The sequence below is a fragment of the Pseudomonas antarctica genome (assembly GCF_001647715.1).
Lineage (GTDB): Bacteria > Pseudomonadota > Gammaproteobacteria > Pseudomonadales > Pseudomonadaceae > Aquipseudomonas > Aquipseudomonas antarctica_A.
Map to the genome: position 1 here is coordinate 1 of NZ_CP015601.1, position 113317 is coordinate 113317.

The 113317-nt window shown below is 55.2% G+C and carries 104 protein-coding genes and 25 pseudogenes (1 of these 129 cut by a window edge); 53 read left to right on the forward strand and 76 right to left on the reverse strand.

Going from position 1 to position 113317, the window contains the following annotated elements:
- Positions 1-29 precede the first annotated feature (29 nt).
- Positions 30-308, reverse strand: a complete 279-nt coding sequence (locus A7J50_RS29350) for a hypothetical protein (RefSeq protein WP_156526329.1) — start codon at positions 306-308, stop codon at positions 30-32.
- Positions 309-487: 179 nt separating this feature from the next.
- On the opposite strand from A7J50_RS29350, the gene A7J50_RS29355 reads away from it, so the two are divergent.
- The 6 genes from A7J50_RS29355 (at position 488) to A7J50_RS29380 (ending at position 5879) form a co-directional block, all read left to right on the forward strand.
- Complete coding sequence (locus A7J50_RS29355) at positions 488-2248, forward strand: PRTRC system ParB family protein (RefSeq protein WP_082896014.1); 1761 nt, start codon at positions 488-490, stop codon at positions 2246-2248.
- Positions 2249-2262: 14 nt separating this feature from the next.
- Positions 2263-2721 carry a hypothetical protein gene (locus A7J50_RS29360; protein ID WP_064455036.1) on the forward strand — a complete coding sequence of 153 codons (459 nt, stop codon included), beginning with the start codon at positions 2263-2265 and terminating at the stop codon, positions 2719-2721.
- Positions 2722-2732: 11 nt separating this feature from the next.
- Positions 2733-2945 (forward strand): PRTRC system protein C, encoded by a 213-nt coding sequence (locus tag A7J50_RS29365; protein ID WP_064455037.1) that lies wholly within the window; start codon positions 2733-2735, stop codon positions 2943-2945.
- Between the two features lie 102 nt (positions 2946-3047).
- The gene (locus A7J50_RS29370; protein ID WP_064455038.1) at positions 3048-4415 is read left to right on the forward strand and encodes a hypothetical protein; all 1368 of its coding nucleotides are present in this window, start codon (positions 3048-3050) and stop codon (positions 4413-4415) included.
- Complete coding sequence (locus A7J50_RS29375) at positions 4405-5106, forward strand: PRTRC system protein B (protein WP_064455039.1); 702 nt, start codon at positions 4405-4407, stop codon at positions 5104-5106. The genes A7J50_RS29370 and A7J50_RS29375 overlap by 11 nt, the downstream gene beginning before the upstream one ends.
- Positions 5106-5879, forward strand: a complete 774-nt coding sequence (locus A7J50_RS29380) for a PRTRC system ThiF family protein (protein WP_064455040.1) — start codon at positions 5106-5108, stop codon at positions 5877-5879. Before A7J50_RS29375 ends, A7J50_RS29380 begins: the two co-directional genes overlap by 1 nt.
- Position 5880: 1 nt before the next feature.
- On the opposite strand, the gene A7J50_RS29385 is transcribed toward A7J50_RS29380, so the two are convergent.
- Positions 5881-6207 (reverse strand): helix-turn-helix transcriptional regulator, encoded by a 327-nt coding sequence (locus tag A7J50_RS29385; protein WP_335711417.1) that lies wholly within the window; start codon positions 6205-6207, stop codon positions 5881-5883.
- 102 nt (positions 6208-6309) lie between these two features.
- Between A7J50_RS29385 and A7J50_RS29390 the strand changes: the two genes are divergently transcribed.
- From A7J50_RS29390 to A7J50_RS29400, 3 genes are all read left to right on the forward strand, one after another.
- Positions 6310-6774, forward strand: a complete 465-nt coding sequence (locus A7J50_RS29390) for a hypothetical protein (protein WP_064455041.1) — start codon at positions 6310-6312, stop codon at positions 6772-6774.
- A gap of 303 nt (positions 6775-7077) precedes the next feature.
- A complete protein-coding gene (locus A7J50_RS29395) occupies positions 7078-8196 on the forward strand; it encodes a phosphoadenosine phosphosulfate reductase family protein (protein ID WP_064455042.1) in 1119 nt (372 codons plus the stop codon).
- 124 nt (positions 8197-8320) lie between these two features.
- On the forward strand, positions 8321-8791 hold the full coding sequence (locus A7J50_RS29400; protein ID WP_064455043.1) for a hypothetical protein: 471 nt from the start codon (positions 8321-8323) through the stop codon (positions 8789-8791).
- A gap of 369 nt (positions 8792-9160) precedes the next feature.
- On the opposite strand, the gene A7J50_RS32035 is transcribed toward A7J50_RS29400, so the two are convergent.
- From A7J50_RS32035 to A7J50_RS29520, 24 genes and pseudogenes are all read right to left on the reverse strand, one after another.
- A complete protein-coding gene (locus A7J50_RS32035; RefSeq protein ID WP_237140932.1) occupies positions 9161-9862 on the reverse strand; it encodes a helix-turn-helix domain-containing protein in 702 nt (233 codons plus the stop codon).
- On the reverse strand, positions 9859-10191 hold the full coding sequence (locus A7J50_RS29410) for a type II toxin-antitoxin system HigB family toxin (RefSeq protein WP_064455044.1): 333 nt from the start codon (positions 10189-10191) through the stop codon (positions 9859-9861). Before A7J50_RS29410 ends, A7J50_RS32035 begins: the two co-directional genes overlap by 4 nt.
- 311 nt (positions 10192-10502) lie before the next feature.
- On the reverse strand, positions 10503-10805 hold the full coding sequence (locus tag A7J50_RS29415; RefSeq protein ID WP_064455045.1) for a hypothetical protein: 303 nt from the start codon (positions 10803-10805) through the stop codon (positions 10503-10505).
- Between the two features lie 17 nt (positions 10806-10822).
- Positions 10823-11116 carry a DUF5440 family protein gene (locus tag A7J50_RS29420; protein ID WP_064455046.1) on the reverse strand — a complete coding sequence of 98 codons (294 nt, stop codon included), beginning with the start codon at positions 11114-11116 and terminating at the stop codon, positions 10823-10825.
- A 240-nt stretch (positions 11117-11356) separates the two neighbouring features.
- Complete coding sequence (locus A7J50_RS29425; RefSeq protein ID WP_064455047.1) at positions 11357-12235, reverse strand: tetratricopeptide repeat protein; 879 nt, start codon at positions 12233-12235, stop codon at positions 11357-11359.
- Positions 12236-13007: 772 nt separating this feature from the next.
- The gene (locus A7J50_RS29435) at positions 13008-13466 is read right to left on the reverse strand and encodes a hypothetical protein (protein ID WP_064455049.1); all 459 of its coding nucleotides are present in this window, start codon (positions 13464-13466) and stop codon (positions 13008-13010) included.
- A gap of 10 nt (positions 13467-13476) precedes the next feature.
- Complete coding sequence (locus tag A7J50_RS29440; protein ID WP_064455050.1) at positions 13477-13986, reverse strand: hypothetical protein; 510 nt, start codon at positions 13984-13986, stop codon at positions 13477-13479.
- Positions 13987-14079: 93 nt separating this feature from the next.
- Positions 14080-14493, reverse strand: coding sequence for a hypothetical protein (locus A7J50_RS29445; protein WP_064455051.1), 414 nt, complete (start codon positions 14491-14493; stop codon positions 14080-14082).
- A 118-nt stretch (positions 14494-14611) separates the two neighbouring features.
- Positions 14612-14920, reverse strand: a complete 309-nt coding sequence (locus A7J50_RS29450) for a hypothetical protein (RefSeq protein ID WP_064455052.1) — start codon at positions 14918-14920, stop codon at positions 14612-14614.
- 15 nt (positions 14921-14935) lie between these two features.
- Positions 14936-15283 carry a type II toxin-antitoxin system ChpB family toxin gene (locus A7J50_RS29455; RefSeq protein ID WP_064455053.1) on the reverse strand — a complete coding sequence of 116 codons (348 nt, stop codon included), beginning with the start codon at positions 15281-15283 and terminating at the stop codon, positions 14936-14938.
- Positions 15280-15534 carry an AbrB/MazE/SpoVT family DNA-binding domain-containing protein gene (locus tag A7J50_RS29460; RefSeq protein WP_064455054.1) on the reverse strand — a complete coding sequence of 85 codons (255 nt, stop codon included), beginning with the start codon at positions 15532-15534 and terminating at the stop codon, positions 15280-15282. The genes A7J50_RS29455 and A7J50_RS29460 overlap by 4 nt, the downstream gene beginning before the upstream one ends.
- Positions 15535-15621: 87 nt before the next feature.
- Positions 15622-16284 carry a tyrosine-type recombinase/integrase gene (locus tag A7J50_RS29465; protein ID WP_064455055.1) on the reverse strand — a complete coding sequence of 221 codons (663 nt, stop codon included), beginning with the start codon at positions 16282-16284 and terminating at the stop codon, positions 15622-15624.
- 107 nt (positions 16285-16391) lie between these two features.
- Positions 16392-16589: a hypothetical protein gene (locus A7J50_RS29470; protein ID WP_064455056.1), complete on the reverse strand. Its 198-nt coding sequence runs from the start codon at positions 16587-16589 to the stop codon at positions 16392-16394.
- Positions 16590-16642: 53 nt separating this feature from the next.
- Entirely contained in the window at positions 16643-17278 is a 636-nt protein-coding gene (locus A7J50_RS29475; protein WP_064455057.1) for an SOS response-associated peptidase, read from the reverse strand.
- 28 nt (positions 17279-17306) lie between these two features.
- Positions 17307-18605, reverse strand: a pseudogene (umuC, locus tag A7J50_RS29480) (translesion error-prone DNA polymerase V subunit UmuC).
- Positions 18595-19023 (reverse strand): LexA family protein, encoded by a 429-nt coding sequence (locus A7J50_RS29485; protein WP_038445802.1) that lies wholly within the window; start codon positions 19021-19023, stop codon positions 18595-18597. The pseudogene umuC and the gene A7J50_RS29485 overlap by 11 nt, the downstream one beginning before the upstream one ends.
- A 205-nt stretch (positions 19024-19228) precedes the next feature.
- Positions 19229-19402 carry a hypothetical protein gene (locus A7J50_RS31720; RefSeq protein WP_167353745.1) on the reverse strand — a complete coding sequence of 58 codons (174 nt, stop codon included), beginning with the start codon at positions 19400-19402 and terminating at the stop codon, positions 19229-19231.
- Between the two features lie 37 nt (positions 19403-19439).
- Positions 19440-19973, reverse strand: a complete 534-nt coding sequence (locus A7J50_RS29490; protein WP_064455058.1) for a hypothetical protein — start codon at positions 19971-19973, stop codon at positions 19440-19442.
- 120 nt (positions 19974-20093) lie between these two features.
- The gene (locus tag A7J50_RS29495) at positions 20094-22034 is read right to left on the reverse strand and encodes an AAA family ATPase (RefSeq protein ID WP_064455059.1); all 1941 of its coding nucleotides are present in this window, start codon (positions 22032-22034) and stop codon (positions 20094-20096) included.
- 246 nt (positions 22035-22280) lie between these two features.
- On the reverse strand, positions 22281-22709 hold the full coding sequence (locus A7J50_RS29500; protein WP_064455060.1) for a hypothetical protein: 429 nt from the start codon (positions 22707-22709) through the stop codon (positions 22281-22283).
- 27 nt (positions 22710-22736) lie between these two features.
- Entirely contained in the window at positions 22737-23336 is a 600-nt protein-coding gene (locus A7J50_RS29505) for a GNAT family N-acetyltransferase (protein ID WP_064455061.1), read from the reverse strand.
- A 22-nt stretch (positions 23337-23358) separates the two neighbouring features.
- A pseudogene (locus A7J50_RS29510) lies at positions 23359-23655 on the reverse strand (IS3 family transposase); the annotation flags it as partial.
- Complete coding sequence (locus A7J50_RS29515; RefSeq protein WP_082895877.1) at positions 23654-25030, reverse strand: IS30 family transposase; 1377 nt, start codon at positions 25028-25030, stop codon at positions 23654-23656. The pseudogene A7J50_RS29510 and the gene A7J50_RS29515, both read right to left, overlap by 2 nt.
- A gap of 64 nt (positions 25031-25094) precedes the next feature.
- Positions 25095-25960: pseudogene (locus tag A7J50_RS29520) on the reverse strand (IS3 family transposase); the annotation flags it as partial.
- A 390-nt stretch (positions 25961-26350) separates the two neighbouring features.
- Here A7J50_RS29520 and A7J50_RS29535 point away from each other — a divergent pair.
- Positions 26351-27610 carry a tyrosine-type recombinase/integrase gene (locus A7J50_RS29535; protein WP_064455062.1) on the forward strand — a complete coding sequence of 420 codons (1260 nt, stop codon included), beginning with the start codon at positions 26351-26353 and terminating at the stop codon, positions 27608-27610.
- A gap of 125 nt (positions 27611-27735) precedes the next feature.
- Positions 27736-28164, forward strand: a complete 429-nt coding sequence (locus A7J50_RS29540) for a hypothetical protein (RefSeq protein WP_237140933.1) — start codon at positions 27736-27738, stop codon at positions 28162-28164.
- A gap of 243 nt (positions 28165-28407) precedes the next feature.
- Here A7J50_RS29540 and A7J50_RS29545 read toward each other — a convergent pair whose 3' ends face one another.
- The 8 genes from A7J50_RS29545 to A7J50_RS29585 form a co-directional block, all read right to left on the reverse strand.
- Positions 28408-28893: a hypothetical protein gene (locus A7J50_RS29545; RefSeq protein WP_064455063.1), complete on the reverse strand. Its 486-nt coding sequence runs from the start codon at positions 28891-28893 to the stop codon at positions 28408-28410.
- A 145-nt stretch (positions 28894-29038) separates the two neighbouring features.
- The gene (locus A7J50_RS29550; RefSeq protein ID WP_064455064.1) at positions 29039-29398 is read right to left on the reverse strand and encodes a histone-like nucleoid-structuring protein, MvaT/MvaU family; all 360 of its coding nucleotides are present in this window, start codon (positions 29396-29398) and stop codon (positions 29039-29041) included.
- Positions 29399-29575: 177 nt separating this feature from the next.
- Positions 29576-29815 carry a hypothetical protein gene (locus A7J50_RS31785; protein WP_208604484.1) on the reverse strand — a complete coding sequence of 80 codons (240 nt, stop codon included), beginning with the start codon at positions 29813-29815 and terminating at the stop codon, positions 29576-29578.
- Between the two features lie 451 nt (positions 29816-30266).
- Positions 30267-30878 (reverse strand): hypothetical protein, encoded by a 612-nt coding sequence (locus A7J50_RS31790; RefSeq protein WP_208604485.1) that lies wholly within the window; start codon positions 30876-30878, stop codon positions 30267-30269.
- Positions 30879-32130: 1252 nt separating this feature from the next.
- A complete protein-coding gene (locus A7J50_RS29570; protein ID WP_064455066.1) occupies positions 32131-32436 on the reverse strand; it encodes a hypothetical protein in 306 nt (101 codons plus the stop codon).
- 394 nt (positions 32437-32830) lie between these two features.
- A complete protein-coding gene (locus tag A7J50_RS29575; RefSeq protein WP_064455067.1) occupies positions 32831-33859 on the reverse strand; it encodes a ParB/RepB/Spo0J family partition protein in 1029 nt (342 codons plus the stop codon).
- Between the two features lie 175 nt (positions 33860-34034).
- Positions 34035-35168: a ParA family protein gene (locus A7J50_RS29580; RefSeq protein WP_064455128.1), complete on the reverse strand. Its 1134-nt coding sequence runs from the start codon at positions 35166-35168 to the stop codon at positions 34035-34037.
- 207 nt (positions 35169-35375) lie between these two features.
- Entirely contained in the window at positions 35376-35855 is a 480-nt protein-coding gene (locus tag A7J50_RS29585) for a hypothetical protein (protein WP_064455068.1), read from the reverse strand.
- Between the two features lie 1102 nt (positions 35856-36957).
- Here A7J50_RS29585 and A7J50_RS29590 point away from each other — a divergent pair.
- Positions 36958-37824 (forward strand): replication initiation protein, encoded by an 867-nt coding sequence (locus tag A7J50_RS29590; protein WP_064455069.1) that lies wholly within the window; start codon positions 36958-36960, stop codon positions 37822-37824.
- A gap of 167 nt (positions 37825-37991) precedes the next feature.
- Here A7J50_RS29590 and A7J50_RS29595 read toward each other — a convergent pair whose 3' ends face one another.
- Both A7J50_RS29595 and A7J50_RS31495 read right to left on the reverse strand, forming a co-directional pair.
- A complete protein-coding gene (locus tag A7J50_RS29595; protein WP_064455070.1) occupies positions 37992-38330 on the reverse strand; it encodes a hypothetical protein in 339 nt (112 codons plus the stop codon).
- Between the two features lie 150 nt (positions 38331-38480).
- Positions 38481-38765 (reverse strand): annotated as a pseudogene (locus tag A7J50_RS31495) (integrase core domain-containing protein); the annotation flags it as partial.
- Positions 38766-38826: 61 nt separating this feature from the next.
- Between A7J50_RS31495 and A7J50_RS31150 the strand changes: the two are divergent.
- The gene (locus tag A7J50_RS31150) at positions 38827-40203 is read left to right on the forward strand and encodes an IS30 family transposase (RefSeq protein WP_082895877.1); all 1377 of its coding nucleotides are present in this window, start codon (positions 38827-38829) and stop codon (positions 40201-40203) included.
- Here the strand turns inward: A7J50_RS31150 and A7J50_RS31155 are convergent.
- Together A7J50_RS31155 and A7J50_RS29610 are read right to left on the reverse strand one after the other, a co-directional pair.
- A pseudogene (locus A7J50_RS31155) lies at positions 40187-41087 on the reverse strand (IS3 family transposase); the annotation flags it as partial. The gene A7J50_RS31150 and the pseudogene A7J50_RS31155 overlap by 17 nt on opposite strands.
- Positions 41088-41529: 442 nt before the next feature.
- Positions 41530-42374: pseudogene (locus tag A7J50_RS29610) on the reverse strand (ABC transporter substrate-binding protein); the annotation flags it as partial.
- A 362-nt stretch (positions 42375-42736) separates the two neighbouring features.
- Here A7J50_RS29610 and A7J50_RS29615 point away from each other — a divergent pair.
- Positions 42737-43213 (forward strand): CesT family type III secretion system chaperone, encoded by a 477-nt coding sequence (locus A7J50_RS29615; protein ID WP_064455071.1) that lies wholly within the window; start codon positions 42737-42739, stop codon positions 43211-43213.
- A gap of 55 nt (positions 43214-43268) precedes the next feature.
- Here A7J50_RS29615 and A7J50_RS29620 read toward each other — a convergent pair whose 3' ends face one another.
- The 3 genes from A7J50_RS29620 to A7J50_RS29630 form a co-directional block, all read right to left on the reverse strand.
- Positions 43269-44774, reverse strand: coding sequence for a hypothetical protein (locus tag A7J50_RS29620; protein ID WP_064455072.1), 1506 nt, complete (start codon positions 44772-44774; stop codon positions 43269-43271).
- Positions 44775-45226: 452 nt separating this feature from the next.
- Positions 45227-47347, reverse strand: a complete 2121-nt coding sequence (locus A7J50_RS29625; protein WP_064455073.1) for a hypothetical protein — start codon at positions 47345-47347, stop codon at positions 45227-45229.
- Complete coding sequence (locus A7J50_RS29630) at positions 47347-47778, reverse strand: hypothetical protein (protein ID WP_064455074.1); 432 nt, start codon at positions 47776-47778, stop codon at positions 47347-47349. Before A7J50_RS29630 ends, A7J50_RS29625 begins: the two co-directional genes overlap by 1 nt.
- Before the next feature lie 818 nt (positions 47779-48596).
- Between A7J50_RS29630 and A7J50_RS29635 the strand changes: the two genes are divergently transcribed.
- From A7J50_RS29635 to A7J50_RS31170, 13 genes and pseudogenes are all read left to right on the forward strand, one after another.
- Positions 48597-49580: a sigma 54-interacting transcriptional regulator gene (locus tag A7J50_RS29635; protein ID WP_064455075.1), complete on the forward strand. Its 984-nt coding sequence runs from the start codon at positions 48597-48599 to the stop codon at positions 49578-49580.
- Positions 49581-49607: 27 nt separating this feature from the next.
- The gene (locus tag A7J50_RS29640) at positions 49608-49958 is read left to right on the forward strand and encodes a hypothetical protein (protein ID WP_082896015.1); all 351 of its coding nucleotides are present in this window, start codon (positions 49608-49610) and stop codon (positions 49956-49958) included.
- Between the two features lie 59 nt (positions 49959-50017).
- Positions 50018-51034, forward strand: coding sequence for a hypothetical protein (locus tag A7J50_RS29645; RefSeq protein ID WP_064455076.1), 1017 nt, complete (start codon positions 50018-50020; stop codon positions 51032-51034).
- Positions 51035-51091: 57 nt separating this feature from the next.
- Positions 51092-51448, forward strand: coding sequence for a type III secretion system inner rod subunit SctI (sctI, locus tag A7J50_RS29650; protein WP_064455077.1), 357 nt, complete (start codon positions 51092-51094; stop codon positions 51446-51448).
- A gap of 7 nt (positions 51449-51455) precedes the next feature.
- Positions 51456-52259, forward strand: a complete 804-nt coding sequence (gene sctJ, locus A7J50_RS29655; RefSeq protein ID WP_064455078.1) for a type III secretion system inner membrane ring lipoprotein SctJ — start codon at positions 51456-51458, stop codon at positions 52257-52259.
- Complete coding sequence (locus tag A7J50_RS29660) at positions 52256-52759, forward strand: type III secretion protein (protein WP_237140934.1); 504 nt, start codon at positions 52256-52258, stop codon at positions 52757-52759. The genes sctJ and A7J50_RS29660 overlap by 4 nt, the downstream gene beginning before the upstream one ends.
- A 13-nt stretch (positions 52760-52772) precedes the next feature.
- Positions 52773-53348 (forward strand): type III secretion system stator protein SctL, encoded by a 576-nt coding sequence (gene sctL / locus A7J50_RS31160; RefSeq protein WP_082896004.1) that lies wholly within the window; start codon positions 52773-52775, stop codon positions 53346-53348.
- A gap of 102 nt (positions 53349-53450) precedes the next feature.
- Positions 53451-53675, forward strand: coding sequence for a type III secretion protein (locus A7J50_RS29670; RefSeq protein ID WP_064455080.1), 225 nt, complete (start codon positions 53451-53453; stop codon positions 53673-53675).
- The gene (locus A7J50_RS29675) at positions 53662-54090 is read left to right on the forward strand and encodes a hypothetical protein (RefSeq protein ID WP_064455081.1); all 429 of its coding nucleotides are present in this window, start codon (positions 53662-53664) and stop codon (positions 54088-54090) included. Before A7J50_RS29670 ends, A7J50_RS29675 begins: the two co-directional genes overlap by 14 nt.
- 1 nt (position 54091) lies before the next feature.
- The gene (gene sctC / locus A7J50_RS29680; RefSeq protein WP_064455082.1) at positions 54092-56218 is read left to right on the forward strand and encodes a type III secretion system outer membrane ring subunit SctC; all 2127 of its coding nucleotides are present in this window, start codon (positions 54092-54094) and stop codon (positions 56216-56218) included.
- Positions 56215-56424: an HrpT family type III secretion system protein gene (hrpT, locus tag A7J50_RS32040; protein ID WP_082896005.1), complete on the forward strand. Its 210-nt coding sequence runs from the start codon at positions 56215-56217 to the stop codon at positions 56422-56424. The genes sctC and hrpT overlap by 4 nt, the downstream gene beginning before the upstream one ends.
- Before the next feature lie 5 nt (positions 56425-56429).
- On the forward strand, positions 56430-56777 hold the full coding sequence (locus tag A7J50_RS29685; RefSeq protein ID WP_064455083.1) for a hypothetical protein: 348 nt from the start codon (positions 56430-56432) through the stop codon (positions 56775-56777).
- Between the two features lie 296 nt (positions 56778-57073).
- A pseudogene (locus A7J50_RS31170) lies at positions 57074-58091 on the forward strand (IS110 family transposase).
- A gap of 491 nt (positions 58092-58582) precedes the next feature.
- Here the strand turns inward: A7J50_RS31170 and A7J50_RS29700 are convergent.
- From A7J50_RS29700 to sctW, 14 genes are all read right to left on the reverse strand, one after another.
- A complete protein-coding gene (locus A7J50_RS29700) occupies positions 58583-59977 on the reverse strand; it encodes a hypothetical protein (protein ID WP_237140935.1) in 1395 nt (464 codons plus the stop codon).
- Complete coding sequence (locus tag A7J50_RS29705; protein ID WP_064455087.1) at positions 59974-60903, reverse strand: hypothetical protein; 930 nt, start codon at positions 60901-60903, stop codon at positions 59974-59976. The genes A7J50_RS29700 and A7J50_RS29705 overlap by 4 nt, the downstream gene beginning before the upstream one ends.
- 75 nt (positions 60904-60978) lie before the next feature.
- Complete coding sequence (gene sctU, locus A7J50_RS29710) at positions 60979-62055, reverse strand: type III secretion system export apparatus subunit SctU (protein WP_064455088.1); 1077 nt, start codon at positions 62053-62055, stop codon at positions 60979-60981.
- Positions 62052-62846 (reverse strand): type III secretion system export apparatus subunit SctT, encoded by a 795-nt coding sequence (sctT, locus tag A7J50_RS29715; protein WP_064455131.1) that lies wholly within the window; start codon positions 62844-62846, stop codon positions 62052-62054. Before sctT ends, sctU begins: the two co-directional genes overlap by 4 nt.
- The gene (gene sctS, locus A7J50_RS29720) at positions 62846-63112 is read right to left on the reverse strand and encodes a type III secretion system export apparatus subunit SctS (RefSeq protein WP_064455089.1); all 267 of its coding nucleotides are present in this window, start codon (positions 63110-63112) and stop codon (positions 62846-62848) included. Before sctS ends, sctT begins: the two co-directional genes overlap by 1 nt.
- Before the next feature lie 8 nt (positions 63113-63120).
- Entirely contained in the window at positions 63121-63774 is a 654-nt protein-coding gene (gene sctR, locus A7J50_RS29725; protein ID WP_064455090.1) for a type III secretion system export apparatus subunit SctR, read from the reverse strand.
- The gene (locus A7J50_RS29730) at positions 63771-64133 is read right to left on the reverse strand and encodes a FliM/FliN family flagellar motor switch protein (protein WP_064455091.1); all 363 of its coding nucleotides are present in this window, start codon (positions 64131-64133) and stop codon (positions 63771-63773) included. Before A7J50_RS29730 ends, sctR begins: the two co-directional genes overlap by 4 nt.
- Positions 64126-64848 carry a hypothetical protein gene (locus A7J50_RS29735; RefSeq protein ID WP_064455092.1) on the reverse strand — a complete coding sequence of 241 codons (723 nt, stop codon included), beginning with the start codon at positions 64846-64848 and terminating at the stop codon, positions 64126-64128. Before A7J50_RS29735 ends, A7J50_RS29730 begins: the two co-directional genes overlap by 8 nt.
- Positions 64845-65399 carry a type III secretion system HrpP C-terminal domain-containing protein gene (locus A7J50_RS29740; RefSeq protein ID WP_064455093.1) on the reverse strand — a complete coding sequence of 185 codons (555 nt, stop codon included), beginning with the start codon at positions 65397-65399 and terminating at the stop codon, positions 64845-64847. Before A7J50_RS29740 ends, A7J50_RS29735 begins: the two co-directional genes overlap by 4 nt.
- On the reverse strand, positions 65389-65832 hold the full coding sequence (locus tag A7J50_RS29745) for a hypothetical protein (protein WP_064455094.1): 444 nt from the start codon (positions 65830-65832) through the stop codon (positions 65389-65391). Before A7J50_RS29745 ends, A7J50_RS29740 begins: the two co-directional genes overlap by 11 nt.
- A 2-nt stretch (positions 65833-65834) precedes the next feature.
- Positions 65835-67184, reverse strand: a complete 1350-nt coding sequence (locus tag A7J50_RS29750; protein WP_064455095.1) for a FliI/YscN family ATPase — start codon at positions 67182-67184, stop codon at positions 65835-65837.
- Entirely contained in the window at positions 67181-68125 is a 945-nt protein-coding gene (locus A7J50_RS29755; RefSeq protein WP_064455096.1) for an FHA domain-containing protein, read from the reverse strand. The genes A7J50_RS29750 and A7J50_RS29755 overlap by 4 nt, the downstream gene beginning before the upstream one ends.
- 17 nt (positions 68126-68142) lie before the next feature.
- Positions 68143-70239, reverse strand: a complete 2097-nt coding sequence (gene sctV, locus A7J50_RS29760; RefSeq protein WP_064455097.1) for a type III secretion system export apparatus subunit SctV — start codon at positions 70237-70239, stop codon at positions 68143-68145.
- Positions 70239-71354, reverse strand: coding sequence for a type III secretion system gatekeeper subunit SctW (gene sctW / locus A7J50_RS29765; RefSeq protein WP_064455098.1), 1116 nt, complete (start codon positions 71352-71354; stop codon positions 70239-70241). The genes sctV and sctW overlap by 1 nt, the downstream gene beginning before the upstream one ends.
- Before the next feature lie 245 nt (positions 71355-71599).
- Between sctW and A7J50_RS29770 the strand changes: the two genes are divergently transcribed.
- From A7J50_RS29770 to A7J50_RS29795, 5 genes are all read left to right on the forward strand, one after another.
- Positions 71600-72136, forward strand: a complete 537-nt coding sequence (locus tag A7J50_RS29770; RefSeq protein WP_064455099.1) for an RNA polymerase sigma factor — start codon at positions 71600-71602, stop codon at positions 72134-72136.
- 101 nt (positions 72137-72237) lie between these two features.
- Positions 72238-74571, forward strand: a complete 2334-nt coding sequence (locus tag A7J50_RS29775; RefSeq protein WP_064455100.1) for a type III effector HrpK domain-containing protein — start codon at positions 72238-72240, stop codon at positions 74569-74571.
- Between the two features lie 44 nt (positions 74572-74615).
- Complete coding sequence (locus A7J50_RS29780; protein ID WP_064455101.1) at positions 74616-75575, forward strand: lytic transglycosylase domain-containing protein; 960 nt, start codon at positions 74616-74618, stop codon at positions 75573-75575.
- Between the two features lie 59 nt (positions 75576-75634).
- Positions 75635-76996: a hypothetical protein gene (locus A7J50_RS29785; RefSeq protein WP_156526330.1), complete on the forward strand. Its 1362-nt coding sequence runs from the start codon at positions 75635-75637 to the stop codon at positions 76994-76996.
- Between the two features lie 442 nt (positions 76997-77438).
- Complete coding sequence (locus tag A7J50_RS29795) at positions 77439-78002, forward strand: Type III secretion system effector HopBA1 (protein ID WP_420492101.1); 564 nt, start codon at positions 77439-77441, stop codon at positions 78000-78002.
- A 46-nt stretch (positions 78003-78048) separates the two neighbouring features.
- On the opposite strand, the pseudogene A7J50_RS29800 reads toward A7J50_RS29795, so the two are convergent.
- The 7 genes and pseudogenes from A7J50_RS29800 to A7J50_RS29820 form a co-directional block, all read right to left on the reverse strand.
- A pseudogene (locus tag A7J50_RS29800) lies at positions 78049-78804 on the reverse strand (rhodanese-like domain-containing protein); the annotation flags it as partial.
- A 463-nt stretch (positions 78805-79267) separates the two neighbouring features.
- Positions 79268-80719, reverse strand: coding sequence for a hypothetical protein (locus A7J50_RS29805; protein WP_064455105.1), 1452 nt, complete (start codon positions 80717-80719; stop codon positions 79268-79270).
- Positions 80720-80854: 135 nt separating this feature from the next.
- Positions 80855-80983, reverse strand: a pseudogene (locus tag A7J50_RS32045) (EstA family serine hydrolase); the annotation flags it as partial.
- 33 nt (positions 80984-81016) lie between these two features.
- Positions 81017-81359: pseudogene (locus A7J50_RS31175) on the reverse strand (integrase core domain-containing protein); the annotation flags it as partial.
- A pseudogene (locus A7J50_RS31180) lies at positions 81358-82196 on the reverse strand (Tn3 family transposase); the annotation flags it as partial. The pseudogenes A7J50_RS31175 and A7J50_RS31180, both read right to left, overlap by 2 nt.
- Positions 82151-82339 carry a hypothetical protein gene (locus tag A7J50_RS31730; RefSeq protein ID WP_167353744.1) on the reverse strand — a complete coding sequence of 63 codons (189 nt, stop codon included), beginning with the start codon at positions 82337-82339 and terminating at the stop codon, positions 82151-82153. The gene A7J50_RS31730 and the pseudogene A7J50_RS31180, both read right to left, overlap by 46 nt.
- Before the next feature lie 678 nt (positions 82340-83017).
- The gene (locus A7J50_RS29820; protein ID WP_237140929.1) at positions 83018-83731 is read right to left on the reverse strand and encodes a DsbA family protein; all 714 of its coding nucleotides are present in this window, start codon (positions 83729-83731) and stop codon (positions 83018-83020) included.
- Between the two features lie 213 nt (positions 83732-83944).
- Here A7J50_RS29820 and A7J50_RS31190 point away from each other — a divergent pair, with 213 nt between their 5' ends.
- The 3 genes from A7J50_RS31190 to A7J50_RS29830 all read left to right on the forward strand — a co-directional run bounded on the left by A7J50_RS31190 (position 83945) and on the right by A7J50_RS29830 (position 85917).
- On the forward strand, positions 83945-84745 hold the full coding sequence (locus A7J50_RS31190; protein WP_082896016.1) for a type III effector: 801 nt from the start codon (positions 83945-83947) through the stop codon (positions 84743-84745).
- Between the two features lie 288 nt (positions 84746-85033).
- The gene (locus tag A7J50_RS29825) at positions 85034-85294 is read left to right on the forward strand and encodes a PapB/FocB family fimbrial expression transcriptional regulator (protein ID WP_064455109.1); all 261 of its coding nucleotides are present in this window, start codon (positions 85034-85036) and stop codon (positions 85292-85294) included.
- A 443-nt stretch (positions 85295-85737) separates the two neighbouring features.
- Positions 85738-85917 carry a hypothetical protein gene (locus A7J50_RS29830; RefSeq protein WP_064455110.1) on the forward strand — a complete coding sequence of 60 codons (180 nt, stop codon included), beginning with the start codon at positions 85738-85740 and terminating at the stop codon, positions 85915-85917.
- An 8-nt stretch (positions 85918-85925) separates the two neighbouring features.
- On the opposite strand, the pseudogene A7J50_RS31195 reads toward A7J50_RS29830, so the two are convergent.
- The 3 genes and pseudogenes from A7J50_RS31195 to A7J50_RS29835 form a co-directional block, all read right to left on the reverse strand.
- Positions 85926-86090 (reverse strand): annotated as a pseudogene (locus tag A7J50_RS31195) (tyrosine-type recombinase/integrase); the annotation flags it as partial.
- A 156-nt stretch (positions 86091-86246) separates the two neighbouring features.
- Positions 86247-86399, reverse strand: a complete 153-nt coding sequence (locus A7J50_RS31500; protein ID WP_156526331.1) for a hypothetical protein — start codon at positions 86397-86399, stop codon at positions 86247-86249.
- Between the two features lie 230 nt (positions 86400-86629).
- Positions 86630-87589: pseudogene (locus A7J50_RS29835) on the reverse strand (tyrosine-type recombinase/integrase).
- A 77-nt stretch (positions 87590-87666) separates the two neighbouring features.
- Between A7J50_RS29835 and A7J50_RS31505 the strand changes: the two are divergent.
- The 3 genes from A7J50_RS31505 (at position 87667) to A7J50_RS29850 (ending at position 89080) form a co-directional block, all read left to right on the forward strand.
- Positions 87667-88122 carry a hypothetical protein gene (locus A7J50_RS31505; protein WP_156526332.1) on the forward strand — a complete coding sequence of 152 codons (456 nt, stop codon included), beginning with the start codon at positions 87667-87669 and terminating at the stop codon, positions 88120-88122.
- 373 nt (positions 88123-88495) lie between these two features.
- A complete protein-coding gene (locus tag A7J50_RS31735; RefSeq protein ID WP_167353746.1) occupies positions 88496-88657 on the forward strand; it encodes a hypothetical protein in 162 nt (53 codons plus the stop codon).
- Between the two features lie 216 nt (positions 88658-88873).
- The gene (locus A7J50_RS29850) at positions 88874-89080 is read left to right on the forward strand and encodes a hypothetical protein (protein ID WP_064455112.1); all 207 of its coding nucleotides are present in this window, start codon (positions 88874-88876) and stop codon (positions 89078-89080) included.
- Positions 89081-89306: 226 nt separating this feature from the next.
- On the opposite strand, the gene A7J50_RS31200 is transcribed toward A7J50_RS29850, so the two are convergent.
- On the reverse strand, positions 89307-89843 hold the full coding sequence (locus A7J50_RS31200; RefSeq protein ID WP_082896006.1) for a cytochrome P460 family protein: 537 nt from the start codon (positions 89841-89843) through the stop codon (positions 89307-89309).
- 126 nt (positions 89844-89969) lie between these two features.
- On the reverse strand, positions 89970-90746 hold the full coding sequence (locus A7J50_RS29855; protein ID WP_082896007.1) for an alpha/beta fold hydrolase: 777 nt from the start codon (positions 90744-90746) through the stop codon (positions 89970-89972).
- 1282 nt (positions 90747-92028) lie between these two features.
- Between A7J50_RS29855 and A7J50_RS31205 the strand changes: the two genes are divergently transcribed.
- On the forward strand, positions 92029-92730 hold the full coding sequence (locus A7J50_RS31205; RefSeq protein ID WP_167353747.1) for a glutathione S-transferase family protein: 702 nt from the start codon (positions 92029-92031) through the stop codon (positions 92728-92730).
- A 385-nt stretch (positions 92731-93115) separates the two neighbouring features.
- Here A7J50_RS31205 and A7J50_RS29860 read toward each other — a convergent pair.
- Positions 93116-93982, reverse strand: a pseudogene (locus A7J50_RS29860) (NtaA/DmoA family FMN-dependent monooxygenase); the annotation flags it as partial.
- Between the two features lie 28 nt (positions 93983-94010).
- Positions 94011-94556, reverse strand: a pseudogene (locus A7J50_RS29865) (aliphatic sulfonates ABC transporter substrate-binding protein); the annotation flags it as partial.
- Between the two features lie 452 nt (positions 94557-95008).
- Between A7J50_RS29865 and A7J50_RS29870 the strand changes: the two are divergent.
- The 6 genes and pseudogenes from A7J50_RS29870 to A7J50_RS29890 form a co-directional block, all read left to right on the forward strand.
- Entirely contained in the window at positions 95009-95815 is an 807-nt protein-coding gene (locus A7J50_RS29870; RefSeq protein ID WP_064455113.1) for a YopT-type cysteine protease domain-containing protein, read from the forward strand.
- A gap of 289 nt (positions 95816-96104) precedes the next feature.
- Positions 96105-97460 carry a gamma-mobile-trio recombinase GmtY gene (gmtY, locus tag A7J50_RS29875; protein WP_237140930.1) on the forward strand — a complete coding sequence of 452 codons (1356 nt, stop codon included), beginning with the start codon at positions 96105-96107 and terminating at the stop codon, positions 97458-97460.
- Positions 97461-97603: 143 nt separating this feature from the next.
- Positions 97604-97894 (forward strand): annotated as a pseudogene (locus A7J50_RS32060) (hypothetical protein); the annotation flags it as partial.
- 56 nt (positions 97895-97950) lie between these two features.
- Positions 97951-100047, forward strand: coding sequence for a VPA1269 family protein (gene gmtZ / locus A7J50_RS29880; protein WP_250637331.1), 2097 nt, complete (start codon positions 97951-97953; stop codon positions 100045-100047).
- Positions 100022-100213, forward strand: coding sequence for a gamma-mobile-trio protein GmtX (gene gmtX, locus A7J50_RS31510; RefSeq protein WP_156526333.1), 192 nt, complete (start codon positions 100022-100024; stop codon positions 100211-100213). Before gmtZ ends, gmtX (A7J50_RS31510) begins: the two co-directional genes overlap by 26 nt.
- Before the next feature lie 40 nt (positions 100214-100253).
- Positions 100254-101119: pseudogene (locus A7J50_RS29890) on the forward strand (IS3 family transposase); the annotation flags it as partial.
- Positions 101120-101126: 7 nt separating this feature from the next.
- Here the strand turns inward: A7J50_RS29890 and A7J50_RS31210 are convergent.
- Complete coding sequence (locus tag A7J50_RS31210; protein ID WP_082895877.1) at positions 101127-102503, reverse strand: IS30 family transposase; 1377 nt, start codon at positions 102501-102503, stop codon at positions 101127-101129.
- A gap of 55 nt (positions 102504-102558) precedes the next feature.
- Between A7J50_RS31210 and A7J50_RS31515 the strand changes: the two are divergent.
- A pseudogene (locus A7J50_RS31515) lies at positions 102559-102855 on the forward strand (IS3 family transposase); the annotation flags it as partial.
- Complete coding sequence (gene gmtX / locus A7J50_RS29905) at positions 102848-103366, forward strand: gamma-mobile-trio protein GmtX (protein ID WP_237140931.1); 519 nt, start codon at positions 102848-102850, stop codon at positions 103364-103366. The pseudogene A7J50_RS31515 and the gene gmtX (A7J50_RS29905), both read left to right, overlap by 8 nt.
- Positions 103367-103943: 577 nt before the next feature.
- On the opposite strand, the gene A7J50_RS29910 is transcribed toward gmtX (A7J50_RS29905), so the two are convergent.
- The gene (locus A7J50_RS29910; protein ID WP_064455114.1) at positions 103944-104918 is read right to left on the reverse strand and encodes a DNA replication terminus site-binding protein; all 975 of its coding nucleotides are present in this window, start codon (positions 104916-104918) and stop codon (positions 103944-103946) included.
- A gap of 335 nt (positions 104919-105253) precedes the next feature.
- Positions 105254-105649: pseudogene (locus A7J50_RS29915) on the reverse strand (Tn3 family transposase); the annotation flags it as partial.
- Here A7J50_RS29915 and A7J50_RS31215 point away from each other — a divergent pair.
- The 3 pseudogenes from A7J50_RS31215 to A7J50_RS29920 all read left to right on the forward strand — a co-directional run.
- Positions 105637-105840, forward strand: a pseudogene (locus A7J50_RS31215) (recombinase family protein); the annotation flags it as partial. The pseudogenes A7J50_RS29915 and A7J50_RS31215 overlap by 13 nt on opposite strands.
- Before the next feature lie 74 nt (positions 105841-105914).
- Positions 105915-106058, forward strand: a pseudogene (locus A7J50_RS31220) (AAA family ATPase); the annotation flags it as partial.
- 10 nt (positions 106059-106068) lie between these two features.
- A pseudogene (locus A7J50_RS29920) lies at positions 106069-106379 on the forward strand (SOS response-associated peptidase family protein); the annotation flags it as partial.
- Between the two features lie 90 nt (positions 106380-106469).
- On the opposite strand, the gene A7J50_RS29925 reads toward A7J50_RS29920, so the two are convergent.
- Both A7J50_RS29925 and A7J50_RS29930 read right to left on the reverse strand, forming a co-directional pair.
- Entirely contained in the window at positions 106470-107204 is a 735-nt protein-coding gene (locus A7J50_RS29925) for a response regulator (protein WP_064455117.1), read from the reverse strand.
- A gap of 156 nt (positions 107205-107360) precedes the next feature.
- Positions 107361-108621 (reverse strand): annotated as a pseudogene (locus A7J50_RS29930) (sensor histidine kinase).
- Positions 108622-109114: 493 nt separating this feature from the next.
- Here A7J50_RS29930 and A7J50_RS29935 point away from each other — a divergent pair.
- Both A7J50_RS29935 and A7J50_RS29940 read left to right on the forward strand, forming a co-directional pair.
- Positions 109115-109377: pseudogene (locus A7J50_RS29935) on the forward strand (DUF2790 domain-containing protein).
- A gap of 86 nt (positions 109378-109463) precedes the next feature.
- Positions 109464-110678, forward strand: a complete 1215-nt coding sequence (locus A7J50_RS29940; RefSeq protein ID WP_064455118.1) for a cytochrome c biogenesis protein DipZ — start codon at positions 109464-109466, stop codon at positions 110676-110678.
- Between the two features lie 318 nt (positions 110679-110996).
- Here the strand turns inward: A7J50_RS29940 and A7J50_RS29945 are convergent.
- Both A7J50_RS29945 and A7J50_RS29950 read right to left on the reverse strand, forming a co-directional pair.
- Positions 110997-111314 (reverse strand): annotated as a pseudogene (locus A7J50_RS29945) (hypothetical protein).
- A 219-nt stretch (positions 111315-111533) separates the two neighbouring features.
- Entirely contained in the window at positions 111534-112748 is a 1215-nt protein-coding gene (locus A7J50_RS29950; protein ID WP_082896009.1) for a GNAT family N-acetyltransferase, read from the reverse strand.
- 228 nt (positions 112749-112976) lie between these two features.
- On the opposite strand from A7J50_RS29950, the gene A7J50_RS29955 reads away from it, so the two are divergent.
- Positions 112977-113317: the 5' portion of a recombinase family protein gene (locus tag A7J50_RS29955; RefSeq protein ID WP_064455120.1), read on the forward strand. 235 nt of this gene lie beyond the right edge of the window; 341 of the gene's 576 nt are visible here — the first part of the coding sequence; it begins with the start codon at positions 112977-112979; its stop codon lies beyond the right edge, outside the window.

Below are 113317 nucleotides of genomic sequence, written 5' to 3' on the forward strand. Positions count from 1 at the left end.
GTGCCGATCCACTCACAACAGACTCCTCATCACATCGGCACTCTCCCAAGGAAAAAAAGCATCCCAATCAAGCAGCCAGTCAAAACTGAAAACAAGAAGGTGAGGTCGCGGAGCATTGGATTTTTCTTGCTCATGCACCTAACCAGCAACGCCCCGAAAAGCGCACCGATCAACATGCAGCCGATGAAAACGACCACTTTAATCTTGAGGTCGGACATGGCCATGACAGCATGTGATACCGAAGGATCAGCGAAAGTATATGAAACTGGGGCAACGATGAGTGCAAGAACGAGAGCGGAATTTTTCATTCAATTTGAGCAGCCGTCTGCTCCCCCTACTTTTGAAGCAAAAAATATATCTCGTACCCCCGAAGTCGGTTCCTGCTTTCAGCCAAGATTTGCGCCCGAATTTAACGACACCCCTTAGCGCTTGGGATTAACCGTGAATGAGGGAAGCTGAACTCATTGCAAACACGGAGTTTAGCCAAGTGAATCAGCAAATAGCCCAAATCCTCCACCTCGGCCGCATCCGCCGGAACCCGAAAATCGACCCCCGTAAAGGCCGTAAGAAGTCCGCTTATGAGCAACTGGTGCGTTCGATCAGTGCCAAGGGCATCATCCAGCCGATTCTGGTCAGGCCAGTCAGTGATGACCCGAACTACGACCATGAGGTGGTCGCAGGCAACCAGCGCTGGATGGCGGCCCACGACGCGAGCTTGATCGAGGTTCCCGCCCTGATCCGTCCCATGAGCGATCAGGAGGCGCGTTTGATCGCAGCCTTGGAGAACCAAATACGAGCAGACCTGACGCCAATCGAAGAAGCTCAGCATGCCGTAATTTTGTTGGAGGACATGGCCAACGACCATTCGGAGGTTATGAAGGCCTTGGATTGGTCTAGAACCAAGCTCGACAGCCGCCTACTGCTGGCCCATGCCTGTGATGAGGTGGCCGATGCCTTGCTGGAGGAGCAAATCAAGATTGGGCATGCTGAATTGCTTTGCCGTCTCCCCGCCTCCGATCAAGCGGGCATTCTGTTGAAGATCATTGAGAAGAACTACTCAGTCGAGCAGACCAGAGCACGCCTGTTAGAGCTGACGCGGGATGTTTCGACTGCACGCTTTGACACCACGGAATGCCGCAGTTGCATCCACAACTCGGGCGCGAATGCTGATTTGTTCGAGGCAAGCCTTGGGGCGTCTCGCTGCCAGAACTCGGTCTGCTGGAACCGGAAAACCGAGCAGCTAATTTCAGTTCGTTTGATTGAGGCGCAAGAGGAGCATGCGGTGGTTCACAGCGAGCTGAATCTCGCCAAGGACTCATACGTTAAGCTCGTCGCACGCGGTGAGGATGGTGTAGGAGAGCAACAGGCAGCGGCATGCGCTACCTGTGCAAGCTTCGGCGCAGTGGTCATGGTGTCGAGGGGGCGCGAGGGCGATGTGATAGGTGGCATGTGCTTCAACAAGCCTTGCCACAAGGAGAAAACCGCCGCGTACAAAATCGCCCTAACCTCCTTATCGAATACAGCACCAGCCACAGTTCTCGGGACCACTGCCGGAGGTAAACCGGCCAAGCCGAAGGCCGCAAGCGCTAAGCCCACCCAGGTGAAGAAGTCGATACGCCGTGTAGCCTTCGACCTCTACGCACGCATGAGCAAGCAAGCCGTCCTCAATGACCGCTCGCTAGCGTTGGCAGTAGCCATCGTCAGCATGTACTTCGAGATGCGCAGCGACCTCAAGAGCGAGGTGCGCGCACCGATGGAGAAGGCCATGGGCGTCACAAGCTCCCTGATGCCAACGGCCCGCGCCGATGCCGAGATTCGGCTTGCGCAGCTCGGAGAGGAAAAACTCCTCACGTTTATGGGAAGCATGGCTGCCGCCTCGCTATTTCGCACTGATAGCGCAGACGCATTTGAGAAGTCTGTTTCGGGTGCGCAGTCGCTCAAATTCATGGAGTACGCCCAACTCGATCCGACCAAAGGTTTCACGATGAACCAGACCTACCTCAAGGCTCAGGTTAAGGCGGGCATCATCGAAGATTGCAAGCGTTCAGGCTTTGCCACTGCCTACAACGAGGTGAAGGGCGAAAAGGCGTTTGAGGGGCTGACCACTGGCAAGGCAAGCGCTCTGATGGACGCAGTGTTGGCCTTCAAAGAGTTCAACTGGTTGGGTTATTTGCCGACTGCGTTAGAACTATCGGTACAGGGCGGGAAAAACCCCGCTCCTCAGCAATCCGAATCGACCCAAGCCTGACAGGGAACATCATCATGCAATCTACGTTTTTTTCCGTTATGGCCGCTGCATTGGCGGGCACTCAACACCGCGTCCATGCCGCAATCGAAAACGCGTCCGCCGACACTTTGAAGGTGATGATTACCGCTGACCTCGGGCCCACTCCTGAAAAGGCATCGGAACCCGAAGTGCAGCTTCGCGCCGCCATTTGCCGCCCGCTGATCTTGGTAGGGAGTGCTTTAGAAATCGAGGAGGCGCTGATGAAGCGCCTCACACAGCAAGTCCAGGCTCTGAATGAGGGTATGAGTCTGCTGGAGCAAATTCGCTCGATTGGCGCGACCGTACAGTCGGTAACAGCCGCGCCAGCTAAAGAGGATGCTGAACCGAGTGACCTTGACACCGAACCAACTGGAACCGATGCACAGGTAGGCGGTAGTTCGGGTGCATCCAGCGACTCAGACGAGCCTAATTTGAACCTCGCAGGCTCTTTCTAGGAGTTGGACTCATGGCACTTATTGAAATTTCTCTCGCCCGCGTTTTCCGCTACGCCGGACGCGACCACGCCGATCCGCAGCCTGACATGCCTGTGACTGACGTGCTGAAACACTTTGCTCGTCAGTTCCCAAAGCTCAACGGAGCGAAAATTATCGACCCCATTGTGGAGAATGACAGCTATGTCTATGAGTTCCGAGACGGCGGATTTGGCGCTAAAGGTTGACCCGCTTGCAGTCCTAAAAGCGTGGGAGCGTGGCGAATTGAATCGCCACCTCCCACCCGGTACAGAACCCGATTGTTTAGACCACCAGCAGAGACAAAGGCTATGGAAGTTGCTCTCCTCCCCCGCCAACCCCGGCACTATCGACTTCCAACTGCCTCGCTGACGCCTTTCAGCCTGCCAAGTGTCGCGTCTGCAATGCGTGATGCGCATGCTCACCTCTTTAACTATGACGGTGCTGAGGTGGTTGATCACCGAGGTCATAGCATGCTGTGCCGGGAGGCGCTGCAAGCTGGTCTGATTGGGGCTAGCGCCATTGAGTGGCTTCGTCAGTACCCAAACAACTATGGGTTGCATCGGCTTACTGGAGAGGTCGTAAGGAGCCTTGGCGCATCATTTCTCATCAGCGATGAAGGGCTTTTTCCACAACGCGCCAGCCTTCTAAATCGGCTGAATACTCCCTACGTCGATCCAGTTGAAACAGCGTCCTATGCCATAGCCGCGATAGACGCGGGGTTAGTCGGCCTAGATGCGCTGGTCCCTCATATTGAAGCTGGCCCTGACGGGGCTGGCAGGATAATGGTGGAGCTGGAGCGTTCCTTGATCAGCCGGGTCAAGCTGCCCGCCGACGTCGAGGACGCGTTCTCCTTCGGAATTCAGGATGGTCATTTCATTCTGGATTCATGCTGCTTCGCTACATTCACAGTCCAAGCGCCAGCAAGCTTGGAACTCCGAGTGCTTCTTTTCAAGACACTCGACGCGATGACACGCCACCTACTGCCGTTCCACACGCCAATGACCTTTTTGGGGCAGTTTAGCTACTTCAATCATGGGCTTTCAGAGACTTTCGAGGAACTGGCCCCGCGTTTGGCCACACACACCAGAGAGGAGCTTTGCGCGTTCTTGTTGGACGATTCGGTCGAGCATGAGGAATACATCGCTGAATATTTCTACTGCAACGGCCAAGATGAGGATGCTGTAAACACGTTAATCGATTCCGTCTACGAGATGGACGAGTTGAAACAGTTAGCAGGAGCCGCCCTCAGTCAGGGAGATAGGACTGAAATTTTGGAGCTATACGAGCAGGCACGGCAAATCAGTGAGCGCGATGACGAGCACCGCACGCTCGTGCAAGTGTTGCTTGAAGCCTTGCATCATTGCCTGGAGCAGGATGCAAGTGAATCACTCAAGGGGTTCCACCCCTCTGATTTCCCAGGCACAGCCAGTGATGGCGTAACCCTTTTCGAGAGCATTCTGGTTCGCCTCACTAGGGATTTCCCAAATCTGGAGCAGAGTAGCAATGACGGATTTGATGGCATCGTCGGCGGCTCTGGCTTCCCAGCCATCGGATTACCGCTGAACCCTGAGCAACTGCGATCCGTCACCCTACCAGTTCTAGATGCGCTATCTCTGACCTTGGGTCTGTTGCAGCGAATCGCCGACGCTTTAGAGGAATGCTGTAATGCTGAGTGAAAATGTTTCGAGTAAGGCCATGCTGATACACCACCACAGTCAGACTGGCGTGGTTTCCGTCACAAGTCATAGCGTCATCCCGCTAGAAGATGGTAAGGCCGGTTTTACGCTTGGCGCTGGCAGGGCCTTTAGCCCCTACGACAAAACAGAACTGGCTGCTTTGCTGTTGAATGAAGATTCGGGGGCAGAATTTCTTCCAGAAAGTTATCTTTTCAGCTCACGCACAGTGTTGACCTGGTACCGCCGCCCCGACCTTCACGATATTCCCTTCCGTGATGAGCGCATCCGCGCCCCGTTGCCGGGGCTAATCTTCATCGCAGCGGCAAATCAATCTTTCCGTTGCTTTGCGTTCAAAGGTAATCAGCGCCCGACACCGGACACAGAACTTTTCTATGCCCCGCTGGGGAACGTGTATCAAGGTGGGACATTCTGCACCGGCAGCGGCAACGTTCCCCGCGATGTTCGACGTGAAAACATTCCGGCATGGGAGAACTTCGTGCTTGAGAGCGAAAACACCCACAGCGGCACGATTGAGCCGGTGGCGGGCTGCCGCTCCTTTGAGGGATTGAAGGAGTTCTATCGAGCACTGAACGAAAAAGGATCGAAGCGATTTCCAGCTTCGAAATTGGTTTCTGCTGGTTCTTACCGTGGCCCGCTGTCGCTTGCGCAGGCTATCAAAGGGGGTGAGTAATGAGCGTTCATCCGATCACAGTTCGACAGTCACCAATCTACAGGACGCCAGCGTCGTGGGTTGAACGCGCACCCCGCATTGTGGTTATAGGAGCGGGCGGCAATGGCAGCGAGGTAGTTGATGCGCTGGCCAGCTTCCATCATGCGCTTCGCTCCCTAGGCCACCCAAAAGGCTTGGATGTCACCGTCATTGACGATGCCATCGTGCGCGAGCCTAACCTCGTGCGTCAGCGTTTCTGGCCGTGCGATTTGGGCCAATACAAGTCAATCAGTTTGGTGAATCGCTACAACCTCATGCTGGGTACTACTTGGGAGGCCTTGCCCTTCCGGTTCCCTAGTCTTGAGAGCAAAGAGGTGATCCGCTATGCCGACTTGATCATTTCCGCCGTTGACCTTTCCTCTGCACGCCGTGCAATTGCCAGCAGCCCTCTCCTATCTCGAAATTGCATGTGGCTTGACCTCGGAAACGAGGCACGCCATGGGCAGGTTGTATTCGGAGCTGCACACGTAGACAAACGAAGCATCTACCCAAACGTAATGGATGCTTACCCTGAAATCGGAACACTCGAAGAAGACACGAAAAAGTCCTGCTCGGTAGCAGAATCCATTCGCTCGCAGGACTGCTTGGTCAACCGGGCAGTTACAACCGCCGGTATGAGTATTGTGTGGGAGTTGCTACGGACGGGTGAGACCGACAAGCACTGGATCACTGTTGATCTGGCGTCCGGATGCCAAAACGCGTTTCCGTTCCCTTCTGTTCCGCAATGCGCCTAAGTCAACTGCCACCGCCTTCGCATTGATCCAGTTGCTGCTCCATCTGCGATATCAGGTCAGCGGCTTTCACTTCGAGCGCTTTGGACAATCTCAAGATCAGGGGAAGCGTGGGGAGACTTTCTCCACGCTCAATTTTTCCCAGGTGCGCACGCTCAACCCCAGCCAGGAGAGCAAGTTTCTCCTGAGCTAGGCCCGATTTTAGGCGTTCTTCGCGCACAACGTTACCGAAAGCTCCTGCTACCCGAGGGTCAAAGCTTGATGTTCCTGCCGGTCGCCCGCGTGTTGGTGGTCGCTTCTCCAAAGACAGAAGCGTTATCGGCAGGAACAATTAAAACCACGTTTAAGAATACCCGCCTCATAAATTACGCTTTGCCCAGAGGGCCAGCGGAGCGGTTTTCTGTTCACACTCCCATGGTTAGGATTACCAATTATGACTCACGTTGACCCCTCCGTACCTAAGCACTTGGCAGAGCTTTATCAGGAGCTGAACGCATCGAGAACTACCCTGCGGGGACTGATCGAGGCTGAGGGCTCCGGCATCCATTACCGGACGCTGGATCAGCTTGATCGCTTGATTGCGGAGATATTTTTCCCACTGGAGTTTGTTGTTTACAGTGAAGAAAAAATTGGCACATCGAATGACCCCGCGCCTTTTACTCCACCTGGATATGCATGGAGAGTTGTTGGCCGTGAGGGCGACATCAGGACTCTCCGCTGTGATGAAACCGGGCAGGAAGCATCCATTTCGATTGAAAGAGCCATTACCGACTTCGCTTTGGTGCCCACGCATCTGCCGAAAACCTACTTTCCCGACCTTGAACTCACCCCGGCAGAACTGAAGGGGAAATATACGCTACGGGGCAGCGATCACCCTTTCTTGAGCAATTATCAGTAGCTTCAAGCTGCGCGCAATAACCAGACCGAGCTTGGATACTGGCAGTGGGTTGTGGCTCAGCTTTCGACGTTGCACCGAGACTCGCTTAGCTAAAAATTGCGCTGAATTCAGCGCCAGCCTAAATCAAACAAGAGCGATCCCATCCAGGAGGAGCGATTCCACTGGATGTCGATCGCTAATCTCCTTCATAACTTCACCCGACATACTCAAACTGCTAACCCTCCTCCGCCCATTTCTTGGGATTTCCCTGCGCCTTCGTAGGCTGACTCTGTATGCACCAGGTAGGTGCTCTGAGGACAGCCCATGAACCGATTATTCTCCAGCGCTCACCAGTTCGATGACCAGGTAGTAATTCCGGTACTGGGTCAGCAGCTCAGTCTGCAGGGGTTCGAGCAGGAGCCTAAGGTACTGGCCGAAGGAACATATTTCGATGCTCCTTCAGTGGATCTGGACAGCTACAACCACGTTATTGTTTGCGTGTCTGGCAAGGACAGCATTGCTTGCCTACTGGCGTTAATTGAACAGGGTGTGGATCTGCGACGTGTTGAACTCTGGCACCACCGCGTGGATGGTGCAGAGGGCAGCACGCTCATGGACTGGGCCTTCAATGACAGTTTCATCGAGAAGTTCGCAGAGGCCTTCAATCTCCCACTCTATTTCTCGTGGTTACAGGGCGGTATCGAGGGGGAAATGCTCAAGATGAACGCTTATTCCAGGCCCCATATGGTCGAAACCCCAGGCGGTATTATCTGTTTGGATCGGGATATTTCACGAACATCACCTGCGACCCGCCGGCGCTTTCCTCAACAAAGCGCCAACCTGGCGACACGCTGGTGTAGCTCTGCTGCCAAGATCGACGTGGGCCGCCGGGCAATCACCAACCAGGAGCGTTTCCTCGGTAGCAAGACGCTGTTTGTTACCGGCGAGCGCCGTTCTGAGTCGAGCAACCGCAGCAAGTACAACCAGCTGGAGCCTCACGCCGTCGACCATCGCAAGGGGCGCCTGGGCCGTCACGTAGATGCTTGGCGACCTGTGCTGCACTACAGCGAACAACAGGTGTGGGATCTACTAGCTCACCACCGCGTAGAGGCCCCAGTCCCATACCGCTTGGGCTGGGGACGTTCAAGCTGCATGACCTGCATTTACAACTCACCAAAAATATGGGCCACCATCAAAAAATATTTCCCTGAACGCATCACTCCCATAGCAGGTTACGAGGATGAGTTCGGCTGCACTATCAGCCGGCAGAAAATCAACGTGGTGGACCTCTCAGTAACCGCGGAGGCCTTCGATATCGCAGATCTAGAAGCACTTGGCCAGGCTCGACAGCGCGAGTACGTGCTGCCGATATTCACGCCGGAGGGTAAAACTTGGCAGTTGCCAGCGGGTGCATTTGTTACCGAGGGGTGCGGCTCCGTTTAGACCCCTGCTCCAGGGCCTCCTCCTGATTTTTCGGCCATCCTCATGCCGTTGGGATTTTCGATCTCGGCCGTACCTTGAATCCACCAGCTCCAATGAGGAGCAGGATTCAAGCACGGAGCTTGTCATGCAGCAATTCGATGTCGATCTGTTCTCTTCCGCTGGCGTCCAAGAGATGCCAGTCAATGTTGTTCGCGGGCCTGAAAAGACCTTGGCCGAGAAGATTGCCGGGGCGGTCGACGCTGTGAAGCGCGTCGTGCGGGCCGACAAGCAGCCTGTTTTGGCGTGGAGTGGCGGCAAAGACTCAAGCGTTACGCTGAACATCGCGTTCACTGCAATCCGCGAGCTGGCCACCGAAGGTTTCGCGGTGCCAACCTTGAACGTCATGCACTCCGACACCCGAATGGAAAACCCGGTGATCCACTGCTACAACCAGAGCCAGATGCAGCAAATGCAGGCCTACGCTAAGGCTGCCGGCGTCGAGTCGAAGGTAACCTCGTCCTTGTGCGCTTGGGTTTTGGCCTTGGCCAATTCGGCCGGATCTGCAGCGCTGACGATGGTTGCGACTACACCGTACTTGCGGCCCTGGTCGCGGTAGAACTTGAACAGTTCAAGTTCAGAGGGGGTCAGCATGGCGAAAATTCGGCCATCCAAAGCTAGCGCAATTTCTATGCTTAGCGCCTGCTTTAAATCGGGATCGCCTTTGGGATCAATGGGCAACCCATCCGGCCCAGTGATCCTGACTTGCGGGTAGCAATCCAGCATCACAATTCTCCCTTAGCGGATGCAAAATTAGCGCCTTTGTACGCACCTGGCCCGGCTTTTGAGGGCCGGGGCGTGGGCTTACCTAACTACTTTGACGCTCGTTAAACAGGATGGGGCTCGGAGTGGAGATTAGCGAGCTTATACCTCTTAATGTTTAAGCACTGGGCTTCGACCATGGGTTGTTTTCTTCCTCGCTGAGGATTTAAGGCTTAGGACCACGATCGCTTGGTTTAGGTGCACGCGCCACTAGCCTATGCTCATCATCTTGCCGATTTAACTGCCAGTTACCGGCAGGCGCTGGTCGGGCTGACGGCTTTGCTGGCTTAGCAGGCACTGAAGGCTTTACCTGCACATTGCCCGAGTGCAATTTGAGACCAGGACGACTGGCAGGTAGCGGGGTATTCAATCTAGACGTAGCTAAGGCGGTGTCTACATTAGACTTAGCAGATGTAGGGGCGAATGCTTTCGGGTCCATACTAAATCTTTCAGCCAGAGCGAAAGCCATTCTGTGGCTGATCGCAAGTCTGCCGTTGAGCACCTTAGATACAGCTGCCTTGTCGCCAATTTCTGGCAAATCCGAACCTGTGAGCTGCTGAGTTTCTATCAAGTCTTTGAGCAGCTGTACTGGAGAAGTTGTGGCTGTGAAAGATTCGTTGAAGGCCTTGAACTGCTCACCGTCCCGCTCGTAAGCGAGAATAGCGTCCTCGAGCTCGACCAGAATCTGCTCCTCATACTTGTTGAGGTCATGCCCGTCAGTCAACTCATCAAGCAGCACCGAAGCGCGTGCGTAGTCCGCAGCGTCATTAATTCCGTTGACGAACTGACCGCTCAGCTGCTCGAGAAGCATTTGGAGATCTACGAGCGCAGCGCGCACGGTCTGCGAATTCTCAAGAACAGTGATCATGGTTTGATTCCTCGTTTGTTGCTGGCATACCACTCTGTAGCCTTGTCGTAGTCAGCATGGGTGTAAATGTGCTTCACATAAAGCTTTTGCCTAACGTAGTTAACGCCTGCAATCAGCCTCAGATTGTTCCCACCAATATCAATTACTACCCAACAGTCATCAGCGCGATACTTGAACAGATCGATGGTGTGACCGAATATTTTTTCCAGATCCGCGTAGCTTTTTGGCTCTGCCTCCGTAAGCAATCTGAGACATCTTCGAAGCCCGCTCTGATCATTCGGGTAGCGTTTCTCGGCATCTTGAAACCGCTGCTTGAGCAATACGTCCATGGACTTTCCTAACATTTAGGATCAAGAATACTCCAGTTGTGTATTTTGACAACTCTTATTTTGATCAACGCTCAGCTTTAGACCCGGCGTTAAGGGGACCGGTAGAAATAACGGGCAAAATCGCACGCTAAGCATTCGGCCAGTGACTGAAGCAACGCGGATCAGGTGCTTGAATTGTCTAGGGAGAAGGGACTGGCGCCGAGGGAGTGGCGTACGGTATCGATGTCAAGATTGCACGGGAATCGTGCTCGATCCGGAGTGAGTCAGGCCGGGGCCTCCTGACAAAGGTATCAGCAGGCCCCACCTGGTGATTACGTAAAATCAGAGGATTCCCGGTGGCTGTCCCACCCCCGCCACCATTCGTTGTGCTTCCAGAAATGTTCAGCGTAGGGGTTGGTATCGCTGTCGTTGCCGGCCGCAGCAGCGGCATAACCCTCGTCGTAGGGGAGCTGCTCGGATACCGACCAGGAATGGATCAACCAACCATCAACCTCACACTTCGCCTTTATGGCTTCAAAGCTCTCGCCAGAAACCCTATCGAGCAGCTCTAAGTGAGGGCGGTATGTCGGCCCGTTGGCCTCAGTGCGGGTCAGCTCAAGAGATTGTTTGATCATTACTCAATGTTTTCCCGTTACTTCAAACGCAGTGCATCAGGCGGAGGCAGGTCGCGATAAAGCTGACCGTTACTGAGTTGCAGCGTTACGCAATCGGGCACCATCGTTACGATGATGCCGGGGCCGTCGAGCTGGCCCTCGGGGATGTCCCAGCCCTCAATGGTGCTGGGCATAAGCTCGTACAGTTCATCGGTCTTCAAGTCGCGCAGAACCCACGTTTTGTTGCCGGTCATGCCTTTATTGCTGACCACGTGAAGCTCAGTTCGCAAACCCTGCGGGAGCTGCGGCAACTGATCGGTTTTATCACTCATTGGCTCGTTCCTTTGTTGGACGCGAAACCCGCATCCTGATACCGACAAAGGCCCTTTCGGGCCGGTTGTGCGCAGCGTTTTCCGTCAACTGAGTGGCTTGTTGGTAGAGCTGGTTTTCCAGCCCTTCCAGTTGAACCGGATGGTTCCCACCAAAGGAAACATCACGACAAAGGCGATGAAGGCAAACAAGCCCCTGGCAGGCATCCCATAAAACCAGCCAGCCGTGGCAAGACCGCCTAATCAGCCCTTCAACACCCCCGCATCATTCGGACACGTCGGCTCAGGCGTGGTCTCGAACAACTCCTTGACCCAGCGCTCGGCGGCGGTGTACCAGGCAACGCTGGAATACGCGATCTGTTTCTGTGCCTCTTCCGATCCATTGGCCGCGGCTTTGCGCAACCAGAGCTGTCGCTGCTTTTGATCCAAGGGGATATCCCCTTGCCCAAATCCGTACGCGTAGCTCAGCGCGTACTGTGCGGGGGCATAGTTATGTTGGGCCGACTGGCATAGCCAATATCCGGCTTTGCGATCGTCGCTGCTGTAGCGCGCGTCCCATTCATCGAGTTGCCCACCAGCCAAGGCGAAGGAGTCCTCGACGCCTCGGTCGGCGCTCCAATAGAGCTTGCTTAAAGCGAACTGGGCTTCAGCATTGCCATTTTCGGCCGCCATTTCGTAAAAGTACATGGCGCTTTTCACGTCCTGCTTGACGCCGGTTCCCTTTAAATAGCTGGCGGCAAGCTCCATTTTCGCCAGATCCAGACCGTGCTTGGTGGCGAGCCTCAGATACTTAATCATTTTCTTATGGTCGGGTTCGCCTAACAGGCCATCACGGTAAATGATCGCGATCTCGAAGGCCGCGCGGTCGTTGCCCAGCTCCGCAGCCATGCCATACCAGCGTATGGCGCCGGGATAATCCTGTCGGATGTAATAGGTGTAGCCCAGATTAAAAGCTGCGGAAATATCGCCTTCCTCGGCCTTTTTGGTCAGCGCAATTTCCTGCTCATAGCCATCGGCAGCCTCGACCGTGAAAGGCAGTGCGTCGTCGGCTTGAACCGCATGCGCGGTCAGGGAAGTGAAGCCGAGAGTCACATAGAGCAACCAGCGTGGATAGCTTGTCATAAGCAACGTCCTTGTAAAGGTGGGTACCACGGCGGAGTCGTGATCAGTTCCCGATCATTCTGCACATATCGGGCAAAAAGAAGTCGATTATAGTTTTCACCGCTGTTTCGTCGTCGCATCAAGGTTCGAGATGTTGAGCAGCGCAGCGGAGGCTGGTTGTGCATATCGATGAGAGCGACACCGAGGTTTTGCGCCTGCGGCTTTGTGACGGCTAGAGCTCGGGGTAAAGCGGTCGATTTTTCCGTGCTATTTAATCTTGCTGCTCTGGACCTCGACCGAGGCAAGAAGCTCGCATAACACGCGATCTAGGTGCGGCGCGAGCTTCAGCACATCAGTATCTATGGCTTGGGTGGAATTTGCTTCATAAGGGTATCGAGTGCCGACAAACAACTTCGAACACAACATGATCCAATTCTCTAGCGGAAAACCAGGGGACAACCGATCCGAGGTTGCACGCAATTGGTTGGCCAAATCCACCGGAATGGCTTTGTAGAGTTCAAACAGATCATGCCTGTTCCCAGGCAATCCGATAGCCAATCGGAGGTGCCCTTCAGGCTCGTCCTCAGTCCTCGGAGAACGAGGGTCTGCCTCTACGAGAAATGACTTAAGGTACAGTTCCGACGCGAGAGCTGAGGTCATCGCTGCTGGCCAATACAGAGCTACTTCACCATTAGAAGCACTCTGTTCAAGCAGCAGAGAAGCCCTCAAAAAAGTACGTGCTTCCTCTATCACCCAAGAGCTAGGCAGAGACTCGTAATCCATTTCTTTTTTCCTACTCAATCCGGCTGAAGATCAGGCCTGCTTTCTTGGCCTCTTCGCGGCAAGCCCTGTAACCATCCGAGGGATACGCAGTCCACTGGGAGGGCGCGCAAAACCCCTGACGCCGGTCCACGGATCGAAACTGCGCATGCCAGCCATCGCTACGGTCGAAAACCCAGTCGACTAGCCCGGTAGCCTGAAACTGGTCGTATGTGACGTCGATGATGAAATCTCCCACCTCAAACCATGCGTGGGTTGCACCTTTTCTCAGCTTTGGGTGGCGAATGCCGCAAACGTACTCACCCTCATATTGGAGCGTTTCCCAAACGACGCGACCTACGATGTCAGAAGCGACACCGCATGCGCCTGAAGGAAATCCGTTGAAGGTTGAACCCTTGGCATCAACTAGGCTCATGAGCCCGACCCGGCATGCTAGGGCCACCTTTTCAAGCTCCATCCTGATCGTTGTCATAATCGAATTCCTACATAAACACGGTGTCAGTGAGGGTCTTGCTTCCATCGGCGCCGATGGTGGTCATCCGCATCCGTGCCCCCTCGCCACCGCGCAATTCAAACCCTTCGGGTGGATCGATCAGAAACCCGGCTGTGCGGGTGCTTGGGTCGCCAAGACCGTAGACCGGATTTTCACCTTCGGCGCTGGGCGTCACATTGCCAAAGCACGGCAACACCGCCTCAATTTCTTCAGGGGTCAGCGGCAGGTACATGTTATTGGCGTGCTGCACCAGTTCACCGTTGCAGTGCCGCAGCAGGTAAATATCAGACCCGAAAATGCCTTGGCGGCTGCGGATCTGCACAACGTAGCCGATCAGATTTACCAGTGGTGCAGGGCCTGGGCCAGTCCGCACGTATTGACCGAACACCGGCAATTGATCCTGGGCACCGGCAAACATGGTTGTGGCCCGCTCTTCCCAGTCAGCCGATTGAAGTACACGGGAGAACACCTCTTGATAATCTGGCTTTGCGCGATCCATGTTTTTTCCTGCTCGATCATGAGGGCCGAAAGTGGCCCTGCTCCTACTGCCTCGGCCCGGCATTGCTGGGCTTGGGAGTACCTGGGCGAATTCCTAGGACTTCGCACTGGTTGTGTAGCCCATGAACCGAGCAGCTGCTTTCAGCCTCTCGATGAAGGCTTGAATGTCCACATCGTCTTTGCCAACGGGCCAACGTGTATTTGCTATGTAGTTAGCGACCGCATCCAAAATAAGCTCCCGTACCTCGGTATCACCCCAGCCGTAAGAAGCCAGCTTTCCCCGTTGCAGCGGGTACAGTGAAAGGATATTGCTCAACTCATCAGTGGACAGCTGAATCCCCGACTGTTCAGAGACGTAACCGACAGCGCCCGAAAGAGCTGACTCATTTGGAACCGCTGAAGCGTTAGCCAAGGCAAACTCCATACGGGCTTTTTGTGAGTCCATGTAGCCTTCCAATAGCCAATCTTCGGACTTCACAGCGAATTTAGCCGGTTCAAGTACCCACATTGAGAAAAGCCTCATCCTGCGAACGCAAAACCACGTCGCTTCTACGCACTTGGCCCCACGTTCGACGGCGGGGCTTGGGTGTACTTGGGCGTTTTCCTTGAACGGTTGAAGCTCCAACTTACTTATCGTAAGCAGCCATTGCGGAGGCGGGGAATGCGACGTTATGCGCGAGGTCACAGATGTAGCGCTTCCACTCCTGCCAACAGGGTGTACCTCCGTCAGCCTGGATAATAAGTTCTGCTTCGTGGTGACAAGCCTTGCCGTCAATGCTGCCCTTATGGACGTGAAGGGCTTTCAAACGCTCACCATCTGGACGAAAATTGTCAAAGACAACAGCTGCTTTGCTAGCGTCTTGAATGCGCTCGTTGCATACATCACAAAACAGGATCGGGCAGCTTTGACCGTCGACCATTTGAATCTCAATCATCGTATTTCTCCCCTGCTACTCAATCAGTACTTGAATGCGAGCCAGTACGTCGTCCATCACCACCTCGGGGACCGACTCCACGCGCTTACCGCTTCGAGCTTCAAGGTCAACGGTGCGGATTTGATTGCACAGCACCACGCCTTGCGTCTCGGTGCCTGAACCGCTCAGTGGCACGGCAAAACCGGCGTAACGGGCAAAGTCACCGCCTTGAGTGATGGGCGCAATCAGGACCAAGCCCGAGACGTTAAAGGCCGAAGGCGAAATGACCAACGCCGGACGAAAATCGCCTTGCTGCTCACGGCCAGCGGTGGGGTTCAGATTCAGACGCACAATGTCGCCACGGTTGAATTTTGCACGCCTCACGCTTCACGCCCTACGGCTGGCATGGCATCCCAATCGGCCATCTCGGCAGGCTCCGGGGCGGTCAAATCGCACTGCGCCATCAGCTCGGCCAGCGCATAATGCGGCTTGGCTTTCGCAGGCTTGAGAGTCATTACCTCGGCGGACACATCGAGTTTCAGTACATCGCCGCTGACCAGATTCATCATCTTGAGCACGGTTGCCGGCAGGCGTATCGCCGCGCTATTGCCCCACTGTTGAACTTTGACGTCCATAATCACCTCCTAAAAGTAGTCTCATTGTAGATACGGAAATAGTAAGTGGCAAGCATATATGTATAAACATAGTATCTACAATGCAGCTTAAAAAGCTCGCCGTATAGTTGCCTGATCTACCGTGAGGTAAGGCTTGCTATGGTCAAGATCGGCGTGGCCTAGAATCATCTGCACTGTTTCTACATCGCCGGTCGCGGCCAGCACCTTCGCTGCAAGCGAGCGGCGCCCGCTGTGCGATGAACCCTGCTTTATCCCCGCCTGCCGGTAAAGCCTGCTAATAGCCTGTTGTAGCGAATCACACGCCCTGTATACCTCTGGCCCGCTATCCAACTGACGATATTTGAACGCAAGTTCGAAGGCTTGCCCTTTGTGGCTCAGAACAAGCTTCGAACCTGGACGCATGCCTCGATACTCATCGGCGCCGGTGTAACCCCAACGGCGAGCCATACGTACCTCAAACCAGCGCTCAAGGGATTGAAGGCATTTAGGGTGCGTGAGGTAAATGTTCCGGGCGCGACAGCCCTTCGTGATGGACGACGACAGATACACCTCTGGTCGCACCGCTCCGCTTGGGTAAAGCACGTCTGAGACTTCGACCTGGGCAAGTTCGGTGACACGAATGCCAGTCGTGTGCGTTACCCATAGCAGCATCACGTCACGCTCAGGATTTCGCCCGGTAACTGCTGCAACGCGAATGAGGTGTTTGAATTGACCAGGGCGAAGAGATGTTGCGCGGCGAATATCGGTCATAGGGCTCTCTGTCAGGATTAAACGCGGATCGAGGTCGATCCTGAGAGAGTTGGTGGTAGGCCTCCAGCGAAGCCTAACACCAATGTTTTCGGCATGTTCTAGGAAAATTAGACTTTTCCCTGCAGTTCCTTCTCAATCTCGGCCAGGTCCTGGGCAAATGCCTGATCGAGCAAACTCGGTTTCTTTTTCCACGGTTTGGTTTCCGGTTCCGGCACTGCCGCGTAATGCGTCACCGCTTCAGGATTCACCTGCAGGTGCTGCTCAAACTGCTCCTGCAGCTGTTTTCTGAGTTCATCTTTGGTCATTCAATCACTCTCGTTTTCATTGGCTCAAGCCAGGACGTAGCCGCTGTCCTGGATTACATGGCGACAGCCAGGCGGTCGGCCGGGTACTGACGCATAAACGCCATGCTGTCGTCGGCGCCGGCATTCAACCAATCGCCATACAGCCCCCGAGGAAGGATCACCACCATGCGCTTTTCATCCTGGGGCTTGTGGTAGTGGCGCATGACCGGGTGATCATCCGCATTGAGGGTCAGCATGGTGAAGCTGTGAACAGTCACCCCGGTACCGGGATCGCGCCACTGCTCCCAGAGACCGGCAATGCCGATTATCTCACCGTCTGCCCGCGTAATGCGCGTGGCGACCGCCTTTCCTGATCGCCAGTCAGGCTCATAGATGGCTGCGGCTGGGATAATGCAGTGCTGCGCCTTTCGCCAAGCGGTGCGGAACGACGGTTTTTGACTGGCCGTCTCAGATCGGCAATTGTAGGTGCTGCGCACGATTTTGGTGTCCTTGCTCCAAGTCGGGATCAACCCAAACGCACCTGGCAGCACCTCCACCGGCGCCGGCGATTCGTCGTCGACGTGCTCCGCACGGCGAATGAATGGCCCGGTATAGCCTGGGTACAGATCCAACTTGCCCTGCTCGTACAGATCGACGCCGAATGTGTCTGCGACCCGCTGCGCCGACGGCGCTTCGTAATGGCTGCACATGGTCAAACTCCTTTAGGATCCTGACGCCTCAATTGGCGTTGACCGTCCACAACTGGTCCAGTCTCGTGGTGTAACTTGGGCTCATCAACTCCCGACGCATGGCCCAGGCCGGCGCCGCCGGCACAGCGGCGGCGCGCAGCGTGCCGCGTCCCCACCGGTTGTAGATTTCGTCCAGGACGCTCATCACCTTGTCGGCCGCTGCCGGCTGAGTGTGCGCAAACAGATCGTCGGTAAATTCACCTGGTTGACGCAGATCCATCAGCAACACCTCGGCCTTGCTTTATCGGAACCCGGGCCGGAACAGGCGTTCAACCGCCTGGGTAGCGGCCTTGGTGATCAAACGCACGTCATTGGTGGGGTAAGTCAGCTCTACCAGCAGGCCGTTAGCGTAACGCGCCTCGTCGGGGTTAAACATGCCGGTTCGAATGCTGACGCGGATCTTCTTGCACAGCGAATGCTGGGCCCTGAGCTTTTCCGACGCGCGCTGCGCGTAGGTGGCCACCGCCTCTTTGATCGGCTCGATGGTTTCCAGGCGCACGCCAAACATCCTGCTGCAGCAGATCTCCTGCTTAGCCGGCGTTGCATCTTCCAGGGCCAGGCACGACGTGCCGGCCAGCTCGCGTACGGTTTTCTCTAGCACCACGCTGAATTTGCGGCCGAGCAACACAGGATCGGCCTTGGCCAAGTCCATCGCCGTGTGAATACCTAAGGCGTGCATGTGCGCCGTCATGCGTCGACCAATGCCCCATACTTCTTCCACGGCGGTGTTGCGCAACACCCAATCGCGCTTGAACGGATCGCACAGATCCACGACGCCGCCGGTTTGCGCCTGCAGACGTTTTGCTGTGTGATTGGCCAGCTTGGCCAGCGTTTTGGTGTGGGCAATGCCCACGCCAACCGGTATTCCAGTGTGTTTTAGGACTTTGGAACGAATCTTTCGGCCGAATTCGGTGAGGTCACCGGGCATGCCGGTCAACGTACAAAATATTTCATCGATACTATAAATTTCCGAGTCGCAAACCATTGATTCTATTAAGGTCATGACTCTTTCGGACAACTGACCGTACAACGCGTAATTGCTGCTGAAAGCCACAATGCCGTGCCGGCGCAAGGTGTCCTTGATCTGGAAATAGGGTGCGCCCATTTTAACGAAGGGCTTGGCATCGTAGCTGCGTGCAATAACGCAGCCATCGTTGTTGCTCAGCACGACGATCGGGGTGCTGGCCAGATCCGGCCGAAATACACGCTCACAGCTGGCGTAGAAGCTGTTGCAGTCCGCCAGTGCAAAAATCGGTAAGGCTGGATCGACGGCAGTATTAACGCTCATGATCACGAACGCTGTAGTTGACCACACCCCATATCACGAGCTCGTCGCCCTCCATCACATACCTGGGCGGAAACTTGGGGTTTTCGGCCATCAACACTACTTGGCCATCTCGCTTGTGCAGACGTTTGCACACGCACTCGGTATTGAGCGCAGCAATGACGATATCGCCGTGTCGCGCCGTTTTACTTCGATCAACGATCACCAGGTCACCGCTGAAAATGCCGGCACCTTGCATGCTGTCGCCCAAGATCTTGGCCAAGTACACATGCGGTGCCCGGATATCAAACAGCTCGTCCAGAGATATCAGCTTTTCAAGATGGTCCGCTGCCGGCGACGGAAAGCCAGCAGATACCTGACACGAATAGAGCGGTAGAGATTTACCGCCGCTCGCAATGGGACCAAGAAGGGTCACGCTCATAAACCTGGCCTGAAGAAATAACTGTATGGATAAACAGTTAACTGCGTACTCAACGTTCCGTCAATCTTCGCCGACCGGATGCACTATCGTTCGAGCTACCCCACCAGGATGCGTGGAGGGCTTTGAAGACCTGCCCTCCTTCAAGGCGGGGTATGCTTTCTTTGACTTTGGCTCAGGATAAATTCGGTCCAACAAACAGTTACAGTCAGAGCGCCCGTAATACATCATCACAGCGGACTGCCAACAGATCATGCAGTAGTTCGGCGTCATTGGCCGCATCCACACAATCGCGGAGCAGCGCTTTCTCCAAACAGCTTTTCAGCCAGTCACTGGTTGCAGGGTTGTTGAGAACTGCTTGAATTTTTTCGTCGATGGCCATGGTTCGAGTCCGCAATCAGGTTTCGGAGGAATTTTTTTTAAAGATTGGCTGGCGCGGTAAATGGCATACAGCGATTCGGAAGCTCGAACGGCCTGCCTATGACTTCGAACACCGGGGAGATGAACTCTGCCGCGATCGCTGCAGACAGAGACTCCAATTCGAAGTCCGATACCTGCAGGCTCCCAGGCCAGATCCTGATGTGAGCAGACTTACGAAGGGCGACGCTTTGCCCCTGCTTGAACATCGCTTCATTCACGATGATTCCAAGCATCTCGGCCAAGGCCACGCGGCTCTGGAAAAGCCGAATGAGTGAGGAAAATTCGCAGTTGAGAATCACCCCGTCAACGATCACCTGGTTGGGCTTGATGTCGATGACGATGCGTTTTGCTACCAGTTTTCGCCACGACCGTTCCAGCAACCATGCCCCCACCACGCCGCCTAGGGTGATCGCGCCAGCAAAGAGCCAAGTCCCGTAACCAATCGGTTCACCAGCGGTCCAGGGGACGAGCGATGCAACCAAAGGCAGTGGTGCTATTGACATCGCCAGCAAGGCTTTCGAGATTTCGTTCATTTGAGGGCCTATTAATCGCGGGTTTTGAGCGATTATTTCATTCACCCTTCGAACGCAAGGCCGATTTCAGGACGGAAACCGGTCGGAAAACATCCACTCGAACTGTATTGCCGGTAGGTATTACGGGGAAGACAGTGGCTGTGCCTTTGCTGCGGTGGACATATCAGAAGCCCAGTCCCGGAGATAACCAGGAACGATGAGTTTGTGCCGCGCTCTCGATCCCCCCGTGTAAAGGGCTGCAAAAGCCCTACTCGTTGCATTTCGGTCACCCGCTCCTATCTGACTGAGCAAATCTGGTGCAAGCATTACCGCGTCAATCTCGGAGTTGCGGGCGTCAATGACTCGCCCGAGCTTCAACGGGGCAGCGCCAGTCGCGTCGAGGTTGAATAACGACGCCTCAAACTCGGATGAGCTGTAGCCCTTACCCAGCATCCGGTCGATCCGCTGAAAACTACTATTTTTGCCGGCCATATCTGCCCTGAGGTCATCCCAGCTTGTGTATTTGAACAGGGCACTATGGGTTGGGCGTACTTGGTCATGGAACAGTCCGATGCAATCAAGAATGAATCGACGGAAGGTGTTGACGGCTCCAGGTAGTAAGCTGAAGTTCGCGCCAGCACTCGCCAGGCGCTGAAACCACTCGAATAATCCCCAGTCAGAATCAACCAAAATGGTAACGGCCCCCCGAGGGACCTCTGGTTTGTCGTAGTAGACAACTTTGGTGTCGACACCGGTATTGCCTTCGATCGAGGCCAACTCCAGCACAGGATGCTTTTCGATCAGGGGATTTAATACGCCCTCGATTTGGCGACCAGCTCGAATAGAGTGCGTGATCTCGTGCCTACGGAGCGTGCCAGCGCGTTTATGAAAGCGCCCATCCAGCCGCTGGCATGCATCACCTAAGGTGATGACTGGTTGCTCACATCCATCAAGAAACGCAGCAAGCGGCCAGCTCAGATCATGCGCTTCGTCGACGATGATGTGAGTAAAGTCCTGGCCTACTACTGCCTCATCCAGCATTGCCATCTGTTTTATTCGGTGATAACCGCGAAGAGGGAGCTGAAGCCGCGGATCAGTTGGTCTAATGGTCTGATCCCACAAACGCTGGGCATACTCAATCAGCACTGCGCTATCTACCGCATTGAGCACAAATCCCTTCGGGACGTGCTGTTCTGTCACCGTTGGATCGACGCTGTTGCAAAAGGTGGCCACCATATTCGCGCAGGTGCTCGCTACCCGCCCCGGGCTGAGCCAACTGACTGGCCCGAAACCTAGCCTTGAGGCGATATCGTCCGGGGTAACCTGGTGTCGAGCTAATGCTCGCTTGCCCGGCTTCTGGTAGTCAAAGCTTCGCTCAAGCACATAGCTTGCGAGATCTCCGAACGTCATGCCTCGAACGTTCGCAGCACCTATACGTTGCATCAGGGTTTGGAGCTGCACCGCCGTGAACGCCAGCACGAGTGGCCGGCATGACGAAAGCGAATCCACCAAACGTTTGATTATGTGTGTTTTGCCTGTACCAGCCAGGCCCTGAATATGGATGCTCTCATCGGGTGCTGCGTGGATAACACGAAATGTCCGGCTCTGCTGATTTGACAGAGAAAAGTTTTCCCCCGATTGGGTCTCAAAGGGATGTTTGAGTGGATTGAGCTTTCGTGAGTGCACAGCGCAGAAATCAAAGTCCCATTGCCCCCCAATTAGGAACTGCGCCGCGCTCAGCGCATCTTCATCAAGAAAACGTAGCTGTAGCCGCGGCATGAGCGCCAGCCCTCTCTCAAACAACCCACGCTGAAATCGGCCTGCGATTAGGCCAGAAAACGTCCCTGGTGGATGGGTGCGGCTCAGTTCAGTTCCTATCGATATCAGCTCGGCAAGGCCCTTCTCAACGAGCATTTCGCATTTGGGCTTGCCGTCCAAACTCGGTAAATTTTGAATGACAGCCACCGAAGCCACTTGGGGCACGTCCCACTGCCTCAACAGGACACGAGCAGAACTGCTCGAATCAACCAAGCTATCAGCCTGTGAACCCAGCAGTGGGATGTAGAGAACCGGCTTGGTCACGCATTTCTCTCGATGGGGTGCACGTCTACGATCGCCACCAGCAGTAGCGCCAGCGGCGGGGCTTAGCTACCCAGTGTATGCCAGGCCGGCCAAACGTCACACCATCTCACCGCCGGTACCAGTTGAGCTTGTAGCACCTGGCGCCCTGGGGAATCTCGTCAGTCGGCCACCGAAGGCAGTCCAGATACAGACGTTCAGGTTTACTCGGGCTGCGCCGGGCTACCTACCTTGCTACGGCCGGTACGGTCATTCAGCAAAGATAAAAGCGCACATGATGGCACCCACAGCACCAACGCACGCCATCAAAGCGATGACGGATGCCATCAAGCTTTCTTGGTCATCGTTGAAAACATTGATTGCTCCAAGGCTGATAATCCCCACGAAGAAAATCAAAGCGAAAATCCCACCAAACTTTAGTGCGTTGTAGCGCTCGTGCCTTTGGCCCGGCGTTTGTGCGTCCTTTCGTTGCCTCAAGTTCAAGCACGCTTGTTTATAGGCTTCATACAACTGCGACTCGGTTTGCTTCCACTCAGGAGGCGGTCGTCGCCAGAATTTCCACTTAACAGGATTACTCTCCCAATGAGCCTCAAGCGCATCAAATGTCGTTTTCTCGGCGTTCAGTGCAGCGTGAAATTCGCTAGTGAACTGAAGGCGGTTTACGGTTTCATTACTCATTTTTTCCTCTGGGCGACAACTCCTGGATCAATCTGACTTGAGCGCTAATCGTTGGCCTACAAACGCATTGGCCTGCCTCGCCAGCTGACCAACGTGGCGTTCAAGCTGCTTCTCCGCTTGCATCATGGCCTTTAGGCCCCAGCGCTGTACCAGCCGACTGTGAATTGCTTTTGCATCGCTTGACTCGTAGAGAGCGCTCACGTCGAGGACCGCCATTAGACCCGTGGTGCTGGCTGAACGTGTGTTCATCACCACCTGTGTATTGTGAGCATCCAGTACCTGAAACCCTAATGATTCGTAGAAAGGCACTTTCTTGACTGCGCATGTAAGTTCAGCATGTGGGTACTGAACGACCAGCCTCCTGATGAGTTCGCTACCGACTCCCTTTCTGCGACGGTTCTGTTTGACTGCCATATAGTTAACCCCGCACGCGTCGCGATGGGTAGGCACGGGTGAGTAAAGCAGAAAACCTACAACCTCTTGCCCTGCAGTGTCATCAATCGCAAGCAACAGCTCCACAGGCTCGCTCGCCACTTTGCCAATGCGCGACATATATGACCCGATCTCAATAGGCAGAGCCCATTGATAGATGCCAAAGAGGTGATTGCTGGCAGGAACGGATAGCATACTTTGAATCGCCCCGGGTTTCCTAGACACTCTCCAGGCTCGCTGCGTAACGCTTTTCAAACTCTACCGGTGACAGCTGATTGTTGAAACTGTGGCGTCGTTTTGGGTTGTAAAACATCTCGATGTAATCGAACACATCATCCCGAGCATCCTGGCGTGTAGTGTAGATTTTACGCTTGATCCGCTCCCGCTTTAGCAGCTGGAAAAAGCTCTCCGCCACAGCGTTGTCGTGGCAGTTACCTCGACGACTCATGCTGGCCACCAGGTTGTTAGCTTTCAAGAAGCTTCGCCAGTCTGAGCTGCTGTACTGGGCGGATTCAACCGGTCGTCGCAACACTGGATTGTTGTACAGACTTTAAATACTCATTCAGTGCTTCGGCAGGTGTTTTCCAGCCTAGTGTTTTTCGAGGTCTAGTATTGAGTACGTGAGCTACCGCCTGTATTTCTTGGGCACTCCAACGAGAGAGGTCAGTGCCTTTCGGGAAGTATTGCCGTAGAAGGCCGTTCGTATTTTCGTTTGTGCCGCGCTGCCATGGACTATGTGGATCAGCAAAGAAAACCTTTACTCCGGACTCGATGGTAAACCGAGCGTGATCCGACAACTCCTTTCCACGATCCCAGGTCAAGGATCGCCACAGCTCGATGGGAAGATCAGTCACCGTCTTCTTCAATGCGTTGGCCATACTAACAGCCCCATAGCCAGCCAGCGCCGGGCCGTTCTTCGTGCGGGGGATTAGCCCATAACCTTTCTCGCGAGGCAGATGGACGAGCATGGTAAATCGAGTTGAGCGCTCGACCAGAGTTCCAATCGCAGAACGGTTCAGACCGATGATCAGGTCGCCCTCCCAATGCCCGGGTACAGCCCGATCTTCTACCTCAGCAGGACGACTGGAGATCATCACGTCCTCGCTGACGTGTGCCCACACTTTGGCCTGCGATCGGGCTCTCGGTACGCGTAACGCTCGTCCTGAGCGCAGGCAACTCACCAGTTCGCGCTTGAGAGCTCCTCGACCCTGAATGTAGAGCGCCTGATATATGGCTTCATGAGAGATACGCATGGATTCATCATCCGGAAAATCGATCTGGAGTCGGTTGGCAATTTGTTCAGGCGACCAGCCATTGACCCATTTACGGTCACTGCGATGCGGTTTATTTCGGCCTTTGAAGGGCGCTTGCCGAGGCCCAGAAATCTCACGACCATCGGCGTCTTGAACCTTGCCCTCAAGGCGGTCGCGTACGTACTGGTGCAGTCGCGGGTTAGTGACCAGTTTTGCTGGTTTCGGCCTCTTGGCCACCAGTTCTGCCTTCCATTGCGCTACTGACGCTCGATATTCAAGCCGACCGCAACGGGTAGCAGCATTTCGTGTCAGCTCCCGTGAAATTGTCGATGGGCTTCGTCCAAGGCGACGAGCGATCTCACGAACGCCAACACTTTGCGCTCGAAGCAGCCCAATCTCTTCTCTCTCTGCAAACGATAAGTATCGTCCTGATATGTGATTCGACATGAATAATGGCATCCCGCCTCGATGACGGAACCAGCGTGTACCTACCGCGGTTGATACGCCAACGGCATGTGCTGCCTTTTCGCTTGTGATGCCTGTTGCAATCTGCAGCCAAAATAGCCGTTCGATCTCATTACGAAGTGAGGGTGCACCTGGAGAACGCATCGCTCCCCGGCCCGTCAATTTTTGCATCCATCCTGCAGGTCGTCCCATAAACACCTCGATCAAGGTGTTGCGACGACCGGTTGAATCCGCCCTGACTGCCTTGATCCGAGTGGATCATCACCTCTTGCTTCGGCTTACGTCTCCAAACCGCCATCAGCAGTGCATCAATGGCTACGTCGCTGGTCATCTGCGACTTCATTGACCAACCAATGATCTGGCGTGAAAACAGATCGAGCACCACGGCCAAATACAGCCAGCCTTCATATGTTCGGATGTAGGTAATGTCTGTGACCCAGACTTTGTTGGGTTCTCTGACATCGAATTGGCGCTTCAGTAAGTTCGGTGAGGCAACGGCTGGTTTACCGCCATATTTTCCCGGCCTCCGTCGATACCCAGTCTGAGAACGTAAACCTTCAAGGCGCATCAACCTAGCTACCCGGTGACGGCCACAGCTCTCACCAACCTCTCGCAGGTCATCATGGATCTTGCGATAGCCATAAACACCACCGCTTTCCAACCAGGAGTGTTTGATCAGTCCAAGCAGTCGCTGATCGTCCTTGGCTCGCGCAGATTTTGGTTCTGATAGCCACGCGTAGTAGCCGCTGGGATGAACCTTGAGCGTCAGGCAAAGCCGTCGAATCGCGTAATGACCCGCTTGCTGCTTAATAAAGGCGTACTTCAGCCGCACTCCTTGGCAAAGTACGCGGCGGCCTTTTTTAAGATGTCTCGCTCCTCCGTCACCCGTTTCAGCTCGGCACGTAGACGACGAACCTCAGCGCTCTGATCATCCTCCTCAACGCGCTGTTCCTGGGGCTTGGTGTAGCGCTTAACCCAGGCATAGAGGCTGTGCACGGACACACCCAATCGTGCAGCCACCTCCGAGACAGGAAGCTGCTTTTCGGTCACTTGCTTGACCGCCTGGATTTTGAATTCTTCGGGATATCGCTGGTTGCTCATGGCACCTCCTAATGGGCCTCATTTTAAGGCTTGGAGGTGTCTACGAAACTAGGGGCGATTCAGGAATCTCGATTCGATTATGAGAGAGGGTTTACGGCCGATGATTGGCCCGCGCTCTGTTTTGATCGGTGAGGTAACAGAGAGGGTCTATTTCTTCGGCACTATGCATGCGGTAGAAGACGCCCTGAGTAACTGGCTTGGACAGGAGCTAGATAACGAACCTGGAGCGATATCTGTTCTCGCTGTGGATCGTTCCGGATTACATCTCTTTTCAGACGCGGGCTACGAGCTTGCTTGCTTACACCTCGTACCTCCGGAGAAAATTTCCCTCGCTTTTGAGGATCAGGCGCCGGCGGACAAAAAGAGTCGACAAGTGACCAAAGGCACTTCATGAGCAAACTAACTCCTAAGTTCGTCAAGGACGTCGACCAGCCCGGCTCCTACCAGGACGGTCGAGGGTTGATTCTTCGCGTTTCAGCTACCCTGCGAAAAAGTTGGGTCTTTCGCTACATGCTGGCGAGACAACGTCACGATCTCTCCCTGGGAAAATTCCCAGCATTGAGTCTCAGAGATGCACGATTAGAGGCTGACAAGTACCGACTTGATATCGCACGTGGCACAGACCCAGCAGCTGAGCGAGCGAAGCTCAAAGCCACCAAAGCCTCGCGAACCGCTACTAGCCAGACTTTTCGGGCTTCAGCAGAAAGGTACATCAGCACCCATTCGTCGAGCTGGTCTAAGAAGCATCATCAACAATGGCAAAACTCGCTCACGAAACATGTCTACCCTTACATAGGCGGCTTTCGCATATCGGAAGTCGACACGGACGATGTATTGGATGTGTTGACACCGATCTGGAGCAAGATCCCTGTTACAGCGAACCGCGTCCGGAATCGCATCGAGCTCGTGCTCGATGCGGCCAAAGCACTCAACCTTCGGCAGGGGGAAAACCCCGCACGGTGGCGCGGTCATCTCGACAAACTCTTGCCGAAGCAGTCACATACGGTAGTCCCCTTCCCGTCTCCAACACCTTCACGCACAGCTGAGCTGTTGGCCAGGCTCGACTCCCTGGATGGGTCTGCAGCTCGTGCTGTTGAATTGGCTATCTTGAGCATAACTCGAAATCAGGAGGTCAGTGGAGCCCAGTGGCCTGAGATTGATTGGGAGATGAAAATCTGGCGTATCCCGCCGGAGCGCATGAAAGCGGGTAAGGCTCACCGTATACCCCTTACGGACCAGATGCTGGACGTGCTGCGGCAGCAGATCGGAAAGCATGACAAATGGGTATTTCTCAATTCCTGGCGAACAGGCCCTATTCCCGGCAACTCGATGGCCAGAGTGCTTGATCAGCTTCAAGTTGATGGCGTTGTTCCGCATGGGTTCCGATCGTCTTTTCGGACGTGGGCCGCGGAAGAAACCGATCACCAGCGAGAAGTTTGTGAAATGGCTCTCGCGCACACTCTCAACAGTAAAGTTGAAGCAGCATATAACCGCGGGGACTTGCTGGATAAACGACGAGTGCTGATGAAGGATTGGGGAGATTTCCTTGCCGCCAATGCTCCCCAGGTACGAGGTGAGGTGTCCGATCTGGCTTTAGAGGTTTCCCAAGGTAATGGGTCTGACATGGCCAATGTACAGCCAGCAGCTTGAGGAGGCGCTGAAGATGTTTGCAGGGAACTTCAACCGGCTACGCTCAAGCCGCGCCGTCACCTTAAGGTCGGCCTGGACGTCGCCGGTCATTCAAACGATTGCGGCCCCCCAGGGTATCTCTGATTATGAAAAGTGAAGCGCAATCAGGCTACAAGCCTATACAGGACGATGTGTTGAAGACGCTAGGGCTTGCGGTGATCGCCGGGCAGAGTTTTGAGCACCTGTTGAGCAGTTGCCTTACGTTTCCTTTGCACGGCGAGCCACTGCAAACTGTGGAACAGCTTCAGCTCCTGCTTGAGCGACACTCAAAAGCCACTTTGGGACGACTGCTCAAAGCGCTGAGGGAACGGGTTGATCTGCATCCCACCTTCGACGAGAAGTTGGAGCGCTACCTCCAGAACCGGAACATCATTGCGCATCGGCTAAATGATGTGCCGGGCGGTTTTGACCTGCATTCCGATGAAGGCCGAGGGAGGCTAAAGGCTTTCCTGCTCCAGTACATTGAGGATGGCCACACCGTCAGCATGGTTTTTCTGGGCATTTTGCGCGGATGAGCGAGCCAACAGGGCATTGATATTCCAAATGAGCATCATCTGAGCCAGCGAATGCAGGATCACCTCGATGCCAATGTTATGCCAAATTTGGACGCTTTTATCAGATCTAAATAACACCCCTGAGTACTATTATAAAGCGCTCAGGTACACCACTAGGAACAGGCGGCGATTCGAAAAAAAACGGCCATCAGTGTGTGCTGATAGCCGTTTCTCACCTGGTTTTGGCCCGGGCCGGCGACATCATCAGTCGCAAGGTTGGCCGAAAGAAGTGCCACGAACATCGTTTGCTTCGTGGCAGATCCGGGCAACCTCCAACATCGCTTTCAGTGCTCGCTCCTCCGTTTCCTTGGTGGCGAATGCAATCATAAACCCGTGAAGCAAGCCTGCCAGCATTGCCCCGCTGTCAGCGACGTTACGGTTCCCAGCCACAGTAGAAAACTGCTCGAGGAGAGCTGGCGGGGCCTTTTGCAGAAATTCCTGGCCGAGCGATTTTCCAATGCTCGCAGCATGGGCGCATTGGTGAGCCAAAACTTCTTCAGGCAACATTGGTGTGCCGTCATGATGCTCGAAGGCCGCCTTCACATGACTGCGGCCGTGGATGCCGGCGGCTATACTTTCAGCACCCTGCCGGATCTTCTCAACTGCAATACGGGCAATGTTGATATCTGATTGCGTGTCATCCATGACGGCTGCCACCAGGCGCTCATCGACGTTCTCATTCATATTCATTTGATCCTCCGTTGATAGTTATTTACCTCCATTTCACGTTCTCATTCAATTCTCAAAACCCAAGCTTTAGGTTCGCAAACCAACCGCATAAAAAAAAGGCCGGGGTAACCGGCCTTGATCTTGAGCATCATCGTGAGCTCGCGAATCACTGGGTCCGCCAAGATTCCACTGCGTCTTGGCCATATTCCTTCTTCCACTCCTTCAGCGCTTTGTGGTTGCCGCCCTTGGTCTCAACAAGCTCACCGGTGTTTGGGTTTCGGTAGATTTTGACTACTCGTGGAGCACGAGTCTTGGCCGGCTCGAGGCCTTCCTTTTTACGGTAGTCTGGGTCAAGAATCGCAATGATCTCACCCAGGTGTTTCCCATACTCCGACATTAAGACGCGGAGCTTTTTCTCGAACTCCATTTCTTTCACAAGGGATTCATTACCGCTCAGCTTTTCCAACCGTACCTGAAGCTCCTTGATGGCTTCCTCAGTTGCGCGGTACTCGTTAATCAGGGACATCTTGTCTCCTTGGGTTAGGTTTATATCATTGAGCCTTGATGGGGCTGCAGGGAAGCTTGGCAAGTCTGGTTTAGATCATGCCTACCGATGAAAGGAATGCATAGCCTGCGAGGAAGCCAGCGCAAGGCCAGAAAGCGTAGAACTGAATATTGGCGCTCAATTTATTTTCCATGCTGTTCAAGAGAGTTGACCCTCTTCCTCCAAACGGTTAATTTCGACAATCACGCACTGCATATTCTCGATGGCGGCTTCTGCAGCTTTTCGAGCCTTACCAAACAGTATTTCCTTACCTTCAAGCAGAGTGTCTAGGCGATTATTCTCTCGACGGAGCTGCTTGGCGATGGAGTCGAAATCCTGACCCTCCGGAGGTTTTACTCCCTGAAGTTTAAATTCCATCGCCTGTGATTGCTTCAACATCAGTTCTCTAACAACGCTGCGCTGAGTGTCACTTTGCTCGTCAAAACCGGTGATGCTGCTGAGAATCTTTACGGCTGCTTTTGTACTAGCTAACGCTTTTGGGCCTAACTCTTATGTCCCTGGTCTGAGCCGCTGCCTGGTCAGTCTTTGCTCCAGAGCCATCATCGGTGCTCGATGGAGAGTTTTCAGCACCAGCTAGGCGATCGGGATTCTGTCCCGAGATATCTTCATCGCTATTCTGCAGTGTCTGAAGAGAGCGCACGTCGCCTATTGGACTTACGTTTCTTGAATCTGCATCGTCGACGTCAAATCCTGACTCATTGCTGCTATCCCCACCGAAGAGGTTAGGGCCAAAATCCATAACGGTTTCGTCCTGGGACGTTTGCATGTGGGTATTCCTTTCAGTGCGGGCTTTTATCCATCAAAACACCCGACCAGGAAATCCCAACCCTCACGCTTCTACGGAGTATTTGGATTGCATTTTGGCCTTCACTCGGAGTTCCAGTCTTTTCGCTACATCCACGACAAAAGCCAAGAACTGAAGATCTAAGCCTTCCTCAACCTCGTTCATGATGTCGTCTGCTACACCATCTGCTTCTCTACCAAATTGCATGCTAGCATCTGCCATTTCGAAAAGCAGTTGAGCTGCAGGTTTTCTTCCAAACATATAAAAAACATCCGATTCCTGCTCAACAGCTCCAACCAGTTTTTGAGGAGTATCCGATGTAGGCTCCACATCTTCTTCGTCTTCAAGTGGTACAGAAGGAGGCAAGCTTCCCGCGTTCTCTGATTGCGGGTTGGCATTTTTGGGTGTACCAGATGTTGGCCTCCCCTCCTCTCTCTTGTCTTTAGCTGCTCTACGAATGGCCTTAGGCCCGCGACTACATAGCTCTTTCTGTGTCTCTTTATTCAGCTTCGCTACCTGTTCAGCCGCGGAGACGCTGACTTTGCCGGCCTTGACTGCATCCGGTAACTCGTGGGTACCGTCACGGACAACTTTACAGGCTGATGACACCGAGCGTGGACTGATACCCAATACCTTCGCTGCCTGCTCAATGGCCATTTTAGCCGCTTCCAACTTTTGCCCGGCGGCATTCTCCAGATCAACCGTTACAGCACTGCTCCCTCGTAGGGAGGACAGCTCTGCAGCGATCAGTGCCCGCTGTGCAATCGTGAGCTGCCTGCGATACAGGTTTAGGGAGAGGACGTACCCCAGGGCATCATCTCCTCTGTACTCCTCTTGCAAGGGTTCGAGGAGCAGATCTTTGCAAACTCGGTATCGATTACGTCCATCAAGGATCTTCCCTTCATACAGAACGATCGGCTCGCGCTACCCGTTTGTATCGATGTCATCAAGCAGGGCCTGGTACTCATCACCAATGATGAGCGGAAAAAGCTGGGTGTATTCGTGAAACTCCAGATCATAGGTTTGCATATGCAGCTTCTCGTTCCATGTTCTATCAAGAAACGATAAACCGAGTCAAAATCGAATTGACGCTTTTTCAGGCAGTTTTCGCGTCAGAATTTGAGCAGCGTCATTTTCAGTGGAGCGTCACTTTCTAGACAAAAAAAACCCTGCTGTTTTAAGCAGGGATCGTGACCGCCAGAATACCAGGACAAAACTCTAGATAAATTTTATACCTTATCTTGCAGTTGGCTTATTAGTTCCTCGAGCGCCTCTTGATCTGGCTTTGTATCAACAAATCTAAGCGATTTATCTGAAAGGACTTCCATGACACCCCATTTCAGTTCATGTAAATCCTGGCCCGGCTCCGGTGGAGTCTCCCAATAGGGAAAGCTTCTGACTACATGAGGCGGAATCTTTGTGATCATGGCTGAATCTCAGTATTTTCTGTCAAGGCAAAGGCTGAATGCTAGATGGTGTATAAATATACAGTCCTGAATATCACTAAATACGGCGTCAAAAGTTCGTCATTTCAGCCAGCAAAAGGATTTCAGAACGGCAACACCTATAAAAAGTTGTCTCATAGCACAGCATAAGCTAGGGCCATGCCTACAGCAAACGTTAGGGCTTTACAGACCGATTAAGCCTTGACAAGTTTCATTAATTTGACGCTTTTCAATTTGCTCAGACCGTCGGTATTTTGATCCATCAAATGGGTCCAAAGCGGCCTTGCTATCAAAAGCATAGGTCATTACCACGGTTATTAGCCGCGATGCTAAGGTGATCCCTTATGCAGCATTGCACACCTTGGGCTGGGCTTGGGACTGTCGGCTTATCCTACACGGGGTCCGATCCCTGGCAACAATATCTACACACAGCAAAGATAATTCAAAGCTGATACTGCACCTACCTACGCACAGTCACTCACCACAACCTTCGGGTCAAGCCAGCCCTGCCTACTCACCTCACCCAGCGCCACTTCCAGCTCTGGGATCGAGGAAATATCACAAGACACCTTAGGCTTCTTGCCCTTCCGGTCTGTAGGCAGTTCCAGTATGACCTGCATCGGATTCAGCAGCGAGACCTGGAACTTCATGCTCGGTAGCCCGGCGAAGATAATACAAATCTTCGAAAGGGACACCTCGGCGTAGGCTTGCCGAGCTTCCCCGTCGTGCTCATAAGCCAGTGAGATGCTGTGTTTGGTTGAAGTGCTCATAGATAACCCCTGGCGTTTGTTCAACGCAAATTTGCGTGACACTAAGTGCTTTGTTCTGGGCCCGCGCCTCATTTCGGATGAACCTGTCTTCGCTGCTCAGCATGTGAATCCGTGCTGGGGCCGAGCACTTAAGCCAGTGCTCGGCTATCACTGAAAACAGCTCGATACGGCTCAGGCCGAGCAAATGCTCAGGCTCTATCTTTGGAAGCCGTGTGAAGGTGGTGAATCGTGTTTGCCGTTGCACCACACTGTGTTTTGGTTGCGCGACTGCGGTTGCCATATATCCCTATCTCGAAATCTTAAAAACCATATTCTGTCATGGCACTTAGCCTTCGTGTTCATGTTTTCTAACCAGATTCGCGTCTGAAATATTTAGTAACATAAATAATGATTATCATTCGCCAGAAATTAGAGAGCGATCGATTCCTTTCAGAAATGCTTCAAATTGTTCTGCCAGGCGTTTCGCGTCTACGGATTTCTCACACCGTAGTTCCACCTTCTTTCCATCTACGCGGACACGACCTATTCCACTGATCTCAACATCGGTGAACTTGTCGGTGGGGCCTTTCTGATTTTGCGACGCTATTTCCTTTGCTACCCATCGCAACGCATGTTCCTGCGTCCATTTATGCTCACGCATAGACGTTACAGCTTTCAAAAGTAACGCCGGAGCAGTACTGCTGAACTGAACGAAGTCTTTCGCCCATTTTCCACCTATCAGTGATGGAATTTCGTCCAGCATCTGACGTACTTCCTTTGGGAGATCCATGAGTAGTAGACACCTACTAATTACCGAGTGGTTCACCCCTACTCGCCTAGCAAGACCTCGAATCGAACGCTCACCCTTGGAAGCTAGAATTGATGAATATGACTTGCCCCGTTCGTATTCGGTGAGCGTTTCCTGCCCTTCGTTGTCTGTCAGGGCGAGGATTTGCGCCATTGCGTCATCCATTTCACGCACATGTGACGTAATCGTTTCCCGGCCGAGTAGTTTGTGTGCTCTCCATCTGCGCTCGCCACCAACCAGCTCAAAGGAGCCGTCTCCTAAAGGGCGGACGGTGATTGGCTTGACCAACCCAACAGATGCAATGGACTCGGATAGTTCTTCAATCGCGCTTTCGCTGAAAGTGAGCCGCGGCTGAAATGGTGATACGCGTATTTTCTCGGTGGGAATCTCAGCGATTACCCCACTTTCCGTCACCTGGTTACTGCTATCACTGGCAAGCCCTTTTCTGGTACCCGTGCTTTCACTCGGCTTCGCAAGCTGGCCAACCTCAGCGGCTTCTGACTGTTTCTGAGCCAGCATCTCTTTTACCGAAATTCTCAAATTCGGTTCAGGCAATTCTGCAGGCGCCCGTTTCACGCCCGACATCCAGGTTGGCGCTTTTTTGGGGTTCCCTGGGAAATCCTCTGACTTAGCCATTTTTTCTCCTTCTATCAACCTTGGTCTTGTGCAATTTCTGTACGGGTGGTGCTCAGAGCACCATTCAGAAACGCGCCTTAAAAAAATGGTGCTCGGAGCACCATTGTCCTAGTTACTTCAGGTGGTGCTCCGAGCACCAATTGCCTGAAATCTACAGTGGTGCTCGGAGCACCGTTTACTGGGATGCAAAATCGCGAACCTTTTTAAGCACCTCGCTGAACACAGATCGCATGGAATCAATGGTCTTGTTGGTTGCACCTTTCCACACAATAAGGGGAACACCTTGGTCTAGCGCCTTACCATAGTCTTCTGAATAGTAGAGCTTTTCGTCAGCTACCCGACCAGGGAACAGATCATTCAAGACTACTAGGTTATTCAGAATGCGCTTACGGTTACGGATGAACATCGTTGGTATTGCCAGAACCACTGGAGAACGACGATAAGCCTTAGCAAAACGAACCATCCATTCATTCAAACGCATGAGTGCACGGAAGGAAAATTTATCCATCCGGACCGGGCAAATAACGAAGTCACTTGCAACGATCGAGTTTTTAGTGAGGCGAGAAGCAGTAGGGGCGTTATCAAACAGAATGACGTCGTAGGTCGACGTATCAATGCCCAGAATTTCGCCATTCCTCGCACGCTCTAACCAATCTGCGTACCAAAAATCCATATTGTTCTCTGAGTCCAATGCGACGACCAAATCCTCAAGATAGGCGTCAGCAGGGATAAGATGAGGACCGTTATCACCGAAGGGTTTTTTTACAACTTGCTCAAAGGTCAACGATTCAAATTGGCGACTTCTGAGTTCTGGGCTCAGCAGGTTTCCAAAGTTTCCTTCCACATATCGGTCTGGTGGGATACCCATAGTCTCTAGGTCAGATCTTGCCAGATCCGGGTCATACCCCAGTTCACTTGATGAATCACCTTGTGGGTCATTATCGATGATAAGAACTCGGAGGCCTTGCATCTGAAGGGAGATTGCAAGGTTGACCGTCACTGTGGTTTTACCAGTGCCGCCCTTTGGAACAAAGGTTGAAATAACTACCTGCCGTGATAGCCCTTTTGCCTGTCCCTTTGTTCTGCGGATCGCAGCAATGTCAAAGATGTCACTCAGCGTGTAAGCGCGAGTTGGGACAGTTCCGCGCGCAATCCGGCGGATTTCAAGACCGTTTTCATCTTCAATATCTTGTAGACGACGAGTCGTTAACCCGAAGCAATCGGCAGCGAATTTGGGTGGGTAGAGGAGGGTGGAGAAATCAGTGTAGTAAACCGATTCCTCTTCAAACTGCTCGCTTGGCTGCTGCATGAAAATCCCTGCATTTGTTGAATACAGGTTAATCATAATCCTTAAAGCTGCATTTTCAAGAAGAAAACACGGTTGAAGGCTTTTTTTTGCCCACAAAACCGAACTTTAACCCCTTAAAGGGAGATAGAAATTCGGCTTATTTTAGTTTTTTTAGTGGCATACCCGAATTGATCATTGGGTAAAAAGGGAAGGGCATCTGTATTTCGGTCAGGCGTATTGCTTCTGAGCTACGGTGCGAGCGTGTTTGAAATCCGCACTGATGTAGTTCACGGTGAACTGAGAATCCAGTGGGTGCGATTCAACAATCACCTCAGTAGTCCCGGAAATGAAGGCTACATTTTCAGACGCTAGGCTCGACTCATCACCGGCAACCTTTAGGGTTTTGCGTAAACCTTCAAGAACCTCCTCAAGATGTAGCTTGTCCGCTTTCACCGTTGCTACATCCAGGACTCCTGTGGAGTTAAAAGCTAGCTGAATGTCAGTAATGCCCTCGAGATTGATCTCCCACTCTGAAAGGTTTACCACCGGTCCACCTGTGTATGAGGTACCGATCTTGTCAATGATGGTGTAGTTCTGCTGTATCTCCACGATCGTTGTAAGGCCAACGGCTAGGCTTGTTGTCTCCGGCGCTACAGCGGCCATGCTTAGCAGATAGGGTGCTACGCCCGCGAAAGCAGCAGTATTCATTGGGTTCCTCCAGGTCATGTTCGATTGGGAATATTTTCTACTCCCCTTCCTGAAGAATGTGCTGCTTTTGAACCGTAATATGGTCTGAAAAGCCTGCAGTTTTTGAGTTCGAAAACGGTCTCGTACTCTAATTCTCAAGTTCAGCTAATCAGCGTTTTACTTTTAAAAGCCTTTTAATTGTTTTTCTCTTGTTGTTCTCTTGTTTTTAGAAGGCTGGAGCCCTTATTCCACGTGGCCTCCAGAGGATCATCGACTACAAATTACGGTATTGCGACTACAGATTCCGGCATTGCGACTACGGATTCCGGCTGACGCGACTACAGATTCCGGCTGACACGACTACAGATTCCGGCCGTTATCCACAGGCCCATTACGCGCCTAGCCGCTACCTAACGACTACAGATTCCGGCTTGGTGATTGGGCGCATAGCATGAGGCTGAAGTTTAGTGGCTCGAATTCAAACCAATTTAGGCGCTGAAATTAACTTTCCCAGCTTTTTCGGCTTAAAAGTCCGTCCAACTTACTGTTTTTTATGAATTTTATTTATTTTTTGAAGCGGCCTTGACGATTTGCAAGGTTTCTGGCCGATTTTGGACAGGACAATGTTGAGAGCTTGGATCGTGTCCACCACAGAAGTTATCGACTACAGATTACGGCTACGATTTTCCAGGAAATACAACGATACGACTACAGATTACGGCTCAGATTTGCCAAGCAATACAACGATACGACTACAGATTACGGCTGCGATTTGCCAGGGAATACAACGATACGACTACAGATTACGGCTGACCGAGGACAATAGATTGCGTGAGATTCCGGTTAAAAAACAAGCTAACGACTACAGATTACGGCTGTTGATTAGCCATTCAGGAATCAAACGACTACAAATTACGGCTATTGGGAAACCCGGCAAACCTTGCATCGACTACAAATTACGGCTGCCAACTATCGACTACAGGGCTCACTGTAGTGCGACTTAATGAGTTTTGCTCCAGCTAGAAGCCCCGGTTCTATTGGGCTCTGGAGATAAGTCACTCTAAAGCTATCGACTACAGGTGTTTCTCTGTGTAGGGTTCGGTTATCAACCGTAGGGCCAACTATGTCCAACTTACCCAAACCTTCCAAGGCGGAGCCTAAGCCTCTCCGCGTCACAAAATCCAATACTCTAATCACCGCATCGTATCGGCTGACTCTCAATGAGCAGCGGTTGATCCTTGCGGCTATCAGTAAGCTCGATCCAAGAAGACCCATGCCTAAGAAGGTCTCTGTTTCTGCAGCAGACTATTCGGACATTTACGGCGTGCAGCTGAGGCATGCGTATGAGCAAATGAAGGTCGCCGCTGATGAGCTGTACGAGCGCGACATCAAGACCTTTGATGGGGCTGGCATGGAGCGTAAGCGCTGGGTCGACCGGGCAAAATATCTTGATGGAGAAGGGCGCGTTGAGTTGTCTTTCACCATTCATGTCATACCCTATCTCACAATGCTGTACAGCAAAGTAACCAGCTACGATCTGCGGCGTGTCGCCTGCCTAGACTCCAGCCATTCTTTCCGCCTTTTTGAGATGCTCATGCAGTTTCGGAAAACTGGGTGGGCCTACATCGAAGTTGAAGCGTTGCGTGTCGCCCTTGGTTTGTCAGAGGCGTATCAGCGATTCAACAACCTCCGCCAGCGGGTAATTGATCCGGCAGTTGAAGAGCTCAGGACAAAGAGCAATTTGGATGTCAGCTACGAATTGAGAAGGGAAGGGCGGAAAGTGATCGCTATTAAATTCACTTTTTGTGATCTGGCACAGCTCCCCCTCAATCTGGAGCTTGATCCTGAAGATCTTCCTCCGCTTCCTGAGTTTGATCCTGCTGAAGAAAGTGAATGGCTGCTGACTCAGCCATTGGGAGAGCTAGCAGAGGCGCAAGAACCCGGGTTGTTGTTCGCGGTTACCGGTGGAGACCACGACCAACCGGAGTAGCCAGTGTCGTCATCTGGCTACCATTTCATGCGCTTATTGCTGCCCACGACACTGTTCGTCAAAGGTGGAATGAGTGATGCCGTAATCTGGCAACCTTTTCTTGACCATAAGGTTAATAAAAAAACCGCCTCCCGGCAGTTTTTCTTTTCTACTCGACGCGGCCAGCCTCAGTAGTTTGGTACGAGAGTGAAGAGGCTCCGTCGCCACAGACAGACATCCTCGCCTGATGCGCGACCTGCGTTTTTGAGGGCGTCGAAGACGTTGAGGGCAAAGGACATAGCCGCCTGGTCATCGTCGTGCAGATTGGCAATCACTACCGGAAAATGATCCCCATCCTCTGTATCAGGTGTCGCTATTGCAACCGTTTGGATCGCCCAAATCTCACCATCGTCATAGGGTTCTACAACGAAGCGCTTGAGCCGGCGAATCATGCTTTGTCGAATCATCTGAATAAGATCGTTACAGACTGGCTCCGATTGGTTGCGGATGTGTTGGATGGCTGTCATAAACTACGGCTCTCTTGATATGAACCCATCCTGCCAGTTCTACAGGAAATCCCAACAAGAATTCGCCTGCCCTTGTGCGACTTAAGCCTGGGGATGAAAGCTAGCATGATTTTTCCCCTTGGTTGGGCCACCCGCCCTGTAGTGGTCAACTCATTCAGGACACGGTTTTGAGTTTTTCTTCCGTTTTGCTGGGGCCAATCCATCGCTAAATTGATGAGGTCGGATCCAGTTGTAGTGATGCATCAGGTACTGGCTAATGTCTCTCTGAGCCTGGTGGCCGGTCATGTAGCCAGTGGTTGGTATCCACTCTGTTTTCAAGCTACGAAAAACCCGCTCCATCGGCGCATTATCCCAGCAGTTTCCTCGGCGGCTCACACTCTGACGCATGCGATAACGCCACAGCCGCTGACGAAAGTTGCGGCTGCCATATTGGGCGGATTCAACCGGTCGTCGCAACACCTTGATCGAGGTGTTTATGGGACGACCTGCAGGATGGATGCAAAAATTGACGGGCCGGGGAGCGATGCGTTCTCCAGGTGCACCCTCACTTCGTAATGAGATCGAACGGCTATTTTGGCTGCAGATTGCAACAGGCATCACAAGCGAAAAGGCAGCACATGCCGTTGGCGTATCAACCGCGGTAGGTACACGCTGGTTCCGTCATCGAGGCGGGATGCCATTATTCATGTCGAATCACATATCAGGACGATACTTATCGTTTGCAGAGAGAGAAGAGATTGGGCTGCTTCGAGCGCAAAGTGTTGGCGTTCGTGAGATCGCTCGTCGCCTTGGACGAAGCCCATCGACAATTTCACGGGAGCTGACACGAAATGCTGCTACCCGTTGCGGTCGGCTTGAATATCGAGCGTCAGTAGCGCAATGGAAGGCAGAACTGGTGGCCAAGAGGCCGAAACCAGCAAAACTGGTCACTAACCCGCGACTGCACCAGTACGTACGCGACCGCCTTGAGGGCAAGGTTCAAGACGCCGATGGTCGTGAGATTTCTGGGCCTCGGCAAGCGCCCTTCAAAGGCCGAAATAAACCGCATCGCAGTGACCGTAAATGGGTCAATGGCTGGTCGCCTGAACAAATTGCCAACCGACTCCAGATCGATTTTCCGGATGATGAATCCATGCGTATCTCTCATGAAGCCATATATCAGGCGCTCTACATTCAGGGTCGAGGAGCTCTCAAGCGCGAACTGGTGAGTTGCCTGCGCTCAGGACGAGCGTTACGCGTACCGAGAGCCCGATCGCAGGCCAAAGTGTGGGCACACGTCAGCGAGGACGTGATGATCTCCAGTCGTCCTGCTGAGGTAGAAGATCGGGCTGTACCCGGGCATTGGGAGGGCGACCTGATCATCGGTCTGAACCGTTCTGCGATTGGAACTCTGGTCGAGCGCTCAACTCGATTTACCATGCTCGTCCATCTGCCTCGCGAGAAAGGTTATGGGCTAATCCCCCGCACGAAGAACGGCCCGGCGCTGGCTGGCTATGGGGCTGTTAGTATGGCCAACGCATTGAAGAAGACGGTGACTGATCTTCCCATCGAGCTGTGGCGATCCTTGACCTGGGATCGTGGAAAGGAGTTGTCGGATCACGCTCGGTTTACCATCGAGTCCGGAGTAAAGGTTTTCTTTGCTGATCCACATAGTCCATGGCAGCGCGGCACAAACGAAAATACGAACGGCCTTCTACGGCAATACTTCCCGAAAGGCACTGACCTCTCTCGTTGGAGTGCCCAAGAAATACAGGCGGTAGCTCACGTACTCAATACTAGACCTCGAAAAACACTAGGCTGGAAAACACCTGCCGAAGCACTGAATGAGTATTTAAAGTCTGTACAACAATCCAGTGTTGCGACGACCGGTTGAATCCGCCTTGCGACCTCTGGTCTGAGTGAAATAGCAAACCATGCGGCTTGCCACGTTGCTCTTAAGCCACGTCCAACGCTTTGATCACCAAGTCTGCATCCGGCTTTTCTGATAACGCCCAGCCCACCACTCGACGAGCGTAAAGATCCATGACAACCGCAAGGTAGTGCCATTTCTCCTGTGCCCAGGGGTAGGTGATGTCGCCGCGCCAGACCTGATTGGGCGCTTCGATATCAAATTCTCAGTTCAATATATTTGGGATATCCGGCCGCTCTACTATCGCCTTTTTATAGGCGTGTGATCCTAGCTGCCTGCTGACCAACTCCAGCTCACGTGTCAGCCTGCGTAACTTAAACCGTCCAATTTGCTCACCTTCATCTTGCATCATCAACGTGATGCTTCGACTGCCGGGAGCACTTCGGTCCTGAGTGAACAACTCGCTCACTCGGCTACGCGGCCTGAGCCGCTCAACATCTGGTGTTCGCCGCCTTAAGCCATGCGCGTAGTACCCCGAATGAGCGACCTCAAACGCCTCGCACAAGCAGTCAACAGGCTCATGGACGCTTAGCTGATTGATCAGCGCCTACGCTCGAGATCTTCCGACATCAAGAGCGCGGTAGCCTTTTTTAGTATTGATTTCTCGCGATCGAGGCGAGCAATCCGAGCTTCCAACTCTCGGATTTTTTGCTGCTCTGGTGTCAGGGCCTTGCTCTGGGGCGTGACGCCGGTGCGCTCTTGCTGAAGCTGGTCGACCCAGCTGCGCGCGCCGACTCACCAACACTCAGTGAACGACTGGCTTCGATGTAGCTGTAGTTTTGCTTGAGCACGAGGTCGGCAGCCTGGCGTTTGAATTCAGCGGAAAAGGTACGGCGTTGTTTGGTCATCTGACACCTCGATCTGGCGAGCATTCTCGCCTAAAAGGATGTCCGGTTTCATTAGACCACTACAGTTTTGACGGAAGGTACGGTGCGCTAGTTCTATCTTTGGCGAGTGAGAACGCTGCACCGAGTCAATACTTTTGACACCTTCGATCAAACGCTGACGACGGGAGCCATGTTCGTTTAGTTTTCAGTGGCTATGCTGCGCTTCAGTGACTCACGCAATGTTCGCATCGACCCCGTCTGGTCCGCCACCGAACCTATTGGTTCCCAGCGTCACCGAAATAATCATCCTTTGCGATTAGGCCAAGGTTATCCGCGAGATCCTGGGCATCCTCGCTAAAGAGATGCTGAGTTCGCCGCTCCTGCTTGAGGTAAGCCAATACTTGGAAGAAGCAATCCTCGGACAGGTGCAGTTCATAGCGCTCCCCATTATGAGAAGTGCCATATTGGCAGTGGCTTGCAGGCCCTTGATCACGCTGTCGTCAATCACCACGGGGTTCAGTTGCGAGTTTTTGGCCACCTCCAGGCGCACCGCCAACGGCCGGCCGGTGATCTTGGCTTGGGCGGCGGAGTATTCGTCCGGGTGCGTATTGGCCCAGCCATAGGCACGATCGACCCAGGCCACGAAGTCATTCAGTTGCGGGCGTTTGTTGGCGATCGCCTGGCTGGTGGTGGCGAAGCACAGATGATTGCTCAGTAACTCTTTACCGCTGACCAGAACCTGGGCGTGGCTTTGTGAGGTGACCACCGTGGTGTAGGGGGCCTATGTCGCCCAGGCATCTACGGTGCCGTTATCGAATACCAGCCGGGAATCGGCAGGCAGCAAAAAAATGAATTGCACATCCTTGGTCGTCAAGCCCGCACTGACCAGTGCCCTGATCGCCACAGGCAGTGCTCGATGGGGCCGCGCCCGGTGACGATTTTTTTGCCCTTGAGGTCGGCGGTCGTCTTGATCGGCGAGTCCTTGGGCAGAACTAGGGCGGCGGTGTTACGCCCTTCGGCGTGGATGATGCTGACCACCTTGAGCGCGGCACCGGCGCCCAAGGCGAACACATACGGTGCATCGCCGAGGGCGCTAATATCAACCGCGCCGGCGTTCAGGGCTTCGCCCAGCTGCGAGGCGGAAGGGAACTCCGACCACTGGATTTGATAGGGCGCGTTTTTGATTTCGCCCGAGGCTTCCAGCAACGCCTTGATCGTAGATTTCTGGTCGGCCACGCGCAGCGGTTGCAGATCGGCGGCGTGTGCAGTGCCGATCAAGCCGACGGCCAGGGCGATGCCCAGGAGCAGGCGTTTGAAGGGGGAACAAAAACCATGGGAGGCAGGCTCCAGCCAGATCGAATGGGGGTTCGGCTACGTCCGCCTGGAGAAGGGGCCGGCGAGAAGTTCACGTTATTCTCATAAGAACCGGCTTTTAAAATCTTTTTGATTATACAAAAATTATTAAAACATTTCATTATATGTTGTTTTATTATTCTTTTATATCATCTTAGGCGTGCAAGCGGGCGAGGGTCAAGAATTTATCGGGGCGTGAAAGGTATGCCTGCAAGGGAGCAGCCCTGGAAAGCGGGAACCCAACCAGTACTTTAACCACTCACTGCCTATCGAAATACGCCGTTACAGGCCGTTGTCGCAACCCAGGTGCCTGCCCCATGCAAAGCCGCTTGAAACAAATCCTGCAGCCGGTTTTCCAACTGATGAAAATCGACGCCAGTGGGCTGGAGGAAAGCCCCGACTATGTCATGACCCTGGAAGGCGGCCTGAAGGTTGAGCTGCGCGAATCGCCCCCCGACTTTCTCACCGTCAGTTGTTTGCTGCCGATTTCCGCCGAGCGCTTCGACGATCCGCAGACCTTGGCGATCCTCCTGCAGACCAACCTGCTGGGGCTGGATCACCCGCCGATTCTGACGGGCGCGATTGTGGAGCAGAGGAAGATCATGGTGTGGGCTCGTCAGCCTTTCCTGATGCTCGACACCCACGGGATGAAGCGCTTGTTTGAGCGCTACGTGGAGCAGGCACAAAAGACCGCAGGTTGGCTGGCAAGGCCGCAGGAACCAACGAGCCCCTCTGGCCCGCGTGCCGGCGCCGGTTTTCCGCGTGGCGCCAAGCGCCCGTCTCCGAGGCTCTGAAGGGGCCGGAGGGCAAAAAAAGCCACTCGATGAGTGTTTTTTTGCTCAGTGCCGATCAGTAGCCGTCATTACGCGTAGGGAAGCGGCGCATGGTCAGGATAAATGAGTCGGCATGCTCTCGCCGGGCCGCCGTGGCCATGCGATGCCCCTCACGCGAGGCATGGCGAGCAGTCTCGGCCGGCGGCCGCACTGCGCTGCGATAGTCGTCACGGCCCCTGGCTGCAGTGGCCGTGGACGCTCGGGGGCGCGGGTCCGCCGAGGGCGCACGCCGACGCTCTTCCCGAGGCATTCGCATGTCGGTGTCGGCGGTACGACCGCGGGAGTCGACTAAAGGGGCACGTACTCGGGGTTGCGCAGGGCGGCGTGCACTGTCGGCGGCCGTTGTCGAGGTGTAGCGCGGGCGCACATATTCCGTCGTCATGGGCGGGATGCCCGGGCGTGAAAATTCCGCGGGCATGGGTGGGATGAACGGACGTGGTAGCTGTTCCGCGGCCCAACGCGTGCCGTCGGCCATTGGGCGCGGCGGTGCAGTCCAGGGCACTGTGATCGGAAGCTGCGTGGCGGCACTCATGGAGGCCGTGCGTGCGCGCACCTTGCGAATGGCCCGTTTCATGGCATCCATCGGCGAGTTATGGGGGCGACGGTTGCCGGGGGTTGGCTTTCCGCTTTTCGGGTCCAGCCCCAACTGGATCATGCGTTGCTTGAACTGCGATTCCGTGAGGTTAAGGTCAACCTGGCGGAAAATCCCCTGGCTGTTTTCACCCTGGTAACGCACGTTTAGGTTTTTCGCCCCGTGTTGCTGCGCATAGCCGGGCGCGGTGCGCTGCAGTTCCTGCAGCAGTTTTTTACCGTCCTTGGGCATCCTTGGATAAAGCGTGGCGAAGTCGGTGTCGATCTGCTTCTGGGAAACTTTGTCGTCATACAGCAACCGCATGCGCTCCTGCGGTTGTGCGGGCTGCGGCGCGTAGGTGTGCTGAATATTCGGGCGCTCACCCAGCAGGGTGAAGTCTTTCCTACGGATGGCGCGGCCGAATTCCGGCCAGGCATCGACGATGATGGTTTTATCGGTGATGCGATGGTCACCGATTTCTGCGACGGCATGGTCGTGCACCGTTGAACTGAGTAACGAGACGGGTTGGTTGATCCCCGTACTGGTGGCGAGCAGGGCGCATACGGCCGCCATTTCCCCACAGTTGCCTGCGGCAAAACGCGCGGCGGTGCGTGCAGCGTCGGCCGGGCCGTTGCCATGCTGTTCATTTTCGGCGCGCAGCAACGTCGTACGCTTGAACGAATCCGCCTCGGTGCTGAGCAGGTGCCGCTGCTGGTTGGCAGAGCCGCGATTGAGGATTTGCCAGGTGTCTTCGATCGCCTGGTTGGCCACCAGCAGCGCATCCATCTCCCGGTGGGAAACGTTTTTTACACTGTCCCGATGCCGGATGCTCACGGACGCGATAGCGGAGTGGGTGAGCACTTTGTGAATTGGCACACGGTGGTTGGGGTCGCCGGTGTTGTAAAGACTCGGGCTGCCGGCCAATGGAAGAAGTTGCGTGGTTAAGGCCATAAAGTCACTCCGTCTTTGGGTTTGGGAGCCAACGTGTGTGGGTTAACTCACAGGTCGGCTATTGAGTGTGGCAATGAACGTATCGGGCGCTCGCGTCTGGCCGGTGTCATCATCGGGTGGCGGTCGTGCGAGGTGTGGCGGTGGGCGCGTGGGCTTTCGGCTGGCAGCGACAGGACATCCACCGAAGTATCGCGGTGACGCTCAGAACGAGAGGTGCGAGGGGCTTCGGTGTGCGTCTGCTCCGTGAGTCTATGTCTGGCTCGCAACGGCTTTGTCGAGGCGCGCGTGACGCTGGGGCGGGGGTACGTTCTCGTGGGTCAACCGAGGCCGAGCGATTGCGTTCTGCGCGCGGCGCACTGGTGTGGGTGGTTGCCCGGCTGCAAAGCGGATCCACAGCGTACGCAGGATCTGATTTCACTCTATATAACCCAGGCCCACTGCCAGTTAGAAATTTATCCCAAATGAAATGCCCCAGGTGGCTGCGGGTCAGGAATGTCTGTCTCGACGACGCTGTGCGAACCACTCAAAGCCTTGCCCATCGAACTTGCGGCACTGGCCAGAGCAGCTGGTGCGGCCTTGAGCAGTTGTGGCGCATGCTCAAGAGTTTCAGTAGGCAGTTGCGATGCAATCTGCAACCCACCACGCACCCGGTGGTAGGTGTTTTCTGCGGTGCGCCCCCAGGTGCCTGGCAATGAACCGTGGGGTAAATCGGCGCGATCCGGCGCCCGCATGTTCTGCAAGGCCGTGCGGGTGCGCGGAAAGTTTGGCGCACTGGCCTGCACCGCGGTGCCCGGCAACTGCGCAGCCTTGAGCGCAGCAGTGTGTGCCTTGGTTTCCGGCCCGGATTGGAAGGCGGCATACGCGGGAATCAACAGCGCCGGCGACCCCAGTGCAGCCATCACCACCTGGCCGAATTTCTGCGCCAAGGTGTCGGAGCCGAGAGTGCGGGCCACGGTACTCACCGCTACCGCATTACCCAGGCCGATCAGCGAACCGAAGGTCTTGCTCAGCAGGCTCTGGCGCACCTCGCTTTTACTAAGGTCACTGGCCAGCACCGCATCGCTGGTGGCCTTGGCAATGCGCTGGGCCAAGGGTTTATCGGTGCCCTTGAAGGTGTGAGTCGGCAGTTGACGGCCGCGTTTGTCGGGCGTGGTGCTGCGCAATTGACTGCTCGATTGCACCCCACCCATCAGCAGCCCACCACCCATAGAGGTTAGTGTTCGCGGGCCGTAATCGCTGACGTGCAGTTGCGGCGCGGCAAAGCCAATGGCGCGGCGAATACCTTGTGCCAGGCCGAACGCGCCAAAGGCTTGGGCCTCGCCGATACCGGTGCCGTTTTTATTCGCTTGCTGGGCGTTCAAATGGCGGCTGCGTAAATCGTCCACGGCTTGCTTGGCCTGGGTTTTGGCTGCATCGCTCAGCGGCTGGATCTGCCCCAGGATACTGACCCGTGGGTTGGGGTTGGGGATGACTTCCGAGGCTTTGATCGGCTTGAGGTTCCACGGGCCGACCAACTCCTGCCCGATCGGCTTGAGCAGGTTCGTACCGACTTCATGGGTGCCGGCCATAGTCACGCCGGCGGCGAATACCTGCTTGGCCAAGTCGTGGGGGATCGCCGACTCCACCACCGCTCGGGCAAAGCCAAAGGCCAGGCCCGAGGCGAGCATTTGCGGCACGGCACCGGCGACGAACGCTTTAGTGGTCGCGGCCCAACCGTCGTTATGTTGGTGCAGCTCCTCCAGCACATCGGGCAAGCGGGCGTTGTCCAAGGCATCCTTGAACTCGCCTTCGGCGCTGGTCTGGCGGACCAGAGTCTTGAGCTGATGGCTGATGTCCTCCCATTCCTTGGCCGGTTGGTGCAGGTGATGCAGAGCCTTGACCGTCGCTTCAGCCTTGGCTGATGCCTGTTTCAACGCACCGGGGATTTGCGTGGCGACCTGTTGCGCATAACGGGCGAAGGCGTGCTCGCTACGCTCGATGTGGGCACGGTCGGTGGCCGACAGTTCGGGCTGCGCCAGCACTTCCTGGTAGAGCGCGACTTTGCCGGCAAACAGTTCTGTCTGAGACTGCACGGCCTGTTTGAGTATGCGCCCGTAAGCAGCAACGTCTGGTGTATCGCCCGGCATTTTGCTCAGCTCGGCCACTGCCTTGTGCAACTCCAAGCGGGACGTATGCGCATGGCTGAGCAACTTGTCGTTGATCACCCGGCTCAGGTGTTCGTCCACTTCAGGGAAGAGCTTCTCGGCAATGGTCTGGAAGGCGGCATGGGACTGTTCGAGCAAATATTTGCCCTCTAGCACCATCATTTTCTGGGCAGTTTCCAGTGGGCTGCCGGCGCCGGCCTTGATGAATTGGGCCAGCGCGGCGGCTTCCCTGGCCAAAGGGGTAGAAGGTCGCTGGCGCTGCGCATAGCTTTTGAGGGTGGCGCTTGGCGCGGCGTTGGGCGTAGGCGCAAGGTCGCTGGGTGGCCTGCAGGCAAGGCGCACCAAGCCAATATCGCCGCTGGGTGTTTCGAGAACTTCACTATGGACGATGGCCGGCGTGGGGCCTTGGTTGATCCCGGTAGTAAGCATCAAAAAGCCCTTGCGCGCGCGCGCTGGTCGTCGAGAAAGTAATGTTTGCGCCACGCTTGGGCATACTCGGCAATATGCCCCATCAGCAGCAGAACCTGCGCCGCTGTGGTGCTTTCCAGCGCCAGGGCACCGCCGAACATCACGTGGCCGGTGTGTTCGTTATGCGAAAAACTGCTGTGGCGTACGCCATCTATCAGGTGGAAGTTGGTGTCCAGCAGGCGCAATAAAATTGCCTCCCGCTGGCGCGCGGGCAGGGGGCCGAAGTCAGCATGCATGAGTACTGTTTCGGCATCGGCGTTCTCGAGCGGTCGCAGAGAAAAATCAACGCCGCGAACAGTCAGTTGGGGGGATTCGTACAACAAGGACGCACGGGGGATGAGGGTCAATTGGCAGATCTCATCTACTAACTGGCGAAAGTGTTCGTTAGCCATATTTTTATTCTCCAGGCGCACACGTTGCGTTTCAGGCTTTTTTAGGACGCTGCGTAAAATTCCGGAGCGATCCGAAAGGTGAGTGGGCAATGAGTGCATTCAGGTTCCCATTTTTTTAACAATATCGCGTGCCAATAAAACTCAACTATCTTTAATAAAGGTGGACCTCCAATGTTTGTCGGAGTTGCTTCGAGTAGTGGCAATTAAAGTATTTTTCATACACGGGTGGGCAAGGAGCTTATTTGTCAGCCTTGTTGAGAAAAACTCAACATTCCAGATATTGTATGGCGATTGACATGTTGTGATTCAAATGTATTCTCTGGCGCTACAAGCAGCGAGATCCAAGGGAGGCAGCCGATTGAGTAGTGAATTGAAAAGGCGTGTTCGACGCTATCGAGTCAATTTTTTGAATCTTTTTGTGTCGAAGATATTTAATCTGTCAAATATATGGCGGCTAATTTTTGTTGCGCCTTTAGATAATAAAAACATGTAGTGCCTCGCGTGCAGACTAGCCGTGTGGTGCCGCTTGCGGTTTCCTGAGTCCTATCAAGACTTGTCGGTTCTGTAAGGAAAGCTGCCTGCAGCCACATTGGGTGAGCTCTCGTTTAGGTTGAGTGTTACAGCGATGCTTGTAATTAGAATAAGAGCTCGGTTTATTTACTTGCTTCTTGCTGTCAAATCTGTAGCGAAAACAATTGCGGTAAATAGTAAGTGCATTATTCACCGATCGAAATTTCACGGGGCAGTTACATTGAATCTATATCGAAGCCTTAAGGATCGGGGACTGGATTGAGTAAGCCGATTGGGAGGTTGTTTATATGACTGTGCGCAATTATTTCCATGGCGAGAATGACGGCATCAATGATTTCCCCGACCTTAAAGTCATTGCGCAAAGTACTTCGTTGCTAGGTATTGATTTGCTGTTGTCTGGCGAGACTGGGACCGGTAAAGACACCCTTGCAGAGCGCATCCATACTCTATCGGGGCGCAAAGGCAGTTTTGTGGCGATGAACTGTGCGGCGATCCCGGAATCACTGGCTGAGAGTGAATTGTTCGGAGTGGTTAACGGTGCCTTTACCGGTGCCAATCGCTCACGCAAAGGCTACATAGAGGCGGCGCAAGGTGGCACCTTGTATTTGGATGAAATTGACAGCATGCCCTTTAGCCTGCAAGCCAAGCTCTTGCGCGTGTTGGAGGTGCGGGCCATCGAACGTTTGGGGTCGACCACCACCATTGCGCTGGATATCTGCGTGATCGCCTCGGCGCAGCGCTCGTTGTCGGAGCTGGTGGAGCAGGGCCGGTTTCGCCGTGACCTTTATTTTCGTCTCAACGTGTTGACCATCAAGTTGCCGGCGCTGCGTGAGCGTCGGGAGGAGATCATTCCGCTTTTTTCTAAGTTCGTGAATGCCGCCGCCCAAGGCCTGGGGGCCACTCACAAGACATTGTGCCCCTCGATCATTCAGGTGCTGCTCAGCCACTCCTGGCCGGGCAATATCCGTGAGCTAAAATCGGCTGCCAAGCGCTTTGCCCTGGGGTTTCCATTCCTGGGGCCGGACACGCCTGGAGAGCAGGAAGGCCAGACCCTCAAGGCGCAAATGCGGGTGATCGAACGGGTGTTGATCCAGGAGGCGCTCAAGCGGCACGGCCACAGCATCGACGCGGCGTGCGTGGAGCTGGGTATACCGCGCCGGACGCTGTATCACCGCATCAAATGCTTGGACATATTCGGAAAAAGTTCGGCTCTTGAAAAAAATGTGGAACCTGTATCCACGAATTCTCCACAAATTATTACCTCGTACTGACGCGAGTGAATATTGGGAGTAATGACCATGCCAAACCCTTTCCGTCCTACAGGTGGCTTTGCTAACGCCGCAGCACACGCAACCAACGCCGGTATCAATGCGTTCCAGGGCGCGGCACAAGCAGCCGGCACTGTAAACGGCAACGCCAACCTGCAACAGGGCATGACTGACCAGACCAACAGCCAGGCTGCCAAAGCTCAGGAAATGATGATGAAGCAGCAGGACGCCCAGTCCGCCCAGCTGATCATTGCCCAAGGCCAGCAAGCCATGCAGACCCAGCAATTGAACACGCTGCAGGCCATCGCCAACGCCAAGACTGACTCCGCGGAGAAAGAAATCTCCGGCACCGCTCAGCTCGCCAAAGCAATCAGTTACTAATCATTTCTGAGCCCTCCAAGTCTTCGGAGGGCTATTTTGATACTTAGCGAGATCTCCTCATGGAAAATTCTGGCTTCGTCAATTCAGCCGCGCTGCATATCGGAACCGTCATTCCAGGCGATGGTACATTCCAAGATCTGGCCGGTTCCAAGACACCACAAGCTCTCAACGGGGTGGTGGACCGCATTACCAACGCGTTGACGTCCAGTGGACACCTGGATACCGATACGCCGCTTGGGAAAATGGTTGAGCAGCAGCTTAAAAAAGACAATCCCTTCGCCGCGCTCGGTATCGGGCAAAGCGCCGATAACGTCAGAAAAGCGGTGTCGGACCTGATCAAAAATACGCTGGGCAATAATTTTGGCGCCTCGGCCAGCGCCGGAATTGGTGGTGGCCAGGATCTGATGTCGCAGATCATGAAGGGGCTGGGCAAGGCGGCGCTCAACCAGGCACTGACCCCTGAAGGTGATGGTTCGACCTTCTCGAATGCGGATAAGCCGCTGCTGCGTAAAGTGGCTGACTTCATGGACGATAACAAGTCCGCCTTTGGTACGCCGGATTCGGGTTCATGGCGTAAGGAACTCAACGAAGACAACTATCTCAGCAAAGACGAAACCTCGAAATTTCGTGCTGCGCTTGAGCAGATTTCGCAACAGATGGACGGCTCCGACAGCGTCAGCGGCTCAGCAGTCCCGCAAAGCACCGCGGGCGGTTTGAGCAGCCCGCCAAACGATCTGCAGAACGACGCTTCGGACGACGATGCGTTGGATGACAGCGGCACCACCACACAGGGCGGCCTCGGCACGCCACAAGCAAGCCCAGATAATTCGGGCAGTGATGACTCGGCAGATTCGGCTGACGCACCTGCGGCTAATTCGCAGCAGCAGCTCCAGCAAATACTGCAGCAGCTTGAACAATTGTTGGGTGCCGCCTCCGGCATGCAAGGCGCCCAGCAGGGTGGTCACCACCATCACCACGACGCGCAAAGCCGTCAAATGCAGGACCGGAACCAGCTGTCTTCTGCGGCGCAGGCGGCGCAAAGCATTCTATCCGTGATGAGTGCAGGCGTTTCCTGACCCCAGGGCTTGTAATGTTAATTGCACCTTTCGACACCGTTTTCCGGAGAAACCCTCGTGACCATTTCCAGCGTCAATTCCTTCAAGAGCCTCGCTCTAGATCACGAACACGAGATGGTTTCCGGGCCTTCTCAGGCGGATGTCGATCTATTCAATAGTGCAATGCGCAGTGATCACGAGCCTGCCGGGCTGGCCGATGGCCTGATGGGTGCGCTTTCCGAGCGTATCGGCACCCAGCAGCACTTGTCGCAACAGGTAATGCGCTCAATGAAGGCGGCCTCCGGCACCAGTGAACCTATTGACATGGTGAAAATGAGCCAGGCGCTGTCGCAGTACTCCCTGCAAATGGCGATGACCACCAAAGTAGTGAACAAGAGTGCTCAGGCCCTCGATAAACTGACCAACCTGCAGTAGGCCCGGCGTGAAATTCCCTCATTTATTGGTGGTTGTATTCCTGTTGTTGCTGGCCGGTTGCAGCGACGACACTGTGCTGTTCGGTGGCCTGACCGAGCAGGACTCCAACGACGTGATCGCTAAACTGGCGGACGAACACATCGCGGCCCACAAGCAGATGGAGAAGCTCGGCGTGAACGTGCTGGTGGCGGCGGGCGATATCAACCGTGCAGTGCGGGTGCTCAATGCCGCAGGCTTGCCTCACCACGCCCGCGCGAGCCTGGGCGAAATCTTCAAGAAGGAAGGGGTGATCTCTACCCCGCTAGAAGAGCGCGCCCGCTACATCTATGCGTTGTCCCAGGAGCTTGAGTCGACCTTGTCGCAAATCGACGGAGTGATTGTGGCACGGGTACACGTGGTGTTGCCGGAGCGCATTGCGCCCGGCGAACCGGTGCAGCCTGCGTCGGCCGCGGTGTTTATCAAGTATGCCGCGTCGGTGCTCGACCCCGACAGTGTGCGCGGGCGTATCCAGCAGTTGGTCGCCAGCAGCATTCCGGGGATGAGCCAGGACTCGGCTAACTCGAAAAAATTCTCGATCATTTTTGTGCCGGCAGTGGAATTCAAGGACGAGCAAACCCTGGTAAATTTCGGGCCATTCCTGATTAACAGCGACGACGCAGGTTTTTGGAGCATGCTGGTTATCGCGCTGCCGCTGGGCGGGTTAGTGGTGTTGCTGGTGCTTGCGCTACTGCTGCGACCTGACTGGCGTGCCGGGTTGCTCGGGCGCTTGCGACCTGGCCGGTCCGGCGCCAACTACCCGGCGCGTCTGTGACCGAGGCCGACTGGGTCAACTGGTGGTGTTGCACCTGGCGCTGGATGCATCCAGGTTGGCAAACCCAACTGGCGCCGTTCACCGCGGTGTCGCGCAGCCGGCACACTGACCTGTTGAATTGCCTGGGCGTTGCTCCCTCCCAACCGCCCGTGCCTCAGGTTGATGCCATGCATTGGCTGTCGCTCAGTGAGCAACAGCAAACCCAGGCCTTGGCGCTGGTGGCGGCAATATGTTTTGCCAGCCCAGCGTTGCAGGCACAGGTTTCGGATGAGCAATGGTCATGGTGTCGGGGCTTGGCCAAGGCGCTGCGCCCCGGGCTTTGGCTGGGGGCCGAGGTGTTTGATGCACGGTGCTTGCTCGGTGCCTGGTTAGGGGAGGGCTGCTGGTCGCGGCTGCGTTTGGCCTGGGCACCGGATGACGTTCTGGTGCCGGTGTCGACTGTGCCAGCGCGCAAACTCGATGCCTTATGGCACGCAGTGTTGTGGAAGGTGTTGACGTGAGGCGTAATCCAGCATGCTAGTGCGTAGAACATTATCGCTAGGCGATCAGTACGCAGCCCCCGTGGGCATTGTGCGCCGTGAACAATTTCGTGATTCCGAGGCGGCCGTCGAGCTGCTTGCGCGGGCGCGCGAGCAGGCAGAGGCACTGCTGCTTGAGGCCCAGCATCAGCGCCAACAGGTGATTGATCAGGCCAGCGCGCAATTCTGGGAAGACGCCGGGGCCTTTTTGCAAGGTATCGAAACCCAGGCCCAGGCGGCGAATGACAATGTGGTGCAGGCCGCCCGGCAATTGCTTAACCAGGCGATTGAGCGCTTGTTCGGCGAATGTACCCTCGGCGAACGCGCCCAGGTCTTGATCACTCATCTGGCTGCTGGCCAAAGCCACGCCACCGGTGCCACGCTGAGCTGCCACCCACAGGTTTTTGCGCAGGTACAAGCGTGGGTTGCCAGCAGTCGCTTTGCCGCGTTGTGGCAATTGCGCGAAGACGGCTCGATGCTTATCGATGCGTTGCGCTTGAGCAGTGAAGCGGGGGAGTTCGACCTCGACTGGGCCGGCTTGCAACGCTGCATGCTTGCTCCGGGTGGATGATCAAAAATCGCGAATATTTCTCCTATGAATTGATAGTGAGCTTGGAACCTGTGTGGGGTTTTGTTCCACTCACTTTGTAATAAAATTCATGGAGCCCTCCGCATGATCAGCTTCAAGTCCCTACAAACCCACCTTGAGCACAACTTCACCCGCAATCAGGGCAGCACTGACACGGCGGCCCTGGACGCTGAAGACACCGCCTCACCTGAAGACTTCCGGGCCTTCGCCGACGCGGCGCAGAAGATGGCCACCACCACCTCGGTGATGAACGAAGGACTTCGTGCTGAGCACGGCATCACGAAGTCGATCATCGATGGAATTCAGTGATTTTGTCGCGGTCCTTAGCCAATGGTTCGAGCACCCGGGCGGCGCGCCGCTCGATTGCTGGATCGATGATGCCAACGCCCGGTTGTCGTTTGTGGAAGGCGGTTTGCGCTGCAGTATCGACGTGCTCGACCCCTATGACGCCAGCGCACCGGAGCGCCTGATGGCCATCCTCAGCCTGGGCGGCGCAAGTGTGGGCTGCCACTGCGACGGTGGCTTGGCCACTGACCCCGAAAGCGAATGCCTGGTGCTGGTGTACTGGCTGGCGTTGCCGTGCACGGTTGACGCAGTGCTAGGAATTCTGCAAAGCCTGGCCAACCAGCGTGCGGCGATGCTCAGCCAGATGCACCAAAGCGTACATGATTCGCACCCTGCCGAGTCCAGTGCCGTAACCCACAACTGGCTCCCTGGAGTGTGAAATGCAGAAGGCCTATCGCTGGTTGCCGTGGCTATTGATGTGCTTGAGCGCCTCGGCGTTCCCGGCCGTGCCGCCGAACTGGAAGCACGTGGCGTATTCCTATGATGCGCAGCAAACCGACCTGTCCATCACGTTGCAAGCCTTCGCCAAGGAGTTCGGCATCGACCTTGAGATGGCGCCGATTGCCGGCGTAGTCGATGGCCGTATCCGTGCCGCCAGCCCCGAAGCGTTTCTGGATCGCCTGGGCCAGGAACATCACTTCCAGTGGTTCGTCTACAACGACACCTTGTATGTCAGCAATACCAGCGAGCAGACCTCGGCGCGCATCGAGGTTTCCCCGGATGCGGTGGATGACCTCAAGACCGCGTTGAGCGATGTCGGTTTGCTAGACCCAAGGTTTGGCTGGGGCGCGCTGTCGGACGACGGTGTGGTGCTGGTCAGCGGCCCACCGCGTTATGTGCAGTTTGTGCGCGAGTACAGCAAGACCGTCGACAAGCCGGATGAAAAGCAAGACGTGGTGGTGCTGCCGCTGCGTTACGCCAACGCCGCCGACCGCAGCATCAAGTACCGCGACGAGACACTGACGGTTGCCGGTGTGGCGAGCATCCTCCAGGATTTGCTCGAAAGCCGCTCACGCGGCGACTCGATCAATAACCTCAACCTGTTGCAAGGCGCCGGGTCTGGTGGTGGTCTGGGCACGGCGTTGGGCACCGGCTCCTCGGGCACCAGCAACAACTACGGCAGCGCCCCTCATGGCGGCGGGGCATCGTTGCTCGGCAACGTCGACACCGAAAACCTGCAACAAGGCCTGGACCGGGTGTTGTCGGGATCCGGCCTGCTCAACCCGAAAGGCGGCAGCGGCTCAAGCAAATCGAAAATCCGCGTGACCGCCGATGTGCGTAACAACGCGGTTCTGATCTACGACTCGCCCAAGCGCAAGGCGTTGTATGAACGGCTGGTTAAACAGTTGGACATCCCGCGCAACCTGATTGAAATCGATGCGGTGATTCTGGATATCAATCGCGATGACCTTGCGGAGCTGTCAAGCAACTGGAACGTGTGGTTTGGCGGCACCAATGTGACTTCTTCACTGCTGGACTCAGGCTCCAACTCGACCTTGTCGGCGGAAAACTCCGGGCGTTTTGCCCTGGCCATCCATGCCCTGGAAGGCAAGGGGGCGGCCACCGTGGTGGGGAATCCGTCGATCCTGACGCTTGAGAACCAGCCGGCGGTGATTGATTTTAGCCGTACCGAATACCTCACCGCTACGGGTGAGCGGGTGGCCGATATTCAACCGATCACTGCGGGCACCAGCTTGCAGGTGATTCCGCGTTCGTTATCCCACGGCGGCAAATCCGAAGTGCAGTTGATCATCGATATTGAGGACGGGCAGATAGAGCAGTCGGTGCTGGACGACACCAAGCCGAGTGTGCGCACGGGCAACGTCAGCACCCAGGCGGTTATAGCCGAGCATGGATCGCTGGTGGTGGGTGGTTTCCACGTACAGGAAACCGATGACAAAGTTCGCAAGATCCCCTGGCTCGGCGACATCCCCTGGATCGGCAAACTGTTGTTCACCTCCAACAGCCATCACACCAGCAAGCGTGAGCGTCTGTTCATCCTCACGCCGCGCTTGATTGGCGACCAGGTTGACCCGGCGCGCTACGTGGAAAGTGGCGACCCCAACGACGTAGACGCGGCCATGAAGCGCATCGATGACCGGCACGACGGCGTACAGCCAACCCGCATCGATGTGCAGCGTGCGTTCACACAACTGCTCAACAACGTGCAGCCGGCGGGTTTCAGCGAGAGCAAGGTGCCGTTGTTTGTGCCGCAAAGCCTGTGCGACCAACAGCCGAGTATTGTAATCGATGGCAAACGTACCCAGTGGTACGAGCGCACCACCTGGAGTGTTGGCGTGGTGGTTGCCCGCAACATCAGTGCGCAGCCGGTACGCCTGGATGAAAGCACCTGCGGCGGACGCTGGGTGCTGGGGGTGAGTGCCTGGCCGCATGCCTGGTTGCAACCTGGTGCGGAAAGTGAAGTGTTTGTGGCGGTGCGTCAGCCTCAAGCACTGAAGGCCACGGCTACCACGCGTGTCTCATTACTGCGGGAGGCGAAGCCATGAAGCCTTTCGTGTTGATCGGTTTTTGCCTGCTGTGCGCGACCTTGGCGGGGTGTGCGATGCAACCGGCGGGTTGCACCGGGGCTGCTTGCGAGCGGCCTGATTCGAACGATCGCGAGCTGGTGATCTGGTGGCCCGAGTATATGCGACCGGGACTGGATACCCCACAAAGGACCCAAGACTTTACAGTCGTGCCATTGAGAGATTGAGCATCATGATCCGAGTGTCAGAGAAAGCGGAATTCTATGAGCGGGTAGCGGCTGGGCAAGCTGCGGTTTGGCCGGTGGCTCACGGGGTGTCCTTTGTGAGTCGTCGTGAGCATCATGACTGGGGGATTGCGTTGCATATCGACAGCCGCACGCTGCAGCCGCAGCAATTGCGTGGGGCGTTGGAGCGGCGGTTTACCCAGTCGCACCTGTTTCCGGATTATTTTTTGTCGCTTGATTCGCAGCGGGATTTTGTGGTGTGGCATGCGGCGCCGCTGACGGTTCAGAGTGGCGGGGCGCTGGATGATATTTGCGAGCACCAGTTGATGTTGGCGGGGGTTGGGGGCGTGGTGTGATGGTGTGTATATCCGTTGGTGCGGTAACGGCTGCTTAGGGTTCCGCCCTGACGGCAGGTTAGTTTTTTACAAACGCCTAAAAAAGTAACCAAAAAACGCTTTGCCGCACCACTGGGTGCCTCGCCCAGGCTTGGCATGTCCTTGTAAGATTATTTTCACCTGCTTCAGACCGTGGTGCCCTCAGATTTCGAGATCGTGAGTGAGCATGGGTCGAAGCAGGTTCTTTTCTAAACTAGTCCGAACGGTTGCCTAGGCGCAAAGCCCGATTCTGCAAGGTTGGACGTGAGGAAAACGCCATGGATTATGACTCTGCGTTCGTCGGAATTGATGTTTCCAACAACAAGCTCGACTCATTCGTCAGCACTACTGGCTAAGTCGAACAGTATTTTCAATACTCCAGAAGATATCCAGCGTTTAGCTAAGCATCTCAAGGCTCAAATGCCTGTTTTAGTGGTGCTGGAAGCAACTGGCGGATATGAGTGGCTTGCCCCTGCCGAGCTTTGCGCTGCTGGATTACCAGTCGTTATTGTCAATCCCCGTCAGGTCCGTGATTTCGCTAAGGCGACCGGTCGGCTGGCTAAAACCGACGCTCTGGATGCCCAGGTGATTGCGGAGTTTGCTCAGGCGGTCAAACCCGAAATTCGGGAGATGCCAGATGAACACGCTCGTGAACTGGCAGATCTACTGACTAGACGCTGCCAGCTTATCGATATAATCGTGGCTGAAGAGTCTCGACTGAAGCAGGCGGTATTCAAGGCGCTTCGACGGGATATCAAGGCACATATCGTCTGGCTTCAAAAGCGCCTTAAAAGTACAGACGATGACTTGCACGAAGCGATCAAAGCTTCGCCGGCCTGGAAGGCCAATTATGATTTGCTGCGCGAGATCTCAGATTTTGGCAACGTGCTCGCACTTTCGCTGCTGGCGATGGTTCCTGAGCTAGGCAAAGTGAATCGTAAACAAGTGGCTGCATTGGTTGGTGTGGCTCCTTTTAGCTGCGATAGCGGCCAGTAAAAAGGCCGTTGAAGGATATGGGGTGGTCGAGCTGAGGTGAGAAGTGTGCTTTACATGGATGTCTTGTCCTCGAAGCGCCACAACCCGGTGGTCGAGAGGTTCTACAACCATCTACTTGCTAAAGGGAAGACGAAGAAAGTGGCGCTGGTTGCGTGTATGAGAAAGCTGCTGACGATCCTGAATGCCATGGTCCGCGATCAAATCATTTCGCAGAAATGGCTGGAATTTCGACACGGTTGCTCACTCCGGTTTGAATCCGTAGGCCGCCGCAATGGGCCATCCTTGGCCCAGCGCGGCTAACCCGGTGTCCTGCCGGGTTACCCACGGATTCAAGCCAGCGTTCGGCCAGCGTGGTTAACGGCGCGCCTCAGATCAAAATCAAAATCTACAGCACGGCGGCCTGAAAGCCGACCTGAGTGGTTAAAGCAAAAGCCAGGTCGAGTGCAAATCCAAAGCCTATCTACCTGATGCAACGCGGTCTAAATGTGGGAGCGGGCTTGCCTGCGATGCAGACACCTCGGTACATCAGGTACATCAAGTTGATGCTATCGCAGGCCAGCTCCCACCTTTGACCGGGTATGGCTCTGCTGTTGCTGTTGCTTCGATGACGAAGTTAGCGGTCTTTGGCGAATTGCGGGCATGCCGAGCCATAGCGAGGCACCGAGTGTTGGGGCGAGGACCTTTTGGTTACTTTTGACTGGGCCGGCATTCCTGTCCTTGCAAAAGTGACCCGCTGTAAGAGCGGAACCAATACCAGCCACTACCCAAATAACGGATATGTACTCAGCCATTCAAGCCAATCCCGCAGCCACCGCCCTACGCACACTCGCATGCGCCTGAAACGTCTGGTTGGTAGTGCGATAAGCCAACCCCATCACCGCTGCACTGCTGGCATTACCCAGAAACCCCGCCAACTCCGGCGGCAATTTACCGCGCAATAATTCGCCGGTCGCCATGTTGATCGCACTGGCCAGGCTCGTCCAAGCAACCCGCGCGGGCGATTGGTCCAGCACCCGCCCAAAATCCTCCAGTGGCAAGCTCGGCTTCCACTGCTGGGTGGTCCCCGCACGCTGGGTATCGAAGTGCTTTTGCAGGTGATTGTCGAGCACCGCAATCACTGTATTGAACGCCGCACGAGTAACCGCCAACGATTGGATCGATTCGGCCAACGCATCCCCGCGCAGCGGTTGACGATGATCATCCAGCAACGCCGGGCTAGTGAGTGTCTGCCCGGGCGGCAGCACTTTCGGGCTGATGGAATCCTGCACAAAGCCCATGCTCAGCGTCATGGTCACGTAGGCCCAGCCCAACACCGACATGTCGTCCTGGTGGACGCCATGGGTCTTGGTCGGGCCATGCTTGCCGGTCATGCTTAGGCTGGCTTGCATCGACTCGCGGCTAATCGCATAGATCACATTGCGCAGTTGTGTCGCCAGCACCCGCGCACTCAGCGCGCCGTCACCCCGTGAAGCACCCAATGCGCCCATGCCCAGGTAGACCGCTTCGGCAATGATCTGGTTACGCGTGACGTTGCGCGAATCACGGCGCATTTGCTGGCGCAGCGCGTCTTGTTTGGCCGGCAGCAGGGCGTTCCATTTCGGTTCGCTGAGAGCAAAGTGGCCGCGCACCGCCACGCTGGACTCGTTGCCCAGCCGATCCAGGCGCGGTTGACGCACGTAGATTTGGGTGGCGACCGAGGCCAGGGAAATCGCCGCCTGTAAGCCCAGCGCACCTCCCGGGCATTTTTTCGCCAGCCCGTCGGCCAGCGCGCTATAGGTGTGCATGAACGCTACTTCGCGCAGGTAGGTGGGCATGCCGCAGGTCGCCATTTGCTGCAAGGTCTGCCCGGCGGCGGCCAGGGTGGTGCGCCCGGACGGCAGGTTGGCGGCGCTGTCGCTCCAGGCTTGCACTGCGCCCTGCGTGAGGTTGTGGCCTGCGGCGGCGCCATAGCCGCTGACGCTGGTCCAGGCACTGCCCGCGGCTTTCCAGCCGGGCGCCAGGTAGCTGCGATGGAAGGCTTGCCCCAACCCGCTGACTTGCGCCGCTGCGCGTGCGGTATAGCCGGGTGGTGGGGCTGCCGGTTCGCCGCGCTCCAGCTCGTCAGGCGTGCGCGCGCGGCGCAGGGGTTGCAACGCGATGGCCGGGTTTGGCGGCGCCGTGCCGCCTGCCGGGGCAGGTCTTCTCATGTCCATGCAGGGTTCCTTGGTGCGGTGGCAGCGGGTGAAGGTGGGGCGGCGAAACTGTCGGCCAGCACGCCGAAATCCAGCAGCCAGTCGGCGAAGTCTTCGCCGTTCAGCGCGGTGCTGTTCCAGCGCGCTTGCAGTGTGCTGCCGTGTGGCGCAAGGGCTACGGCGCTGTGGGTCAATAGGATCAACTGCAGGTTGGCCTGCAGGCAGCGTTCGCGTTGGCTTGGGGTGCGCAAGGCGGTCTCGATCGGCGTGCTGACCAGCAAGTTGCAGCGGTCGCCGTCGGCGATCACTTCGAAGCTGCGTCCGTTGGCTTTGATCACGCCCACGGTGTGGATCTGCTCCGACGCCGGTGCGCTGACGCCCAGGCGCTGCAGGGCGCTTAACAGCAAAGAGCGGTGCCAGTCCTGGTGCAGCGCGGCCTGGGCCGATTGCAGGGTGGGTGCGGCCTGGGCCGGTACGGGGCAGGCGGGTGTACCGGCGCTTCCCGGCCCGGCGTTGAGTGCTGTGGCGGCGGCTACCAGGCTTTCGCCCAGCGCCAGCAGGTGGGCCAACTCGTCGCTCAACTGTGCGCCGTCTGCATCGGGGCGCGAGGCCAGGCGTTGCACCAGCAAGCCCTCGCCGGTTTCGCTCATAGCCAGGCTGCAACTGCTCATCGCCGATACCCCGCAGTTGGCCCGCAACAACAGTTCGCTCCAGGTTTCGGCAGGCAAACCGTTGGGCCGTCGCAGCAGTCCCAAGGCGACCCATTGCGGCATCGGCTGGGTTTGCCAGGGCGATAGTTGCAAGGTCATGCCGGGCAAATTCAGCACGGCATCCCGGGCAAAATCCCGGGCCAGGGCAGGGGGCACACCGAGGCGTTCGCCAGCCTCGAGCAACCAGGCGCCGACGGTTTTTTCGATGGGCAATGAAGGTGCGGATTTCATCGGTCAGACTTCCTAAAGTTTTGACTCGCATTGAAACCTTTTAATATTGCAGTTTCGTGAATTAACCGCTCTGGATCAAGATTCTTCGAGCTGAATGATGTCTGCCGTGACCTCGTCCAATTGCTTGATTACCTGATAGATATGCGCCACTTCCAGGAGCGTGGGACGCGGGATATGGCGGCCGGTTCTGACCTTGTACAACGCCCGTGCCAGCCACACGCATTGCACCACCGGGATCTTGGCTTTTTGCGCGCGCTTGATCAGCGCCAAAGCGTCCTCGTCCTCGCCCTTGCAATGAATCACCGGTAGCGGCGTTTGCCCGGGTCGGTAGTACAGCGCCACCGCATAGTGCGTGGGGTTGACCAGTAACACATCCGCCTCTTCGACGGGTTTGCGCGGCTGTGGCGGCGCGCCGTTGAGCAGTTCCTGGGCCAGGTGTTTGCGATGACCTTTGACGTGCGGGTCGCCTTCGGACTGCTTGTATTCGGTCTTGATGTCCTCGTGGCTCATGCGCAGTTTTTTCGCGTGGAAGTACTTCTGCATGGCGAAGTCGACCAGTGCCATGACCAGCAACAAACCCAGGGTGGTGTGCAGCACACTGCGAAACACCGCGAGCAACGCATGCCAGTAGGTGGTCAGGTCAGTGTCGGCCAGCAACACCAGCTTGCCCACTAGCGGCTTGATGGAGACGTAGAGGGTGATTGCGATCACCAGGGCCTTGAGGATACTCATCAGCAGGTTCATCAAGCTTTGCCCGGAAAACATCTGCTTGAGGTGCGAGATGGGGTTTATTTTGCCTAGGTCGATTTTCAATGCCTTAGGCGCAAACAGGAACCCGATTTGCAGCCAGCTGCCCACCAGGCGCATCAGGATTGCCACGCCAATGGTCATCAAGGTGAAGGAGACAAGTGTCCACACGGCTTCGCCGCCCAGCTCCACCAAGGTGTGCATGAACGGTTCGCGCAACCGTTGCAAGGGCTGCGCGATCAGCGTTTGCAGGCGGTTCACGCTGTCATCGGCGGCTCCCAGGCACACCTCGCTGACGCCCAGCAGCACCAGCAGCTTGGTCAGGTCCTGGCTCTGCCCGACCTGGCCTTTTTCCCGCGCATCGCGTTCGGCTTTGGGCGTGGCCTTTTCGGTTTTTTCACTCATGGCACGTGCACGATCTGGCCGAGGATGAACTTCAGGTCCAGCCAGTGCTTGAGTTCGCCGTTGCCAAAATCCAGCAAGGTCGGCAGGTACACCAGCAAAAACAGCAGACCGGCCATGCTCTTGGCCGGCATTGCCAACACCGACACGTTGAGTTGCTGGGCATACAGGCCGACGATAGCGAAGGCCGCTTCGATCAGCAGCAGCAAGCCAATGAACGGCGCAGCGTACAGCAGGGCGTGTTGCAGGGTGCGGTTCAGTTCCCCAAGGAACACGTCCAGGCCCTGGATATCCATGCCCGGCAGCCAGGCGGTGGGCGGCCAAATCACGTAGCTGTCCCAGATCACTTGGGTGATCAGCGACAGGCCGCCCGACAGGATCACCAGCATGATCAGCATTTCCTGGAACAACTCACCCAGGGGCGTGGCGTCCGGCCCCAGGGACGGGTTGAGCTGGCCGCCACTCAGGGCGCCGCGCTGGCTGTCCAGCAGGGCGCCGGCGGTGGCAAACATCCAGAACGGCGCGTACAGCAATAGGCCCAGGAAGATGCCCAGCACCGACTCCTTGACCAGCAGGCCGGCGATTAAAAACCATTCGTCGTTCTGTGCCGCCAGCACCCGGCCGATGCTCGGCGCCGGGATGAGCGAGACCGCAATGGTCACGCCGTAGCGCAGTGGCCCCTTCAAGTATTTGAAGCAGAACGCCGGCACCAGGATCATGCACGGCAGAATCCGCGCCATGGCCAGCCCCGTGCCGAGCATCAGCTCGAACAGGTGCTCGCCGTCAAACGGAATCAATGCGCGCCACCGGTGCGTGCGATCAGGTCGAACGCCAAGTTGATGAACGAGATCAGCTCCACGCCGATCCAGCGCCCGGTGCCGGCCAGGGTCAGGCCGACGGCGGCCAGCTTGACGCCGAAGGGCAGGGTCTGGTCCTGAATCTGCGTCAGGGCCTGCAACAGCGAGGTCAGCACGCCCACCAATACCGCCACCAGCAACGGCGGGGCGGTGAGGATCACCACTAGATACATGCCTTGCTTGAACAGCTCCAACGCTTCCACGGCCACACTCACAGATAGGAATAGAACAGGCTGTCGAGCAAGCGTGACCAGCCTTGCACGAGCACGAACAGCAGCAGCTTGAGGGGCAGCGAAATGGTCATCGGCGACACCATTTGCATGCCCAGCGCCAGCAGCAGGTTGGAAACGATCAGGTCAATCACAATGAACGGGATGTAGATCAGAAAGCCGATCTGAAACCCGGCCTGCAGCTCCGAGAGCACGAACGCCGGGATCGCCAGCAGCAGGTCGTTGCTGTTGGCTTTATCGGCCATCTCGGCCGGCCACATACGATGGGTGTTTTCCAGCAGATGGGCCTGCACATCCGGGTCAGTATTGCGGGTCATGAAGTGCAACAACGGCTGGATGACCTTGTTGGCGCTGGCCTCGAGCTTTTCGGTGGTGCCGATCTGTAGTGGGCTGTCGTTGATCCGTTGCTGAATCTCATGGGCCACCGGGGCCATGACGAACAGCGTCGCGGCCAGGGCGATGCCATACATCGCGATGTTCGGCGGCACCTGTTGCACGCCGATGGCATTGCGGGTGATCAGCAGCACCATGGAGATCTTCAGGAACGCCGTGCAGACGATCAGAAACAGCGGGATCAACGACAGCGCACCCAAAAACAGCGCGAGCATGATGGGGTTCATGCCGTCCAACATCATCGATCAAATACCACACGGGTAATCCGCAGGCCCAGGCGCCCATCTACGTCTACCAGCTCACCGTGGGCAACCACGCGTTCGCCATGGCACAACGTGGCTTCACCTGGCGCGATGCCGGTAATACCCACCACCGAACCCGGCGCTAAGCGTTGCATCTCGTCGAGGGTAAAACTGACATCCCCTGCGCGTACAGTCAGTTCAAGGCTCAAACCGTTCAGCGCAGAGGCGGGCGCGGCGTCGTGAGCTGGCATGTCTGTCGGGGCGTGGTCGTCCCAGGGTTGCCTAGGTTCTTCGTCGAACGGGACACTGGCTTCTTTCTTGCCCACGTCGCTATCGGCCCCAAAGTGTGGCTCATTCATGGTGTAGGTCTTCCTCGTGAAGCAGCCGGAGCTGCAATTGGTCGTTCAAGGTTTCGCTGTGTACGCGCCACAGGCGCTCACCCAACAGCAATCGGCCCTGGCCCTGGGGGTCGAAGCGCGGGGTGGCGGGCAGCAACACATCGCCGGGGCGTAATGAGCGCAGTTCATTGACGCTCAGCTGCAAGCGGCCGAGTTCCAGCGGGCAGTGCAAGGGCCAGTCCTGCGGCCATTGCTGTTCGAGGTAGTGCCAAGGGGCGGCATCGAACAGCTGTAGCAGGATGTCGGCGCCGCACTTCACTACTCCGTGGACCCGCTCGCCGCCGCGCTCGACACCGATGCGGCACTCCAGGCACTCGGCCAGCGGTGGGCAAGCCTGCGGTATGGGTTCGAGAGGCGAAAGCAGGTCGTAAATAGCGTCTGGAAACTGTTGATTGATCAACTGCCAGTACCACGCTTGTAGTTCTCCAGCGGCAATGACCGGGGTTTCCCCCAGCAGGCTCAACAGTGCGTCGGCATTGCTCAGTTGCAGCGGGCCGTGTTTGCTCGACAGGTTCAGGCGCAGGTCATCGGGGTAGCTGCCAGGCTGTAACAACGGGCCCAGGGTCAAGTATCCGGACGTTTCGCCGCTGCCATACGCTAGCCACCGTCCGCGCCCCAGCGCCTGGCACGCGTTCGCCATCGTCGATGACATGCGGCGCAGTGCCAGGGCTTTCATGCGTCACCTGCCGGCTGTAGAGACAGCTCCACGGCATGGCCCAGGGCCTGGGAAAACGCCTCCTCGCAGGCGGGCTGATGGCGGCCCAGGCGCCCCAGCACATCGCGACGCGAGAAGCTCAGACGGATCGCCCAATGGGAGGGATTTTTTTGCGCCTGGATCTGTACCTTGCCCAGGTTGGGCATCAGCAGGGTGGCGCTGAACGGGCGATTGCCCACGTCTGGCAGCCGCAGTGCCAGTTCATCGACCAGCTGTGTCGGGACGCCCTCGATGGGCGTGAACATTGAAAAATGGCTGCTCCCACCGTCCTGTGAGCCGGACTGATCGTCCTGCTCGCCCGGCAGCGGCGCGATCAATTGCTCAAAGAGCACACCGTCAGCGTCCAGCTGCGGGCTGCTGTCACTCAGCACTCGGCTGTCGGCTTGACGGTTGCGCAGCACGTCATTGCGCTTGGGCGCCGGGTTGCCGGTCGGGTAAGGCGTGGCGGGCACGGCGGCTGTTTTTACCGGCGCCGGTGGCGGTGCCAGGTGCTTAATCGGCTCAGTTCTCATCAAGGCTCTCACTCATGCAGGAGAGTTTTTCCACCGCACGCTGGTGCGCCTTGACGGCTTGCTGCGCTTGCTGAAGTTGGTACTCCTGCTCCTCGATGCGTCCGCGCAACTGGCTGACGCTCTGACGGATGTGCGCGAGGTGGTCGAGCATGCGTCGCTCCTTTTCGTGCCAACGTTCGATATCGTTCAGCTCCATGGTTCTTTCCAGGTGCGTGTCCGACAGCTGTTGACGTCGCAGCTTCTGGTTATCGCGTTCCTGATTGAGCGAAGCCGTGCTGATCAGCAACTGCTCCTGGAGCTGGTGCAGTTCCTGCTCGATTTGCCGACGGGCACGTTCTGCGCTCGCCTGACGGTGTAGGCGCAACGGCGTCAGTACGCAGATGGCGTGCTCCAATGCAGCGCGGTCCAGGTCTACTTCCAGGTCTTCGTCCATGTTCAATCCGGTAATTGCGAGGTGATGTAATCGAGGCGCGCCAGGGTGTCGTCGAGGCTCACAGGCTCACGCAGGTCCTGGCGCAGGAACTGGTTGATTGTTTCGTGCAGCTGCACCGCGCAGTCGGTGACCGGATCCGTCCCGGCCTGGTATTCCCCCAGGCGCAGGAGCATTTCCACTTGTCGGTAGGCGGCCATTAACTGGCGCAGGCGGTTGTTGTTGCGCACGTGTTCGCGGCTGGTGATATTGCCCAGGATCCGGCTGATGCTGGCCGGCACGTCGATGGCGGGGTAGTGCCCGCGCTCGGCCAACTTGCGCGACAACACAATGTGCCCGTCCAGCAGCGAACGCACTTCGTCGGCCACTGGGTCGTTCATCGAGTCGGCCTCGATCAGCACGGTATAAATCGCGGTAATCGAGCCGTTTTCACTCATGCCGGCGCGCTCCACCAACTGCGGCAGCAATGTGTACACCGAGGGCGGCAGGCCGCCGCGGCCCAGTGGCTCACCGGCGGCAATCCCGATTTCCCGTTGGGCGCGGGCAAAACGCGTCAGCGAATCGATCAGCAACAGCACTTTCAGGCCGCGCTGGCGGTAGGCTTCGGCAATGGCCGTGGCGGTGAAGGCCGCACGTGCACGCTCCATGCTCGAACGGTCGGATGTGGCGCAGATCAGCACCGAGCGGTGGCGCAGTTCGTCATCCAGTTCATGGTCGAGGAATTCACGCAGTTCGCGCCCGCGCTCACCAATCAGGCCGAAGACAATCACGTCGCAGTCGATATTGCGGGCCATCTCCGCGAGCAGCGTGGTCTTGCCGCAACCGGCGCCGGCGAAGAGGCCGACGCGCTGCCCTTCACCGATCAGAATGGCACTGTCAATCGCGCGAATGCCGGTAGGCAGCGCATTGCTGATGCGTGGTTTCTGCATCGGCGGCAACGCGGCGGCAATCACCGGGGTGGTGGTGCGCGGGTCGTGCAAGCCGGCGAAGGCGCCGTCGCCATCGCCCAACAGCGGTCGGCCGAAACCATCGAGCACGCGCCCCAACAGTTGGTCATCCACGCCAATGCGGTGGGCCATGCCCAGCGGTTCGATACGCGCCCCGACCTGGATGCCTTCGGGCGTGCCAAGGGCGCTGAGCAAAGTACATTGGGGGGTAAAGCCTACGATTTCCGCGAGCATGGTGCTGCCGTGGCCCTTGCTGACCTGGCAGAGGTCGCCGATTTTGGCCGCCGGTACCTGGCACTCCAGCAAGATCCCGCTGACCGCCGACACTCGCCCGCTGATGCGCACGGCCGAACAGTGGGCCAGGCGTGTGCGCTGTTCCTCGGTCCAACGCGCGAGGGCGGGGTTCACCAGTGCATCTCGATGTGTTGGTCGCCGTCGAACTCGATGTGCTGCTCATCCAGGCGCGCGAGGCGCAGCCCCTTTAACTGGTCGCCGAGGTACATCCGGTGGCCGTCGGCGGTGACTAGGTGTGCGTTACTGCCCGAGATGATTTGCACAATAGCAAACGGCAGGCCGGTGCCCACGGCGGTGACTTTGTCGAGCACCGGCACACCCGATGCAAAGCGTTCGTTGAAGCCCTTGAGCATGCGCGTGTAGATCGGCAGCGCGTCGTCTTTAAGGTGACCCTGGAGGACCAGGCCGTCGTCGCTGTCTTCCACACTGACCTCGGTCAGCAGGCGATCACTGAGCAACGTGCTGAGGCGGCGCCGTACTTCATCGCGGCTGGTCAGGCTGATTTTTTCCGATACCGGCGCCTGCGCGGGTTTGGCGGATGCAGCAGCCGGCGGGCTCTGTTGCGCCACGGCGGCCGGCGCCGGAACGCCCACAGTGCGGCTCAAACCCCAGGAGGCGCCTGCTGCACCGACGACCAAACCGGCAAGTACCCCGCACGCCAGCTTTAGCCGTGACACGCGCGGCGGCGGCAACGGGCGCGGTGCGGCGATCGGTTCGTGCACCGGCGGCTGTGTCGGCGCCACCAGCATCGGCACTTGCGGCCACGCCTCTTTGGCAGGCGCCAGGCACAGCCACACATTGCCGAGCACAAAGGTCTGGTTGGGGGTCAGCACCGTGGTGGCGAGGGCATGCCCTTCGGCGTCGTTGATCAGGCTTTGTTCGGCATCCAGCTTCCAGCCCGCTTCGGTGCGGCTCAGGCGACAATGCAGCGCCGCGATGCCTGGGTCGTACAGCGCCAGGTCATGGTCGGCATGCGCACCGATCAGCCATTGCTCGCCGATCAGCGGCAGTGCGGCGCCCTGGTGCAGGCCGTTGAGTACGCGCAGTTCAAACATCGCAGAGGCTCCAGGTGTCATGCGGCATATTCGTCTTCTTCCTGTGGGGAACACTCGTCTTCAAGGTCGAAGCGACCCAGCACTTTGACTTCGGCGGCATTGCTGATTTCGGCGAAGGACAGCACCGGCACATGGTGGAATTCATCTTGCAGCAGCGTGCGCAGCGGGCTGCGCAAATCCTGCGCCACCAACATCACCGCACGCTCGGTGGAGCGCAGCGGGAACGCCATGCGCAGTTGCTGTACCAGCAACAGGCTGGACTCGCTGTTGAGGGCAAAAAAGGTTTCGGTCTGGGTCTGGCGCAAGCTGTCGCGCAGGATGCCTTCGCTTTCCGGGGTCAGCAGCCACACCTGCAGGCCTAATGCGCTGCAATACTGGTTGTAGATCAGGGATTTGAGAGCGATGCGCACATAGTCGTTGAGGGCGGTGACGTCGCGTTCGTGCTGGCCGTGTTCGATCAGCGTCTCGGCAATCACCCGTACGCCGCGCAGCGGTACGCATTCCGATGCCAGGCGTTGCAGCACCTGGGAAAAACGCGCCAGCGGCACCACACGCTGCAGCTCCTGGGCCACCTCCGGTTGTTCCGACTCCAGCCAGCCGAGAATCGCCTTGGTTTCCTGCAAACCGATAAATTGTGGCCCGCACACCTGCAAGGCGCGCTCCATACGTTCGATGATCAGGGTGCTGGCGGTCACCACCGGCAGGCCCTGCAACTGCGGTGCGTCGCCGGGCATCCACAGCCATTGGCTTTCCTGGCGGTCCACGGTGCCGGTGATAGCCTGTTCCAGCTGATGGACGACTCGTGCCTGGGCGTCAATGGCGACATGGGTCTGGCTCAGGGTGGCCTTGAACATCGGCACTTCGTAGACCACGAAACGGAACTCGTCCTGCTCAAGATGGGACAGGTACTCGATGATGAACGAGGGCAACGTCAGGCCATAATTGACCACCAAACGGTTGCGACGCTGACGGATCTCGCTGACCAGCGATTCCACCAGTGCGCGGTTCTGTGAGGGGTGAAATTGCAGGACAAATTGCCGGCTCGGCAGGAACACCCGCAAGTCTTCCTTGCCATTGTTCTCGGGGGAGACGTGTACCGGTTGTTCGGTCACCACCTTGGGTTTGGCCCGCTGCAATTGTAGGAAACCGCCGAGGCTGCAAATGATGGCGATGGTGATAAATACGGCGGTGGGCATTCCCGGCATGGCGGCAAAGCCAAGCATGGCCACCGAGGCGATGATCCACGCTTTGGGCTGGCTGGTGATCTGTTCGGCAATTTCGCGGCCGATGTTGGCGTCGGCCGCCGCGTTGTCGTTGCTCACGCGCGTGATGATCATGCCCGAGGTCACGGAGATCAGCAGGGCCGGAATCTGCGCGATCAGGCCGTCGCCGATGGTCAGCACGGTGTAGAGCTGCACCGCATCGCCGGCGCTCATGCCATGTTGGATAACGCCGATGGAGATGCCGCCAATCATGTTGATGGCCACGATGATCAGGCTGGCGATGGCGTCGCCATTGACGAACTTCATCGCGCCGTCCATGGCCCCAAACAGCTGGCTTTCCTTGCCCAGCTCAGAGCGCCGGCGCTTGGCTTCCTGCACGTTGATCAGGTTGGCGCGCAGGTCGCTGTCGATGGACATTTGCTTGCCGGGCATCGCATCGAGGGTGAAGCGTGCACCCACTTCGGCAACCCGTTCCGAGCCCTTGGTGATCACCAGAAAGTTGACCACCGTGAGGATCATGAAGATCACCATGCCCACCGCCAGGTTGCCGCCCACCACGAACTGGCCGAAGGCCTGGACGATGTGGCCGGCATCCTGGTTCAGCAGGATCAGGCGCGTGGTCGAAATCGACAGCGCCAGGCGAAACATGGTGGTGATCAGCAGCACCGACGGAAACGTCGAGAAAGCCAGGGGCCGGGGCAGGTGCATGGCCAGCATGATCAGCAGGCAGGAGATGCAGATGTTGACCGCAATCAGGATATCAACCAGCCAGGTCGGCAGCGGCGTGATCATCATGAACACGATGGCCAGCACCACAAATGCCCCAACGATCTCGGAGCGGCGCATGGCCGCTAGGGCGATCTGGTTCAGCAGGTTGACGATTTTGTGCATCAGACAGGTCGCCCCTTGGCCAGTTTTTGCTCTTGCTGGGTCAACTCGGCCATCAGCATCAGCAAGTTGCCCAGGGCGTTCTGGCGGGCCTTGAGGTCTTTCCACAACAGGATCGGCAACTGTTGCAGCATCGGACGCAGGCCATTGAGAAACGACAGCTGATGCTTGAGTTGTGAGCCACCAATAAATTGCGTCAGCTGCAGGGTTTCATGCAGGTTCATGCCCTTGCCCGACAACACCAGCAGGTGCTTGAGAAAGGTCGGTGCGTTGAGTTGCAGCGCCGGGTTCTTGCCGCGCATGCGCCCCAGCAAGTGTTCGCAGTTGTGCAACAAGGTGGATACATGTCGGGCGGTATTAAGGCCGTGCATCAGCGTGCGCAGTTGCTGGCGGGTGCTGGACGGGGTGAAGGCGGCCATGTCGTCGGCGATCGCTCTGCGCAAGTCGCGCAGGGTCGGCTCGAAGTGGTGCTCGCCTTCTTCCTGGCCGAGGAGGGTGTCGATCAGGCTGGAAATCGTGGGTTGGCCCACTACGCCGTTGTAGTAAAGGTCGCGCAGGGTTTGCCGGCGGCGTGGGTTAAGGCTGGAGCGGGCAAAGGCGCGGGCCGTGTTGATGCCCGCGCGTGCGCGGTTGCCGTGTTGGTGACGCAGCACCCGCAGTTGCTGGGACAGCAGCACGTGCTCCTCGCTGGCACCTTCGTTAAAGGCTTGGCGCGCGGCGGCTTGCAGCATCACATGGGCTTTTGCCGCATCGCCGCCGGCCGAGCGCAGCACCTCGTCGAGGATGCTGTTGTCGATCACCTGGCGCTTGAGTTGCTTGCGCAAATTGCGCACCACTGAATCGAGGTTCAAGTCCTGGGTGCCCATCAGCAACTCGTACAGCTCACCCAGTTTCATCGCTTTGGATTGCAGCGTCGTGCTGCTGATCACCAAGTCGCGCTGGCTCAGTGATTGGCTTTGCTGGATCAGTGCCGAGGTGAATCGGGCCACTTGCTGAGGGGTGCTGCCCTGGTCTTTGGCGATCGTCGGCGCCATGGCCGCAGACGTGGCTTCAGGCCTTGGCGTAACCGGGAAAACTGGCTGGATCGCGACGATGGGGTTGAACGCGGAAATTTTCATGGCGCGGCACTGACGCAGGGGATCATGCTTAGTTAGTGGGGGCTTTTGCTAACGGGTTCCACTTGATAAGGCAATAGAAAAAGTGTGCATAAATATGTATTGGTCTAGATACATTTGTGCAGGATCTTGCATATTTCCAAAATCCTTATAAAAAATATGCTTATAAAACAGCCGGATAGGGCTTGTGTATTTGTGGCATGTATATCGCTCTGTAAGTAGGACATATCTTGAAATGGTATTTGTCCATGTGTGTGATCGATTCGCCAACGTTTTCTACTGGTATTTCCGCGCTTCGCCAACTCGATGAGACGCTGTTGCAGAAGGTTCGGTTGTTCATCAGAAAGAAGGTGATGAACCCCGATGATGTCGAGGACCTGCTGCAAGGCACCTTTCTTGAAGCCTTGCGAAACGAGCATAAATTTCGCAATGAATCGCTGCTGCTGACCTGGCTGTGCGGTATCGCGATGAACCTGATTCGCAGCCATTTTCGCCAGCTCTATAACCAGCCATTCCAGGCCTGTCTGGAGGAGCGGGAAGTGCTGGATATTACCGATCAGAGCGATGTGTTTAACGAGGTCAATGGCAGCCGTCAACTGGTGCGGGTGGTGAGGGCCATCGCAACCTTGCCGCTGAACATGCAGGAGATTATCCACGTCTCAATGGAAATGGAAGGCAACTACCTGGACACCGCCTCGCAACTGGGGGTGCCGGTGGGGACGGTGCGTTCGCGGCTGTCACGGGCGCGTGAGCAACTCAGGCGACGAGTCTCCAGCGGATTTTGATCTGTGCGGCACAGATGGCCAATTAATTACACAGGAGGAGGGAACCTCTTGTAGCTCTTGTCCCACGCATTAAAAATGTCCAACCGAAAGTGGCGGCCCCTATGCGCATTTCCAATTCCCCGTTTTCAAGTAGCAGCTCTGTCGCAGATTCCCAGGCGTCGCCCGCAGCGTCGGACGGTCAGGGCGATGCTGGGCCTGCAAAAAACGGCGGCGTGCAGTTCGGCTCCCACGCTCAGCCGCTAGAGTTCCTGAAGCAAACGCAAGATACGCTGGATGCGGGCAACGCCCAGATCGCGGATTTCGAGAAGCAGCTGGGCACTGAGTTGAACTCGTTCAAAAACCAGATTGATCAGTTCATGAAGATCCTGTTCAACCCGCTGGCTGACCCCCAGTCGGCAAGCTGCCCTGCGTCGGAGCCTGGCGCAGGCGCGGCTTCAGGCTCTGCGCCTGCAACAACTTCTACGCCTGCAACGGCTGCAGCGCCGGTGCAAGGCGCCGCCCCGGCACTACCACCCGCGGCTCCGGCGACCAGCTTGGTAGCGCCCGCCAGTGACAGCGGCAAGTTCCTGGACGACTCCAAATACAACACCCCGGGTGCCTTGAAGCGCTGGGCGCCGATGGTCGCGAATCTGCCGCCCGACCAACAGTTGCAGGCCGAAAAAGAGCTAAACCGACCGATCGCCGCCGCGCAGATGGCCCAGGAAGGCGGGGCCAATGGTGCGCAGGCCATGGCGTTCATCAAGGCCAACCCGGCGTTGGAAAACGCTATCGATACCGCGATCAACCCCAAGGCCGATGGGATCATCAACAACAAAGACCTCAGCAAGTTCGTCAGCCAGATGCAAAGCTCCGCCGACGGCGCCAGCAAGGACCTGGCGGCGTACCAGAAGGCCAACCCGAACGCCGACGAGCAATCGCTGCAAATGGTGATCTCTGCGTCGGTGATGCGCGCCAACGAACCCTTGACTGCCGCTGCGGACCCGGCGCACGCCGCAGGTGCCAACGGCCAGACCAAGGTCGATGGCCTCACCGACCAGCCCGGCCTGGCCGCGTTGCAAAACAGCAACCCGGGGTTGGCAGGTGTGACACGACAAGCCGCCAAAACCTGGTCGCAACCGGGTTTTTTCAACCTACTCGATCAAGGCGGGTTGTCGGGTCACGCCCTGGCGGCCCATAGCCCGGACGGCTTGTTTAACGCGGCGAATATCAGTGGCTGGATTAAAAACCAGGCGCCAAAAAATGGCGGCGAATTCGCCAGCATGGTCAGCGATGCCGCGACCATCAACGCGGTGGCCAACGTCGATATCAGCAAGCTGGGCGCCGACGTTTTCAAGAACCCGCAGAATTACTCCGGCGCGCAAAAAGCGGCGGTGATGGTCAAGTTGCAACAGACCAAACTGAGCGTCGATGCAGGCAGCGACCTGCGCAAAACCGACGATACCGAAAAAGCCCTGTCCGACGATATCGGCCAATTGCAAAACGACCCGGACGTGCAGGCTTATCTGCAAAAAGCCGTGCCGGAACAGGAAAAAGCCCTGGTAGCCAGCGACCCCTCGATGACCAAGGCGGTTTACGACCAGATGAAGAAGGTCAACAACGGCTCGGCCCTGAACGCGGATATGGACACGGCCGAGAAGAACATGAAAAAGGGTGCCGCGGCGCCCGACTATAGCAGCGCCGCCATCGGCCTGTCGGCCCAGTTGCAGTTGCAGCAGGATTTGCTTGGCCCCAACGCAAAGGTGCCGACGGCGCAGCAGGTGCTGGGCAACCAGCCTGCGCTGCAATGGAAAATGCAGGACGCTTACCAGGCCAACTTCACCCAAGGCGGCGAGTTGCAGCAGGGCCTGAGTGGCAAGAAACTCGGCGCCACCCAGGCGCTCCAAAGCGTGAACGATCACCGCGCGGCCTATGAAAGCGTATTGCCGCCCGCGTTTGTCGGCGCCCAGCAGGCGGGCTTCCAGAGTTCTACCCTCGATGCCTTGCAGCAGTCCAAGGCCGGTCGCAGCTTCCTCAACAGCGCGGTCAATGGGGATGCAACTGCCACCGCGACCCTGGCGATGACGGCCATGCAAAAGGCGCAGAACGTCAAAGACGACGTGGATGCCGTCAAGAAGGGTATCAGCGACGTCAAGGACGGTGTGGACGCGGTGCGCTCGATGGCGGGCCACGAAGCCACCGTGGGCCTGGGCCGCATGACGGCCGGTGCGGCGATTCGCGTGGGGGTGGCAGTGGGTGCAGAAGCTGCTGGGGCCATGGCTTCCAGCGTTATTGGCGCCGCTGCCGGTCCTATCGGCTGGGCAGTGGATGCCCTTGCCAGTATTGGCCTGGGCATCGCCGCGATCATTGCGGCGGTGAAAAAGCACGCAGAAGCCAAGGCGTTCGACCATAACGTCGACCCGACGCTCAACCAGTTCGGCATCCCCAAACCGCATTGATCAACACGCCTCGTTCCTGAGATTAACCACCAAGGAGTACCGCTTTGAATATTTCCCCTGCGTCGCTGCGGACCGCGATTCAAGACATTGAGAAAGACCTTGAGAAAGTGCTGGGCCAGCCTGCCTCAGCGCAGCATGGGCAAGCTGGACAGGGCGCGCCTGCCGGGGCCAAGGAACTGACTGCTGCACGTCAGGATAAACCTATCGACTTCGGCACGCCTTCAGACCCTTCCTCGACCACCACACAGCCCAAGTCAGCTGATCAGAAAAGTGACGCGGACCAGAGTGGTTCGCTCAATCAGATGATCGAAGACATCCTCAAGGTAGTGATGCAGTTCCTGCAGTCACTGATGCAAAAAAATGGCGACTCGGGGTCCGATAACGGAGATTCTGGCTCGTCCAAGCCTGCCCCGCACATTCCACGTAGCGGCGTGGCTAACCAGGGCGGTGGCGGTGGCGCTGCTGCTCCAGCGCAAGCTGCCCCGGCGGCCGGCAATGCGCCTGCGAGCGCTGCGTCGGGCAACACAAGCGTGACGGGCAGCGGTGACTTGCACCTGCCGCCGGCACTGGAACCGTATCGCGCCGACATACAGGAAGCCGCGCAGAAAACTGGGATGCCCGCCAGCGTTATCGCCGGGCAGATCTGGGCCGAATCCCGTGGCGATTCAAATGCGTCCAGCACCAACGTCAATGGCAAGACCGATGGCGGCTTGATGCAGGTCAACGCCGACACTGCTGCGGAAATGAAGAGCGAGAACCCGGATAAATTCAACGGCGACGCGATCCACGACAACATCATGGCCGGCGCGCTCTATCTGCGTGACCAGAGCAAGGCGTTTGGCGGTGATATCGGTGCGGCGCTGCGTGCGTACAACTCGGGTCCGGACAAGGTCAACCGCAATAACCTGGCGGACGTCGGCGGCGTGGGCGACCCGGACTACGTGAAAAACGTGCAGCAATTCGCCCAGATCATCGGCAGCGGCCAGGGGCAATTACCGGCTTAAAACATTATTCACCCGTATAAGCAGTACTTTGTTACCCGATTCGCCAGGAGGCTATAACCATGAGTAATCCCCCAAGAATCAGTTCTCATCCGCCGGTATTGCCAGAGTTGGCATTTGAAGTTGAGCGACGCAACCAGGGCATCCAGATGCAGCCGCTGGGCCATAGCGCGATAGCCGGCGCCGCGCCGGTCACTAGCGTCAATGATCCTCAGGTGCTGTTGGACCTGGAGCAAAAGATGGCGGATATTTTTGCCCCGCACGAAACGCCCGCCAACAAGCAGGCCCTAGGCGCATTGATCAAAGACCGTGCCGGGCAATTGCAGGTGATGGGGCAGACAGCGGACGACGTGGAGCGTTTTCTCGACAAGGCCACGCGTATGGATCGGGTAACATTGCAGGCACTTGGGGCGATGGGGTCGGCACCTTTTGCAGTGGCCTCGGTGCTGCTCGACAAAGTGCCGGACATCACCGAAAGGGCCGCTGGCCACCTAGCCTATACTGGGTTTATTGGGGGGGCGTTTTCCGGCGCGATCGACACGGCAGCCCGTGGCGTGCTTGCGCGTACTACCCATGACTCAATGTGGCTCAAGGCGCCGGCCGAGGTGCTTGAGCCAGTGATGCAGCAGGCTCAGGAGGCCCGGGGCACGGAGAACCTGGGCCGCCGTGCGCTGGATTCGGCGCTGGCGAATCAGACGTTCAGTTTGCGTAACATTGCCAGGGGCCTGGTGGCAACGGCGCTGATGGGCACCGGCCACCCCAAGGCGGCTGCAGCGGCGGATACCGTGTTTGGTTCGGCCGGCGGCATGGCCGCTTGCGCAGGGTATGCGTTGGCCACGCGCCGCAGTGACCTGCACGCTCACCGCGCCGGCCCCGAATACCTGTTCGGGCGCCAGGATTGGAAAAAGCAGTATGAAACCCTCAGAGATTGCAGCACCACACGCGACCCGTTGATCAACAGTGGCAAGCGGTTGGCCAAACTGCCGCTGGACATCTTGACGGACACGGCCAAGTCCCTGAGCAGCGTCATTTCTGCCAGCAGTGCAACGGCAAACGGTTTGGCGCTGGGCGGTGGCGGAGCCTTGGCAACCGTAGCCCGCAGCATGGTCAAGGGCGCGGCGGCCAAGGCCGGATATTCGTCTGCCGCCATCGCCGCCGCAGACGGCGCTACCAACGTTGCCATGTCAGCCATGACGTTTGGCGCTTATGGCGCGGTGGGGGTGTTGACCAACCCGGTCAGTAAGGCTGCGACCAAGACGTTGCAAGACGACGTGCCGGCCAAGACGATGAGCGCAGCAAGCGCTGTGGCTGAAGGCCTGTCGTCAGCCGCCGAGGCGGGTGCTAACGCAGTCGCCGGTTTGGCGAACCGGTTGCGTCAGCGCCCGGCGCGGGCCGCTGATCCGCAAGGTGGCTCCGAGGTCTGATTGGCGGGTATGAAAAAGTCCCGGGGGTTCGCTCCCGGGTTTTTTTTGCTTGGTCAGCCGCGAGCGCGCTGTCGCACCCAATAGCCAGGGCGCTACCGCATGTAGTGCGCGTGCTTTGGGCGCACGCCCTAGGGAACCCATCTGCGTATTTGCTCACTCACGGAAATGCTTGAAAAAACTGTGCCGCGAAGCGCTACCGATGTACTCACCTTGTGAGGCTATTCGATGAACCCTGTTGGTCCTGTAAACCACGTTTTTAGGCAGCCTGCGATTGCAGAGCAAAGCGTCAGCACACCCAAGGCGTCACCCATTGCTTCCAAGGTTGTTATTCCACAGTTTCCAATCGATAGAGATGGGCGTATCGATATGCCCGCCCAGGAAATATTGGCGAGCCTGTGCGCGAAGAATGAGGTGACTTACCTGGCTGACACCCACGGCAAAATTGGGGATTCCCGCCTTCGTCAGCGGCGCGGCCAGTAAACTCAAAGAGGCTGGAGTCGAAATGGCTGGGGTCGAGTTCATCAAGTATTCAGAGAACGCTGCCTTTCAAGCTGCCTTGTCCCATGGCGAGGGCGCCGTGCAGGATTTCTTGAATAAGGACTGGGGCATGCATGGTTACGAATGGACCGGTCGCGTGGCCAAGGCGATCTGTGACTTAAAGACTGCCAGCATAAAAGTAGTCGGCATCGACCGCGCCGTTGCGGGGCCAGCGCCTAACAATCTGCGCGAGTCATTGGCCTACATGAGAAAAAGGCTGGCGTTGAATGGCGCGTGGGACATGGCACTTGTGCGAGAGCTGTCAAGCGCATCCATGAGCAAGGCGATTGTGTGGGGCGGCGCGACTCACTTTCGAACAGGCGATGCAAATGGGCCCAGTGACATGCGTCCTGGGCCGGTGATGGGATTTGCCTTCGAAGGTGAAAAGGACGCTCTGGCCCTGGGGCAGAGTCGGATGCGCTCGCTTGATGATAAACCGCTGATCGAAACCACCATCGCGAATAACTAGCCTGCACCACACAGGGATGCAGGCAGGCGTGGGCGGCTCAGATCACTTAGAAACCGTGGGTCCCATCGCGCGCCAGTTGGTCGACCAGGCCGAATTCCCAGTCCAGGTACGCTTGCATGGCTTCCTTCGGGCTGTCGGTACCTTCGTATGGGCGGCGGTCGCGGTCGATACGCGGTGACGCGAGATGGGTCTCGCCTTCTTCCAGCGGCAGTTTTTCGGCGATCCAGTTAAGCGTGCCACCTTGCAACAGGAAGACCGGTTTGCCGGTGATCGCTTCGACCTCGACGACCGCAAGGCGTGCTAGTTGGCTGGTGCCGCAGGTCAGCACATAACGTTCGGCGGGCGGCACCTTGGCCAGGGCCTGGGGCAATTGCGCCCGCAAAGCCCAGAAGGCACCGGGGATATGGCGTTTGACGTAGTTGACGCTTGGGGTGAAATCCAGCACCGCCGTTTCACCATGGGGCAGCCATTCGGCCAGGGTGTGGGGGCTGATCAGTTCGGCCTGCAAGGGCGCCGGCACCGGCGCAACCCACGCGCCTTGTTCGTTGAAGTTCGCTGATTGCAGTACGTCCAGTACATGCACCTCCCAGCCCAATTGCGCCAGCCATAACACGGACATATTGGCCCGCACGCCGTCGTCATCGGCCAGCAACAACCGCGCTCCGCGCACGCTGGCCACGTGGTCGGTTTCCTGCACCAACTGGCCGCTCGGCGTGGAGTGCGCGCACGGCAATTGGCCGGCTTCGAATTCCTCCGGCGTGCGCACATCGAACAGGTACGTGGTGCGCTTGGGTTCTTGCTGCAGCGTTGCAGATCGGGGGTGTAAGCCGGAACCCCCGAAAATTTTGTCACCCCAGATCATGCCTGGCCACGGTGGCCTCCAGGTCGATCATGCGGCCGTTGCTCTGAAAAGTGTAATGACCGTTAAGCAGGATCGAATCAGTTTCATCGATTGCAGCTGCGTCAGACGGGTTTTGATAATTAGCTCAGCGCGTCATATGTCGTATTTTTGTAGCTTCGCTCCCACTTGGCCCGGTAAACCTGCAGCGTTTCGATTTCAAATGCCCCATCGAAATGATGGGCCAAATGATGCAAGAGGCCAAGGCTATGCAGCATGATGCCCCAACTTCAATTCAATATCCGTGTTGCACTCAGCTCCAGCATCCGCCCTAATTATTATCCTGAAAATAAATCAGTCCCCTCATTGATTAGGTGTGGCAAGTAACTAAGCGCCCTCACCACAGCTTAACGGTTGCCCGCTCTGTTCAATTCGCGCTCAACCGTACTCCGCCGTTCATGTTTAGCGCTGCCAGGCGCGCGTCGATTGCCTGCATAAAGTCTCGGTAACCATTTTTCCCCTTCAAGGGGTCGGGCAGATCGCTGAAGTAGCCAAATTTGCGGCCTGGCAACAGCGCTTCCACGATACTGTGGTGCCCGCCAGCAACCATTACTGCCGTGTGGGTGAGTAAGAGTGTCTCAACCTGTGCCCGTTCAACTGGGGTGCGCTGGGCTTGGGATTTCTGCATTTCCAGCGCCTGAAGAATAAATTGCATGCTGCCTGAAGCGCCGCCGATGAAAGGAACGCCATTTTTGCTGAACTGCCTGGCCGTCGAGGATTCGGGGGCTCTCATAAAGTCAGCTTTGGCATGAACGATTCCTTGCTTGAAGAAATTCTCCGTTGACGAACGACGATGCAATTCGTCTGCAATACCGGCATGGCGGTTAAACAGGCTGCTGTCTCGAACCTGGTCTTGGCGCCGCATTGTGCGCCCGCGATCGGTAAAGAAAGGCTGTTCACGCATGGCATGGTGCAGTCCTGGATTGGTAAGTTCCAACAGCGCTCCTGTAAGGTCGATCATCTGTTTGAAGTCCAGCGTATCCAGCAGGCGCTTTATCAGCTGAGTTGCGGGCTCTCGTCGTTTAACCCCTTCATTAATATCCTTTTTTACTGCGTCTGCATGACTAAATCTCGCCATCTGCGCGGCATGCGTCGCCGTAGTCATGCCAGGTGTCTGACGTAAGTGAGTGTCGTACACCTGCTTGTAATTATGGGTGGTCGCGATCAAATTGTAGATATGCGTCAGAAACAACTTTGTTTGCGCCGGACTTATATTTTCCAGCGTTTTGACAGCCCAACTTGACTCGCGCTGAGTCGCGCCCACGTCATTCTGTCGATGATCAAGTTCTGCCGGGCAACGGTTCTGATTGATCAATGCTTGATTGAGCCCGGTCCTGGCCCCTTGCGGCCTTTGGCTGGAAGACCCCATTGCGTTGGGCGACGGCAAAGGCTGCACGGTGGGAAGTTTAATACCCACATACTTCCCGCTCGGGCCATCATGAGTGCCCAGTGCGTGCAATTCGAACCCGTAGTTTGCATCCACGCTGAAACTGCCACGAATAGTCACTTTGGCACCATTCACCATGACATTCGCTTCGTAAACGGCGTGCGGGCTATTCAACGTGGGCGGCGTTTTCAGGCTGATGGGGCCTTTGCCTAAATTATTCTGGAAGAGCTGTGCCAACGCCTGCTCATCAGCGGTACCCGATTGGCCTTTTTGTGCCAGGGTATCCAGTGATCGCTTGCTGATTGACTGCTGGTAAAGCCACTGCGGGAAACTGACCACGGGAGCAGTGGCAGGTTGTTGGGCGCCGGTGATCGCTGGCGGCTGTGCAAGAACCTGGTTATAGCGAGCTGGATAGTTCGAGGTGGGATACATAGCGAGTGATTTCAGCGCGAAGTGGATGACAGCTAGTGAGTGGAGCGATCGGCGCTGAGGTTCCTGAGTGGGACGGCAAACATTTGGGGGACGGTGCGTTCCTTGTAGCACCGACCCTGCTTGATGGTTAAATCCCTAAAGCGCTGCATACACCAGTGGTGACAGCCTTTCAGGCCTAGGATCAATCATCGTGTGGCTGCCCGAAGTCGTGGTGACAAACCCAAAGCTCACTCGCCTTTCGGGGTCGGCGAAGCTTATCGGACCTAGTGTTTTTTTCAAGGTGGTTGTCGCGTCTAACTATGCCGCTCTTTTCTCAACGTGCTGCTCTCGATCCGGATTCAACAGTACCGTTCCTACTGGCTTCCAGTTTCGCGTTTGTCCTGACCAGCGTTCCGGGCTCGGCTTTCGCGCTTGCTCGTACAGCTCGTGCCGCCGCGCCAGGATCTGATGATCCGGTTTGCGGTGTCGCTCAGAGGGTGTGACGAAGCGGATTTGGCTGTGCGGATATTCGTTGTTGTACCAGCGCGTAAAATCCCACGCCCGTGCGGCGTCCAGGCTGGCGAAGCCTGCCTGGGGGCCATTGAGGGCAGTATTTCAGCGTTCTAAACAGCGATTCCGAGTAGGCGTTGTCGTTGCTTATCCCGAACACCGACATTCACCACTCGGGTGCTGAACGGTGCGTACTGATTGGAGATGTGGGTATAGAACAGCCGCCCCGGTTCGTTGCCGTACTTCGGGTTGACGTGCCCGGTGCTTTCGCCTCGACCGCCTGCGCGGAAGCGCTGACCATCGGACGATGAGGTGGTGCCGTCTCCCCAGTTGGCCGCGAAGGTTTGGTTGAACTGGCTGTTGACCAATTCGGCCAATGCCGCCGAGTACGTTTCGTCGCTGGTGTGCCAGGCTTGTAGCCACGATAACTTGGTGTAGGTCATGCCCGGACTCGAATCGGCCATTTTGGTCAGGCCAATGTTGATGGCGTCGCCGAGTAGCGCGGATAGCAGCAGGGTTTTATCCTTGGCCAAGGCACCATCCTTCAAGTGGGTGAAGTAACGGGTGAACCCCGTCCATTCATCCACGGCCATCAGCAACTCGGTGATTTGATACGTGGTAGTAGCTGACTGATCCTGTCGATCAGCGCTTGAGCGGTGTCCGGTACCGCCGCATCCAACGGCGTGATTTTCAGTCCGGACTCAGTAAGGATCGCGTCGGGCAGTTCGTTGTCCTTCGCCAATTTGGCGACGGTGGCTAACTGCTCATTGAGCAGCTGCAGGCGCTCTTCCAGGTACTGGTCGCTGTTGGGGTTGATCGCCAATGGCAGCGCCTGTTCCTTCTTGAGTGCGGCAAACTTCGCGGGTGGCAGTAGGTAATCTTCAAGTTCTCGGAACTGCGGAGAACCCTTGACCCAGATATCACCGGAGCGCAGCGCGTTTTTCAGCTCGGACAAGGCGCAGATTTCGTAAAACCGTTTGTCAATGCCTTCCAATCGATATTTGAAATGTCCGGACGCTCGACGGTCTGACTTGAGGCCTTGGTTTTTTTAGCCTGGGCCTGCGCAGAATCCTCGGGATTACTTTTGAAAACATTACCGGCCCAGGTTGCTATATTGCCAAGTTTGTTCATGTGAGTCGCCATTTAGGAATGGGGTATTTTTAGGGACATTGGAGAGTGGGGAAATTTGAATGGAGGTTCCATTTAGAGATGATGTTCGTTCGACGCTCACTGATACGTTCGACGGTTTGCATATGCTCCGTTCCCCAGGCACACAGTGCGCCAAGCGCTATGACCAAAGAGTGTCCGAACGGCGTGAGTGAGTATTAGGGTTTTGGGCGCAATGGAACAGGAAGTGTACATAAGCCAGACCGGCTTAGCATATGATTGTTGGGTAGCCAGACGCGGTCACCCGCGCCCAGCCCCCGAAGAACTGAGCGTGCAAGTTTCCCTGCATTCAGCTCGAGCTTTTCAAAGGCATTTTTCGACACCCGGTCATACAACTTCTTTTTCGGCGTAATGCCGCCTATGGCAATTGAGATGGTGTATTTGAAGGTTGTTTACCACTACAGTATGTCGTTGCCGAAGCGAATCGATTCCCCAACCTTGCGTTCAATGTGCAGCATTATTACGTCCTCAGGCTTAAACCTTTTTCTGGATGCTCAGTTCACCACTGCTCGCAAAAATCCCAAACATAAAAACCCCCGCCGGAGCGGGGTTGTAGTCTGCAATTTACGAAGTCAGGGCCAGGGACATAAACGAGCGGCTTTTCACTACTGTGACCACAATCCCTGAGTGCATTCATCCACGCTACTCAGCACTCCCCTCAATGGCCGCGCCTTCAGCAGGGGTATCCGACTTCTCCTGGTTGGGTGCTTCGTCGCGCATTTTTACCAGCTGTTGCATGGTTTGGAGCAGTACCTGTGTGCTTTGAGCGCCCTTCACAAGCAGTTTGTTGCCTGTAAGGTTGTCGACCACGACAGTTGCTGGCGTGCCGGTCACACCCATATTCGTGCCTTTCTTCGCCTGGCTTTCGATCAAGGCCTTATATTTCCCGCTGTCCATGCATTGACGATAATCTTCAAGTGGCGCGCCCACCTCCTGAACAAGCCGCTCTACGTCCTCGACGCCTTGACCGTTCAGTTGAGTGCGAGCAAACCATTCGCCAGTAAATGCCCAGAAGGCTTTGTTGCCGGCAATTTCGCCCACGCACTCAGCCGCATGCGCAGCCACCTCGGCCACCGGGTTGTGGAATGCCAAGGGATAGTTCTGCCATTCCCAGTTAATTCGTCCATCGGACTTATCTGCCATTTGCTTAGGCGTGTCATGGAAGCGCTTGCAATATGGACACTCGAGGTCGCTGAATTCGACCAGGGTAAATTGTGCATCCATGCTGCCGTAGATGTGTCGGCCTTCGATACTGGTGTCAGCTGCGCCGCTCCAGTTCGAGAGGATCTTGGCTTTCGCCGCTTTGATCTTCTCAGCCTCGCGATCCTTGAGGGTTTTGTCGACAGCCTCTGGCAAATGCTCAATAAGGGCATTTTTGTAGTGGTCTAATTGAAATCCAAATTATATTTGGAACCTCACATCATTGATTACCCACTCATAAAAAACAAAAGGCGTTGCGTTTCTAGGAGGAAGAGGATGAATCCGTAGACGCGAAAACGTAAGCTTCTACGCCCAACCGTCACAATAAACTCATTTTCCCGTTTTACTCACGCAATGGTGATGAAAATAATGCCTGGAATTAGACCCAAGCTCGGCCTGACACTTAACACATATGCGCCTCCACCGCCCCTCAAGAAAAACGCTGGTGACGAACTGCTTCGTATGAGTAAATGTGAGGTGGCCGCCAAGACCCAGAAGCATTTCGCGCTAAACCATGGAGTTCCTACATACGAAGTAGCAATGAGTGCCCGGGGACAACGTCACAGTGGATGGACCGCATTCAATCAATCCGCAGCAACTGGCGTTGATGCGTTCATACACATGGATCGCGTCAACTCCAAAAGCCAAGGGGATTTTGCTGGCGACAAGATTCATCTAAGCGTTGCACCTGATCATGTAGCAGCCGCCTTTAATACCATCGGCAAGATACTGCAAGCTGACGACAGCCCTGTCGACAAGTGGAAAGTCACAGACATGAGTCGCTTGCACCCTAACATGTCTCCCGAACAGCAGCGCGTCTGCTTAGGGGCTCAATTTACTATCTATGCCAAACCCGATAACGCCGATAACACTTACAGCCCGGAATATATGGGCAAAATGCGCGGAATGCTCTTGAGCATTGAGCATGAATTGCGCAGTGCCGGAGTTGCGCAAAGCAATAACCGACCTTCGTCTGATATAGCCCCCCCGCACTGGCAATATGCGTCTTATCGTAATGAAAACAGCAGTGGAAGGGCGGGATCCTCCAACCAGAGTAATGCGCTTGAAGCAGAGCCCTTCTTCCAATTGACGGCCTTTCCAGATACGTCGCCAACTTCTGCCAGTTCAAATCCGAGCCACCGCTCGCTGTTACCATCACCTTGGGAGTAAGTGATCTGAACTGTTTAGCGTGGCAGGGAGAATAACCTTGGCTCGCTGCAAAAAAAGCTAGATCCGCCTAGGAAGCGGATAACGTTCTCAATCAACTAACCAAGCCCTGCCATGCGCCTGGCACGCCCATAGCGCTATCACGGCGTTATCCCTATCACCGGTGTTGACCAGAGCGTCATCCGCCGAGCTTTTGAGGTGGCGTTATAGGTCTCAATTTTTCCGCAATTGCTGAGATAAATATTGTCGATTACGGATAAATTATCCAGTCCATTTGTGTTTGGAGTTTCGATGTCGCAGGTCAAAGAGCCAGGGTTGATCCCTGGCATGGCCACGTCTCAGCACTTCGACGTGCTACTTTCGTTTACCGGAATTAGAGGGGAGGTGCTTAAGGCAGCGCTGCGTGCACATTTCGTCGACGGCCTGTCTCAGCGCGATGCAATCCAGCAGACGGGTGTCAATCAAGACCTTCTGTCTCGGAAGGCCGCAGCATTACAGGCTATAAATGACCGCCTAAAAGATGCATCAAAATATTACCCGAGCGGGAAATAAATTCTTCTGCATTATTTCCGAGTAAGGTGATATTTACTCATTAATACGATTTATTGAGGGAAACAAGAATGATCATTCTTAACCGGCAATTCAGGGCTTTTGTTTAATTAAACGCAGCTCGCTGCACTGAAAGCTTTGGCAGCTGAAAGCTGGTTGGACAAAAACCCGTGGGACAATGATGCGCTGCCAAACGCGAACGTTTTAGCTCGTGCTGTGCTGAACATTGATTTCGACAGCATGGACCAGGCATAGCTTGCGGCGTGGTACGAGGACACGGTGGGTTACAACCCCTGTGGATGACGACCCGACAATACCCATTGAGGAGCTGCGCACTAGTTGCAAAGAAATGGCTTTGATCGAGCGCTGCGGGGGAATCGATACCGCTGAATATCAGGATATCGAAGCTCAGCGCCGCGCTGACGCAGAAGCACAGGAAGCCAACCATGGCAGCTAAGACCAAAACCGTTCAGCCGGGCGGACTCAACAAACGGCTGATCGGCACGTTAAAGGCAGCAGTGAAAAGTTCAGAGGTGGCCCACACCTGCGAGTGGTTGGTCATCGAGGGATACGCCTCTGATGCCGCGCACGCTCGCGAGCTGGTCAGCTCAGCTCTCAACGCATAGGAAATGGATCAACTGCACACCAAGCCTCGGCCTAAACTGGGGCGCCGATCATAGAGTCGGGTAGTGTTGATATTCGCGTGGCCCAACCAGACTCGGACCTTGGCGATATCTGCGTCATGCTCAAGTGCATTGGTCGCGGCTGTGGCCCGCAGACCGTCTACGCCCAACCCGTCACCGACCTCAATGTTGTCCAGGTAGTCGACATGCACTCCAAACCCCGAGTTTACCGTCGAGCTGTAGCAACTATACATCAAAAAAAGCCCCGCACTTGGCCAAAGTGCGGGGGCCGTTTTTTTTCCGCCTTAGTCAGCGTTTGGCCTTGTGGAGACCTACCGCCTGTTGAAAGCCATCTGCACAAGATTGATGGCCAGAGCGTTGTGGCCGCCTGCATCTGCCACACGCTTGTTGGCTGCTGCTGCTCCAAAGATCCAGGTGCCGTCTGGCATTTGGTTGGGGGCATAGAAATTAAAAGGTGCCGTCATGTCGTTTACTCCAAGATCAAATTACGCCTCCTCTAAAAACAGGAATCGAGTAGTGCGGCTAAACCGTCACATAGGAGAAACGGCCCAACCGCGTTGGTTGATAAGGCTCATATCGTAGGTTTTATCCATCGTTGACTCCTTAATATAGGTATCAAATCCTTTTTGAACAGCCAATGGCGAAATAGCTGGCGAGGTCAAATATGTGACGTGCGGTACATTTGCGCTCGGTGTTAATACTTCACTCTGTAGGTTGGTGAATCCTCCGGTCGCTGTAAGCGCCGGTCGTACAGGCGTGTGGTACTGATATTGGCATGCCCCAGCCACACCTGGACCTTGGCGATATCGGCGTCATGCTCTAGGGCGTTGGTCGCGGCCGTCGCCCGCAGTCCATGCACGCCCAACCCGTCGACCTCGATCCCCACGGCCCGTGCCCACTGAGCCACCACTTCGTAAATGCCGTTACCCGTCACGCCGGCGCCGGTGGTCTTGCCACGGATCGAGCGGAACAGCGGACCATTTCCGGGTTCGCGTTTATTGTCTCGCTCCAGGTATGCATGGATTCGCTCAGCAGCCACCGGGTGCAGTGGCAAATAGCGTGTCTTACCGCCCTTCCCTCTAACCTGCAGGTGTTTGATGCCACGGCGCTCCTGCAAGTCGCCGGTCATCAACTGCGCGGCCTCTTCCCTGCGCAGGCCGTGGTACAGCAGCACTGCCAATATTGCGCGATCCCTCATCCCCTTTACTGTTTCGGCGTCCGGCGCCTCAAGCAACAGTTTGGCTTGGCCGTCCCCGAGTGCAGGCGTCTTACCTTCGTTGGTTTCGACACGGGGCCGTTTCACACCGTGCACGGGATTGCCGCCGGCGACCGCGTTGTTCTCCAGGAGGTGGCCAAACAGGCTAGCCACCGTCGCCAGTTTGCGTCGAATGGTGGCCCCGGCCAGTCCACGCTGTTCCAACTTGGCGCGCCATGCCAGCACGTGCGAGCGAGTGACCGCGCGGAGCTAATCGGCGCCGATGAGCCCGACGAAGCCACAGAAGTCGGCCAGGTCAATTTGATAGGCGCGGCGGGTGCGCGGGTTATCGATATTGGCGAACCAATCCGCCGCTGCTGGCACGTGGGCCAGCTGCTGGAACTCAGCAGCGGTCAGGCGACGTTCGGCGGCGCCGCCGGCAATCAGGTTCTGGCTCATGACGGTTCGCTCGCTTTTATGCGCGCCTCGATAGCGGGCCACTCGGGAGAGGCTTTCAGTTCGCGGATTTCCCGCAAGTGGTCGAGCTCGGACACCAGGTGCTGCTAGTGCTGTTTGGCGTCGTCCTGTTCGGACGGGCGCAACTCCGGCCCGATCAATCCGCCGGCGGCGGCAAATCGGCGCCGGGCCAGGCTCCAGAATCTGCCCGAATCGCCGAATTGACTGATGGGCATAATGGGTACCAAGTGCGTGAGCCAGAGGTGCCACAACACCCCCAGGCCAATGCTCTTTTTCTGGTGCGCCGGATCAATCTCGATTTTGTTGATGTACAGACCATCGTCGAGCGGCTTTACCCCGTAGCTGACATACCCCACGCGCTGGCCATCGATCCAAATGCCGGCGTGAGTGTCCGTTCCAGGAAAGACGAATTTGTCCCGCGCACACAGTGTGTTCTGTCACCAGATATACGAGCACGGCGAGTGAGTTCAGGTTTTTTCAGCCTGTTTACAGAATTCGTCGTGATCTGGCTCTAAATTGTCCAACCGACCTGCCTCGTGTTTTTGTGGTGATAACGTATTTTATCACCACTTAAGAGCCTTGTGAGCTTTCCCGTCGGATATGTCCCTTAGTGACTGGCCAGGTGGATTTGCTCTTAATATGACCAAGGCTTGGAAAAGTGTGAGATTGACCAATTTCGCGGCGATGTTAGTCGTCGCAAGCTCTTCAATACTTGGCTCGATTAGGTATCCGTGCAAATACTGTTCATTTGTACAGACATTTTGTATGGCTCGCGATCTTCCACCTTTTCGGTCAGTCACCCAGTCAGAGCTACGCGATTTTTGGACTAAGCACGCTGATTCGGACGTCCGTCGCTTAATTCTTGAGGTCGAGAGTTATCGACGTTAAATGCTGGAAATAGATCGTTTGTATGGGTCGATCCAGCAGGCTTGGAGTACGGAGGTTGGCGGCGAGTTGGTCGCGCTCTACATGCTCAAACGCATTGTTTTCGATGAGCGGATGCGTGGCCTGCAACCCGTTCGTGAACCGATCCATCCCCAACGCTCTTAAAGTAGCCTCATTAGAGACCAAGACGCCGGCCCGGGCGTGCCGACCGACGTGCATCAGGTTCGCGATCAGCCGCGGGAAAGAGCAGGGCAGGGCACGGCCACCTTCCGGTGGCAACCTGCGCCGCCGGCACCTGCAGAAGCACCGATCATCCACGAACCCCACCGCCTGCACGGGGATCCCTTGATCTATCCCCTAACACAGCCCGTGGATTTGTGGATGACGGCCAACACCGACCGCCGGCGGCGGCCAAACCCATCCCCCGCCCCGGGGGCTGCACTTGAAAAGATACTTGAGCAGGTCAAGGAGTTAGCTGAACAGGTGAACGGGATCGCGGCCGCCGCCGAGGCACAAACGTCCACCGCTCACTCCATGGCTTACAACATGCATCAGATCACCGCAGCTAGCCACCATGCTGCGGTTTAAGTTAATACTTTAGTCCGGACGGCTGAGCAAATGAACGTCAACGCATGGCAGCTACAGTGCCCCGTACTACCTTTTAGACTGTGACTTAAATTTTGGATAAGTTCCCGATTCAGGCCTTGATGCTTACTATGCTTGAAGGATCTCATCAAAATAAATAAGTTCGTTATCAGCCTCGTCGTATCGCGATGCCGAGGCTTGAAATTTTACGCTACCATTAAACTAAAACTTATTTGGAATAGTTTGTAAAAATCAAATCGGTAGCATGAGGCAGCTTCGTGTGGCAAGCGGAGCAGCTATTGGTTAATGGCTCGCTTTTGTTAGCTTTGCCATTTTCAAATTGGCCGTATCCCCAACCGCCAGTGTTGGCATAGCGTTTGGAGTCCTTAATTTCAATCTGGACGTTTGTAGGCTCTCCAGCTATGAATGACTGATCGCGACCAAAGACGGCATTATTTCGGACTGAGGATTCATATTTATAAGCCAGCCGCGCGATAATGGCACCGTCTGGAAACGGGAGCGTCCCGTTTCGATAGGCTTTCATGGCGATATCATTTCCCAGGATGACTCGAATATCAGGTTTATCTCCGTTTTCCTGTGCAATGCTCACAAATTGCCAATCACGGTAACCAGGCGGTAGTGCTACCCCGAAAATCGGAGAAAGCTCTGCGTGTGGATCTGCGGTTGAGTCCGCGTAGGTAACGATGGATAAGCCTGCTAACAGGAAACTTGAAGCAGCAGATAAAACAAGCCATTTTCTGGTCACCGCTAACACTCCTACATATATGGTTTGAAGGGTTTTGCTACACCGCCGACTGTCTGCCTAGCATCTGGCATTGCGGATAATGCTCATCATAGAGTTGACGCGCTCTTTCGAGGGCGACGCTACTCGTCATCTGGCCTTTGCAGCAGTCTCGATCAGACCTGCGACAACTTTCGGGTTCGACACCATCACAACGTGCGAACCGCCGCGCACAACGATGGTTTTCTTGGAATGCGCTCGTTCAGCCATGAATGACTGCGCTTGAGCTGGAATGTTTTTATCTTTGTCACCGTAGACAAACCAGGATGGAATCGTCTTCCATGCTGGCTCGCTTGACGCCTCGTTCAATGCCGCCGTGGTCACAGGTCGCTGAGTTGCAGCCATCAGTTTTGCGTCGGCGTTGGAAACGTCCGCTGCGAATTGATCGTGGAATTTGTCTTGCTGAATGTACAACTCTTTTCCGCCATCAGCCAAAGCGACTGGAGGAGCGAGAGTTGGGCCTAGTGTGCCACCGGGATAGCGTCCAGCTAACTCGGCGGTTGATTCACCTGCTTCAGGTGCGAAAGCCGCTACGTATACGAGCGCTTTGATGTTGGGGTTGCCATAGGCAGCTTCTGAGATTACCGGTCCACCGTAAGAGTGCCCAACGAGCACTATAGGTGTTTTTATACTAGCCAGAACATCGGCCACTGACTGCGCGTCCCCTTTAAGAGAGCGAAGAGGATTAGCGGCAGCGATTACTGGATAGCCATCTTTTTCCAGAATTTTCACTACGCCGTTCCAACTGCTCGAATCGGCGAATGCGCCATGTACGAGTACAACAGTCGGCTTGACTGGATCAGCGAGCACCGCGGTGGCGCTTGCCAATGTTGCTGCAAGAGCTAGACCTTTAAATATCGTGTTCATTTGATTCTCTTGTGCATGGTTACGCAGTGGGCGACAGGGCGATTTGAACCGCAATTTGTATCTAGCTTGTGTCGAACTCATCAACGAAATGCATTAAAGATTGTATGGAACCATGCTTGATACAAGCGGATACAAATGTAGGCCTTTCCCAAGCTCCGCCGGAACGTCGTGCCTGTGTGGATATGCGTCATTAGCAATAGTCAGACGCAATTACAAAAAATTTTGTACGTGATACACGGATGTGCTAACAATTTCAAAGGGGCGTGGGTTTGTATCTGAATGTATTCATTTGAGCGAGAGATATCCTTTGATACAAAATAATGGTTTTACGACACCTGCCGGATACATCACCCGTTATAAATTAAGTCGTTGCATCACTTGTAGCATTGGTAAATCCGATTTAGCCGCTTCTATTTCTGACCTGTCGTTAAGGTCATGAGGTTACGACACATGCGCGATGTATTTTCAAGCATTTGGTTCGTCTGGAAGCTCTGTTAGATAACGTGAGCGAAGCTTCGCAAAGCATTAGACAGACTATCCGAGCATTGATAGATTTGCTTTGGAACGTCACTGTAAAATTAATGCTGCTCGCGTCGCGACTAACACTCGTGCAAAGGCTTAAGATCTGCCAGATGGAGTTCAAATTTTTTGGTTTGTTTCGAATTCGGAACTCATGCTGGCAAGGTAGAGCGGCAGAATATGCGCCCATCACAGCCGTGATCGGAATTCGAGAGCGCCGTCTGTGATTTGAGTCCGTATTACATCTCCATAAGCGTTCTTCAAGCTGGCTTGACGGCTATTAAATGGCAGCCGCTTCCTAAGCTGTTCTGCTGGTAGGTCTGATGGATGTTAATGCCATCCACCGTATGGCACCGCATGGGTGGTCGCTCCTGGTATCACGTTTTTGGCAAACGCTACCGTTGGTTACATCACTGATTCGGTCCTGAATGTAAAAGGCGGCTAGTTGGCCTAATTTCAGTAAGTCTTTTTCAGAGTTTCCCTAAATGCGTCTGTTCGTGGAATAAACACCGAGGTTGAACTGTTCTAAAGATGGAAAATCCCTCACTGTGCAAATTTCAAGGCATATGAAAGTTTTATGAACAGAGCCTTCATAAAAATGACAAACCACTCGTAGAGTATGAACTGCGTGCGATAATCAATCTTAAGTGTTACTCAAGTGTAAACAGAAAAATACACTGCTAGGCCGTAATTAAAATTCGATATCATTAATATATTTCAAAACCAAATCACACTAGCACAATTGCAGAAAATGAGATATGAAATGAATATAAGCGATTCTAAATTTACTCTGTATCATTATCCTGGCGTTCGTAGCGCGAGGATAAAGTGGATTTTGAATGAAATTACTGGCATAAAGTTTAACGTTGTAACAATTGATCTTTATGATGCGGAGCAATATGGGGATTCTTTCTCAGAAATAAATCCTTCCAATGCAGTTCCAGTTTTAAAAGTAGATGATGGCAAAAATATTTTTTTTGTTCGAGAGAGTGGAGCAATTACTATTTTTATCGCTGACTGCTTCCCAGCTGCTCAGCTATCGCCTTCAATTTCAGAATATGAAAAGCGCGCAGATTTTTTGCAAATGATTTTTTTTGCTTGCTCTACATTTGATATGGCTTTGTGGCAGATAAGAATTCATACTCATGTTTTGTCTGCGGCAGATAGAGATTCTAGGGTTGCCGGACTCTATGCTCGTAAAATAAAAGAGCAAATTGAACCGCAGATAATCGAACGATTGAAAAAGTACAATTATATTTGCGGCGATTTTTCGGCAGCTGACTGTGTTTTCGGACACTGCATATTATGGGCAAAGTCGTACAGTTTGTGCGAAGGTGATGTTTTTGATAATTATATTTCAAGACTCTCAAGTCGCGGAGCATTCAAAAGCGCGTTTTCTGATGCGCATCTATTCAAGCCTGAAGTACCTAACGACAGCCCTGCGCTTAAAAGATTTCTAGGTTGATATTTGAAATCAAAATTCAAATATTTTTATATTGAAAACATAAGACTATCTGCTGGTTAGGTATACTTTCTAAGTATCTAATACGACCTTTGAGGAGTATAAAAAATAAGGACAAGGTGATTTATAAGTTAAAGCTAAGCAATCACTCTCAGAGTACCGGTTTAATGCTCCACCGAGCCCGTTAAACCGGTAGGTCTGTACAAGGCTATTATCCAGACCCACGGCTCTTCTCAGGGCTGGGACGCATTGAAAATGGCGAACCGGCATCATCGGTGAGCACTTGACGATCGGGGGCCCTAATACCCTGTGCGGAGATGAACGGGCCGCTGATTTGGGTGGCGCTGGAGCACAAGTCGGTCTAGAAAAGCATAAACTGCTACATTGAATCGACGGTGACCAGATCCACGGCCTGCTGATAGCGACTTTCCACCTCGGTGGCATCGCGCTCGACAATCGGGCGGATGCCCGGCAAAATCGACAGGCTGCCCGCATCACGGCCAAAACCCTTGGCGCGGTATTTTAGTCAGCCGATTAAGCCTTGCCTTCTTCGATAGTCTCCACATGCACAAAAATTGCATCGGAATGCTCGGCGTCAAAATTGCGCCCATCTTCAGAGGTGTCCGCGTGAAAAATCACCGCCTGGCCCTGACGCGAGCGGGCGATGTTCAGCGGGACTTTGACCGAAAAAAATTCGCCTTTTTGGTTCAGCGCATGCAGCTTGTCGGGGGTGAAAAACTGGCCGCTCAGCTTGTTGTAGGCAAAGGCGTCGTCTCCCCAAGAATACCACGAGCCCTTGACCACGTTTAAGAGATCCTTGGCGATGCGGTAATGCACGGCGTGGGGCGGGTGCTCGGCTTTGCCGAAGTTGTCGGCGGTGCCGCTTAGCCGGGAGGTGACCACGTTCCAGCCGGCGCGGCCGCCGCTGATATGGTCCAGAGGGGAACTGGCGCACTACCTGGTAGGTCTCGTTGTAGCTGACGGTCACGGTTGCGACCAGGCCAATACGGGTGGTCAACGTTGCGAGGACCAAGAGAATGGTCAGCGGCTCGAAGCGGTTGAGGTAGTGCGGGCTGGATTTGGCTTAAATGTGCGGGCTGTCGGCGATAAACACGAAGTCGAACTTGGCACCTTCAGCCAGTTCGGTTTGTTGTTTATAGAAGCCAAAGTTCGTACTGGCATTCGGTTGCGCCTGCGAATGGCGCCATTCGCCCCAGCCCTGACCGACACCGTGGACCATAGCGCCCAGTTTCATACGACGTGGCTCATCTGCGGCTCCTTGCTTAGCGTGATGCTTGGGAAGTGGGAAAACGTTTGGCGTTAAAGCTGGTATCGAAACCCTGGGACACAGCGATGCGCTTGGGCAGCAGGCCTTCTTTTTGATAGGCATCTGCAGTCGCTTGCAGGCCCCTGATCACGCTGTCGTCAATCACCACGGGGTTCAGTTGGGTGTCTTTCGCCACCTCCAGGTGCACCGCCAACGGCCGGCCGGTGATTTTGGATTGGGCGGCGGCGTATTCCTTCGGGTGCGTATTGTCCCAGCCATAGGCGCGATCGACCCGGGCCACGAAGTCATCCAGTTGCGGGCGTTTGTTGGCGATGGCTTGGCTGGTGGCGGCGAAGTACAGGTAATTGCTCAGTAACTCCTTACCGCTGACCAGGACCCGGACGTGGCTTTGTGAGGTGACCACCGTGGTGTAGGGGGGCCATGTCGCCCAGGCATCAATGTCGTTATTGAGTACCAGCCGGTATTCGGCAGGCAGCAGAAAAATGAATTGCACATACTTGATCGTCAAGCCCGCGCTCGCCAAGGCACTGATTGCCAGGTACGGATATCGGATGAAAAACCCGACCGTAACGGCTGATATGCCTTTCGTGACTCATCAGAAACCCACTTAGGCGGCACTAACTTAGGCGGCACTAAATGTCTCATTAATTTGCAGAGGCAGATTCTAAAATGGTAATTTATTCATCAAAATCAATAGGTTATGTGCATTTTTGAGTGATGCTCATAATTTCGCGACTGGCTAATGTGCGTTAAGAGCCTCATGAACATTTCTTACATAGCACCTCGTTTAACATAAGATACATTATGCGAACCAATGGATCCTGATTTAAAGGCGTGGTTAGCCTCTTTACACGAATGCCGGCACTTGGTGCTGCATCGGTTTACTCATCGCGCGCAAGCGCTCGCCGACGTCAAGGGAACCTCCCTTCAAATTTCCCCACTCAATAACATCAAGGTCCCAAAAAATAATCCCTTTACTAGATGGCCACTCACATGAACAAACTCGGCACTATAGCAACCTGGGCCAGTAATGCTTTCAAAAGTAATACTGAAGGCTCTGCAAAAGCTCCGGATAATAAAGCCAAGACCTCTAGTGCGATAGTAGAGCGTCCGGACATTTCAAATATCGATTGTGTGGGTGCTGCGGTTGCTGTGCCTAGGCTCAAGCAAGCGTTGCGTTCATTTCCGCACAACGAATTCGATCTTGAGAAAGTCGCAAAAAGTTTGAAATTATCAGCCGCTATCGGCGACGGCGCTTGTGTGGGGCTGAGCCTTACATGGCTTGAAGGCGTGATGCAGCGACCGAATAAAAGCCCTATTAATAAAAACGGCTGCCTCGTGACGAACGACGGGTTGCAGACGGCGTTCGCCATTCAGCGAAACTATGTAGGTGAACACGCCAAGGCACTGGCCACGCTAGGCAATTTATCGCCGGAGGCCGTTTCGCGTGCTGCCACCCAGGCGCTGTTCAATGAACATGGGTTAAACGCGGCTACAGTGTCCGGCGGGCTCGACGAGGAGCATCTGGCCTCTCTGATTGCCACGCCTGGGCACTACATTATTGCGTTAACCGGTTTCAATGATGGCCACTGCCTAGCAGCTACGACGTTGCCCGCTCATGAGCACGAGCCCAGAATCACTGTGTTTGACCCGGAAGCTGGCGAATTCAAAATGCATACGGAAGAGGCCGAGTATTTTCTTACAGCCCTCAACGCCCGTTACAAAACCGTGGGCTGGAATTATTCAGGGATGGACGTCTTCTCTCTGCGGGCAAACATCCAGGCCGCAGACCGGGGATAACCGCCCCGCTCCTCAAAAAAATGAAAAAAACATAACTAAACTAAATGACTATTATTGGTATCACCTAAAACTATACTAAGTGCATTAGATTAGAGGTAAAACCTAGCTCTACCTCCCCCTAGAAATCAAAGTGTTGACACCTATACGTGTACTATCTGTACCATCCGCACCTTTTTGGGTGGGTGCATTGGATGGCGGTGGTTCAGGTAGTAGCGAAGGTGGTGGTTGACGATACGGGAATCCAGAGCGAGATCCCTGTCTTGATAACTGAGCATGGAGTGGTGTCCTCGTGCTGGTTGACTACCTCCTGGATAACCACCACCTGAGTCCTAGCTGGCAGCGTTCGGTCACCCAGGCCACAAAGCTGCTGCTGGAGTACATGGAGGCCAACCAGCACCACTTCTCTGATCCCCGCGCCCTCTTCCAGGCTTTTGCCTCACGCCTCTATACCGGAACGGTTGGAGATGATGGCCTAGATCCATCTGGTCTAGGGTGGGTTCCAGCCAGTCGCAACTCATCCAACCGTCACGTTTCAGTTCTCAAGGGCTTCACAGACTATCTGGCTGATCTGTACGACGCTCCGGCCATGAACCCCTTGATGACCGCCAGTACCTATGATCAGAGACTTAACTTCGCTGCCTGGCATCGCCGTAACAGCAATGATTTCCTAGGGCACATTAGAAGCAAGGCGCTCTCGGAGAACGTGGATCAGGCAAGGAATATTCGAGGCCGGCGCACGCTCAGCAACGCTGATGATGATGCCGTGGCATTCCCTGAGAAGCTGTTCCAAGCGATGTACATGGATGGCTTCGGTGGAGCTTCTGATCCTAGGTGTGCAGTACGAGATCAATTGATATTGATCATGATGCATGGCGCGGGTTTGCGAGAGAGCGACGCACAGCACCTATGGGTAGTGGATGTCGAAGATCACCCACTGATCGAGGGTGGCGCCATGGTTCGTGTCTATCACCCAGAGGAAGGCAAGGCACCAGACAACTGGAGGGGGCGCAAAGGCACGACAACACGGGCGGCTTACTTAAGGGAGAAGTACGCGCTAACGCCCCGAAATCTTCGCCAGGGCACCAAACGTGTTGGGTGGAAAACCAGGATGGTTGACCACGTCGACAATTACATCCAACTGCACTGGTTTCCTCCACGCTTCAGCGTGCTCTTCATGATGCTGTGGAAGGTGCATCTCCGCTACCTGACCACAGTAGAGCGGCACCACCCATACGCATTCGTCTCCTACGAAGACTCCGCCGCAGGCCAGCCTTACACCCTTCAAGCGCTCAACGGCAATTACAAGCGGGCCCTGGCGCGAATTGGGGAAACGGTTTCAAAGCCCGAGGGCCGATCTACCCATGGCCATCGACACGCTTTTGGTCGGCGGATGACCAAGGCTGGGGTTCCCCCGCAGATCATCCGCAAAGCGATGCATCACCGCTCCCTAGATTCGCAGAAGAGATATACCGCACCAGGTGTTGCGGACGTTTCTTCTGCGCTTACAGCCGCTGAAAAGAGGCTCGATGAGTTGACCGACAGCGGCAAGATCATTTCGCCATTCAACGATTGGGACGAAGCGTTGCCAGAGATCCTGGCAGCTTTCGAATCGCCACAAGCAAAGTACAGAGTTAAGAAATTTTGACTAAGACAACACGACGCGGCTCGCGTGACGGTCGCTCTTCGGACACGAACTTCAACTGGATTGTTCAAGAGCGAGGCGAAGCCTGGGAGCGCTGGCGTCAGCTCTTTTCCGGCTGGATAGCCACGCAGACCGGCTCCATTGGCGTGAAAATCAACGCGATGAATTGGTTCATGGCTCATTACCTCCCCACGGTGCCGGGCGGGGCCAGTCCAGACGTGTTTTTCCAGATCGCAGAGAAAGGTTTGCTGCCGGAGCTGAGGCCAATCCTGGAGGCATCCATGAGCGCCGCGACTGCCGTTAAAAACCAGAATTGGATCGTGGATCTGCTCGGCTGGATCATCACTCACAGCTACAGCGAGCCAAATGACCATGGCGTCCCTATGGCCGTGGTCAAGAATCCGTTTGTCAAAGGGAAGGAAAAGACGGTAATCACCGAGACCGTGTACAACCCTTTGCCCTACGCATACATTCGGGAGCTTCGCGAAATTCTGTGCCCGCAGCCCAGGGGACATTCCGCGACTGGGAATGGGCTCAATCCCAGTCCGGCCAATTGCGCTCGGATTTCGGAGATTGGTTTCCGGTTGAGCAGTCAGTCATCGACGAAGATGACCCAGACTGCGTATGGCGCTACAAAAATGATCGTTACGAAATCTGGTCTCCCGTTAGGTCAATGGCGCTGCACATAAAGCTTCATTTGCCGCTTCGCACTTATCAGGTACGTTTTCTGGACTCTGGTGAGGCAGATACGTGGCGGTACGAGGGTGGCGACTGGATTCTGAACAAGCGCCATGGGTTCTCTCTAGGCCGTGAGGCGAACCCATGGAAACGAGGGGTCTTCTGCCGTATCCACGACCGGGATATCGGTGAAATCATGACCGGCCTCTACGTCGGTACGAACAAAACGGCAGACCAGAACAAGGAGTCTCGTGAGCGTGGCTACACGATCCCATGGCAGAACGAAGATGTCCTGTACTGGCTGGAACGCCTGAGGGACTGGCAAGAGAAATACAACACTATTAACGGCCCTACGCCCTGCACCGAGCTGGTAGAGAAGCACTTTGGTAGTGTCAAAACTGTCGAGCAGAAGAAAGACATGGGCTCGATCTGTTTCCTCTTCCGCGACCCCACAGCGGCTCCAGGTGAGCGCGACAAGCCCATTGCAGGCAATACACTGCCCAACCTATGGTATCGATTGCTCTCCACGCTAGAGGATCGGGCTGCCGCACGTGGTCAAACCCTGTCAGACGGTTCTAGGTTGCGCTTTGTGCAGCCTGTCGACCCCGAATTAAATGTACTACCGGTCAAAACGCATTTCCCGCTTCATAGCCTCCGTGTTTCGCTTTTGACGTGCTATGCCATGGAGGGGCGTGTCCCGATTCAAGTGCTATCTAAGCTGATTGCTGGGCACTCCAGGATCATTATGACTCTGCACTACACCAAGCCAACCCCGGCGATGGTGTCCCAGGTAATGGACTTGGCCAGCGGACGCATCAGTGCTGCGCAGGATGAAAGCCTGAAGATCTTCCTCCGGGACGCTGATATGCGTCAGATCCACTCTAAAACGGCATTCATTGATGCTGGCGCAATCGACATTGCGTTGGCGAATCGCAACGCCATTGGCTGGGAGCAGCGTCACATAGGCTTATGCCTTGTCGGCGGAAACAGCGCTCGATCTGACGAAATGAGCAACATAGGCGGATGCTGGAACGGAGGGGAGATTGTCGGTCGGAGCAGTAAAGGCCACATCTATGGGCCAGTCCCACACGGCCTAGAAAACTGTCCCCGCTGCCGCTGGTTCATCACGGATGCACGCTATCTACCAGCGCTTGTGGCCCACCTCAACATGCTGAGTTATTTAGCCTCTCAGGTCTCATCACTTGCCGTTGAGATCGAACAAGATCGCGATGAGCTGCTCAACGAAATGTACTTTGCTGAGCAAGAAAAACGCCCCTTCCTCCTGCATGCGGAGCTGCAACAGGCTGAAAGGCGCTACGAAAAGCAGATCAAGGAGGCTGATGAGTACGCGAAAGACTTGGTCTCCTGCTTCCAGATCATCAGCAAGATTGTCGCAATCGAAGAGGGCCGGGACACAGATGATTCGGGCACGAAGCTGGTAGCTGTGGGTTCCTTGGAGGACATCCATCAGCCCATCTCATTCATCGAAACCCGTAGTGAGCTGTGGCAGATATCTCAGCTGTGCGAGAACGCTGAAATTTACGCTGATTTGACCGATGAGCTGAGGGCCACACCTGCCATCGAAAAGCGCTCCCGCGCTTTAAACCATCTCCTCATGCAGGGCGGCTACGCACCTATTTTGATGGGAATGGATGATCGCCTCCAGCTCATCGCTGGGAATGCAATGATGAGGTCTATGGCTTTGACGCTGTCTCCTAAAAACCAAATGGAGGGATTCCGCGAGGTTTCCAGCCTGCTTGAGGCCGGAGAAGGCCTAAAGCTTCTTCCAGCCGCCATGGAGCCGCTAGAGCGCGTTACGAAGCAGCCGGTAGCGAAGCTTTCTGACCTGATCACAACCACCTCAAAACAAGTACGGGAGGCCATCCGTGATCGATCCGCAGCTGATCTTTGAAGAACTCGCGTCTCAGGCTACCAAGCAACAAGCCAAGTCCCTGACCGTGCTGCATGGCGTCCTGGAGACTCATCAGAAAACGGGGAGTCGCAATTTCTCGATTGCCACGATTGCCAAGCTCTCTGTTGAGGCTGGAGGGCCATCTGAATCGCCCCTAGTTTCGTAGACACCTCCAAGCCTTAAAATGAGGCCCATTAGGAGGTGCCATGAGCAACCAGCGATATCCCGAAGAATTCAAAATCCAGGCGGTCAAGCAAGTGACCGAAAAGCAGCTTCCTGTCTCGGAGGTGGCTGCACGATTGGGTGTGTCCGTGCACAGCCTCTATGCCTGGGTTAAGCGCTACACCAAGCCCCAGGAACAGCGCGTTGAGGAGGATGATCAGAGCGCTGAGGTTCGTCGTCTACGTGCCGAGCTGAAACGGGTGACGGAGGAGCGAGACATCTTAAAAAAGGCCGCCGCGTACTTTGCCAAGGAGTGCGGCTGAAGTACGCCTTTATTAAGCAGCAAGCGGGTCATTACGCGATTCGACGGCTTTGCCTGACGCTCAAGGTTCATCCCAGCGGCTACTACGCGTGGCTATCAGAACCAAAATCTGCGCGAGCCAAGGACGATCAGCGACTGCTTGGACTGATCAAACACTCCTGGTTGGAAAGCGGTGGTGTTTATGGCTATCGCAAGATCCATGATGACCTGCGAGAGGTTGGTGAGAGCTGTGGCCGTCACCGGGTAGCTAGGTTGATGCGCCTTGAAGGTTTACGTTCTCAGACTGGGTATCGACGGAGGCCGGGAAAATATGGCGGTAAACCAGCCGTTGCCTCACCGAACTTACTGAAGCGCCAATTCGATGTCAGAGAACCCAACAAAGTCTGGGTCACAGACATTACCTACATCCGAACATATGAAGGCTGGCTGTATTTGGCCGTGGTGCTCGATCTGTTTTCACGCCAGATCATTGGTTGGTCAATGAAGTCGCAGATGACCAGCGACGTAGCCATTGATGCACTGCTGATGGCGGTTTGGAGACGTAAGCCGAAGCAAGAGGTGATGATCCACTCGGATCAAGGCAGTCAGGGCGGATTCAACCGGTCGTCGCAACACTGGATTGTTGTACAGACTTTAAATACTCATTCAGTGCTTCGGCAGGTGTTTTCCAGCCTAGTGTTTTTCGAGGTCTAGTATTGAGTACGTGAGCTACCGCCTGTATTTCTTGGGCACTCCAACGAGAGAGGTCAGTGCCTTTCGGGAAGTATTGCCGTAGAAGGCCGTTCGTATTTTCGTTTGTGCCGCGCTGCCATGGACTATGTGGATCAGCAAAGAAAACCTTTACTCCGGACTCGATGGTAAACCGAGCGTGATCCGACAACTCCTTTCCACGATCCCAGGTCAAGGATCGCCACAGCTCGATGGGAAGATCAGTCACCGTCTTCTTCAATGCGTTGGCCATACTAACAGCCCCATAGCCAGCCAGCGCCGGGCCGTTCTTCGTGCGGGGGATTAGCCCATAACCTTTCTCGCGAGGCAGATGGACGAGCATGGTAAATCGAGTTGAGCGCTCGACCAGAGTTCCAATCGCAGAACGGTTCAGACCGATGATCAGGTCGCCCTCCCAATGCCCGGGTACAGCCCGATCTTCTACCTCAGCAGGACGACTGGAGATCATCACGTCCTCGCTGACGTGTGCCCACACTTTGGCCTGCGATCGGGCTCTCGGTACGCGTAACGCTCGTCCTGAGCGCAGGCAACTCACCAGTTCGCGCTTGAGAGCTCCTCGACCCTGAATGTAGAGCGCCTGATATATGGCTTCATGAGAGATACGCATGGATTCATCATCCGGAAAATCGATCTGGAGTCGGTTGGCAATTTGTTCAGGCGACCAGCCATTGACCCATTTACGGTCACTGCGATGCGGTTTATTTCGGCCTTTGAAGGGCGCTTGCCGAGGCCCAGAAATCTCACGACCATCGGCGTCTTGAACCTTGCCCTCAAGGCGGTCGCGTACGTACTGGTGCAGTCGCGGGTTAGTGACCAGTTTTGCTGGTTTCGGCCTCTTGGCCACCAGTTCTGCCTTCCATTGCGCTACTGACGCTCGATATTCAAGCCGACCGCAACGGGTAGCAGCATTTCGTGTCAGCTCCCGTGAAATTGTCGATGGGCTTCGTCCAAGGCGACGAGCGATCTCACGAACGCCAACACTTTGCGCTCGAAGCAGCCCAATCTCTTCTCTCTCTGCAAACGATAAGTATCGTCCTGATATGTGATTCGACATGAATAATGGCATCCCGCCTCGATGACGGAACCAGCGTGTACCTACCGCGGTTGATACGCCAACGGCATGTGCTGCCTTTTCGCTTGTGATGCCTGTTGCAATCTGCAGCCAAAATAGCCGTTCGATCTCATTACGAAGTGAGGGTGCACCTGGAGAACGCATCGCTCCCCGGCCCGTCAATTTTTGCATCCATCCTGCAGGTCGTCCCATAAACACCTCGATCAAGGTGTTGCGACGACCGGTTGAATCCGCCCAGTACAGCAGCTCAGACTGGCGAAGCTTCTTGAAAGCTAACAACCTGGTGGCCAGCATGAGTCGTCGAGGTAACTGCCACGACAACGCTGTGGCGGAGAGCTTTTTCCAGCTGCTAAAGCGGGAGCGGATCAAGCGTAAAATCTACACTACACGCCAGGATGCTCGGGATGATGTGTTCGATTACATCGAGATGTTTTACAACCCAAAACGACGCCACAGTTTCAACAATCAGCTGTCACCGGTAGAGTTTGAAAAGCGTTACGCAGCGAGCCTGGAGAGTGTCTAGGAAACCCGGGGCGATTCAATCTGCCTCAACGATACGCAACACCGGGGGGTTTCGCTTTCGGCAGTTAATTGAGGCTTGGGCTGCCAGTGTGGGGACAGATAGGAAACTGCCTGCGAAGTCCAAGGAACAGGGTGTACCAAGCGACAATGAGCTAGTTCGACGTATCGACGATCCAGCGCTGCGTGCAGTTTTTTCGCAGATCTTGGCCGAGCGTCGCCGCTACCTGGCCGAACTCAACCTGTTGAAATCTCAAAAGGACATTGTTGTTGACCGACGCCCCAATGTGGTCGAGATATCTCAACAGAGCGAGTCAGTTCAGCTGCTGCCTTCACTGAAAGGGGTTCTCAGTGACATGGAGATTACAGCCCTAAGAGCTGCGGTTTCGGACGATTTCTTCGACAAGCAAGGCTGGATGGTCACCAGGGCAGGTCAGGTGAAAGGGGATTCAGGTGAGATCTACAAGCATGGTTACGTGCCTGCAATTAGGAAAATTCTGAAGGAGATCGAATGATCTGACGGGCTGTGGAGGGATGGCTTGTAGTACAGCATCTTAGTACATACACTAACCATCCCTCGCGGCTTTAGCCCCCAGCGCTACTGGCCCACGGTCATCTTAGTACAATAGGTGATCTTATCTGGAACTGTTTAGTTTAGTTATAACAGGCATAGATAATTTTTCTAGCAGTCAGATAGCTTTCGGACTCGAGCCACCAAATGTACGACACCACGAATAAATGTCCCGGTAAATACTCTGTGGCAACCGATTCAAAATCCTTCTGCTAATATGCTTCTCCAGCTGCAACCCCTAAAGAATGAGCGTCGATGCTGATAGCTAACGGAAATGCGGCTGCCAAAGCTTCAAAGCTGCGAGCAACAACATCATTGAACTGCTTCTTTTTTCCAGTTCCATTGATGAAACTCCCTATGTCGAGATTGGCACAGATAGTGTACGTGAGCCTCGTATGATAGACGTTATGGCTAAATCCTCGCCGGGGCTTCGCGATTTTCCCGGCCTCGGATTCTGCCCATATGGGCGGCTTCGCTACTATAACGTAGGCCTCATTAAGCCAACTGTAACCTATTGATATTCAAGGCTTTTCATTGAGGAGGCTCGACCTTATCGACTCTCTGTAAGTCGAGGTAACTGCGCTTTCCACACCACATTTCGTATCAGCAGCTTCATCCTCGGCCGATGAAACATAAAAACGACCTCCAAGGAGTGCCGGCGTCCGTTGTTTCATGTCGAGGCGTCTTGCCGATCGGACATCTCTATCAAAATTCTTGAGAGGAACAACCCTCGCCGCGCTGTGCCCATCCAGCACAAAAAACGGAAGGTTCGCGTGCAGCATTGCGTCATAGCGGCTCCTCTCTGAGAACCATAACATTGCCCGCGGATGCGGCGCTATTTGCTTTGGCACATCCAACAAGTCAGTTTCAGCCATGTTCGCGATGCTGCGCAGATCGATCCACTGTGGACTACTTTCTACAGGCTCACCGGTGGCCATAGATCTTTCATGAGCTTTTTCAAGCAGTAGTTCGCGCGCGTGGGCTACGGTGACACGCTCTTTTCCAGAGGTGTGGCCGGCCCAGGTAAAAGTGATCTGTCTTGGTGCAGCGTCGAAGACTTGGATTGCGCGTTTTAGCTGATTGAGAGAGAAATTTTTGCCCAGGGCTTGGCGCATGATGTGAGAGCGGCGGCTGACAGCAACGTTGCGAAGCACTCGCTCAGCCTCGATTGCATCCACTAGCTCGCTCTTGCAGCGGTTCACCGCCCTGCCTTCATCAAGCAAAGATCCAGAGATGACAAAGTACCCCGGCAAGCGCAGCACTGTACCTGGTGCTTGGCCTAGATCACGCTCAAATTCGCGAAACACCTTAACTGCGGCCTTGATGGCGTCAGCTCCAGTGACTATCTGGACGTTGATTCGAGACGGAGTCCTCTGTTCCGTGAGAAGCGGAATGCGCCATATCATCCCATCGACCACTAATGAAGGCCACCTGTCGTTGAAAGCCCTGACGGTTGCAACCAATCGTTCGTAAGCGGCAATGATAGTGTCATTCATTTCGGTGCCCTAATAATACCACCCCTTCACTCCGCCTAGAGCTTAGCCATACCACCCTCCTCCGCCAATGTTAACCAGTGCGGGGAGGTGATTCAGAGAACGATCATACACTTGAAGGGGTGGTATTATCAGTACCTGAAAATCAGCTCAAAAAACCGTTTATCGCGGTCTTTTTCCTGCTAGATCACAAAATTCTGACAGCCTCAAGGCGAACAGATCTTCAATATAATCCGCCACATCAGCTCGAAAGCGGCTCTCCAGCCTTTCTCGACTTATGTGTTCCGTTTTGCCTAGCTCAACAAGGGAAGCCTACAGAATTCGGAAAAAATTGTACGCTAAGGTTTGCCGAGCTGTCGTAGCGGCCTGAACTTCCCGTCTTCAAGCTTGCGGCTCTGCTGCCAGACGTAATCGCCGGTCAGGTTGATATGCTCCCAATCCAACGGCGACAGGTACTGATACAGGTCGGTATTCATCGGCTTTCCTGCGTCAGTCAGCCCCTGGGTGGCGCGTTCCTGGTAGACCGTGCTCCACAGCACAATGGAGGCTGTCACCAGGTTCAATCCGCTGGCCCGATAGCGCTGTTGCTGATCCCTGAATTCACCGATGCGGTTGAAGGACGCAGCCCTGGCGAGGGCATTGCGAGCCTCGCCCTTGTTCAACCTAGCATGCACACGGCGGCGCAGCTCGACACTTTGCAGCCAGTCCAGCATAGGCAGCGGGCGCTTTTGCCGAGTGCGAGCGTGCCTTGATTCGGGAGCGGCAGCGTGAAGGTATTGCGGCGGCCAAGAAGCGCGGTGCGTACCGTGAGCGCAAAAAGTCATCGAGCGAATCGCAAATTGTCGAACTGAGACGCCGTATCACAGAGGGTGAACAAAAGGCAGCGGTCGCCCGCGACTATGGCTTCAGCCGCGAGCCCCTATAGCACTACTTGAGGACTGGATAGCTATGCTATGTCGTTCCATGCTGTCAGCCGCCAAGCGGGAAAATTTGCTGGCGTTGACAAACCTCTGCCACATCGTCGAAACGGGCAACAAGTCCTACCGCCTACAACACAGCACCTTGGCCGCCTAGACAAAGATCAAGTCTCGGGAACGAAAGCGCAAGGACGGAGATGATGTCGAGGACGATGAGCCATTTTGATCCGCATCCCCGTCCGATGTTCTTCGCCGCACTTGGACAAGTTTATCCAGGGGTTGAATCAGGCGAGCAAGACGGGTTCGTGATTATCACGGTTGACAGCGATCAGGGGATGGTCGACATCCATGACCGTCGCCCCGTTGTGCTCAATGCAGAACATGCCCGTGAGTGGATTGACCCGTATACTCAGCTCTTCGCGCTGAGGAGTTGGCCAGAGATTGCTGTTTGGATGTCGCGGATTTCGTATGGTATCCATTTGGCAAGCAGGTTAGCAACGTGCGAAGTCAAGGGCCGGAGTTAATTCGGCCGGTACTCGCTATATAATGCTTCAAAGGCGGTAGAGGGCCAACACCTGTAGACCTTAGATTTCAGCAGTCGTGTTTTACCATTCGTTTGTGCGGAGTTTCGACATAACTATGACCCGAATATCTCCACTGGGTAAGAAAACACGTAACCCTCACTCCGCACAGTTTTGATGTAAGTCGAATCACGTGGCTCGTCCTTCAAGCGTTGACGCAACCGGCTCACGAGTAAGTCGATGGATCTGTCAAACAATTCGGAATCTCGTCCTTGTGTAAGATTGAGCAGTTGATCGCGGCTCAGCACCCTTTGAGAGTGTTCCAGAAATACGCGAAGCAACCGGTATTCCGCACCGCTCAAGGCCACAACCGTTTCGTCTTCGTCAAGCAAGTGACGCTCTGTGGTGTCAAGTCGCCATGGGCCGAATTTTAACAGCCGGCCACTTTCAGTGACCATCAGATTCGGCGGAAGCATTCGCGTACGACGTATCACAGCGTTGATACGAGCGAGCAGCTCGCGCGCCGAAAAGGGTTTGGTCAGGTAATCATCTGCTCCCATTTCCAAACCTAGAATTCGGTCGGTTTCATCAGTTCGCGCGGTGAGCATGAGGATGGGTGTGGCCTTGTGTTTACCTGAGCGCAATTCGCGACATAGTACCAGGCCGTCATCACCTGGCATCATTAAGTCCAAGATGATCATGTCCACCTGGTGGGTGTCCAGAAAGCTACGCATTTGTCGACCGTCTGTAACTGCGGTAGTGGCTAAACCATTCTTTTTTAGGTAATTTCCTACTAATTCGCGAATCTCTCGATCATCATCGACGATCAAGATATGGTTCACATGTTCCATCGCTCTACCCTCTTAAAGTTTTTTCGGTGCGCGTTTCAAGTGGCCAGATAACTAGGGCTCGGTCGCCTTGTCTCGCTTTATTTTTGACGCCTGCCTGGAAAATGAGCCTTCCAGCTGACGTTTAACGACAGTATCGAGGTTCACCCGACGATCTGATTACTCAATAACTGTTCGTATTGGTAATTTCAATTCCACAGATAATCCACCTCCTTCACGATTTGATAAGGTCAACAATCCACCAATTGCAATGGCCAATCGTCGAGCAATTGCCAGGCCTAAGCCCGTCCCCCCGGTACTCCGATTGCGCGAGTTTTCCACTCGGTAAAAAGGTTTCATAAGCTGCGCCAGATCATTTTCAGCAATTCCGGGACCACGTTCCATCACTTTTACCAAAAGCTCGCTGTCGTTGGATTCCACGGTAAGCTCGGATGCACCAGCGAATTTGAATGCATTGTTTATGAGGTTCACCAGCACCCTGCGCAGCGCTTGCGGTCGGGTCTAGATTACTACGTCACGTTTACCGATCAATAAACGTCTTTCGCCATGCCTTGGTAATCGAATACTAGACTGTACAGAAATGATCCCATATCAATGCGGCGGCTTTCTTCTGTAGAACCATGGATGCTACGGGCGTACGCAACGCTTTCGCGCACCAGATGTTCCATTTCGCTGAAACCATTCCAAAACTTGGCTTTCTCCGGAGATTCATCCATGAGTTCCGCCCGCAGCTTCATGCGAGTAATCGGAGTTTGCAGATCATGAGAAATCGCAGCGAGTAATTGCATGCGTTCTTTGAGATGCGCCGCAATGCGTGCCTGCATTGAATTGAATGCAATAGCTGCGTGCGCGACTTCGGAGGAACCTTTCTCGTCAAGGAGCATTTTATAACTATCGGGGTCTAGGGCCTCTACCGCATTGGCAAGGCGAGTAATAGGGCCAACGGCAATTTTCACATCTAGCCAGGGGCAAGTAATCTTTAGAGCCAACCGATAGAGCAGCACGACAGGCGATCACAATGACAACGGAACCATCGCAGGACGTACATCAATGGTCACTGAACTTCCGTCCGCTAACTTTAAGTGAACCTGAAAGCGCTTTTGAGGGCCGGGTATGTCCCTCACGTTCAATGGATAATCTTTGGCTATCGCTTCCTCAATCGACATAACTGCTACGGGTGCATCGCTCATTTGTACGCCCGGATAGCCGTCATCCAGCAGGTAGCGATAATGTGGTCTTGCCAACTTTTCTAGTCAGCTGACTCGTTCCCCCGCAGGTAGCGGTCAAGGACGGCAATCGAGGTGGAAACGTCGGTTTAAAGATCCCCCAACATGGTGGTTTTCGCGCTTTCGTAGCGCTCAAAATACTGCACTCTAAAAGAAAGCGTTTGAATCAGGATCAAACCTATGAGGACGATCATTGATAGCCGTTAGACAAGGCTGTGTGGCCATGGAAACTTTAATTTCATGAAGTTGCTCTGCTAGCTCCACCAGCAGCGGAGGCACATCACCCTCGCAGCATTTGGTATCGATATAAGAAATTTTGCAGGCTCAAGTGCAGAAACTGTTTCGCTATTTTACGGTCATTTTAGCGCGCCTGCAGTGATCGCTGAATGACTGCAAAACGTACAGCACGCGATAAGCCATTGCACCGTTGGATAATTTACCAACACATTTTAAGTTTGTCGCCGTCATTTGTATCGCAATGTATCTAATGAGCTCATCGATACATTGCGATGAAATAATACTTCGCCTTCACGTTTTGTATCTCCGTGTATCTGACGCCACTATTGTTACGAATTGATATACCTACGCCCTCTTCTGACATATCAAGGATACCTCTCGGCTTTCTAATGGGTTCCATCGAGGCATGCATAAACGCCCCTGCCAATTATTAGTCATGAGGACACTACCATTAACACTAAAGCTATCTACGCCGCTTATTTGTGTGCCGCATTGAACATCTGCACATTATCGGCTCGCGCTGAAGCAGAAGTCACACCCACGACATATTCATATAGCACGCACCTGGACATTAAAGGATTATCTCGATGACACAGGATATTAATCTTCGGTGCGGGATCATTAACGCCCAAATGGTGTATCTGGACTCACAAAACAAAACTCAAATCCTCGAGTACACCAAATTTGCTGATAGCTGTGACAATTACAGTTGAGCTAGCTCACGTCACCAAGTCATATATTGCTTCGCAGATTTTAAGTAGCACGTGTTAATGCCGCGGCCCATCAACGGAAAACTTTCATGCTTATCATCGCTTTTCTAGGCGGAATCCTGACCGTTCTCAGTCCGTGCATCCTTCCGGTCATTCCATTTCTATTTGCGGGTGCCGGGCGTACACGCTGTTCGATCCTGTTGACTCTTGCCGGAATGGCGCTGACTTTCGCCCTCATTTCTAGCCTCGCGGTGGTCAGCAGCGAGTGGGTAGTGCAGGCGAACAACAGCGGCCGTCACATATCCCTCGTCGTGATGATGCTTTTTGCCCTTTCACTTATTTCACCGCGGATCAGCGGCTGGCTGGCCCGCCCCTTTGTGACGCTTGGCAACCATATCGACTCAGACCTACCCAGACTGTCGGTCCCACTCCGGTCTGTCATGATTGGCGTCGTCACAGGGCTTCTGTGGGCGCCCTGCGCCGGTCCGATCCTAGGCGTCCTCCTTACCGGAGCAATGCTACAAGGTGCCAATGCAGGGACCAGTCTCTTGCTGCTGGCATACGGGCTGGGCAGTGCACTGTCCCTCGGCACATTGATCTTAGCCGGACGCGGCTTAGTGAATCGGCTTAAGATGTTGATCCCAGTTACCGGTTGGTTGCGTCGCGGGTCTGGTGTAGTTGTATTGGTTGCGGCAGCGGTCATATCCACCGGCGCCGATAAATATTTGCTTTCAGGTATTTCTTCCGAAGGTTTAACCAGCCTCGAAAAACTCGTTATGGAAACTGTACCTAAATTTGCTGATTTCCTAATCAGCGGGGGAACGTCATTGGATCAAAACCAAGGTTCTATGCCGTCGCTGGTGGGTGCTGTCGAATGGCTCAATTCTCCAACATTGAGCCGCGAGTCCTTGAAAGGCAAAGTGGTGCTCGTAGAATTTTGGACATTCGACTGCATCAACTGCCAAAATTCCTTACCTTATGTTAAAGCCTGGGCAAAAAAATATGAGCAGGATGGCTTGGTGGTGATCGGCGTTCACACTCCGGAATACGGTTTTGAGCGCATCATTGAGAACGTTAAGGCTCAGGTCAAAAAACTTGGGATAACCTATCCAGTGGCAATCGATAATAACTACACGATTTGGCGCAACTTCGATAACCAATATTGGCCTGCGCACTACTTTATCGACATCAATGGACAGATACGTCACGTGCATCTCGGAGAAGGTAGTTATAAAGCTCAGGAGAATGTCATTCAGCAACTGCTGAAAGAAGCAAAATCATCATCCGTTTCTGCGCCAGAATGAATCACCCGCACCTGAGTTGCTTGCATAAAGATGATCCCCTGAATCGCCCCGCATTCTTTAGACACCTTGCAAGCTCAATGCATAACGCTTTTCAAACACTAAGTGTAGCGGCTTGCAATCGAAAACATCCGTGCTCGCAATCAGCGCAATTTTCAGCTCAGATTAACTGCGATTAACGTAGCCGTATGGCTCAGATTAATTGCGAGCGAGCTTGCATTCAGCCGAATCGGCTTGCATTCCATCGTCTCCGGCTCACATCAACTGCAACTTACCAGATTGCGGTCGTAAGCCGGAACCGCTGAAATTACTTTCACCCAGTCAACATGGCTTGTCTCGTGCTTGGTCGATGCGGTTCTGCATGACTTCTTCGTGGATGTACGACTTGGCGTTGGGGTCGTCGGCCTCTCGGAGTGCTTCCTAAGCCTAGCGGGCCATCCGCACATATTCTTCCGACCACAGGGCTTGCTCCATGCGCAGTGACGCCTTACCCAGCAGGTGCAGCAGGCCGAACAGGCGCATGTCATTGGTGGCGACGATGTGCTCTCGAAGTCGCTCCTGGATCACCTCGCAGGCCCGATGAGCCTCCGGCGTTGCAGTGCCCTCGTGGTCGGCTGGGAGTTTTGCTTGCTCGGCGATCTAGGGTCGGCACTGCTCCATGACACCTCAATACCCGGCGTGCCGGTTTCAACCGGGGCAGCGAAGAGCGCCTTGAGCTGCACCGGGTTCAAATGGCCCGCTACGCAGTGTCGGTGACGTTCGCCAGAAACACCGACACCGCCCCTGCCTTTCTATCCGCCATGGCCATGTTCACCAGATTGAGGACGCGGGCCCTAACACTGCTGTTTGAAGCCTAGGCTATAGCTCACGGGGAGGACTATTGGCAAACTTCGGATCCAGCGCCTTCCAGAAATAGCGCATCTCGCCAGGGTCATTTACAGAGCTCGCCGTTTCATGCCAACCGTTGCGTCGTAATCTGTCTATTTGATCGGTGTTGGTTCGGTAAATGCCGCCCGACTTATAGGAGTACCCTTCACTCAAGAGCACTTGATCCCGGCTCTCAGTGAGTATTTTCCCGACGTTAAGTTTCTGGTAGTCACGGTGAACCACACTGTTGATCGTCGCCGTTTTGGGCGTCATTTCGTCATCACGCGTGCAGTCAGCCATGCCGATTACTTTATTGCCATGAAAAACCAGCAAGACTTTATCGTAATATGAAAGGTCCACATCACGCGGCCTTAAATCGTCAAATCGTTTGCGAAATGAATCCCGATCATTTTCGTGCAAATCCTTAAGGAATGCTTTGACTTCAGCCTTGTAGGGGTTATTTGCCCCTTTGGATACGTTCAAGGGCGGCGCGCCTCGATTGACGAAATCAAATCGCGTCTGAAACAACAAAAAGTGTTTTTCAAGTTGGCCTTTTTGAGTCTGAAGTTGAGTCAATGACCTATCGATTTGCGTGATGTTACGCTGCATCTGATCCCGCTCTGCGGGGCTGCGGGCAAAGCTCAAATTGTTGGCGAGGCTGGCTCTGTCTTTTGACAACTTACTTGCTTGTTGGTGGAGCGCGCCAAGATCTCTTGCCGTTTGATCTGCACCACTCAGTTGCTCTGCAAGCTTGTGTGAGTCAATCGCCGGGTTTGCATTGCTCAAATTGAGCAGATGATCCATGAACCATAGTTTGGCCTGAAAAGAAGCATGGGGGCCTGGTGCAACCGGTCCGCCGGGCTTTACTACCTGATCGGGTGCCAATTGCACTGCGCCTAACGCTAACTCTCCCGTGTGAGCCGTAAGATTAAGCCTGACTTCTCGCTCATGCTGATTATCGAGAAACTTCAAAGCGTACACATCAGCGGGGCCGCCACTCACAGGCGTCAGTGACTGTGGTAAACCCAAAAGAGCGTGTTTGATCGAGGCCCCCAGATGAGGTGGAGAGATTGAGTCCAGCCAATTACAAGAGGCCTTATTAAGCGGCAATGAGGAACCGCGAATATCCAGGAGATTTGAACTCGCTGGCGCTGAAACGTGACCATGATTTGCACGCGCGTAAGGATTGACTTGATAAGGATTCATTCTGACTCACAATTGGCTAACTAATAGTGTGAGTGGTATATCGTCATGTGTAGTTCCCAATTGAGACGGTAATTTTCACCTTCAGCCGTCCATCAAACGCAGGTTTGCTGGACGCCAGGTTTAGCTGAGGTCGTTCACTTTAGACACCGCATTATCTGTATCCAGTAACAGATTCCAATTTTCAATTTCCGACTAGACTGAATTTTCATTGAATACTTGGACGAAACCATGCTGATTGGATATGCCCGCATCTCAAATGACGACCAACTCTTCGATCTGCAACGCGATGCGTTGGAGAAAGCAGCCTGTGGGCGTGTGTTCGAAGACACCGCAAGCGGAGCCAAAGCTGAGCGAGTAGGTTTGACTGCCTTGCTGGCCACACTGCGCAAGGGAGACACCGAGGTGATTCGGCGCTTGGTTCGTCTTGGACGCTCGCTGAAGGATTTGATACATTTGGTCGAACAGTTGGATGCCATCAATGTCGGCTTACGGAGCTTGCAAGAAAGCATCGACACCGGCTCGACCGGCGGTCGCCTGGTATTTCACCTGTTTGGTGCCTTGGCCGAGTT

Coding starts and splice junctions, on each gene's coding strand:
- A7J50_RS32035 (WP_237140932.1), bottom strand. CDS start 9,862: ATGATCACTGTTCTTGAGAATTCGCAGACCGTGCGCGCTGCGCTCGTA.
- A7J50_RS29775 (WP_064455100.1), top strand. CDS start 72,238: ATGCGCATTTCCAATTCCCCGTTTTCAAGTAGCAGCTCTGTCGCAGAT.
- A7J50_RS31150 (WP_082895877.1), top strand. CDS start 38,827: ATGCAAAAATTGACGGGCCGGGGAGCGATGCGTTCTCCAGGTGCACCC.
- A7J50_RS29390 (WP_064455041.1), top strand. CDS start 6,310: ATGACTCACGTTGACCCCTCCGTACCTAAGCACTTGGCAGAGCTTTAT.
- A7J50_RS29745 (WP_064455094.1), bottom strand. CDS start 65,832: ATGGACGAAGACCTGGAAGTAGACCTGGACCGCGCTGCATTGGAGCAC.
- A7J50_RS31500 (WP_156526331.1), bottom strand. CDS start 86,399: ATGACGGCACCTTTTAATTTCTATGCCCCCAACCAAATGCCAGACGGC.
- A7J50_RS29615 (WP_064455071.1), top strand. CDS start 42,737: ATGCAAAGCCGCTTGAAACAAATCCTGCAGCCGGTTTTCCAACTGATG.
- A7J50_RS29700 (WP_237140935.1), bottom strand. CDS start 59,977: ATGAGAAGACCTGCCCCGGCAGGCGGCACGGCGCCGCCAAACCCGGCC.
- A7J50_RS29640 (WP_082896015.1), top strand. CDS start 49,608: ATGCCAAACCCTTTCCGTCCTACAGGTGGCTTTGCTAACGCCGCAGCA.
- sctR (WP_064455090.1), bottom strand. CDS start 63,774: ATGATGTTGGACGGCATGAACCCCATCATGCTCGCGCTGTTTTTGGGT.
- A7J50_RS29490 (WP_064455058.1), bottom strand. CDS start 19,973: ATGAACGAAATCTCGAAAGCCTTGCTGGCGATGTCAATAGCACCACTG.
- A7J50_RS29550 (WP_064455064.1), bottom strand. CDS start 29,398: ATGTCCCTGATTAACGAGTACCGCGCAACTGAGGAAGCCATCAAGGAG.
- A7J50_RS29825 (WP_064455109.1), top strand. CDS start 85,034: ATGTCGCAGGTCAAAGAGCCAGGGTTGATCCCTGGCATGGCCACGTCT.
- A7J50_RS29705 (WP_064455087.1), bottom strand. CDS start 60,903: ATGAAATCCGCACCTTCATTGCCCATCGAAAAAACCGTCGGCGCCTGG.
- A7J50_RS29670 (WP_064455080.1), top strand. CDS start 53,451: ATGATCAGCTTCAAGTCCCTACAAACCCACCTTGAGCACAACTTCACC.
- A7J50_RS29370 (WP_064455038.1), top strand. CDS start 3,048: ATGGAAGTTGCTCTCCTCCCCCGCCAACCCCGGCACTATCGACTTCCA.
- A7J50_RS29910 (WP_064455114.1), bottom strand. CDS start 104,918: ATGAATGACACTATCATTGCCGCTTACGAACGATTGGTTGCAACCGTC.
- A7J50_RS29940 (WP_064455118.1), top strand. CDS start 109,464: ATGCTTATCATCGCTTTTCTAGGCGGAATCCTGACCGTTCTCAGTCCG.
- A7J50_RS29540 (WP_237140933.1), top strand. CDS start 27,736: ATGAAAAGTGAAGCGCAATCAGGCTACAAGCCTATACAGGACGATGTG.
- A7J50_RS29620 (WP_064455072.1), bottom strand. CDS start 44,774: ATGGCCTTAACCACGCAACTTCTTCCATTGGCCGGCAGCCCGAGTCTT.
- A7J50_RS29755 (WP_064455096.1), bottom strand. CDS start 68,125: ATGTTTGAACTGCGCGTACTCAACGGCCTGCACCAGGGCGCCGCACTG.
- A7J50_RS31720 (WP_167353745.1), bottom strand. CDS start 19,402: ATGGCCATCGACGAAAAAATTCAAGCAGTTCTCAACAACCCTGCAACC.
- A7J50_RS29645 (WP_064455076.1), top strand. CDS start 50,018: ATGGAAAATTCTGGCTTCGTCAATTCAGCCGCGCTGCATATCGGAACC.
- A7J50_RS29870 (WP_064455113.1), top strand. CDS start 95,009: ATGAACAAACTCGGCACTATAGCAACCTGGGCCAGTAATGCTTTCAAA.
- A7J50_RS29445 (WP_064455051.1), bottom strand. CDS start 14,493: ATGTGGGTACTTGAACCGGCTAAATTCGCTGTGAAGTCCGAAGATTGG.
- A7J50_RS29350 (WP_156526329.1), bottom strand. CDS start 308: ATGAAAAATTCCGCTCTCGTTCTTGCACTCATCGTTGCCCCAGTTTCA.
- A7J50_RS29925 (WP_064455117.1), bottom strand. CDS start 107,204: ATGGAACATGTGAACCATATCTTGATCGTCGATGATGATCGAGAGATT.
- A7J50_RS29360 (WP_064455036.1), top strand. CDS start 2,263: ATGCAATCTACGTTTTTTTCCGTTATGGCCGCTGCATTGGCGGGCACT.
- A7J50_RS29365 (WP_064455037.1), top strand. CDS start 2,733: ATGGCACTTATTGAAATTTCTCTCGCCCGCGTTTTCCGCTACGCCGGA.
- A7J50_RS29435 (WP_064455049.1), bottom strand. CDS start 13,466: ATGACAACGATCAGGATGGAGCTTGAAAAGGTGGCCCTAGCATGCCGG.
- A7J50_RS29535 (WP_064455062.1), top strand. CDS start 26,351: ATGAGCAAACTAACTCCTAAGTTCGTCAAGGACGTCGACCAGCCCGGC.
- A7J50_RS29595 (WP_064455070.1), bottom strand. CDS start 38,330: ATGACAGCCATCCAACACATCCGCAACCAATCGGAGCCAGTCTGTAAC.
- A7J50_RS29515 (WP_082895877.1), bottom strand. CDS start 25,030: ATGCAAAAATTGACGGGCCGGGGAGCGATGCGTTCTCCAGGTGCACCC.
- A7J50_RS29585 (WP_064455068.1), bottom strand. CDS start 35,855: ATGAATACTGCTGCTTTCGCGGGCGTAGCACCCTATCTGCTAAGCATG.
- sctW (WP_064455098.1), bottom strand. CDS start 71,354: ATGAAAATTTCCGCGTTCAACCCCATCGTCGCGATCCAGCCAGTTTTC.
- A7J50_RS29440 (WP_064455050.1), bottom strand. CDS start 13,986: ATGGATCGCGCAAAGCCAGATTATCAAGAGGTGTTCTCCCGTGTACTT.
- A7J50_RS29735 (WP_064455092.1), bottom strand. CDS start 64,848: ATGAAAGCCCTGGCACTGCGCCGCATGTCATCGACGATGGCGAACGCG.
- A7J50_RS29470 (WP_064455056.1), bottom strand. CDS start 16,589: ATGACCAAAGATGAACTCAGAAAACAGCTGCAGGAGCAGTTTGAGCAG.
- A7J50_RS29375 (WP_064455039.1), top strand. CDS start 4,405: ATGCTGAGTGAAAATGTTTCGAGTAAGGCCATGCTGATACACCACCAC.
- A7J50_RS29380 (WP_064455040.1), top strand. CDS start 5,106: ATGAGCGTTCATCCGATCACAGTTCGACAGTCACCAATCTACAGGACG.
- sctC (WP_064455082.1), top strand. CDS start 54,092: ATGCAGAAGGCCTATCGCTGGTTGCCGTGGCTATTGATGTGCTTGAGC.
- A7J50_RS31190 (WP_082896016.1), top strand. CDS start 83,945: ATGCCTGGAATTAGACCCAAGCTCGGCCTGACACTTAACACATATGCG.
- A7J50_RS29770 (WP_064455099.1), top strand. CDS start 71,600: ATGTGTGTGATCGATTCGCCAACGTTTTCTACTGGTATTTCCGCGCTT.
- A7J50_RS29830 (WP_064455110.1), top strand. CDS start 85,738: ATGGCAGCTAAGACCAAAACCGTTCAGCCGGGCGGACTCAACAAACGG.
- A7J50_RS29410 (WP_064455044.1), bottom strand. CDS start 10,191: ATGGACGTATTGCTCAAGCAGCGGTTTCAAGATGCCGAGAAACGCTAC.
- A7J50_RS29685 (WP_064455083.1), top strand. CDS start 56,430: ATGATCCGAGTGTCAGAGAAAGCGGAATTCTATGAGCGGGTAGCGGCT.
- A7J50_RS31790 (WP_208604485.1), bottom strand. CDS start 30,878: ATGGCCATTGAGCAGGCAGCGAAGGTATTGGGTATCAGTCCACGCTCG.
- A7J50_RS29855 (WP_082896007.1), bottom strand. CDS start 90,746: ATGAACACGATATTTAAAGGTCTAGCTCTTGCAGCAACATTGGCAAGC.
- hrpT (WP_082896005.1), top strand. CDS start 56,215: ATGAAGCCTTTCGTGTTGATCGGTTTTTGCCTGCTGTGCGCGACCTTG.
- A7J50_RS31210 (WP_082895877.1), bottom strand. CDS start 102,503: ATGCAAAAATTGACGGGCCGGGGAGCGATGCGTTCTCCAGGTGCACCC.
- A7J50_RS29625 (WP_064455073.1), bottom strand. CDS start 47,347: ATGCTTACTACCGGGATCAACCAAGGCCCCACGCCGGCCATCGTCCAT.
- sctL (WP_082896004.1), top strand. CDS start 52,773: ATGCTAGTGCGTAGAACATTATCGCTAGGCGATCAGTACGCAGCCCCC.
- A7J50_RS29420 (WP_064455046.1), bottom strand. CDS start 11,116: ATGAGTGATAAAACCGATCAGTTGCCGCAGCTCCCGCAGGGTTTGCGA.
- A7J50_RS29805 (WP_064455105.1), bottom strand. CDS start 80,719: ATGTATCCCACCTCGAACTATCCAGCTCGCTATAACCAGGTTCTTGCA.
- A7J50_RS29580 (WP_064455128.1), bottom strand. CDS start 35,168: ATGCAGCAGCCAAGCGAGCAGTTTGAAGAGGAATCGGTTTACTACACT.
- A7J50_RS29630 (WP_064455074.1), bottom strand. CDS start 47,778: ATGGCTAACGAACACTTTCGCCAGTTAGTAGATGAGATCTGCCAATTG.
- A7J50_RS29570 (WP_064455066.1), bottom strand. CDS start 32,436: ATGAGCACTTCAACCAAACACAGCATCTCACTGGCTTATGAGCACGAC.
- A7J50_RS31730 (WP_167353744.1), bottom strand. CDS start 82,339: ATGAACAAACTTGGCAATATAGCAACCTGGGCCGGTAATGTTTTCAAA.
- A7J50_RS29460 (WP_064455054.1), bottom strand. CDS start 15,534: ATGGACGTCAAAGTTCAACAGTGGGGCAATAGCGCGGCGATACGCCTG.
- sctU (WP_064455088.1), bottom strand. CDS start 62,055: ATGAGTGAAAAAACCGAAAAGGCCACGCCCAAAGCCGAACGCGATGCG.
- A7J50_RS31205 (WP_167353747.1), top strand. CDS start 92,029: ATGAATATAAGCGATTCTAAATTTACTCTGTATCATTATCCTGGCGTT.
- A7J50_RS29425 (WP_064455047.1), bottom strand. CDS start 12,235: ATGACAAGCTATCCACGCTGGTTGCTCTATGTGACTCTCGGCTTCACT.
- A7J50_RS29785 (WP_156526330.1), top strand. CDS start 75,635: ATGAGTAATCCCCCAAGAATCAGTTCTCATCCGCCGGTATTGCCAGAG.
- A7J50_RS31785 (WP_208604484.1), bottom strand. CDS start 29,815: ATGTTGAAGCAATCACAGGCGATGGAATTTAAACTTCAGGGAGTAAAA.
- A7J50_RS29675 (WP_064455081.1), top strand. CDS start 53,662: ATGGAATTCAGTGATTTTGTCGCGGTCCTTAGCCAATGGTTCGAGCAC.
- A7J50_RS29500 (WP_064455060.1), bottom strand. CDS start 22,709: ATGAGTAATGAAACCGTAAACCGCCTTCAGTTCACTAGCGAATTTCAC.
- A7J50_RS29465 (WP_064455055.1), bottom strand. CDS start 16,284: ATGACCGATATTCGCCGCGCAACATCTCTTCGCCCTGGTCAATTCAAA.
- A7J50_RS29485 (WP_038445802.1), bottom strand. CDS start 19,023: ATGAGCGTGACCCTTCTTGGTCCCATTGCGAGCGGCGGTAAATCTCTA.
- A7J50_RS29950 (WP_082896009.1), bottom strand. CDS start 112,748: ATGAATCCTTATCAAGTCAATCCTTACGCGCGTGCAAATCATGGTCAC.
- A7J50_RS29590 (WP_064455069.1), top strand. CDS start 36,958: ATGTCCAACTTACCCAAACCTTCCAAGGCGGAGCCTAAGCCTCTCCGC.
- A7J50_RS29575 (WP_064455067.1), bottom strand. CDS start 33,859: ATGGCTAAGTCAGAGGATTTCCCAGGGAACCCCAAAAAAGCGCCAACC.
- A7J50_RS29475 (WP_064455057.1), bottom strand. CDS start 17,278: ATGTGCAGCCATTACGAAGCGCCGTCGGCGCAGCGGGTCGCAGACACA.
- A7J50_RS29400 (WP_064455043.1), top strand. CDS start 8,321: ATGCAGCAATTCGATGTCGATCTGTTCTCTTCCGCTGGCGTCCAAGAG.
- A7J50_RS29740 (WP_064455093.1), bottom strand. CDS start 65,399: ATGAGAACTGAGCCGATTAAGCACCTGGCACCGCCACCGGCGCCGGTA.
- A7J50_RS31735 (WP_167353746.1), top strand. CDS start 88,496: ATGCTGGAAATAGATCGTTTGTATGGGTCGATCCAGCAGGCTTGGAGT.
- A7J50_RS29730 (WP_064455091.1), bottom strand. CDS start 64,133: ATGAATGAGCCACACTTTGGGGCCGATAGCGACGTGGGCAAGAAAGAA.
- A7J50_RS29850 (WP_064455112.1), top strand. CDS start 88,874: ATGACGGCCAACACCGACCGCCGGCGGCGGCCAAACCCATCCCCCGCC.
- A7J50_RS29395 (WP_064455042.1), top strand. CDS start 7,078: ATGAACCGATTATTCTCCAGCGCTCACCAGTTCGATGACCAGGTAGTA.
- A7J50_RS29505 (WP_064455061.1), bottom strand. CDS start 23,336: ATGCTATCCGTTCCTGCCAGCAATCACCTCTTTGGCATCTATCAATGG.
- A7J50_RS29635 (WP_064455075.1), top strand. CDS start 48,597: ATGACTGTGCGCAATTATTTCCATGGCGAGAATGACGGCATCAATGAT.
- A7J50_RS29545 (WP_064455063.1), bottom strand. CDS start 28,893: ATGAATATGAATGAGAACGTCGATGAGCGCCTGGTGGCAGCCGTCATG.
- sctV (WP_064455097.1), bottom strand. CDS start 70,239: ATGCACAAAATCGTCAACCTGCTGAACCAGATCGCCCTAGCGGCCATG.
- A7J50_RS29450 (WP_064455052.1), bottom strand. CDS start 14,920: ATGATTGAGATTCAAATGGTCGACGGTCAAAGCTGCCCGATCCTGTTT.
- A7J50_RS29415 (WP_064455045.1), bottom strand. CDS start 10,805: ATGATCAAACAATCTCTTGAGCTGACCCGCACTGAGGCCAACGGGCCG.